This window comes from Streptomyces sp. EDA2-14 (genome assembly GCF_054963755.1).
In genome coordinates, this window is record NZ_JBUEGE010000011.1 from 1 (window position 1) to 113,662 (window position 113,662).

Below are 113,662 nucleotides of genomic sequence, written 5' to 3' on the forward strand. Positions count from 1 at the left end.
TCGGTTAGCCGGCGTTGCGGTCGCGGGGCGCTGCCCCGGACCCCGCGCCTCAATCGCCGGCGGGGCTCTAATGTGCCCTCACCCGGACCACTCCGGTGATGGTGCCCTGGTAGTAGGTGCCGTTGGGGCCGATCGTGCCGGCCATCTGGAGGCTGTCGAAGAGGGAGCCGATGCCGGTCCGCTTGCTGCGGGTCACCTTGCCGGTCGCGGGATCGATCTCGGCGTACCGGTACGGGTCGAGGAGACCGGTGGAGTCGGTGCCGGGGATCACCGGGTCGCGCAGCACCGTCCGCAGCAGGCCGTCGGCGGTGGACAGGCGGGGCACGGCGGCGGAGCGCAGCGTGTTGTCCCAGACCAGGTCGCAGCCGGAGCCGTCGGCGCGTACGTCGACGCGGCTGAGCCCGCCCTTGAACGACGCCGAGGACGGGACGGAGTCACCGGCGTCGGCGGGGACGGCCGGATACGGGTAGCCGTAGGTACTGGCCACGAAGACGCTGCGGCCCGCTCCGATCGGAGAGTTCTCGCTGCCGGCACCGCCTGCGAGCAGAACCGGCACGGAGCAGACGGGCGCGCCGGTCGCGGTGGCGTACACCTGGAGGTCGACGGTGGAGTCGGCGTTGTCGACGACGGTCACGTACTCGGTGCCGGTCTTCGGCCCGAAGAACGTGGGAGTGGAGCCGCTGCCCCAGCTCAACTGGCCCGGCTTGCGGGCCTGCCCGCGGTCGTAGGAGCGGCGCCAGGTGATGTGCGGGGTGCCGTCGGTGTCGGCGTTGAGCAGGTAGGTGGCGTGGGTGGAGGTGACGGCGGTGCCCTGCGGGGCGGTGGAGATGCTGTTGGAGACGCGCTCGCCCGTGGGCAGCGTCAGCGCGCGCACCGTGCCGGTGCGGTCGTCCGCCGTGCCGACGACGCCTGCGCCGGTGGCGAACCAGACCCGGCCCCGCCAGTCCGGGGACAGGCCGGTGACCGCGTCGTCCTCGGGGATCGCGGAGGCCAGCGACAGGCTCTGGTCGATCCTCAGCCGCCACTCGCCGTCGGCGTCGCGGTGGTGTCCGATGCGCAGCAGGGAACGGCTGCCGTCGACGACGGTGAGCCGGTCGCGGTCGTCGATGTACGCGTAGACACCACCGAGCAACGAGCCCTTGGTCAGGGCGAGTTCGGCAAGCGAGTCCCCGGATTCCGGATCGAGCAGATGCACCGTGGGGACCTGTCCGAAGATCGGTGTGCACAGGGCCACCGGATAGCCGTCCGAGCCGATGAGCACCGTCGGGCAGGCCGAGGCCAGCGCGGTGCGTTCGGCGGTGAGGCTGCCCGCGCCGGGTCCGGCCAGTGGGGTCAGGTCGGAGGAACCGGTGTCACCGTGCATGGTGGCGGTGCCGTCAGGGCCCGCGTACGGGTTGTGCGGCGGAGCCGGCAGATACGAGGAGGCGGCGGCCGCGGCGGGCGGCAGACCGAGGGCGGAGGCGGCGAGAAGGGCGGCGGCGAGCGCGACGGAGGCGCCCGCGGTTCTGCGGGAAGGCATGAGGTCTCCAGGGCAGGGAGAGGGAGCGCGCCGGGCACGGGCGGCGGCGCACCGCGCGGAGCGCGGCAGGGAGAAGTCGCAGGAGGCGGATCGGCGCGCGGGACTCAGCGCTGGACGCCGACCGTCAGCTCGGGCGACAACAGGCACCGGCGACGCGCACGAGATCGACGTGGAGACGTCGGGTGAGATCGGGTCGCGGATGCACGAGGCCGATCGAAACAGCCCGCCGGGCCCCGGTCAAGAGCCGTCCCACACACCGGACATGGGACTCCGGGGCTCCCTCGACCGTGGAACCCCGGCGGATCACCCGATGCTCACCCCGTCGCGTCCGCCAAGGCCAGTTCGTGCAGGCGGTCCGGAGGGCCGGGGCGGGCGTAGTACCAGCCCTGGGCCGTGTCGCAGCCGAGGTGCCTGAGCTGTTCGGCCTGGGCGCCGGTCTCGACGCCTTCCACGGTGACCGAGAGGTCGAGGCTGTGGGCCAGTGCGACGATGCCTTCGACGATCTTCAGGTCGACGGGGTCCGCGGGGAACTGCTGCATGCCCCGGGTGAAGGAACGATCCAGCTTCAGGACGTTCACGGGCAGCCGACGCAGGTTCGCCAGGTTCGAGTAACCGGTGCCGAAGTCGTCGAGCGCGATGTCGACGCCCATCTCGGAGAGCCTGCGCAGCGGCTTCAGGAGGTCGTCGTCCGCGCCGATCAGCGCCGACTCGGTGACCTCCAGACACAGCGCGTCCGGTTCGAGCCCGAAGCGCTCCAGGATGTCGACGGTGTCCGCCACGAGGCCAGGGTGGGTCAGCTGCATCGGGGACAGGTTGACGTTGATGCGGAACGGGCCCGCCTCCTCGTACCTGTCCTGCCAGACCCGCGCCTGGCGGACCGACTCCTCGAGGACCCAGCGGCCGAGCGGCACGATCAGCCCGGTGTGTTCGGCGAGCGGGATGAACCGGTCCGGTCCCAGGACACCGTGCTGCGGGTGCAGCCAGCGGACCAGTGCCTCGGCGCCGCGCACACTGCCGTCGCCGAGGTGCACCAGGGGCTGGTACTCGATGAAGAACTCGCCGCGGTCCAGGGCGGCGGGCAGCGCCGTCGTCAGCCCGTGCCGGGTGATGGCGCGGGCGTCGGCCTCCGGGTCGGCCACCTCGTAGCGGTTGCCGCCCGCCGACTTCGCCCGGTACATCGTGATGTCGGCGCTGCGCAGCACCTCGGCGGGGCTGCGCTCGGCGGCCGGGCCCTCGACGATGCCGACCGAACCGCGCACGGTCAGCTCGCGGCCGTCGATGCGGATGGGGGCGGCCAGAGCGTGCATGATGCGTCCGGCCAGCTCGTCGACCTCGGCCTCGGTGTCCATGCCGGTCGTGAGGGCCACGAACTCGTCGCCGCCGAGCCGGGCCACCATCTCGCCGGGGGCGGTGGCGCAGGCCGACAGGCGGTCGGCGACCTCGACGAGGAGCCGGTCGCCCGCCGCGTGGCCGAGGCTGTCGTTGATGGTCTTGAAGCCGTCGAGGTCGAGGTAGCACAGGCCGAAGCGCATGCCCTCGCCCGCGCCGAGCACCTTCTCCAGGCGCTCGAAGAACAGGGTGCGGTTGGGCAGCCCGGTGAGCGCGTCGTGGGTGGCTTCGTAGCGCAGCCGCAGATTCAGCAGGCGGCGCTCGGTGACGTCCTCCATGAGCGCCAGCTGGTACTGGGGCGCGCCGTCGGCGTCGCGCAGCAGCGAGACCGTCAGGTTGGTCCACAGGGCGGTGCCGTCCGGGCGCGAGTACGCCTTCTCCACCCGGTAGTGCTCCCGGTCGCCCTGCACCAGCTCGTTGTACATCCGCCAGATGTGCGGGGAGTCCTCGGGGTGTGTCAGCTGGTGGGCCTTAAGGCTCAGCAGTTGGTGTCTGCTGCCGCCGAACATCCGCACCATCGTGTCGTTGACCTCGAGGATGGTGCCGTCGAGGTCGGCGATGCCGATGCCGATCGCCGCTCCGTGGAACACCGCGCGGAACTTGGCCTCGCTCGCGTGCAGGGCCTCGGCCACGGCGCTGCGGGCGTTGAGCGCGGCGTGCGATATGGCCTCCTGCTCGTCCCGGGTGCGCTCCCGCAGCGCCGCCGCGAAGCCCGCCGCCATCGCGTGCTGGATGCGGGCGCAGCGCGAGCGCAGCTCCTCCGCACGCTGCGCGGTGGGCGCCTCCTCGCCGCAGCGCTCGACGAGATGGCTCTCCACCACGTCGAGGGTGAGGGTGAGTGCCTCGGGGTCGGTGCAGTGCGCGGTGACCAGGGCCGCGCCGACGGCCTGCGCCTCGCCGCCGTCCAGGGTCGGCGCGGCCAGCACGGCCCGCAGCCGGCGCGCGAGCGGCACGAGTTCTTCCTCGAACTCGTGCCGGGTCAGGGAGGTCGCCGTGACCGGGAAAATCGCCCGGCTCCAGATCATGGCGAAGCCGCGCACTCTGTCTTCCGGTCCGCCCGGCACTTCAGTCACGCCTTGCGCCCCACTCCCACATAGCCCGCGAAGGTGTACGGGTCCTCGTCCTCGGGTGCGGTGTCGGGCCGCCACACCGGCATCGCCACGATGCCCGGTTCAACGACCTCGTACCCCTTGAAGAACCGTTTGATCTCATCGCGGTTCCGCATGATCAGCGGATTGCGGACATCGTTTCGGTAGACGTCGACCATGCCGTCCGCCCGCTCCGTCTCTATGGACATGCCCTCATTCGAGGCATGTGTCACGATGAGCAGGCTGCCCGGTGCGAGCGCCTCGCCGAGTTCGGCCACTGCCGCGTACGGGTCCTCGGCCTCTTCGACGAAGTGCAGCACGGCGACGAGGAGCAGTGCCACCGGCCGCTCCAGGTCGAGCAGTTCGGCGACCTCGGGGCTCTCCAGGATCTCCCGCGGCCTGCGCAGGTCCGCCGTGACGACGCCCGTGTGCGGGACGTCGGCGAGGACCGCGCGGCTGTGCGCGACGGCGACGGGGTCATGGTCCACGTACACCACGCTCGCTCCGGGGCAGGCCCGCTGGGCCACCTCGTGCACATTGCCGAACGTCGGGATGCCGGAGCCGATGTCCAGGAACTGTGTGATGCCGAGGTCGGCGGCGTACCGCACGGCCCGGCGCATGAACGCCCGGTTCGCCTGCATGATCTTCGGCAGCCCCGGCAGGAACTCCATGGCCTTGCGGGCGGCCTCCCGGTCGACCTCGAAATTGTGCGAACCGCCCAGGTAAAAGTCGTAGATTCGGGACACACTGGGCACAGAGATGTCGATGCCCTGTGGGGCCCAGGCGGGTCGCTGCATCAATCTCTCCATGGCGTCGCGGTGCCGGTGTTCGAGCCGAGGCTACTGATCCACCGCCAAAGGAGCGAGTCAAAACGGAAATTGACCGTCCGTTCCCGGTCACTGCCTCCGGTACGCGCCAATCGGCAACGATCCGAAACCATCCCGAAACCTTCTCATTCCCTGACGAAAAGAACCGGCCCGCTCCCTCCACACGGCCCGACCTGGCCATGCGGGGAACGGACCGGCAACGAGCCAATTCCGTTGACGACTCTACTGTGAGCGCCTCACCGAACGCACCGGACCCTCCCGGTTGTTACTTGGGGGCGCCTACCGGCTTTCCATCCGGAGCCGCCGCGTACCACGTGCCTCCCACGCCCTGACCGTTCGTGTCACCTGGCTTCTTGTCCCCGGAGAAGGTGTAGACGGGCCAGCAGTTCAGGGTCTGCTGCTTCGTCCCGTCGGGCCTCGTGAAGGTCATGTATCCCTTCAGTGGAATGTTCTGGGTGTCATTCTTCGCAACCGGAGCGAGCGCGGGCCACTTCTCGGCGCAGGCGCCGACACAGTTCGACTTGATGGGCCAGGCGGAATCCTTGAGGAAGCGGTAGACGGTCATGCCGTTCTTGTCGACGACGATCTCACCGAGCTTCGGGTCCTTGCGCGTGGACAGTCCCTTGAGGTCGGCCGGCCTCGTCCCGGCCTCCTGCTCCGCCTTCTTGTTGGCCTTCTTGCCGTCGGGGGCCGCGGCCCACCAAGTGCCGCCCACGCCCTGACCCTTGACGTCGCCCGCCTTCTTGTCCATCGCGTAGCGGTACACGGGCCAGCCGTCGACCGTCAGCTGCTTCGTGCCGTCGGCCGCGGTCACCTCGCCGAGCAGTGACCCGTCGACGCCGGGCGCCGCCTTGGCGCCGCTCGCCGGGACGGCGGGCCAGGCCTTCAGGCACGCCGCGTCGCAGTTCGACTTGGGCGGCTGCGCGGTGTCCTTGTCGAAGCGGTACAGGGTCATCCCGTCGGTGTCGGTGAGCACCTTGCCGAGTTCCTTGCTGTCCCACGAGGCGAGCTGTCCGGCGGACTTGGCCTTCGCCGCGCCCGCGTCCGCGCCGTCCGCCGATCCGTAGCCGCCGGAGGACCCGTAGCCGCCTTCGGCCGGGGCCGCGTTGCCCACGTTCTGACCGGCTGCGCTCTGGTCGCCCTGGTCCTGACCGCACGCCGTCGTCAGCGCCAGCAGGGCCGCAGCTGTCGCTACGAGCGAGGCGCTCCGCCAGGAGGTCTTCATCTCAACTCCCGCACATTGCTTGGGTGTTGTGCGATCCCGGCCGGGCCGCACATGGCCCTAGGTACGGGCGGCGGTGACGGCTGTGTTCAATGCGGGGAAAGATTTCTTGCGGTGCGGCGGGGCGCACGCGGCGGGGGTGGGGGCGCGGGTGCGGTGGCGGGCCCGCGCACGGCCGCAAACCCGAATGCTCCCGCGCCCCACCTTCGGGCCATTCCGTGTTCGCCCCGGCGTGCCGTGGTTCCCCGCTGCCCAGGATCTTGGGCGTGCATCGAACCAAGCGCTCCGGGTCAGCCCTGGTCACCCGCGTCGTCGCGGTGCTCGCCACCGCGTGGCTGTGCGGCGCGCCGAGCGCGGCCGCCGGCGCCGCGCCGCTGACCGTCCCCGCGGACAGCTGCGCGTACGCATCCGTCGACGGCGGCTCGTCGGGCGACGCGGTGGCGGTCTCCGGCAGTGGCGTCGTCTGCCGCGCGGGCCCCACCACTCCCCCGCCGAAGAAGCCCGCGCCCAAGCCCCCGCCGCCGAAGCCTGCGCCACCACCGCCGCCACCGCCGCCGCCCCCGCCGCCCACACCGACACCGACGCCACCCCCGCCTCCGCCTCCGCCGCCGGCCCCCGCACCGCCTCCGAAGCCGAAGCCCGAGCCGACTCCGACGCATACGAAACGCCCGTCGCCCGCTCCGAAGCCGGTGCACTACCCGGCCTACCGCCCCACCGTTCACCGCGCACCGCCGCGCGGCGGCCCGTCCCTGGTCACGCTCACCCTGCTCATCACCGCGCCCGCCGTGCTCGCGGTCGCCGCGCTGCGTCCCCGCTGAACCCTGCGTCCCCACTGAACCCTGCGTCCCCGCTGAACTTGTTGAATTCTTGTGGAGTTGTCGATGTCGGAATGGCTTGTTCTCGCCCTCGCGATCCTCGCGGTCTGCGGTGTCGTCCTCGTCGTCCAAGTGCTGCAGCAGCGCAGGATCGGCGATGACGACGACCCGTCCGAGACCCCCGACGTCATCGAGTACATGACGATGATGATCGGCGTGGTCTACGCGATCGTCCTCGGTCTCGCCATCGCCGGCGTCTGGGAGGGCCGCAGCGCCGCGGAGGACCACGTGCGCAACGAGGCGCAGGCGCTGCACGAGATCCACGAACGCGTCCGGGTCTATCCGGCGGACGTCCGGAACGGTATTCGCGCGGATGTCGACAGGTATGTCAGCCATGTCGTGTCCACCGAGTGGGGCTCGATGCGCTCCAAGGGCGAACTGACCGCCAAGGGGGACGCGCTGCTGAAGAAGGTGCGCGACGACGTCACCGACTACGAACCGAAGAACGACTTCCAGGCCCAGGCCTACCAGCCGCTGCTCGACCAGGTGACGGCAGCCGACGACGCCCGCGGCGGCCGCGCGGACTCGACGAGCGCCACGATGCCGGGCGTCGTCTGGTTCGGTCTGATCGCAGGCGCCCTGGTCACCATCGGCATGATCTTCGCGCTGCAGATCCGCCGCACGAAGCGCGAGCTGGTCCTCGCCGGGCTCTTCTCGTCCCTGATCGCGTTCCTGCTCTTCCTGATCTGGGACCTCGACGCGCCGTACAGCCGGGGCGTGGCGGCCACGGCGGAGCCGTTCCTGATGCTCTTCCCGTCGGTGCACTGACCCTCGCGGCGGGGCGCACGTGTGGCCCACAGGTCCCCTGACCGGCCCACATGTGTGCCCCGTTCGTACGACACGGATCGCGGCCGTACGGGGGTCTCCATAGCGTTTCGGGCATCGAGGGGCCTGTCCCCCACGGCGGAAACGGTCCGCTGCTGCTCCTCGTGGACCCCGGAGGAACCACCATGCACGCGATACGTGCCGCATCCGCCGCCGTGCTCTCGCTCGCCGCCCTCGGCCTCACCGCGCCCTCGGCGCACGCCTCGGACTCGGACTCCTTCCGGCCGGGCATCTCCCCCACCACCATCGCCGCCGGCGGCAAGGTGACCCTCTCGGCCACGGGCTGCGAGGGAGACACCAAGGTGTCGGCCGGGATCTTCGACTCCGTCACGCTCGACCCCGGAGAGGGCTCCCGCACGGTCCCCGTCGACTGGGACGCGAAGCAGGGCGCCGCCTACACGGTGACGTTCACCTGCGACGGCGGGCAGCCCCGCAGGGCCGATCTGACCATCGCGGCCGGCCGCCCCGAGTCCTCCCCCAGCCCCGTCCCGCAGGGCGTGAAGGCCGGCATCGGCGGCAGCGCGGGCGGGTTCGACCTTCAGGAGGTCGCCCTCGGCGGCGCCCTGATCGCGGGCGCGCTCGGCACCGCGTACGTCGTGGCCCGCCGCCGTACCGGCGACAAGAGCGCCTGAACCGCCCCGCTCCCCCATGTCGAACTGGTCCTTCGCGGAAGAGGAACGGCCCGCGCGGCGCGCCCCGTGGGGCGTGCTCGCGCTGGCGCTGCTCACCGGGCTCGCGCTCGTGCGCAGCGGTTCGGGGGAGCTCGACCCGGGACCGCCGCAGCCCGCCGCCGCGGCCGGCTCCGCCGAGCGCCGCGCACCGGAGCCGGCCGCGGCGCGGGGCGTGCGCCCGCTGCCCTTCTCGCCGGCCGAGCGGGTGCGGGTCCCGGCGATCCGGGTCGACGCCCCGGTGACGGCGGTCGGCCTGGACGCGGAGGGCTGGATCGACGCGCCGCCGCCGCGGGAGGCGAACCTGGCGGGCTGGTTCAAGGGCGCGGCGTCCCCCGGCGAGCGCGGCACCGCGGTCGTCGTGGGCCACGTCGACAACGCGCGCGGCCCCGCCGTCTTCTACGGCCTGGGCTCGCTGCACGCGGGGCACCACGTGGAGATCCGCCGCGCGGACGGCAGGACGGCTGTCTTCCGGGTGTACGGGGTCGAGGTGTTCCCCAAGTCGCACTTTCCGGGCCGCAAGGTCTACCGCTCGCACGGCACACCGGAACTGCGGCTCATCACGTGCGGCGGCCGTTTCTCCGAGCGCGACGGCTACGAGGGGAACGTCGTGGCGTTCGCCCGCCTGGTGTCGACGCGCTGACGTCACGCCTCAGAGGTGGTGTCACACACCGTGCGGGCGCGGCACCGTCATCCGGTATCCGGCGTCCAGCAGGCGCGGCAGGTAGGCGCGTACGGCGGTGAGCGTCTGGGAGCGGTCGCCGCCCGCGTCGTGGTTGAGGACGATGACACCGGGGGCGGCGCGCCGCACCACCCGTGAGATCACCGTCGGGGCGCCGGGGTTGTCCCAGTCGAGCGAGTCCACGGTCCAGCCGAGCGGCTCCATGCCCAGTTCGGTGCCCAGTTCGAAGACATGACGGTTCCACGCGCCGTAGGGCGCACGGAACCACGCCGGGGGCTCGCCGACGGTCCGCTCGATCAGTTCGCTGGTGCGACCGATCTCGTCCCTGATCCGCGCGCGGTCCAGCTTCAGCAGCAGCGGGTGCGTCCAGGTGTGGTTGCCGACGACATGTCCTTCGTCGGCCAGCCTGCGCAGCAGGTCGGGGCTCTCGCGCGCCCTGCGCCCGCACACGAGGAACGTGGCGCGCACGTCGTGCTCGCGCAGGATCGAGAGGATCCCCGGGGTGTACGCGGGGTCGGGTCCGTCGTCGAAGGTGAGCGCCATGGCGCGGTCGTCGGGGTCGGTGTCCAGGCGCAGGACGGGCGCCGTGCGCACCTTCGGGGCGGCCGTCCTCGGGCCGGGTCCCGCCATCGGGCGCAGCCGGTACGTGGAGGGCTCGCGCACGGGAGCGGCGGCCCCGCCCGCCGGGGCCGGGGCGGCGGCGCGCCGGTCGGTGCCCGCGCAGCCGGTCGCGGCGGCGAGACCGACCGCGGTGAATCCGCGCAACAAGGCCCGCCGACCCGAGAGGTGCTGATGCTTTGTCATGATTAATGCGTGACACGGCACGCGGGCGGCGCCCGCGGAACCACCGGATGGGACGCCGGAAAGCACCTGATCGGCGGCTTCTCCGTTAACCTCTGCCGCGTGACCGAAGAGCAGCCACATCAGTTCGAACGCGGCACCGACGGACCGAAAGTGATCGTCGTGGGTGTCGACGGCTCCGATTCCTCGTTCCGCGCGGCGGCCTACGCCGGGGGCCTGGCCCGCAGGCAGCGGGCGCTGCTCGCGGTCGTCTACGTACAGCCCGTGATGACGGGCGGGGCGGCGCTCGGGGTGCCGGTCGCCGAGACGACCGACGAGATCGCGGAGGGGCTCATCGCGGAGATCCGGGCCTCGGCGGCGCGGGTCAAGGGGATATACGACGTCCGCTGGGAGTTCCACACGTTCCGCGGCGACCCGTTCAACGGTCTGGTCACGGCCGCCGACGAGTTGAAGGCGGACGCGGTGGTGGTCGGCGCGTCCGAGCAGGCGGGCCACCGCATCGTGGGCTCGGTCGCGGTACGCCTTGTGAAGGCGGGGCGCTGGCCGGTGACGGTCGTCCCATAAAGAATTACGTGGGTGCCTCTACGGCGCTGCTGTCTTCCGAACCCGCTGTCTCGGGGGCATCATGATCGGCCGTCAGCCGTCTTCGCAGCAGCCAAGAGGTGAGGTCCCCATGTCCGTCCCCCCGAAGATCTCGAGAGGGCAGGGCGTTCTGCGCCGCAAGCCCATCGAGCAGATCGACGACACGGAGTCCGGCGGGAAGCTCACCCGCTCGCTCGGCCTGTGGCAGCTCACCGCCATCGGCGTCGGCGGCATCATCGGCGCGGGCATCTTCACCCTCGCCGGCACCGTCGCCAACGGCACGGCGGGGCCCGCGGTCCTCATCTCGTTCCTCATCGCGGGCGTCGCGAGCGCCGCGGCCGCCCTGTCGTACGCGGAGTTCGCCGGGCTCATCCCGAAGGCCGGGTCCGCGTACACGTACGGCTACGCGGTGCTCGGTGAGCTGGTCGGCTGGTTCATCGGCTGGGACCTGCTCCTGGAGTACACGGCGATCGTCGCGGTCGTCGCGATCGGCATCTCCGGCTACTTCAGCTTCCTGCTGGGCGAGATGGGCCTCGACCTGCCGAGCTGGATGCTGGGCGCGCCGGGCACCGGCAGCGGCCACAAGGTCGACCTGTTCGCCGCCGCGCTCTGTCTGCTCATCGCGTGGCTGCTGAACATGGGCATGAAGAACGCGGCCCGCTTCGAGACCTTCGTGGTCGTGCTCAAGGTCCTCGTGGTGCTGCTCGTCATCGGCGTCGGCGTCTTCCACATCAACTCGGACAACTACACGCCGTTCTTCCCGTTCGGCGTCAGCGGCGCGTTCACGGGCGCGGCCACCGTCTTCTTCGCGGTCTTCGGCTATGACGCCATGTCGACGGCGGCCGAGGAGTCGAAGGACGCGCAGCGCCACATGCCGAAGGCGATCATCTACTCGCTCATCATCTCGATGATCCTGTACGTCCTCGCCTGCCTGGTCCTGACCGGCATGCAGAACTACAAGGACATCGACCCGGAGAGCGGGTTCTCCACCGCGTTCAAGTCGGTGGGCCTGAGCGGGCTCGCGGACGTCATCGCGGTGGGCGCGATCATCGGCATCCTCACCGTGATGTTCACGTTCATGCTGGGCGTCACGCGCGTGTGGTTCGCCATGTCGCGCGACGGCCTGCTGCCGAAGTGGTTCGCGAAGACCCACCCGACGCGGCACGTGCCGACCCGTGTGACGTGGATCGTCGGCGTGGCCTCCGCGCTCATCGCCGGGTTCCTGCCGATCGGCGAGGCGGCCGAACTCACCAACATCGGCATCCTGCTGGCGTTCGTCGTGGTCTGTGTCGCGGTGATCGTGCTGCGCTACCGCCAGCCGGAGCTGCCGCGCACCTTCCGCACGCCGGCCATGCCGTTCGTGCCCGCCATCGGTGTCGTCTTCTCGATCTGGCTGATCACGTTCCTGCAGTGGCAGACGTGGGTGCGGTTCGCCGTGTGGTTCCTGATCGGTCTGGTCATCTACTTCGGCTACTCGTACAAGAAGTCCGAATTGGCCCGCACATCCGACTGATTCGGCTCCGGACCGCCGAACTCCGCCCGTCCCGCTCACCGCACCGCTCGTCGAGGGCTTCGCCCCGCCCGCCGCAGAGCCCCGCGCGTCCCCTGGGCGGGCGGGGCGGGCTGCGCTGCCATACGGCCATGACGACGGCGCTCACGACACCCACGACGACGGAGGAGGACCTCGCCCAGGTCCAGCGCGAACACGGCGGTCCGCTGTTCTCGTTCCTGCTGCGCCTGTGCGACGGTGACGCCCAGCGCGCGGAGGACCTGGTCCAGGAGACGTACGTACGGGCCTGGCAGCATCCGGAGGCGCTCGACCCGAAGTACGAGTCGGTGCGGCCCTGGCTGTTCACCGTGGGGCGGCGGCTCGCCATCGACGCCCGCAGGGCGCGCCTCGCGCGGCCCGCCGAAGTGGGCGACGCCGTCCTGGAGAGCGCCCGCGTGTGCGCGGACCACGCGGAGCGCTCCGCGGCGGCGCTCGACGTGCGGGAGGCCGTGGCGACCCTCACCCCCGAGCACCGAGCCGTCCTCCTTGAGGTCTACTTCAACGGCGCCAGTGTGGCGGAAGCCGCACACACTCTCGGCATCCCCACAGGTACCGTTAAGTCCCGCGCTTATTACGCGTTGCGGGCGTTGCGCCGGGTCCTTCCGGGGTACGCGTCCGACCTGCGCTGAAACCGTGCGCCAGGTCAAGCATCGGTAAAGCGCCTTGCTCCGCACGCCCATTCCTCGATTGAGTAATCCGCTGTCCTCCCCGGTGAGTTGGGACGGGTGGTCCGGGGGCCGGCGAAGCGCACGGACCGGAGGAAGGCAGGAAGGCGATGCGGTACGGGAACGGAGAGGGCGCGGGCGGCACGTCCGGCGCCGAAGGCGGACCGGGCGACGGGCTCGTCGTCCCCATGGCATGGCTGTACGCGGAGTACATCGCGGACGAGTTGCTGCGGACCGGCGACCTGATGCCGCCCACGTCCTTCGAGTTCAAGGCGGGGCGTGACGCGCTCGCCCTGACGATCTTCCTGTCCGACGCGGGGGACGAGCTGTCCGGTATCCGCGTCGTGTCCCAGCTGGAGAACTGGCTGTCCCTCACGGCCTACGACCAGCCCTGGCAGTCCTGGGTACGCGACCGCTTCGCGGAGCGCCTCGACCTCGACGCGGCCGCCCGGCGCCCCTCCCCCGACCTGCTGCTCGCCGAGGCGGCCTGGAGATGGCTGGAGGAGACCGAACTCCTCGCCCCCGACCTGGACGCGGTCCCGGTCCCCGACGAGGAGGACGGCCCGCACGTGTGGACACCCGCGTGGCAACTGGGGCTCCCGCTGGGCCACTTGGCGATCTCGCTGTTCTAGTTCCACGTCAGGCCTGATGAAGTAAGACAGGGAACATGACCATGGCAGCCGCGGCCCGCGCCCGGGGCGCCTGCGAGCTGGACACGATCGTCGCCGTGGGCGACCGCCTCCGCACCGTCCTCATGGGCGACCTGCTGCCCGAAAGCTACGTCTGGGCCGACCACCAGCTCGACGCCGAGTAGACCGGGCCCGCCGACCGTCACGGCGTCTACGGCGCGTACACGCCCGCCCGGTACTTGGGGATGCGAATGGTGATCTTCATGCCCGCGCCCTCCGCGGTCTCGATCACCAGTCCGTACGCGTCTCCGAAGACCTGGCGCAGCCGTTCGTCGACGTTCGACAGGCCGATGCCGCGGCCCTGGCCGCCCTCGCCGCGCAGGATCGCCCGGAGTTCGCCGGGGTTCATGCCGACGCCGTCGTCCTCGATGACCACCTCGGCCTCGGCGCCCGCGTCGGTGGCGCCGATGGAGATGCGGCTGCGGGTCACGGCGCCCTCCAGGCCGTGCTTGACCGCGTTCTCCACGAGCGGCTGCAGGCACAGGAACGGCAGCGTGACCGGGAGGACCTCCGGGGCGATCTGCAGGGTGACCGCGAGACGGTCGCCGAAGCGGGCGCGGACCAGCGCCAGGTACTGGTCGATGGAGTGGAGCTCGTCGGCCAGCGTGGTGAAGTCGCCGTGGCGGCGGAACGAGTAGCGGGTGAAGTCCGCGAACTCCAGGAGGAGTTCCCGGGCCCGCTCGGGGTCCGTGCGGACGAACGAGGCGATCGCGGCGAGCGAGTTGAAGATGAAGTGCGGCGAGATCTGCGCGCGCAGCGCCTTGATCTCCGCCTCGATGAGGCGGGTGCGGGAGCGGTCCAGCTCGGCGAGTTCGAGCTGCACCGAGACCCAGCGGGCCACCTCGTCCGTGGCGCGGGCCAGGACGGCGGACTCGCGGGCCGCGTAGGCGACGAGCGCCCCGAGGACCCGGCCGTCCGCGACCACGGGCGCCGCCACCGCCCACCGCAGCGGACAGTCGTCGTCCGGGCAGCCGCAGCCGAACGCGGCGCTGCGGCCCCCGGCGAGCACCGGGGCGACCTGCTCCATCACCTGCGCGGCGTGGGCCTGTTCGGCCGCCCCGTCCCACGCGAGGACCGTGGAGCGGTTGGTGAGCGCGAGGGCGTCGGTGCCGAGCAGGCTGCGCAGGCGGCGGACCGACTTGCGGGCCGTGTCCTCGGTGAGGCCCGCGCGCAGCGCCGGTGCGGCCAGCGAGGCGGTGTGCAGGGTCTCGAACGTCGCGCGCTCCACCGGCGTGCCGACGTCGCTGCGCCCCGCGGGGTGGGCGGTGCGCCGGCCGAGCAGGAACCCGGCGCCGAGCAGCAGGGGGCACAGGGCGATCAGGACCGCGGTGACGGTGCCGCTCATACGGGCCCGCCCTCCGAGTCCCCCGGCTGCGTACGGGACGTCTGAGGGCCCAGCGCCTTCAGGCCCCGGCCGCCCGACCACAGCGCCTCCGGGAGGTGCAGCCGTGTCATCGTCGCCGTCGTGTGCGGCGGGATCGCGTCCCGCGTCGCGAGGGACACCAGGATCATCGCCAGGAAGCCGACCGGCACCGACCACACGGCCGGCCAGGCGAGCAGCGTGTGCAGCCAGCCCGAGGTGACCGGCCCGGCGACCGTCAGCGCCACCGCCACCAGGGCCGAGCCGCCGCCGAGGAAAAGCCCCGCGAGCGCGCCCGGCGGGGTGAGGCCGCGCCACCAGATGCCCAGGATGAGCAGCGGGCAGAACGAGGACGCCGACACCGCGAACGCCATGCCGACCGCGTCCGCGACCGGCACCCCGGCCACCAGCAGCGCCCCGCCGAGCGGCACCGCGATGGCCAGCAGCACGGCGAGCCGGAAGTGCCGTACGCCGCGCGCCTGGAGCACGTCCTGGCTGACGACCCCGGCCACCGCCATCGTCAGCCCCGACGCGGTGGACAGGAACGCGGCGAACGCGCCGCCCGCCACCAACGCCCCCAGCAGGTCGCCCGCCACGCCGTCGAAGACGCGCCCCGGCAGCAGCAGCACGGTGGCGTCGGCGTCCTGGGTGGCGGTGAGTTCGGGCGCGTACAGCCGGCCGAGCCAGCCGTAGACGGGCGGCAGCAGGTAGAAGAGGCCGATCAGGGCGAGGACCACGACCGTGGTGCGGCGGGCGGCGCGGCCGTGCGGGCTGGTGTAGAAGCGGACGACGACGTGCGGCAGGCCCATCGTGCCCAGGAACGTGGCCATGATCAGTCCGTACGTGGCGTACAGCGGATGGTCGGCGCGGCTGGTGGCGAGCGGCTGCCCGGCACCGACCCCGGCGGACGGCGGGTCGAGGACGGCGGAGTCCGGGGGCGGAGCGCCCGTGCCCTGCCAGGTCAGCAGGAGGAAGAAGGCGGGCACGAGGAGAGCCGTCAGCTTGAGCCAGTACTGGAACGCCTGGACGAACGTGATCGAGCGCATGCCGCCCGCCGCCACCGCGAGCACCACGACCGCGGCGACGAGCGTCGCGCCGAACCAGCGGGGCGCCCCCGTCAGGATCTGCAGCGTGAGGCCCGCGCCCTGGAGCTGCGGCAGCAGGTACAGCCAGCCGGCCCCGACCACGAACAGGCTGACCACGCGCCGCACCTGCCGCGATTCGAGCCGCCCCTCGGCGAAGTCGGGCAGCGTGTACGCGCCCGAGCGGCGTAGCGGCGCCGCGACGAAGACCAGCAGGACCAGATAGCCCGCGGTGTATCCGACGGGGTACCAGAGCATGTCGGGGCCGTGGATGAGGAGCAGCCCCGCGATGCCGAGGAAGGAGGCCGCCGACAGGTACTCGCCGCTGATCGCGGCCGCGTTGAGCCGGGGGCCGACCGTGCGGGACGCCACGTAGAAGTCGGACGTCGTGCGGGAGACGCGCAGGCCGAAGCCGCCGATGAGGACGGTGGCGAGGACGACGACGGCCACCGCGGGGATCGCGTACGCCTCGTTCACGGCGCCCCGTGGTCGGTGGGGCGGCCGCGCACGAGGTCGGCGAAGTCGCGTTCGTTGCGCTCGGCGCGGCGCACGTACCACCACGCGATGAGGACGAGGAACGGGTAGCAGCCGAAGCCGAGGACGAGCCACTGGACGGGTGCGTTGCGCAGGGCGCCGAAGAACAGCGGCAGCACCGCGACCGGGACGGCGAGCAGCATGAACGCGGTGATTCCGGCGCGCAGTTGCCCGCGCATGAGGGAGCGGACGTAGGCGGCGCCGAGGGTGGTCTGCTCGTCGATCTCCCACTGCGGACGCAGGCCGGCGGGGCCGGGGACCTGGCGTGGTTCGCCGGTCACGACTTGACGTGGCGGGTGATCGGGCACGGGCGGAGTGTAGGCAGGCGGGGTGACCTGGGGGAAGGGGCGGCCAGCGGCCCGATTCGGATCGCCTTCAGCCTCGATCCGGACGCAGCAGGACCTCGCTGCCCACGGGCGTGAACCCGCAGGCGAGGAAGGCGCGCAGGGACCGTGCGTTTCCGGGGGACACGGCGGCGAAGACCGGGTGGGCCTCCGGAACCAGGGAGAGCGCATCGGCGAGGAGCGATCTGCCGTTCCCCTTGCCGCTGCCCCGGACATCGTGGAGTTCGATGCTCAGCTCGCGCCGCCCGGCCAGGCCGTCGGCCAGGGTGACGAGGCCGCGTTCGTCTCCGTAGACCTTCACGTTCGTCCTCAGTTCCCGGGCATGACGAACGCGCGGGTGCTCATCCGCGTCGGTCAGATCCGCGAGGCGAGGTGGCCCTCCCGTGCCGCGGGCCGTGAGAGTCGCGTCGGTGACGCCGATCCAGCCCGCCGGCCCGGCCAGGTGACGCAGGAAGTCCGGCGCGAGCGACGCTCCGAAGCCGTCCGGTCCTTCGGCGTACACGGCCTGGCCGGTCAGGGCAGTGGCAATGACGGCGTGGCCGGTGAAGGCGACCGAGCACTCGAGTCCCCCTGCCAGCGGCGGCAGCACCGTGACCCGGCCGTCGGCGGGCGGGAAGCAGCCATCGGCGGCGTCCGTGAAGAACGTCAGGAGTGGATGCGATGCGCTCACGAATACCCACCTGTTCTTTGAGGAAGCCAAGAGGGAGCAATGGTCCGAGCCGCTTGATCACGGCCTGCGCATCAGCAGTTCGCGGACTCGGCTTGCGTGTCTGCGGCTCACTGCGATTTCCGCTGTTCCGACCCGGACGGTCATTCCGGCGCCGTCGAGGCGGAGTTCGTCGATGCGGTGGAGGGCCACGAGGTGGCTGCGGTGGACGCGGACGAAGCCGAGTTCCTGCCAGCGTTCCTCCAGGGTGCTGAGCGGTATGCGCACCAGGTGGCTGGCGCCGTCCTCCGTGTGCAGGCGCGCGTAGTCGCCCTGCGCCTCGGCGTGGACGATGTCGGCGACGGCCACGAGGCGGGTGACGCCGCCGAGTTCGACGGGGATGCGGTCGGCGACGGTGGCGGGGGGTGTGCTGGTCGCGGCGCGTTCGGCGACCCGGCGGACGGCCTCGGCGAGGCGCTCGCGGCGCACCGGCTTGAGCACGTAGTCGACGGCCTTGAGGTCGAACGCCTTGACCGCGAAGTCCTCGTGGGCGGTGACGAAGACGACGAGCGGCGGCCGGGCGAAGCCCGCGAGCAGGCGTGCCACGTCGAGGCCGGTGAGGCCAGCCATCTGGATGTCGAGGAACAGCACGTCGATCGCGCCGTCGCCGCCTTCGAGGGCGTGGCCGATGCGGCGCAGCGCCTCGTTGGCGTCGGTGGCGCCTTCGGCGCTGTGCACGCGCGGGTCGGCGCGCAGCAGGTAGAGGAGTTCGGCGAGGGCGGGTTCCTCGTCGTCGACGGCCAGTACGCGCAGCATGCGGCGGAGTGTAATCGCGCGGTCGCTTGAATGAATCAGCCACCTCCTGCGTACCGGTGGGCGACAGACGGAGGAAGGCATGTGGTCCCTGGAACGGCATCGCGACGTCGGCGCCTACTCGCTGGGGGTTCTCGACCCCGCGGAACGCTTCCGCTTCGAGGACCACCTGCCCGAGTGCGCCACGTGCGCGTCCCTGGTCGGTGAACTGGCGCCCACGACGGGCGCGCTGGCGCTGTACGCGCGGGCGACGCCGCCGTGCGTGGAGGTGCTCGCGGGCCAGGACCCGACGTTCCTGTCCCGTGCCGTGGACCGGCTCGGCGCGCTGCACCGCAGGTCGCGGCGGCGGTTGTGGGGAGCGGTCGTCGCGGCGGCGTTCGTGCTCGCGGCGGCGCAGGGCGTCGTGCTGCTGACCGGGGACGGTGCGGGGCGGTCCGGGCACACGGCCACGCTGCGCGGCCACGACGCGAGGACCGGTGTGGCGGCGACGGTGACGGCGGACGACCGGGACTGGGGCACCCAAGTGGGCCTGGACGTGCGGGACCCGGGCGGGCCGCGGGTGTGCGAGCTGGTCGCGGTGGGCCGGGACGGCTCGGAGGAGACGGTGGCGACGTGGACGGTGCGCGGGGACGCCGTGGCGCTGGACGGCGGGGTGGCGGCGCGGACCGCTCAGCTCGCGCGGTTCGAGGTGCGGTCGGTGGGCGGGGGCCCGCTGCTGACGCTTCCCATGCGGTGACCCGAGCGGTGGACCGTGCGGTGAGCCAGGCGGTGAGCCGTGCGGTGAGCCGCTACTTCAGCAGTCGTGACATCCGCCGGTCGGCGAGCGGCTTGCCGCCCGTCTGGCAGGTGGGGCAGTACTGCAGGGCGCTGTCGCTGAAGCTGACCTCGCGGATGGTGTCCCCGCACACCGGGCATGTCTCCCCGGCCCGTCCGTGCACGCGCAGCCCGCTCTTCTTCTCGGCCTTGAGCTTCCCCGCGGCGACCCCACGGGAGCGCTCGACGGCCTCGGTCAGCGTCGTGCGCATCGCCTCGTACAGCGTGTGGACGTCGTCGGCGCCGAGCTTGGACGTGGGTTTGAACGGGGACATCCGGGCGGCGTGCAGGATCTCGTCGCTGTAGGCGTTGCCGATGCCCGCGATGAGCGACTGGTCGCGCAGGGCGCCCTTGATCTGGCGGCGTTCCCCGCTCAGCAGGCGCGCGAAGGCCGCCTCGTCGAAGGTGTCGGCGAGCGGGTCGGGCCCGAGGCGGGCGATGCCGGGCACGGCGCCGGGGTCCTCGGCCACGTACACGGCGAGCTTCTTGGTGGTGCCTGCCTCGGTCAGGTCGAAGCCCTCGCCGGTCTCCAGGGCGACGCGCAGCGCGAGCGGCCCCTTGCCGGGTTTCGGTGGCCCGTCGGGCAGCCGGTCCTTCCACTGGAGCCAGCCCGCCCGCGCGAGGTGGGTGATCAGGTGCGGTCCGCCGTCCGTGGCCACGTCCAGGAACTTGCCGTGCCGGGCGACGGCGGTGACCGTGCGGCCCTCCAGGGCGGTGAGCGGCGGGTCGTACGTCTTCAGGACGCTGACCGCGACCGGCAGGACGCGCACGATGTCGTGTCCCACCAGGTGTTCGGTGAGGAAGTCCTTGAGCGCTTCGACCTCGGGAAGCTCCGGCATGCCCTCCAGCCTCTCACTCGCGCGCGGGCACCACGAATTCGCACCAGACGCACTTGCCCCCGCCGCGCGCCTCCACGCCCCACACGTCCGCGAGCCGGTCGACGAGGAACAGCCCGCGCCCCGAGACGCCGTTCTCGCCCGCCTCGCGGCGGCGCGGCAGGGCGCTGGAGGTGTCCTCCACGTCGACCCTGAGTCTTCGGTCGGCGCCGGTGAGCACGCGCAGGGTGACGACGGCGGGTCCTTCGGTGTGCATGAGCGCGTTGGTGATCATTTCGTCGGCGACGAGTTCGATCTCGTCGGCGCAGTCCTTCGCTCCCCAGGCGCGGACGGCGTGCCGGATCATGTGCCGGGCGGCCGTCAGCGCCTCGGGGTCGCCGGGCGGCACGTGTTCGGTGAGCCGGCCGCCGCTCCGCACGGCGCCCGCGCCGCGGCGGCGCAGGAGCAGCAGCGCCACGTCGTCCTCGGCGTCGCGCTCCTCGCACGAGGCGACGAGCCGGTCCGCGAGCTCGTCGAGGTCGTCGGGTCCTGTGCCGATGAGCGCGGTGAGGGTCTGCAGGCCGTCGTCGAGGTCGGTGCCGGGCTGCTCGACGAGGCCGTCGGTGCACAGCAGCAGGGTCTGTCCGGGGTCGAGCTCGGCGGTGGTCACCGGGTAGGCGAGCCGGCCGAACTCGGCGGACAGGCCGAGCGGAAGACCGCCCTCCACGGGCACCTTGCGGCAGGTCCCGTCGGGCAGGCGCAGCAGCGGGTCGAGGTGCCCGGCGCGGACGAGCTGGACGACGCCGGTCGACAGGTCGGCCTCGGCGTACAGGCAGGTCGCGAAGCGGTTGGTGTCGAGTTCGTGCAGGAAGGTGGAGGCGCGGGCCATGACGGTGGCGGGGGTGTGGCCCTCGGCGGCGTAGGCGCGCAGCACGATGCGCAGCTGGCCCATGACGGCGGCGGCGTGCGTGTCGTGTCCCTGTACGTCGCCGATGACCGCACCGACCCGGCCGCCGGGCAGCGGGATCACGTCGTACCAGTCGCCGCCGATGTCCCGGCCGAGGGACGCGGCGCGGTAGCGGACGGCGAGGTCGGCGCCCGGCACCGCGGGGATGGTGCGCGGCAGCATGGCCTGCTGGAGGCCCTGGGCCAGGTCCTTCTCCTGCTCGTAGAACATGGCGCGCTGGAGGCTCTGGGCGATGCTGCTGCCGAGGGCGATCATGACGTTGCGCTCGGACTCGGTGAAGCCCTGGCGGTCGTGGAAGAGCAGGCCGACGACGCCGATGGGTTTGGCCTGCGCGATGAGCGGCAGGTAGGCGGCCGAGGTGATCTCCATGTGGGCGAGGCGCGGCCACAGCTCGGGGTAGTGGGTGGCGAACTCCTGCGGCGACTCGATGAAGCGGGGCTGGAGGCTGCGCACGGCCTCGCTCATCGGGTACGGGTCGTCGACGCGGGTGGCGTGGATGCCGGGCACGAAGGTGCCCCTGGGGCCCTCGGCGACGAGGTGGATGCGCCCGGCCTTGACGAGGCCCATGACGAAGCTGGTCGCGCCGCGCTGGTCGACGCCGTGCGTGTCGCGCAGTACGTCGATGACGTCCTGGACGGTGCGGGCGTGCGCGAGTGCGGCCGTGGTGTTCTGCACGACGCCTGTGTCGCCACGTCGCAGGGCGCGGCGGGCCTCGCGCTCGGCGTGCACGGTGGCGTCGTTCAGCTCGTCGGTGGCGTCGCGGACGATGCCCACGATGCGGCGCGGGCGGCCGTGCTCGTCGCGGCGGATGTAGCCGCGCGTGTGGGTCCAGCGCATCTCGCCCGTGCGGGTGCGGATGCGGAAGTACGTCCCGTAGGTCTCCTCGCCGCTCTTGAGGGCCCGTGCCACGACGGCGTCGAGCCGCCCGCCCTCGCTGAGCGGCACCCGTTTCGCCAGGGTCTCCGGGTGGTCGTCGTACTCCTCGGGGCGCAGGTCGAAGCACTCGTGGGCCTGAAGGTCCATCGCCATGAGGCCGGTGTCCAGGTCCCAGTCGAAGCTGCCCATGCGCAGGCCGCGCCCGTACGCCTCCAGAAAACCGCGTGGCGCGTCCTCCGGGTCCTCCCCGCTCGGGGCGTTCCCGGGCTCCTCGCCACCCCCGCTACCCGCGCCCATGAGGCCCACGCTAGGCCGAGCCCCCTTCGCCCGCACGTCGTGACCTTGCCGCGAATCGGGGCACACACTGGAGGCATGGACTGGTTCGGCGCCGCTGACTCCTGGCTCGCCCGGCTGATCTTCCAGCGGGGCCTGGCCGCGCTCTATCTCGTCGCGTTCGTGGCGGCGGCGCTGCAGTTCCGGGCGCTGCTCGGGGAGCGCGGGCTGACGCCTGTCCCCCGGTTCGTGGCGCGCGTGCCGTGGAAGGCGGCGCCCTCGCTGTTCCGGCTGCACTACTCGGACCGGTTCTTCGCCGGGTGCGCGTGGGGCGGCGCGGCGGTGGCGGTGGCCCTGCTCGCGGGGGTGGACGGGCTGCTGCCGCTGTGGGCGGCGATGCTGCTGTGGGCGGTGCCGTGGGCGCTGTATCTGTCGATCGTGAACGTCGGCCAGACCTGGTACGGCTTCGGCTGGGAGTCACTGCTCCTGGAGGTCGGCTTCCTGGCGGTGTTTCTCGGGAACGACGAGGTGGCGCCGCCGGTCCTGGTCCTGTTCCTGCTGCGCTGGGTGCTGTTCCGGCTGGAATTCGGGGCGGGGCTGATCAAGATCCGGGGCGACGCGTGCTGGCGGAAGCTGACGTGCCTGGACTTCCATCACGAGACGCAGCCGATGCCGAACCCGCTGAGCTGGTTCTTCCACCATCTGCCGCGCCCGCTGCACCGGGTCGAGGTCGCGGCGAACCACGTCACCCAGTTGGCCGTCCCCTTCCTCCTCTTCACCCCGCAGCCGGTCGCCACGTGGGCGGCGGCGCTGATGATCGTCACCCAGCTGTGGCTGGTGGCCTCGGGGAACTTCGCGTGGCTGAACTGGCTCGCGATCCTCCTCGCCGCCTCCGCCCTGGACCTGTCGTCCCTGCACACGCCACCCTCGCTCCCCGAGGCACCGCTCTGGTACGAGGTGGTGGTCATCGCCCTCACGGCCGCGGTGGCGGCGCTCAGCCACCGGCCGGTCCGCAATCTGCTCTCGCGCCGCCAGTCCATGAACCGCTCCTACGACTCCCTGCACCTGGTGAACACCTACGGCGCGTTCGGCTCGGTCGGGCGGGTCCGGCAGGAGATCGTGCTGGAGGGCACGGCGGACGACGTGCCGCACCCCGATTCGGGCTGGCTGGCGTACGAGTTCAAGGGCAAGCCCGGCGATCCGCACCGCCTGCCGCGGCAGTTCGCCCCCTACCATCTGCGGCTCGACTGGATGATGTGGTTCGCCGCGCTGTCGCCCGCGTACGCCAGGTCGTGGTTCGGGAACCTGGTCGAGCGGCTGCTGGAGGGCGACCGGGACACGCTGCGGCTGCTGCGGCACTCCCCGTTCCCGGCCGACGCGCCGCCCGTGCACATCAGGGCGCACGTGTACCGCTACCGCTTCACGTCGTGGCGGGAGCTGCGGGAGACAGGGGCGTGGTGGGAGCGGACCTACGTGCGGGAGTTCCTGCCGCCGACCCGGCTGAGGTAGACGCGGCGGGCGGTCCCGCCGAAGACCTGCGGATCCGTTCCGCCCGTCAACTCACGCGCACTGTCGACGACTTGTCGATACGTCGCCGCCAGGGTGCACACCGGCCAGTCGGAGCCGAACATCACCCGGTCGGCGCCGAACGCGTCGAGGACGGTGTCCACGTACGGCCGCAGGTCGTCGACGCTCCAGTGCGCCCAGTCGGCCTCCGTGACCAGGCCGGAGAGCTTGCACACCGTGTTCGGGTGCGCGGCGAGCGCGCGCACCCGGCTCCGCCAGGGCTCCAGCTCCCCCGATGCGATCGGCGGCTTCCCCAGATGGTCGAGGACGAAGGTGAGTTCGGGGTGCTCGGCGGCGGCCTTCACGCACGCGGGCAGCTGGTGCGGCAGGACCACGAGGTCGTACACGAGACCGGCGTCCGCGACGGCGGCGAGGCCGCGCCACACGTCCGCCCTGAGCAGCCACTCGGGGTCGGGCTCGCCCTGCACCTGGTGCCGGATGCCCACGAGGTGCCGCCCGCCGGGCAGTTCGCGCAGTCGCTCCAGGGTGTCGCGGACGTCGGGGCGGGTGAGGTCGGTCCAGCCGACGACGCCCGCGACCAGGTCACTGCGCTCGGCGAGGGCCAGGAACTCGGGCGTCTCCTCGGCGACGGTCACCGTCTGCACGAGCACGGTGGCGTCGACGCCCGCCGCGCACAGCTCGGGTGTCAGCTCGTCGAGGGTGAACGTGCGGCGGATCGGCGCGAGTTCGGGTCCTGTGATCCAGTCCTGGTCGCGTACGGAGAGGTCCCAGACGTGGTGGTGCGCGTCGACGATGCCCTCCGTCACGGCAGCTCCCACACGACCGGGAGGCCCGCGTCGGCGCCCTCGGCGGAGTAGTCGTGGACGACGTCGAGGAGTTCGCCCATGCGGGCCTGCCAGGCGATGTTCACGGGGAGCGGGTCGAGCTCGGCGAGCAGCCGGGCGTAGTCCGCGCACTCGATCACGTGGAACAGGTCGGTTCCGCTGCGCCAGATCGTCCACCGCGTCGCGCCCGCCGCGCGGATCGCGGCGACCAGTTCGTCGGGGACCTCGCGGTGGGCGGCCTCGTACTCCTCGACGAGGTCGGCGCGGACCTTGGTGTGCAGGGCGACTCTCACGGGTGCGGCTCCTGTTCTGACGGTACGGGCACGTCGGCCGGGAGGAGGTGCAGCTCGCGGGCCTCCTGCCAGAACCCGGCAGGGACCTCGGCGGCGAACTGCCGCACGGTGTCCGTGACTTCGGTCGCGGATCGGGTGCCGACGAGCACGCTGGTGACGCCGGGATGCCCGAAGGGGAAGGCGAGCGCGGCGGCGCGCAGGGTGGTGCCGTGCCGCTCGGCGAGGTCCTTGAACCGCCGCGCGCGGGCGAGGACCTCGGGCGGGGCGAGGGCGTAGTCGTAGGTGCCGCCCTGTCGGGGGTCGGCGAGCAGTCCTGAGTTGAAGACACCGCCGATGACCACGGACACACCACGCGTGGCCGCCAGGGGCAGCAGTGTCTTCAGGGCCCGCTGGTCGAGCAGGCTGTAGCGGCCCGCGCACAGCACCACGTCCACGTCGGTGTCGCGGACGAACCGGGTCAGCATCGCGGACTGGTTCATGCCCGCGCCGATCGCGCCGACGAGCCCTTCGCCGCGCAGCCGCTCCAGCTCCGGATACGCCTCGCCGAAGGCCTGCTCGGCGTGGTCGTCGGGGTCGTGGAGGTAGGCGACGTCGATGCGGTCGAGCCCGAGCCGGCCGAGGCTCTCCTCGATGGAACGGCGCACTCCTGCGGCGCTGAAGTCCCACACGCGGCGGGTCGTCGCGGGCACGGCGAAGCCGTGGGCAGTGTCGTCACCCCCGCCGTCGTACGGCTCCAGGAGGCGGCCGACCTTGGTGGACAGGGTGTACGAGCCGGTGGGCCGGGTGCGCAGGTATGCGCCGATGCGGCGCTCGGACAGGCCGAGGCCGTAGTGCGGCGCGGTGTCGAAGTAGCGCAGCCCCGCGTCCCAGGCGGTGTCCAGGGCGAGGTGGGCCTCGTCGTCGCGGACGGGTGTGTAGAGGTTGCCGAGGCCCGCGCCGCCGAAGCCGAGCGCGGTGACCCGGACGTCGCCGCGGCCGAGGGTGCGGGTCCGCATGCGGGTCACTGTCCCGCGGGGCGCAGTCGCAGCCCCTGCATGCCGCCGTCGACGGCGAGGGAGGTGCCGGTGGTGGCGGCCGACAGGGGACTCGCCAGATAGGCGATGGCGCCCGCGACCTCGTCGGCGGTGACCAGGCGTCCGGTGGGCTGGCGGGCTTCGAGCGCGGCGCGTTCGGCAGCCGGGTCGTCGGCCCGGTCGAGGAGCCGGCCGACCCAGGGGGTGTCGGCGGTGCCGGGGTTGACGCAGTTGACGCGGATGCCCTCGCGGATGTGGTCGGCGGCCATGGCGAGCGTCAGCGAGTACACGGCCCCCTTGGACGCGGCGTAGAGGGCGCGCTGCGGGATGCCCGCGGTGGCAGCGATGGAGCAGGTGTTGACGACGGAGGCGTGCACCGAGTCCCGCAGCGCGGGGAGGGCGGCCCGTGCCACGCGGACCATGCCGATGACGTTGACGTCGAGAACCCGGTGCCATTCGGCGTCGTCGTTGTCGGCGACGGTGCCCTGGGCGCCGATGCCCGCGTTGTTGACGAGCACGTCGAGGCCGTCGAGGTCGGCGACGGCGGTGGCCACGGCGGCCCGCACGGCCGTGTCGTCGGTGACGTCGGCGGCGTATCCGCGCAGCGGCTTGTCCACGTCGGTGATGTCCCGGTCGAGGACGGCGACGTCGGCGCCGCGGGCGGCGAGGAGTCGCGCGGTGGCGCGGCCGATGCCGGAGGCTCCGCCGGTGACGAGGGCCTTGAGCCCGGCGAAGTCCTGAACGCTGTGCTCGCTGCTGTCACTGCGGTCGCTCATGCGGTGGCTCCGTTCGCGTCGGCGGTCGCCTGCCGCTGCGCGGCGAGGTCCTTCACCCAGAACTCCCCGTCGGGGTAGGTGTATTCGTCGATGGACGCCGACCGGATGGTGGCGGAGAAGCCGGGGGCGGTCGGGGCGGCGTAGTGGCCCTGGCGGACGACGACCGGGTCGACGAAGTGTTCGTGGAGATGGTCGACGTACTCGATGACACGGTCCTCGGTGGTCCCGGTCAGGGCGACGTAGTCGAACATCGACAGGTGCTGGACCAGTTCGCACAGGCCCACGCCGCCCGCGTGCGGGCACACGGGGACGCCGAACTTCGCGGCGAGCAGCAGGATCGCCAGGTTCTCGTTGACGCCACCGACGCGCGCGGCGTCGATCTGCAGGATGTCGATGGCGCCGGCCTGGAGGAGCTGCTTGAAGACGACGCGGTTCTGTACGTGTTCGCCGGTGGCGACCTTCACGGGGGCGACGCCTTCGCGGATCGCGGCGTGGCCGAGGATGTCGTCGGGGCTGGTGGGTTCCTCCACCCAGTAGGGGTCGAACTCGGCCAGGGCGGTGGTCCATTGGATCGCGTCGTCGATGTTCCAGCGCTGGTTGGCGTCGATGGCCATGCGGATGCCCGGGCCGACGACGGCGCGGGCGGTGCGGCAGCGGCGGATGTCGTCGTCGAGGTCGGCGCCGACCTTCAGCTTGATCTGCATGAAGCCGTCGGCGACGGCCTGCCGGGCGAGGCGGGTGAGCTTCTCGTCGCTGTAGCCGAGCCAGCCGGGCGAGGTGGTGTAGCCGGGGTAGCCGCGCTCGACGAGGCGTGCGGTGCGCTCGACCGCGCCCGCCCGGCCCGCCCTGAGCAGTTCCAGTGCCTCCTCGGGGGTGAGGGCGTCCGCGATGTACCGGAAGTCGACCTGTCGGACCAGCCACTCGGGCTCCGCCTCGGCGAGCAGCCGCCACAGGGGTTTCGCCGCGCGCTTCGCGGCGAGGTCCCATGCCGCGTTGACGACGGCGCCGATCGCCATGTGCATCACGCCCTTCTCGGGCCCCAGCCAGCGCAGTTGGCTGTCGCCGATCAGGTCGCGGTTCAGGCTGCCGGGGTCGGCGCACAGCGCGTCGAGCGGGCGGCCGACGACGTGGTGGCTCAGCGCGCGGATCGCGGCGACCTGCACGTCGTTGCCGCGCCCGATGGTGAAGGTGAAGCCGTGCCCCTCGTGCCCGTCGGGGTCGTCGGTGCGCAGCACGACGTAGGCGGCCGAGTAGTCGGGGTCGGGGTTCATGGCGTCGGAGCCGTCCAGTTCCCGCGAGGTCGGGAAGCGGATGTCGTACGTGTCGACGACGGTGACGCGGGGCGAGGTGGAGGACACGGGCTGCCTTTCGGACGGAGGTGCGGGGTCAGTCCTGGGCGCGGCCGGTGGTGACACGGGCGACCATGAGGGCGAGCAGGATGATTCCGCCGTAGATGGCCTGGATCCAGAAGGACGGAACCTGCGCGAGAGTCAGCATGTTCTGTACGACACCGAGCAGCAGTACGCCGGTCAGGGCGCCGAACATGGTGCCCTTGCCGCCGTCGAGGCTGATGCCTCCGATGACCGCGGCGGCGAACACCGTGAAGATCATGTTGTTGCCCTGGTTGGCGCTGATGGCACCCACGTATCCGGTCTGCATGATGCCGCCGACGGAGGCGAGGACGCCCGCCACCACGAAGACACCGAGCATGACGCGCTCGACGCGGATGCCCGCGGCGCGCGCGGCCTCGGCGTTGCCGCCGATCGCGTACAGGGCGCGGCCCACGCGGTGGTACTTGAGGACGAGCCCCGCGACACCGAACGCGATCGCGGCGAACCACACCGACATCGGGATCCGCAGGAACGTGGAGGTGGCGAGCGCGAAGAACGCGTCGGGCATTCCGAACAGCGTCTTGCCCTTGGTCGCCCCGACGAGCAGCCCGCGCAGCACGATCAGCATCGCGAGCGTCACGATGAACGCGTTCAGCTTGAGCTTGACGACGAGCACCCCGTTGAACGCGCCGATGCACGCCCCGGCGACAAGCACCGCCAACAGGGCCACGGCCACCGGGAATTCGGTGCCGAACCCGGACTGGGCGACGGGCAGCACGAGCAGCGCACCGAAGGCGGGCGCGATACCGACGACCGATTCGAGGGACAGGTCGAACTTGCCGCTGATGAGGACGAGTGACTCGGCGAGGACCACCATCGCGAGGGCGGCGGAGGAGCCGAGGATGGAGATGATGTTCTGCTCGGTGAGGAAGGAGTCGTTGAGGACGGCGCCGAGGACGAGGAGCAGCAACAGGGCGGGTACGAGAGCGAGTTCGCGGGCGCGGCGCAGGAGAACGTTCTGGGCCGCTTCAAGCCCCTGCGGCGATTGAGCAGCGGGGTCCGGGGCAGAGCCCCGCGACCGCGGCGGCAGGGAGGCCGAAACCTTACGAGTTGACGTCACTGGAAACCCCCTCGATCGACGCGATCAACGCATGGTCGGCCCACCCCGCCGCATGCTCCGCCACCACCCGCCCGTGGAACAGCACAAGAACCCGGTCGCAGCGCCGCAGGTCGTCGAGCTCGTCCGAGACGACGAGGACCGCCGTGCCGTCGTCGCGTGCGCTGTCGACGCGCCGCAGCAGCGACTCCTTCGACTTCACGTCGACCCCGGCCGTCGGGTTGATCAGTACGAGCAGGCGCGGGTCGGAGGCGAGCGCGCGGGCCATCACCACCTTCTGCGCATTGCCGCCGGACAGGTCGGAGACGGCCTGGTCGGGCCCCTGCGCATGGATGTCGAGCCGCTCGATCAGCTCACCGGCGAACCGCCGGCGGCTGTCCGTGCCGATGAATCCGCGGCGGCCGAGCCGCCCGAGCACCGACAGTGTGGCGTTGTCCCCGATGGACATCCCGGTGACGAGCCCCTGGTCGTGCCGGTCGCGCGGCACACACCCCACCCCTGCGGCGAGCGCCGCGGACACGTCCCCGAAGGGCAGCGCGCGCCCTTCGAGCCGGGCCGTGCCGGTGCTGGGTGTGTGCAGTCCGGCCAGCGACTCCGCCAGCGCGATCTTGCCGCTGCCGCTGGAGCCCGCGAGCCCGACGACCTCGCCGCGCCGCACGGTCAGATCCACGTTCTCGTACGTGTCCGAGCCGAGCCCGGACACCTCCAGGACGACGGGGGCGGCCACGTCGTCCGCCGCCTGCTCGACGACCGCCTCCGCCGCGGCCGCCGCCTGTTCCGCGACCGCCTCCCCCGCCATCGCCTCGACGAGCGCGGGGCGCGGCAGTTCGGCGACCGGGGCGGTGGTGATCCAGCGGGCGTCGCGCAGCACCGTGACCGTCTGACACACCTCGTACACCTCCTGGAGGTGGTGCGAGATGAACAGGAAGGTGACGCCGGAGTCCTGGAGGGCCCGCATGCGGGCGAAGAGGCGCTCGATCTCGCGGTTGTCGAGCTGTGCGGTCGGCTCGTCGAGGACGATGAACCGGGCGCCACCGCTCAACGCCCGTGCGATCTCGACCATTTGGCGGTCCTCGACCTTGAGGTCTGCGGTGCGCGCGCCGGGGTCGACGCGCACGTCCCAGGTGTTGAGCAGCGCCCGGGCCTCGGCGTCGAGCTTCTTCCAGCTGAAGAATCCGCGCCGGGCGTGCGGCTGCCGGTTCAGGAACAGGTTCTCCGCGACGGTCAACTCGGGTATGACCGTGGACTTCTGGTAGACGCAGGCGACCTTGGCGCGCCACGCCTCCCGGTCGCCGAGGGGCGGCGCGGGCTCCCCGTCGAAGGTGAGCGTGCCCGCGTCGGCGGCCTGGAGCCCGGTGAGGACCTGGACGAGGGTGGACTTGCCCGCGCCGTTGCGCCCGACGAGCGCCTGGGACTCCCCCGCGCGTACGGTGAGCCGGCCGTCGGCGAGGGCGACCGTGGGCCCGTAGCGTTTGACGATGCCGCGGGCCTCGACCAAAGGAGCGGTGGGGGTGGTCACTTGACCGTGTTTCCCCACAGCTCGGGGTCGTCGACGTTCTTCTTCGTGACCAGCGGGGCGGGCAGCTGGTCCTCCAGGGTGCCGCTGGGCAGTTTCACGATCTTCGAGCCGTGGTCGGTCGGCCCCGGCTTGAACTTCTTCCCCTGCATCGCCGCCTTGATGTAGTACATGCCGTACTTGGCGTACGTGTCGGCGGGCTGCGAGACCGTGGCGTCGATCTGGCCCTTGTGGATGGCGGCGAATTCCTGCGGGATGCCGTCGTTGGACACGATCGTGATGTGTCCCTCGGACCCCGCCTTCTTCAGCATCCCCTTGGACTTGAGGGTCTGCAGGGTGGGCGCGAGATACACGCCGCCCGCCTGCATGTAGATCCCCTTGATGTCGGGGTTCGCGTTGAGGAGGGTGTCGAGCTTGGAGGCGGCGGTGTCGGACTCCCACTTCGCCGGGATCTCCAGGACCTTGAGCTTCGGATACTTCTCCTTGACGCAGTCCCGGAACGCCTTGGACCGCTCACGCCCGTTCACGGACGCCAGGTCACCCATGATCTGGACGACCTTGCCGGACTTCACGTGGTCGCCGAGGTACGCGCAGGCCTTCTGGCCGTACGCGACGTTGTTGGCGCGGACCACCATGGCGACCTTGCCCTTGTCGGGCGCGACGTCGACGGCGACGACCGGCACTCCCTTGCGCTCGGCCTGATCGAGCCCGGCACCGATGGCGGCGCTGTCGAGCGGCGCCACGACGAGGCCCTTCACGCCCTGGTTCAGCTGGTTGTTGATGTCCGTGATCTGCTGCGAGGGATCGCTGTTGGAGTTGACGGTCTTCAGCGCGTCCACGCCCTCGGACTTCGCCATCTTCGGCACGTAGTCGTTGTACGACTGCCAGAACGGCGAGGTCAGCAGCGGCAGGACGACACCCACCTTGCCCTTGCCGTCGCCGCCTCCGCCGCCACCGGCTCCGGCCGCGGTGTCCTTGGTGCTGCCGCAGGCGACGAGGGCGAGGGCGGCGCAGCCGAGGAGCGCGACGGCGGCGAGCCCCCGCCTCCTGGAACTCCGTGCGCGCACCGCTGTGTTCCCCCTGGTCATTGCCTTCGGGTCCTTCGTGGTGCCAGTCATCGGACTGCTCCTCGGCTCCGGAAGTCATGGGGCGGGACCGGGAGCCGCCCGTCCGGTTCCGGTCCGCGCCGAGATATTTATCAGACCACTTCCGGCGCCCAACACCCTTCGTACCCAAGTTTTCTCGGTATTTACGCCTTCCTGCGCCTCCTGGCATAGCGAAGTGGTCCGACTTCCCCGGTAGTGGTCCGACCACCTGGCTGGCTACACTGCGCGGCATGCAGAAGGCCACCGTCACCCAGCGGGCCATCGAGCAGGTCAAGGCGATGATCGGCGGCGGTGACCTCCAACCGGGCCAGCGGCTGCCCACCGAGCGGGACCTGGCGGCGCAGCTCGGCATCTCGCGCAGCTCCATGCGGGAGGCGATCCGGGCGCTCACGGTGCTCGGCGTCCTGGAAGCCCGGCACGGATCGGGCATCTACGTCACGCAGTTGGAGGCCGGTGACCTCCTGGAGACGTTCGGGGTGGTCGCCGACCTGTCGCGCGGGCCCCGGCTCGTCGAGTTGCTGGAGGTGCGCCGGATCCTGGAGTCGACGGCGACGGCGCTCGCCGCCGCGCGGATCACGCGCACACAACTGGCCGAGGTCGCGGACCACTTGGCGGCGATGGAGGCGACGGACGACCCGGACGAGATCCTCGCGCACGACCTGGAGTTCCACCGGACCATCGCCGCGGCCGCGGGGAACGACACGATGGCCGCGATCCTGGAGGGCCTCTCCTCGCGGACGTTCCGTGCGCGGGTGTGGCGGGGCTACGAACAGGAGGGTGCCTTCGAGCGCACCCGCCGCGAGCACGCTCGCATCCTGCGGGCACTGACCGCGCGTGACCCGGAGGCGGCGCGGGCTGCTGCCGCGGCGCATGTGGGTGAGGTGGAGGAGTGGATGCGGGGGCAGGTGGAGTGACTCTCACGCCCGGCCGGGGTCGCGGTCTCGGGGCTCCACCCCGGCCCCCGTGCCTCAATCTCCCCCAGCTAACGCTGGGAGGTGCCCCCTGCGGGGCTCGAACGATCGGCGGGGCTGGAGCTGGACGCCGACGTCTCCAGGGCCGTGAGCAGTAGCTCCAGCGCCACCTCGAACGAACTCCCCGCCATCAACGGCAAGTGCTCGCGCACGGCGCCGAGTTGTGGATGCGTCTCGGCCGACAGGTTCGCGTACTCACCCGTCCACGCCCGGTCGTCCGCCTCCCTGCGCTCCGCGGGCAGCGCCAGATACGCCGCGTCGAGAGCCGCGTGCCCGAGGACGGTGTCGACGAAGGCGGAGTAGTGCCGCACCGCGTCCTCGTCCCCGAACCCGGCCCGCCTGAGCAGGCCGATGCCCGCGTCGACGGCCCGGAACTCGTGGGCCCGGCGCGTCACCCGGTACGCCGCGAGCGCCGCCACCCTCGGGTGGGCGCGGTAGCCGCGGTGGATACGCAGGCCGAACTCGCGCAGACCGTCGCGCCACGCCATCCGCTCCGGGTGGAAACCGTCCATGGCCTCCCCGATGATCCGGTCGGAGACGGCGAGCAGCAGGTCGTCCGTGCTGTGGAAGTAGCGGTACAGCGCGCTCGGATCGCAGCCGAGGGCCGCGCCGAGACGGCGCACGCTCAGCGCGTCGGGCCCGTGCTGCCCGACCAGGCGCACCGCGCACTCCACGATCACGTCCTCGGACAGCAGCACCCCCGACTTCGTCGGCTTGCGGCGCCGCCGCTCGGCAGGAATCCGCCCCTCCACCACCGCGATCTCCGCTCCCTCGACTACCCGTCCCGCTTATGACAACACCATTGACGCAAGCTGACAAGGCCGATTTGATCGCGGTCGCCGGTCACCCCCGGCACGCCCCGCCCGCACCGCCCCTCGCACGTCTCCCTCTCCCCTGCCTCCCCAGGAGATCGATCATGAGAAGCGAACCACCAGGCCTGCGCCGCTCCCTCGGCGTCGTCGACGGCATCGCCATCGCCGCGTCCAGCACCGCCGCGACCACGAGCATCGGCATCGGGATGGGTTCCCTCGCCGCGACGGTCGGGCTGCACGCGCCGGCGATCCTGCTCGTGGCGTTCGTGCCGATCCTGGGCATCGCGACGGCCTACGCCCGGCTGAACCGCCAAGAGCCGAACATGGGCAACGGCTATGTCTGGGTGGGCCGTTCGCTGGGCCCCTGGCTCGGCTTCCTCACCGGCTGGGTCACCCTCGTCGGCACGCTGGTCTTCATGGCGTACACGAGCGCGGTCACGGGCTCCGTCTTCCTTCAGTTCGCCAACAAGGCGGGCCTGCACTCGCTGTGGGGACTCGGCCTCGACCCGAACTCGACGGCACTCTCCACCGTCGTCGGCCTGCTCGTGCTCACCGCGGTCACCGTCACGGCGGTCACCGGCGTGCGCAAGGCGACCCGCCTCCAGGCGTGGCTGCTCGCCTTCGAGTACGTGGTGCTGCTGGGGTTCTGCGGCTGGTCGCTGGTCACCGGCTCGCACGCCTTCCAGTGGTCGTGGCTCAACCCGTTCGACATCCACGACGGCGCGGCCTTCGCGCAGGGGCTGGTCCTCGCGGTGTTCTTCTACTGGGGCTGGGACGCGGCCTTCACGGTGACCGAGGAGACCAAGGACGTGCGGGACGCGGGACGCGGCGGATTCATCGCCCTGCTCGCGATGCTCGCGCTGTTCCTCTACGGTTCCGTGGCCTTCCAGCGCGAGATGTCGCTGCCCGAGCTGGTCGAGCAGGGTCCGCAGGCCCTCACCTACCTCGGCGCGAAGCTCGCCAGTGAGCCGGTGGCCAGCCTGCCGCTGCTCGCGCTGCTGTTCTCGGCGGTGGCGTCGCTGCAGGCCAGCGTGATCCCGACCGCGCGCGGTCTGCTCGCGATGGGCCGGGACCGGACGATGGGCCGGGTGTGGACGCGGGTCAGCCCCCGCTACGGTTCGCCGGCCGCGGGCACCGTCGTCGTGATGTCGATCGCGGCGGTGGTCGCCCTTCTCGCCCTGGCGATACCGAAGTTGAACGAGATGATCCTCGCGGCGGTGAACTCCATCGGGCTCACCGTGGCCCTCTACTACGGCCTCACGGCCCTCGCCTGCGCCGTCCGCTTCCGCTCGCTGCTGCGGACCGCGCCGCGCGCGTCGGTGCCGGCCGTCCTCGTGCCGGGGCTCAGCGGCCTCGCGCTGCTCGGCATCGGGACGTATCTGGCGTACTCGTACGCGACGATGAGCGACCACTTCGCGCTGTCGCCGGACAACGGCTGGTTCATGCTCGCGGTGCCCGCCGCGATCGTGCTGACCGGTCTGGTGATGGCCGCCGTCGCCAAGTACGGACGCCACTCCCCCTACTTCACGACCGGGCGCGGCACGGACGCCGACGCCGTCGAACTGGCCGGGCCGCAGGCCACCTGAGCGCGCCCCGGCCCCCGTCACACCGTCTACGTACAAGGAGTTGGAACGATGCCCGCACCCGCCGACCTCGTCTTCACCGGCGGCCCCGTCCACACCGGTTCACCCGCCCGGTCCCGCGCCACCACGGTCGCCGTGCGGGGCGAGCGGATCGTCGCCGTCGGCCACGACGAGGTGCGCGAGCTGATCGGGCCGCGCACCGAAGTGGTCGACCTCGCGGGGAAGCTGCTGGTCCCCGGCTTCCAGGACGCGCACGCGCACCCGGTGGGGGCGGGCATGGAGATGGGCCAGTGCGATCTGAGCGGAGGGACGACGCTCGCCGAGTACCGGGAGCGGATCGCCGCGTACGCGAGCGCGCACCCGGACGCCGAGTGGATCACCGGCGGCGGCTGGGCGATGGAGGCCTTCCCCGGCGGCCTGCCGACGGCGGCCGAGCTGGACGCACTGGTGCCGGACCGGCCGGTGTACCTGGTGAACCGGGACCACCACGGCGCCTGGGTCAACTCCCGCGCCCTCCGGGCCGCCGGGCTCGACGCCCGCAGCCCCGACCCGTCCGACGGCCGTATCGAGCGCGACGCGGACGGCGCACCGACGGGCATGCTCCAGGAGGGCGCGGCGAATCTCGTCGGGCGGCTGCTTCCCCCGGTCACCCGTGAAGAGAAGATCGCCGGCCTGCTGCGGGCCCAGGAACACCTGCACTCCCTGGGCGTCACGGCATGGCAGGACGCGATCCTCGGCGAGCACGCCAACCTGACCGACGCCACGGAGGCGTATCTGGCGTGCGCCGACGACGGAACCCTGACCGCGCGTGTCGTGGGCGCGCTGTGGTGGGACCGGGCGCGCGGCACCGAGCAGATCGAGGAACTGCTGGCGCGGCGCGAGGCGGGCACCCGCGGACGCCTGCGCTCGACGACCGTGAAGATCATGCAGGACGGGGTCGCGGAGAACGGCACGGCGGCGCTGCTCGGCCCGTACCTCGACAGCTGCGGCTGCCGTTCGGACAACAGCGGGATCAGTTTCGTGCCGCCCGAGGCGCTGAAGAAATATGTGACCGAATTGGATGCCCACGGATTCCAGGTGCACTTCCACGCACTGGGCGACCGGGCCGTCCGCGAGGCACTCGATGCCGTGGAAGCGGCACGGAGGGCCAATGGCTGGACGGACACGCGCCCGCATCTCGCGCACCTTCAGGTCGTGCACCCCGATGACATCGGCCGGTTCAGGGAGCTGGGCGCGACGGCGAACATGCAGGCGCTGTGGGCGGCGCACGAGCCGCAGATGGACGAGCTGACGATCCCGTTCCTGGGCGCCGAGCGCTCCGCCCGGCAGTACCCGTTCGCGGATCTGCTGCGGTCAGGGGCGACGCTCGCGGCGGGCAGCGACTGGCCGGTGAGCAGCCCGGATCCCTTGCAGGGGATCCATGTCGCGGTGAACCGGGTGCTTGCGGAGGCACCCGCGGGGACGCCGGTGTTCCTGCCGGACCAGCGGATCGGCCTGGGCGACGCGCTCGCGGCGTACACCTCGGGCAGCGCCTACGTGAACCATCTGGATGCCGAGACCGGGGCAATTGCGGCGGGGTTCCTGGCAGATCTCGTCGTACTGGACAGAGACCCGTTCGCCGGACCCGAGACGGACATCGGCGGGACACGGGTCGCGCAAACGTTCGTGGGAGGCCGGCGGGTCTACCGTTCAAGCCCCGCCGGTGATTGAGGCGCGGGGTCCGGGGCAGAGCCCCGCGACCCCGACCACGGCGCGGCGAAACTAATCCACGCTGGGCAGAATGTGCGGCTCCGCCAAATCGTCCTCGTACCCCGCGAGGCGGATCGGCGCCGACCTCGCCCAGACGTCGAGACTGCCGAGCTGCTGCGGCCTGCGGCGGCCGGCCCGCTCGGCTCGATCCTTGGGGCTCTGCTCGCGATTCGTCTTCTCTGGTGTCACCGCGCACTCCTTGTGTGTCGGGTAACCCGCTCCGGCAGGCCGTCCCGGCGTCGCGCGGGGTACGGCGCCCGATCGGGCTTGTGTAGAGGGCCAGTTCGGGCGCGGTGGCGCCGGTGTGTCGCTGGTCGGGTCGGCCGTGGTTCTCGGTCTCTCCCGCGACGGTCACCATGGGTCGAGGTGTCGGACCCACTTGCGGTAACCGTTCGGCTACAGCCTAACCATATGAGCGGGCCCCCGCTCGATGGGGCTGAAATCCCTGGGTCTTTCGGGGGTCGCCTGGCGTTCATTCAGCCACGTCCGCCCCGCCCCGCGCGACAGGTTTTCGCTCGTACGGGGGCACTTCAGGACATCGCGGCGTGTCGCCGTGCGGTACTGAAGTGCCCCGGCGCGTCGCCCGTGACCAGTGGGAAGCACGGGACCGGGCGACGACCGCGGAAGATTGGCGTCAACTGGTTCCCGGACCGGGCTGTTTGCCCTCCACCGACACGCCCCGCGCACGCCCGCGCAGGGCCCGTACGAGGAAGAAGCCGCCCACGAGCGCGACCACCGCGACGAGCACGAGCACGTCCGGCACGCGGTCGCCGATGCCGCGCGCCCACTGCTCGGCGGCGAACGAGTTGTCGACGTCGAGGAGTCCGGGCAGCGCGGTCGTCCCGTCGAAGACGAGGAACAGCGTGCCGAGCGCGAGGAAGAACAGTCCGGACGCGAGGGACGTCGAGTGCGTCTCGAAGCGGCCGATGCGCACCGGACGGCCGCGCAGCCACCGCTTCCCGCCCAGTTCGAACCGCTCCCACAGCAGGGCGAGCAGAAACAGCGGTACGGCCATGCCCAGGGCGTACACCGCGAGCAGCGCCCCGCCGTACACCGGGTGCCCGCCGAGCGCGGCGACCGTGAGGACGCTGCCGAGGATCGGTCCCGCGCAGAACCCGGCGAGTCCGTAGACCGCGCCGAGCGCGTACACCGACACGGCGTTGGTGGGGCGGATGCGGCCGGACAGCTCCGACATGCGGCGCGAGGCGAACCCGCGGCCCGCGATCTGCAGCACGCCCAGCGCGATGATCAGCCAGCCGCCGATCGAGACGAGCAGATCGCGGTTGCCGTAGAAGAAGCGTCCCGCGTACGAGCCCGCGGCGCCGAGCGGCACCAGGGTCGTGGCGAGCCCGAGGTAGAAGACGCCGGTGCGGGCGACGAGCCGGGTCGGGCTGTCGATGGAGTACGCGAAGAACGCGGGCAGCAGCAGGGCGCTGCACGGGCTGAGCAGCGCGAGCAGGCCGCCGAGGAACGCCGCGAAGTAGCCGATGTCGCTCACTTGTCGCCACCGGACTTCTCGGACCCGGCCTTCCCTTCCCCGGACCTGCCGTCGCCGGCCGTCGCGGCCTGCGCCTTGGCGGCCTCGATGGCCTGCTCGAACGCGGCCTCGGGCTGGGCGCCCGCGATGGGTGTGCCGTTGAGGAGGAAGGAGGGCGTCGAGGTGGCGCCGAGCGCGTACGCCTCGTCGCTGTCCTGCTTCACCGCGGCGTGCGCCGCCTTGCCGTCGCGGTCGCTGCGGAACCGGTCGAGGTCCTCGACCCCGGCCTCGCGGCCGAGCGCGTCGAGGCGGTCGGCGCCGAAGCCCTTGTCCTTGACGCCCTCGGCGTAGGCCGCCTTGTGGAACTGCCAGAAGCGGCCCTGCTGACCCGCCGCCCACGCGGCGCGCGCCGCGGACTGCGAGTCGGCGCCGAAGATGGGGAAGTTGCGCCACTCGATGCGCAGCGTGCCGTCGTCGACGTACTTCTTCACCAGGTCGGGTTCGGTGTCGCGGGCGAACTTGCCGCAGTAGCCGCACTTGAAGTCGGCGTACTCGATGAGCACGACGGGCGCGTCGGCGCGGCCCTGCGCGAGCGGGTCCTTGGCGTCGCGCCGGGCGAGCTTCATGAGCCTGTCGGTCAGCTCGGAGTCGGCCTCGGAGGTGTCCGCCCGCTGCTGGTCGGACGCGGCCGCGTCGGTACGGGCCTCGGGCCTGGTCGCCGTGTACGAGACGGTCCCGAGGAGGATCGCGGCCACGGCGACGGCCGCGGCGATCGCGGCCGAGCGGCGCTGCTTGGTACGGGCGGTGGTGGTGGTGTTCTTGGGCATGACGAAGTCGTCCTTGCGTGCGTGGGGAATGCGTGATGACGGGTGCGACGGGGCGTCATCTACACACGCAGGACGGACAGTTCGACCGGGGAGGGCGGGTCGTTGGGCGGCGGCGGGCCGCGACCGGCCGGGGGCGGCGGCACGAGGCCGGTGAGCGGCGTGGTGGCACCGTGCCCGTGCGCGTGGGCGAGCGGGGCGAGGAGTTCGTGGGCGCTCGTGCCGCGCGAGGGCACGCCCTGCCGACTGTCGGGGGCGTGCGGGCCCGCGGGGGCGCAGTCGGGTGTGCCGTCCGGCGACGACAGGTGCTGCACGGACGCGAGGGCCGAGGACGGTGCGGCGGGCGCACCGCCGAAGTCGCCGCACCACGCCACGCCCGCCACGGCGACCAGAAGGGTCACCAGGAGAGCGGGAAGGGCGAGGCGGCGCATGCGGCAATTCTGCACCATGCGGGCGGAGGGTCAGCGTTCACGTCCTGTTGACCGGTGGGTCGGCTCGCCCTCAGTTTGTGCTGGTCTGCTTTCGGACAGGCTGCGGAAGATCTTCGGGAGGAGTCGTCCATGGAACGCGTCGAACTGCGCACCGTCGAGGAGTTGATGGCCTCGTTGCACGCCTGCCGGGGCGCGTGGGACGCCCCGGACCGCAGTGGCGACCCCGTCGATCTGCACGACCACGCGCTGCAGACGGCGGCGCTGCTGCGCCGCTCCCGGCCCAGCGACAAGGAGTTGCAGGTCGCGGGCCTCGTCCACGACCTCGGGCATCTGCTGTGCCCGGGCGACGACGCGGGGCACGCGGACCGGGCGGCGGACGCGGTGCGCGGGCTGCTCGGCGAGCGAGTGGCGCATCTGGTACGGCTGCACGTCCCGGCGAAGCGGTATCTGGCGACGGTGGAGCCGGGGCGCGGCCTGTCCGCGCAGAGCGCGCTGACCCTTGGGGTCCAGGGCGGGCCGATGACGCCGCGGGAGGTGGCGGCGTTCGAGGCCGACCCACTGGCCGACGACGCGGTGACCGTGCGGCAGGCCGACGACGCGGGCAAGGTGGTGGGCCTCGACGCGGGCGTCATGGAGGACTGGCGGCCCGTGCTCGAACTCGTGGCGGACGCCCACGCCTCGTACGTGCGCTAGTCACGCCTCCACAAACGGCCCACGAACCGTGCACGACTGACACATCGTCATTCACCGGGCCCGCGTGAGACCGTACGCGCATGACCTCGCGTCCCACGGATTCCCCGCGTGTGCTCGACGGCAGGGCGGCCGTCGTGACCGGCGCCTCGCGCGGCATCGGCCGGGCGATCGCGGCGGAACTGGCCGACTGCGGGGCCCGGCTGTGCGTGACCGCGCGGGACCCGGACGGGGTGCGGGAGACCGTCGCGGCGCTGCGGGCGCGGGGCGCCGACGTGGTCGGGGTGCCCGGATCCGTGGCCGATCCGGCGCATCTGTGGGAGGTGACGGAGCGGACGACGGCGGAGTTCGGGCGGGTCGACATCGTCGTGAACAACGCGGCGACGAACCAGCCGTACGGGCCGCTCATGGACGCCGACCCGGACACCTGGCGCGCGGCCTTCACCGTCAACGTCGAGGCGCCGCTGCGCCTGGTGCAGTGCGCGTGGCGGGCGTGGATGAGCGAGCACGGCGGCGCCGTCGTCAACGTGTGCACGGAGGGCGCGGCCCATGTGGGCCCGAACGTCGGGGCGTACGGCACCAGCAAGGCGGCGCTGCTGCATCTGACCGCTCAACTGGCGGGTGAGCTGGGCCCGTTGGTACGGGTCAACTCCGTCTCACCCGGCCTCGTCCGCACCGAGATGGCCCGCTTCGTGTGGGAGCGGGCCGAGGAGTCGGTGGCGGCGGGCCTTCCCGCCGGGCGGATCGGGGAGCCGGAGGACGTGGCCCGCGCGGTGCGCTGGCTGGTGTCGGACGAGGCGTCCTGGATCACCGGGGCGGAGCTGCTGGTGGACGGCGGTACGCGGGTGCGCGCCGCCTCGGCGGGCGGCGCGCAGAACGCAATCCACCAGCAGCTGCGTCACCACTTGCCGGGCTCGTAGTCCTTCAGGAAGACGCCGTACACGTCGTCGCCGGCCTCGCCGCGCACGACGGGGTCGTAGACGCGGGCGGCGCCGTCGATCAGGTCGAGCGGGGCGTGGAAGCCCTCCTCGGCGAGGCGCAGCTTGTCGTAGTGCGGGCGCTCGTCGGTGATCCAGCCGGTGTCGACGGAGGTCATGAGGATGCCGTCGGCCTGGAACATCTCCTGGGCGCTGGTGCGCGTCACCATGTTCATCGCGGCCTTGGCGGCGTTGGTGTTGGGGTGGCCCGCGCCCTTGTAGCCGCGGCCGAAGACGCCCTCCATCGCCGAGACGTTCACGACGTACGCGCGTCCGCTGTCCGCCTTCTTCGCGGCGTCGGCCATCGCCGGGCGCAGCGCGCTGATGAGGATGAACGGCGAGGTGTAGTTGCAGAGCTGGGTCTCCAGGAGCTCCACCGGGGAGATCTGGTCGATGGTCTGCACCCACGTGTTGGACTCGACGACGTCCGGCACGAGGCCACCCGCGTCGATGGCGGTCCCGGCCAGGTGCCGCTCGACGCTCGCGTTGCCCGCGACGAGCGCGAGGTCGGCGACCTTCTGGGCGTCCATGCCGCTGGTGCCGAGGGGCAGCGCGGCGATGCCGTCGACGGCGCCCGAGTTGAAGGCGCCGATGACGTGGTGCGGGGGCAGCTCGCCCGCGGGCAGCGGCGCGCTCTCGCCGTCGACGAGGGCGGCGTAGGCGGAGGGCAGCCGGCGCACGGTCTGCGTCGCGTTGTTGATGAGGATGTCGAGCGGGCCCGCGGCGGTGAGCCGCTCGGCCAGCGAGACGGCCTGCGCCGGGTCGCGCAGGTCGATGCCGACGACCTCCAGGCGGTGGATCCAGTCCGCCGAGTCCTCCATCGCCTTGAAGCGGCGGATGGCGTCCTTGGGGAACCGCGTGGTGATGGTGGTGTGCGCGCCGTCGCGCAGCAGCCGCAGCGCGATGTACATGCCGATCTTGGCGCGGCCGCCGGTGAGCAGGGCGCGCTTGCCGGTGAGGTCGGCGCGGGCGTCGCGCTTGGTCCGGTTCAGGCGGGCGCAGTCGGGACAGAGCTGGTGGTAGAAGTAGTCGACTTCCACGTACCGGGTCTTGCAGGTGTAGCAGGAGCGGGGGCGCTGGAGTATGCCCGCGATCCGGCCTTCCTCGGTCTGCGAGGACGGCAGGATGCCCTCGGTCTCGTCGTCGATGCGCTGCGCGGAGCCGGTCGCCGTCGCCTCGGTGACCGCCTTGTCGTGGGCGGTCTTGGCTGCGCGGCGCTCCTGGCGGCGGCGCTGCTTCACGGTCCGGTAGATGCCGGCGGTGGCCCTGCGGACGGTGATCGCGTCGGGGTGGTCGACGTCGATCTCGTCGAGCTCCTCCAGCACGCTCAGGCAGACGGCGAGCCGCTCGGGGTCGATGCCGGGGCCGAGGTCGACGGCCACGGACTCCGCGGTCCCGGCGGTCTCCGTGGCGTCGGCGCCCTCGGTGGCCTGGTTGTCCTCTGTCACGGTCATCGCCGCTGCTGTTCCTCGTGTCGCTCGTGCCGCGAGGAATCAAGGGCCCGCGCGGCGGCCAAAAGGCGGCACCTTACAGGTCAATCGGTTGATCCCGCCAGATCCGGAGGATACTGGCGGGATCGGGGTCGACCAAATGACGGGCGTCACCCGCCGCCCGGCTCCGGCCGGTCCGCCGCGTCCTCCGCCCTGTCCTGCACGAACACGTTCGGCAGCCGGATCGGCCGGACGGCGTCCGGGCGGTCACGGCCGTCCCCCTCTTCGTAGGCGACTGCCCACGGCCCGTTCGGACTCCCCTACTCGCAGGCGACGGTGAGCGCGGCCACCTCGTCCCGTACGGCCTGCGCAAGCACGTCCAGGTCCGGCACGGCGTCCGCGTCGGCGACGATCCCGTAGTGCACCCGTCCCCGGTACGTCGACACCGCCACCGCGAGGGACTGCCCCTGGGCCAGCGGGGCGAGCGGGAAGACCTCGGTGAGCGGGCAGCCGCCGAGCCTCAGGCCGAGGCTGGGCAGCGGCACGCTGGTGACCAGCAGGTCGAACAGGAGGCGGGCGTTCTGCCCGACGAGGCCGCCGCCGAGGCGCAGGCCCAGCGGAGGCACGTGGTCGGCGAGCAGGGCGACGGCGCCCGCGCCGCGCGAGGGCCCGGCGTCCTTGTGCCGGTCCATGGCGGACCGTACGGAGCGCAGCCGCTCCAGGGGGTCGTGCTCGCCGACGGGGAGGCGGACCAGGTAGCCGGAGAGCCGGTTGCCCTGCGGGTGGGCGGTGCGGGGCCTGCGCCGGGAGACCGGGACGAGGGCGCGGGGCTCGACGCCCTCGCTGCCGTCCCCGCGCTCGTCGAGCCAGCGCCGCACGGCTCCGGCGACCACGGCGATCAGCACGTCGTTGACCGTGCCCCCGGCCGTCTTGCGGATGCGGTGCACGTCGTCGAGGTCGAGCACGACTCCGGCGGTGCGCCGGGTGCCGCTGGCCTTCGAGGTGAGCGCGGGCGACGTGCGTACGCCCCAGGTGGCGCGGGCGACGGAGGCGCCGATGGAGACGGCCTGCGTGGCGCTGCCGGTGAGCGCGCGCACGTGCTCCGGATAGCGGCGCGGGTCGAGGTCGCCGAAGGTGATCTCGCGCATGCCGGGGAACGGCAGGCGCAGTCCGCGGCCCGGGGCGGGCGCGTCCTTGGGGATGCGCCGGGCCGGCAGGTCCATGGGGTCCATGACGGCGGCGGCCAGGGTCAGGGCGCGCAGCCCGTCGGCGAGGGCGTGGTGGAACTTGAAGAGGACGGCGAACGACGAGCCGTCCGCCGCGGGCAGCACATGCGCCTCCCACGGCGGCCGCGAGCGGTCGAGCGGGCGTTCCATGAGCGCGCCCGCGACGGCATGGAAGTCCTCCACGGGCCCGGCCATCCACACGTGGTCGAGCGGGTCGAAGTCGGGAGCGGGGACGCGGGCCGCGCCGCCGACCGGGAAGAACACGCCGGCGATGCGCATGCGCAGCCCGGCGACGCCCGCGGCGCGGGTGGCGAGCAGTTCGTAGGCGTGCCGGGCGGCGCCGGGGCCCTCGCCCTCGAAGACGCCCAGGGCTCCCAGGTGCATGGGGTGTTCGGCGGTCTCGATGTTCCAGAAGGCAAGGTCGAGTGGAGCGAGCAGATCCGAACTCAGAGAGGACATGGAAGGCTCTCGCGTCGACAACGGGAGATGGCAGTCAACCCCCAGGAGTCGATTACGGTCAAGTACGATCACGCCACTCTGCGTTAACAACTGATGAAGACCCGCCTCGCTGTGCGAGGCGGGTCTCCTGTGACTCGGGAGGCACCCCAAGCAACGTGTCTTCTACGTCACTTGAGAGCGGGCGGCGCCGCGCCGGCACCGGTCCCCCACGCCGACGGCTCCGCGCCGACCGTGAACGACAGGTCCCGCAGGCCCCGCAGGTCCTTTGTGGTCAGATACGTCTTGTCGTACGCGGCCCCGTCCGTCCGCGCCGACTGGATGTACCGCTCACTGTCCGAGGTGCCGGGCGCCCTGACGGTGAGCGCGCCCTTCGGGTAGTAGCGCCGGTCGAGCTTGACGTCGACCCGTTCGAAGACGGGCGTCGACAGGCTCCAGGTGTCCGTACCGGGCTGCACCGGGAAGATCCCGATCGACGACAGGACGTTCCAGGCGGACATCGTGCCCAGGTCGTCGTTGCCGGTCATGCCGGTCGGGGTGTCGGTGAACAGGGAAAGCGCGGCGTGCACCACGTCGGTGGTCTTCCACGGCTGTCCGGTCGACAGATAGGTGTACGGCGCGATCAGGTCGGGCTCGTTCTGCGGGTTGTACTTGTCCGCGTTGTAGTAGTCGTACGGCCCGTTGACCCACACCTCGCGGGCGGTCTTCGCGGGGTCCTTCACCAGCTCGTCGTAGGCGAAGAACGAGTCGAGCCGCTTGTTCGCCGCCTCCTTTCCGCCGATCAGGCCCACCATGCCGGGCAGGTCCTGCGGCACGAGCCACTGGTACTGCCAGGACGTGCCCTCGTGGAAGCCCTCGCTCTTGGCCGGGTCGGCGGGTCCCGTGAAGGCGCCCGACGCGTCGCGGGCGCGGAAGAATCCGGTCGAGGCGTCGAAGATCTTCCGGTAGTTCTGCGCGCGCTCCGCGTACCGCTTCGCGTCGTCCTTGTGGCCGAGCTCCTTCGCCATCTGCCCCAGCATGGCGTCGGACAGGGCGTACTCCAGGGTGGCCGAGGCCCCGTGGTCGTAGTCGGAGTCGCCGGGCTTCACGTGCTCGCGGCCCTTGATGTACGGCGCGAACCCGTCGGCCAGGTACTCCTTGTTCGCCTCGCGGCCCACGGGGGCGGAGTCGGCCGGCGGCACGCCGTCGGCGTTCTTCTTCAGGGCCCGGTAGGCCTCCTCCTCGTGGCCCTTGAGCAGGTCCTGCTGGTAGGCGTTGGTGAGGAACGGGGTCACCGGGTCGCCGGTCATGATGTTCGTCTCGACCGTGCCGTAGCCCCACTTGGGCAGCCAGCCGCTGTCCTTGTCGATCCGCAGCACCGACAGGGCCATGTCCCGCGACTCGCGTGGGGCGAGCAGCGAGAGCAGCTGCGCCTGGGTTCGGTACGTGTCCCAGAGCGACCAGTTCTGGTAGTAGGTGAAGCCTTCGGCGCGGTGGATCTTCTGGTCCCAGCCGGTGTAACGGCCGTCGACGTCGCTGCCGATGTTCGGCGCGAGGAACGAGCGGTACAGCGAGGAGTAGAAGGTCCGGCGCAGGGTCTCACTTCCGCCCTGGGCCTTCACGTCGTCGAGCCGGTCCTCCCACGCCGCCTGCGCGGCGCCCCGAACGGAATCGAAGGAACGCCCGCCCTCCTTACTGAGGTTGAGCGCGGCGCCGTGCGCGTCGACGTAGGAGATCGCGGTGGTCGCCTCGACGGTGCGGTCCTTGCTGGTGTCGAAGCGCAGATACGCGCCGTTGCGCTCGGCGTCCGCGGCCGAGGACTTGGAGCCCGCGGTGACGGTGTCGCCCTTCCAGGTCCCGGACGAGGTGAACGGCCGGTCGAACCTGGTGATCGTGTAGAGCGTGTACTGCTTGGTGTCCTGGCAGAAGCCGCTGCCCGTGATGGCGGTGCGCACGGTCCGGTTGTCGAGGACCTCGACCTTGGTGCGCACGGTCTTGTGCAGCGACTGGCCCGCGTTGATCAGCACGTTGGCCTTGTCGGTGGCCGGGAACGTGTACTTCTGCACACCGGTCCGCCTGGTGGCGCTCAGCTCGGCGCCGATGCCGGACTTCAGGCCCACCTTGTAGTAGCCGGGCGACGCCTTCTCGTCGTCGTGGCTGAACTCGGCCGCGTACTTCGCGTAGTCCGTGCTGCCGATGTCGCCGACGGTCGGCAGCACCGGAAGGTCGCCGCCGAGACCGCAGCCCACGCCGGACAGATGGACGGTGGAGAACCCGCGGATGTGGTCGTCCGAGTGGTCGTAGCCGGTGTTGTGCCCGGTGTCGGGCGAGAACTGCACCATCCCGAAGGGCACGGCGGCGCCCGGATAGGTGTTGCCCTCGTTCTCCGTACCGATGAACGGGTTGACGAGGTCGGTGAGTCGACCGCTGTCGGCAGCCGCGGAGGCCGCGCCGGCGGGGGCCGCGAGCCCCGCGCCGAGCAGGGCCGCCGCGGCGACGACACCCGCCGCCCGCGATCTGAACCGATGGTGACGTTTGCTCATGATGACGCGCCCTTCCTGGTCAGGAGCAGTTGCCCACGGTGTCCTGCGAGGCGTCGCGGATCAGCGCCTTCTGCGCGTCGGACACCCGCTTGACGTCCGGCTTGACGACCCTGCGGTCGTAGGTGAGCAGACCGTTCAGCTCGCCCTCGACGTCGGAGATCTGCGTGTAGACGGCGCCGTTGCCGCCCTTGCAGGCCAGCTTGTGCACCTCGTCCAGCTTCTTGAGGTAGTCGTCCGTGTACGTCGCCGGGTCCACGTCGACGTAGGACTGCTGGACCGACCAGGCGTGGCCCGGCACCGCGAGGCCGAGGCCGCCGTACTCGCCCGCGACCAGGGCCCGTTCGCCGTCCGGCTGCGGCGGCAGGGCGGGGCTCGGGTAGCCGTGTTCGTCCATGATGTCGCCGGCGCCGCCGTCGCGGCCGAGGTTGAGCCCGGACTGGCCGTTGATCAGCCGGGTCGGGTCCCAGGACTTCGCCTGCTCGGCGATGCGGCCCTCGTCGTACTGGCCCCAGCCCTCGTTGAAGGTGACCCACATGACGACCGACGGGTGGTTGATGTGCTGGTCGATCATCGTCTTCATCTCGCGCTCGTACTCGGCGCGCGCCGCGGTGGAGGGGTTGCGCCCGGCCTCCATGGCGGGCATGTCCTGCCAGACCATCAGGCCCAGCTTGTCGGCCCAGTAGAACCAGCGGTCGGGTTCGACCTTGATGTGCTTGCGGACCGAGTTGAAGCCCATCTTCTTGTGCATCTTCAGGTCGTACGCGAGCGCGTCGTCGCTGGGAGCGGTGTGCAGTCCGTCCGGCCAGAAACCCTGGTCGAGGGTGGCCATCATGAAGACCGGCTTGCCGTTGAGCATGGTGCGCGGGGTGCCGTTCACCTTCTCGACGGAGACCGAGCGCATCCCGAAGTAGCTGCCGACCCGGTCGGCGCCGACACTCACCTTGAGGTCGTACAGGAACGGGTCGTCCGGCGACCACAGATGCGGCTTGGCGATCTTCAGGGTGAGCGGTCCGCCGGAGGTGCCGGTGGCGGTGGCGACCTTCTTGCCGTCCGCGTACGCCGTCGCCGTGACCGGCACGCCGTCACGAACGCCCGTGGCGGAGACGGCCACTTCGCCGGTCTTCACGTTCGGCGTGACCTTCAGGTCGGACGCGTGGTCGGTGGCGACCGGCTCCATCCACACGGTCTGCCAGATGCCGGACGAGGGCGTGTACCAGATGCCGCTGGGGTCGAGGCGCTGCTTGCCCATGGGCGGGTTCTCGGCGTTGTCGGCATCGGTCGGGTCGTAGACGCCGACGATCAGCTCCTGGGTGCGGCCCGGCTTCAGCGCGTCGGTGACGTCGGCGCTGAACTTGTCGTAGCCGCCCTTGTGATCAGCGACCTTCGTGCCGTTGACGTAGACCTCGGACTTCCAGTCCACGGCGCCGAAGTTGAGGCGCAGCCGCTGCTTGTCGCCGACCTTCCAGTCGGCCGGCACGGTGAAGGTGCGGCGGTACCACATGCGGTCCTCGTGCCGCTCGATGCCGGAGAGCTGGGACTCGACCGGGTAGGGCACGAGGATCTTCTCGCCGAGGTCCTTGCCGACCGGCGGCTGCTCGCCCTCCTTGGCTCCGGCGAACTGCCAGCTGCCGTTGAGGTTCTTCCACTTGTCGCGGGTGAGCTGGGGGCGCGGGTACTCGCGGTGGGCGTTGGCCGGGGTTACGTCGTCGCCCCACTTGGTGGTCAGCTCGTGCGTCGAGTGGTTGGGGCCGCTGGACCAGAAGGAGCCGACGGCCGTGCCGTCCGCGCCGGTCAGTCCGCCCTTGCCGTCGTACGTCACGTCGGCCTGGCCGGCCGCGTCGCCGTCCTTGTTGCCGACGACCGGTTCGTCGAGGCCCACGAGCAGCGCGCGCGGGTCGTCGGGGTCGGCCTTCGCCTTGCCCAGCGGCCACTTGGCGCCGCCGATGACGGCCTTCAGGTGGTCGTTGACGTCGCCGGGGACGGTGCCCAGCTTCTGCGCGAAGTCCAGCTTCAGCGTGCGGCCGTCGCCGAGCACGGTGGTGCCGATGGCGCCGTCGTACTTCCAGTCGTCGGGCAGCCGGAAGGCGGAGGACGGGATGGCCTCCTTCTTCTCGCCGGGCTCGGTCCAGCGCAGGTGGAGGTTGGACCCGCCGTAGTGCTCGAAGTACTCGACCTTGATGTCGACCGCCTTGCCCGCGGTCAGGTCGACGGGCTGGGAGTTCTGCTCCTTGTCCCAGTCGTCGACCCAGTGGTCGATGACCAGCTTGTTGTCGACCCAGAGCCGGAAGCCGTTGTCACCGATCATTGACAACGTTGTCGCTCCGGACTTCTCCGGGACCAGCTTTCCGGTCCAGCGCACGCTCGCGTCGTCCGCCTGACCGGTGGCGGAGGACAGCCGGGACTCCAGGCTGTTGAAGTCGATCTGCGGGTCGAACCCGGTGGCCTTCAGCTTGTCGAAGTCGAAGGCTCCGGCGGCGGACTGGGTGTAGTACTCGCCCTTGAGCCCGTGGGCGACGACGGGCTCGTCGTCGTCCGCGGTGGTGGCCGCGCCGGACGGGGCCACCGCGAGGGCGCTGAGGCCCAGGGCCGCGGTGAGGAGCAGGGACAGATGTCTTGCGTGGCGTCTGAGGTTGTTGGTGCGCACGGATCCTCCATTGCCGGGACGCTACGAGGAAGAGTGGCGGCTCGCCGCTCGGGTCTGTGCAACTGCGGTGTATTGCGTTGGACTTCGTTGAACATTGTTGCGAGGACGGGCAGTTGGCATCACAGCATGGGCGGGCCCGTCCGGCAAGAGCGCGGGAGCAAAGTGGGGGGTGTTGCCCGTGGCGGTCGAGGGCCGCGCACACGGGCCGCCCGGCAGCGCGTGAGGCTCACCGGGCCGAGCGCCCGGTGAGCCTCACGCCGATCGTGGAACGAGACGCTCGCCGGCCCTACTGCTGCTGGGCGGCGTCGGCCTGCTGTTGGGCGGCCCTCGCCGCGTCGTCCTGCGCCTGCTGCTGCGCGGCCCGTTCCCTCTCCTCGGCTCGCCTGCGGCGGCGCCGCGCCTCTTCCTCCTCCGCCCTGCGGCGGCGCGCGGCTGCTTCGTCGTGGCTGGATTCGCTCGGCATGGCGGCTCCTTCAGCGGCTGGCCATCCGTGTCAGCATGACCACGACTGTCACGGAGTACCAGAGCGCCTAGCGTGCGAGGGAGGTCGGCTTCGGCGCCGTCGGCGTCTCGCTGTTGCCACGCGCGAGGAGTTGGACGCACACCGCCAGCAGGCAGATCAGGCCGGCGATCGCCCAGATCGTCACGTACGCGGACAGGGCCGGGGTGTTCGTCGCCCCCAGGACGAGCGAGCCGAGGACGACGGAGAACGCCGCGCCGCCCGCGCTGCCGCCGAGCGTCTTGAGGTTGTTGTAGAACGACGTGGCGCTCGCCGTCCGGTCGGCGGGGGTGTTCTCCACGATGACGGTCGGCAGCCCGCCGAGCGCGAGGCCGACGCCGAAGCCCACGAGGGCGTTGGCGACGGTGAACGGGACCAGCCCCGTGTGCAGCGCGATCAGCCCACCGTATCCGCACGTCAGCAGCGTGAACGCGAGCAGGAGGAGGCGGCGGTAGCCGATCCGGCCCGCGAGGTTCGCGCACAGCGACGAGCCGAGGAACGCCATGAGGTGCGGAATGAGCCCGCACAGGCTGATCTGCCAGGCCGCGAGGCCGAATCCGTACCCCGTCTCATTCGGCGCAGTGGCCATGAAGCTGACGGCGACGGTCTGCCCGCCCAGCAGGACGGCGCCGAGCACGAACCCGGAGGCGTAGTACGGAGCGCTCTGCCGGCGCCCGAGGGCGCGCACGTCCACCAGTGCCTCGGGGTTGCGGAGTTGGAGGCGGGCCCACACGTACAGGAGGGCCGCCGCCACCGCGAGGCCGCCCAGCGTGGGCGCCGACGCCCAGCCCCAGGCGGAGCCGCGGGAGACCGTGCCGAGCAGCAGGACCAGGGCTACGGCCAGCAGCGCCGCCCCCGCCCAGTCCATCCGCCCGCTCGCCCGGGTGCGGGACTCGGGGATCGCGGTGAAGGACAGCGCGACGCACGCGACGGCCAGCGCGGCGAGGGTGAACAGGGTGGGGCGCAGCTCGCCGAGGAGCGCGAGCAGCGGCCCGGCCAGCGCGTGGCCGAGGACCGAGCCGAGGGTGAGCGAGCCGACGAGGAGGCCGACCGCCTTGCGCCCGCCCTCGACGCTGAGCCGGTCACGTACGAGGCCGATCTCCAGCGGCAGCAGCGCGGCGAGCGGTCCCATCAGGGCGCGGCCGAGGAGCAGGACGCCGAGGTTGGGCGCGCAGGCCACGAGCACGGTGCCGACGGCGATCGTGGCGAGCGTGATCCGGATCATGCGCCGGTGGCCGAACAGGTCGCCGAGGCGGCCGATGGCCGGGACGCTGACCGCCGCGGCCAGATACTGCACGGAGGTGATCCACTGGGCCTGTCCCGTACCGATGCCCTGCCAGTGCTGAATCTCGGGGACCAGGGGGACGGCGGCGCCCTGGAGGAAGCCGCTGATCAGCTCGAAGGCGACGAGCAGGCCGACCACGGCGCGCACGTTGCCGCCGGCGGGCGGCGCGGTGGGCGCGCTCATGCGGCGGCTCCCCTGGCGAGGCGGCCCTCGGCGAGCGCGGCGAGCAGCGCGGCCTGGCGCGGCAGTACGCGGTCGTCGAAGACGGCGCGCGGCGAGTGGTTCACGGCCGTGCTCGCCGGGTCGGCGCCCTCGGGGGCGGCGCCGACGAGCAGCATCGCGCCGGGCACGCGCTGGAGTACGAAGGCGAAGTCCTCGGAGCCGTTGGCCGGTTTGGGCGACTCGTGGACCTGCTCGGCGCCGAACAGTTCGCGGGCGGTGTCGAGCGCGAAGGCGGTCTCGTCCGGGGTGTTGACGGTGACCGGGTACTGCACGTCGTAGGTCACCTCGGCCTCGACGCCGTGCGCCTCGGCGATGCCGCGCACCAGGCGCGGCAAGCCCTCGATGAGGCGTTCGTGGACGGGTTCGGAGTAGCTGCGCACGGTGGCCTCGAACGTCGCGGTCTCGGGGATGACGTTCTGCTGGGTGCCCGCGTGGAAGGTGCCGACGGTGACGACGGCCGGGTCGAAGATGTCGAAGCGGCGGGTCACCCAGGTCTGGATCGCGGTGACGATCTCGCAGGCCACGGGGATGGGGTCCTTGGCGCCGTGCGGGGTCGAGCCGTGGCCGCCCCGGCCGCGCACGGTGACGCTCAGGACGTCGGAGGCGGAGGTGACGGTACCGGCCCGGCTGGCGACCATGCCGCCGGGCAGCCGGTCGGCGGCGACGTGCAGGGCGTACGCCGCGTCGAGGGGTTTTCCGGCCGCGTCGAGGAGCCCTTCGTCGATCATCACGCGGGCGCCGCCGAAGCCCTCCTCGCCGGGCTGGAACATGAACACGACGTCGCCGTGGAGGTGTTCGCGGCGTTCGGCCAGCAGTCGTGCGGCGCCGACGAGTCCTGCGGTGTGCAGGTCGTGGCCGCAGGCGTGCATCGCGCCGGGGAGTTCGGAGGCGTAGTCGACGCCGCTGTTCTCGGTGATGGGCAGGGCGTCCATGTCGGCGCGCAGCAGGACGGCGCCTCCCGGCTTGCCGCCGCGCAGGACGGCGGTGACCGAGGTGAGACCTTTTCCGGTGGTGATCTCCAGGGGCAGCCCTTCGAGGGCGGCGAGGATCTTCTCCCGGGTGCGTGGCAGGTGGAGGCCGAGTTCGGGTTCGCGGTGCAGGTCCCGGCGCAGCGCCACGAGGTCGGGTCGAAGGTCGTGGGCGCGCTCGGTGTACGACGGTGCGCTGGTGTGCGGCATGCGGGAGGAACCTCCTGATGGGGTGAGCACAGCGGAACGTGCGGTGGCGTCGTGGTGGAGCGCCGCTCAGCCGGGCATCAGCAGCTGCCGGGCGATCCCGTTCTTCTGGATCTCGGACGAGCCGGTGAGTACGCGGAACATGCGCAGCTTCCGGAAGATGGACTCGACCTCGGCGCCGCGCACGAGGCCCGCCTTGCCGTGGATCTGTACGGCCTCGTCGGCGATCCGGAAGGCGTTCTCGGCGACGAACAGCTTGCACATGAAGGCCTCGGTGCGCGGCTCCTCCCCCGCGTCGAGCGCGGCGAGCGCGTCGTACGTCATGCTGCGGGCCGCGTAGTACGAGGTCGCCATGTCGGCGAGCTTGTGCTGGATCGACTGGAGCGCGCCGAGCGGTGCGCCGAAGACCTGCCGGGTGCGGGCGAAGTCGACGGTGAGGGCGAGGGCGCGACGGGCCTGGCCGAGGACGGTCGGGCAGTGCAGCAGCCGGTTGGTGGTGACGCGGCCGAGCCCGATGCGCAGCCCGTCGCCCACCTTGCCGAGCAACTGCTGCGGTTCCACACGGCAGTTGTCGAGGGCGATGTCGCTCTCGATGTGCTCGCCGGACATGGGCGTCTCGCCGGGCAGCACCGTGCAGCCGGGCGCATCGAGGTCGACGAGGAACGCGGAGAACACCGGCTTGGCGTCCTCGGGCGCGCCCGGCTCCGGGGCCATCCGCGCGATGAGCACGGAGAAGTCGGCGAACGGTCCGGCGGAGGAGAACACCTTGTGCCCGGTGATCCGCCAGCCGTCCCCGTCGGGCGTGGCGACGGTCTTCATGGCTCGGACGTCGGATCCGGCGTCGGTCTCGGTGAGCGAGAAGCAGCAGGCGCGCTCGCCGCGGACGACCGGTTCGAGATACGTCGTGAGCTGGTGCCCGGTGGCGTACTGGAGGATGGATCCGGCGCGCAGCGGGCCGCCCATGTCGCCGAGGACGCTGTGCTGGAGGAGCCGGCCGGAGGCGCCCACCTCCTCCTTCAGGGCGGCGAGTTCGGTGTGGGTGAGGTCCTGGCCGCCGTGCTCCTTCGGCAGGTGGATGCCGTAGAAGCCGAGTTCGCGGCTGCGCCGCCAGACGGGTTCGAGCTGCGCGCGGGTGTAGCCGCCCTCCGGGGTGAGGCCCAGTTCCTTTTCATAGTCGGCGAGTTCGCCGCCGAGGTAGTCGCGCAGGCGCTCCACCAGGTCCTGGAGCCGCGGATTGTCGTCGTACGTGGGGGTGAGGGTGAAGGTCATGGCGGTCTCCTGTCAGTGGACGCGGCGCTCGGCGCCGGCCCAGTGGCGCGCGCGGACGGCGCGGCGGTCGATCTTCCCGTTGCGGTTGACGGGCAGCGCGTCCACGAACTCCACGGTCCGCGGCTTCTTCACACGGGCGAGGCGTTCGGCGCAGAAGTCGACGAGTTCGTCCTCGCTGACCTCGGCGCCGGGCCTGCGCACGACGACCGCCTTGACGGCCTCGCCCCACTTCTCGTCGGGGACGCCGACGACGCACGCCTCGGCGAGCGCGGGGTGGGCGTACAGGACGGCCTCGACCTCGCTGCAGTACACGTTGTAGCCACCGGAGATGATCATGTCTTTCTTGCGGTCGACGATGAACAGGTAGCCGTCCTCGCGCAGATAGCCGAGGTCGCCCGTGTGCACCCAGCCGTCCCTGAACGTCTCGGCGGACAGCTCGGGTTCGTGCCAGTACGCGGTGACGCAGTCGGGTCCGCGGGCGACGACCTCGCCGATGCTCCCGGCGGGCAGCGCGGCGCCCGCCTCGTCGATGACCCGGATCTCCGTGTCGAACACGGGCCGGCCGCAGGAGAGCAGCAGGTCGGGGTCGGTGGTGGTGCCGGCGAGGACGTCCTCGCGGGTCAGCACGGTGATGCCGCTGGTCGTCTCGACCTGCCCGTAGCCCTGCATCACGATCGGCCCGAACGCCTCGACGGCCTCGCGCAGCCGCTGGGGCGAGACGGGGGCGCCGCCGACGTGCAGCGAGCGGAGGCTGGTGAGGTCGGCGTCGGCGGTCTTCGGGTGGGCGAGCAGCATCCCGAGCATGGTGGGAACGAGGAACGTCGCGGTGACGCGCTCCGCCTCGACCGTGGCCAGGAACGACCCGGCGTCCCAGCGCGGCAGCACGACGACGGTGGCGCCGGAGGCGAGGAGCGCGAGCAGCGGCATGCCCGGCGCGTGGGTGATGGGTCCTGCGGCGAGATAGCGCTCGGGCTCGGCGGGGCTGCCGTCCGAACTCATCATCCGCTTGCGCATGTTGGCGAGCCGGTTGCCGTGGGTCTGCACGGCGGCCTTGAGCTTTCCGGTGGAGCCGGAGGTGAAGTTGAGGACGGCGGCGTCGTACTGGTCGACCTCGACGGCGACGGCCTCCTCGCTGCCCTCCGCGAGCAAATCGTCGTAGGTGAGCGCCTCTTGGTCGTCGTAGGCGACCAGGAGGCAGTCCGCCGAGGCGCGTTCGAGTGCGGCTCGCGCCGCCTCGGCGCGCTCGGCGTCCACGAACAGGACGCGCACGTCGGCGTCGTCGAGGATGTGCGCGACCTCGTCGACGGAGAGCCGCGGGCTGATCGGGACGCGCACGAGGCCGCTCTTGGACAGGGCCATCTCGGTCTCGACCGCCTGCGCGCAGTTGCCCGCGTACGTCGCGACCGCCTGCCCCGGCGCGAGCCCGCGCCCGATGAGCGCGGCGGCCAGGCGGTTGGTGACCCGCTCGAGATCCCCGTAGGTCAGGCGGCGTTCACCGCAGATCAGGGCTTCGCGCTGCGGCCAGAAGGTGCTGCTTCGAGTGATGTACGTGCCCAGGTTCACGGACTGCTCCCACACGCTCGTCGGCTCAAATCGCCATGGCGACCAGTTGGAGACAGCGTGTCTACAAACCTTCGGGGTGTCAATGATCGGGTGTACGCTTCCGGCACGACCGGGGACGCGAACCGGGGACGCGAGAGGAGCCGGACATGCCGCCGGAAGCGGGCGACCGACGAGTACGCCGCACCCGACGCCTGCTGCGGGACGCACTGGTGTCGCTGTCCCTGGAGCGGGGCTACGCGACGGTGACCGTGGAGGACATCACCGAGCGGGCCGATCTGGGCCGGGCCACGTTCTACAAGCACTACACGGACAAGGACGACCTGCTCGACCGCGTGGTGACCGATCTGCTCGACGAGGTGCAGGAACGGCTGCGCCCGCTCGTCCAGGCATCCGAGGTGGGCTTCACCGGAAAGCCGGCCCTGGAGATCTTCCGGCACGCCGACGAGGAGCGGGACGTCTACCGGATGATCCTGCGCGGCGAGGGCGACGGACGTGCGCTGCGGCAGTTCACGCAGGCGCAGACGGAGGCGACGGCCGGGGTCTTCCGGGCGCGCGCCGAGCACGAGGGGGTCACGCCCCGGATCAGTGTCGACGTCCTGGCGCGCGCCTGGGTCGGCGAGCAACTGGCCGTGCTCGCCTGGTGGCTGGAGGAGGACCCGCGCCCGATGTCACCGGAGGAGGCCACGCGGATGCTGCTCGACCTGTCGCTGCGCGGCCGCTACTGGGCCAACGGCTTCGAGGGCGAACCACCGGTCCCGGATCCCTCGTGAACGCGACCGCCGTGAAACAACACCGGCGCACGCGGCTGTTGCCTAGGACTGCGCGCGGCGTCGCACGAGGACGGCGGCCGGCACAGCGCCCACCGTGCCCAGCGCGGTCCAGAACACGAGCTTGCTCATCGGCCCGTTGACGGTGCGCAGTTCCCCGTCGTCGTGCCGGCAGAACGAATCCGGCGGGAAGTAGCGCGAAACCGGGGTGCCGGCGCCGTGGCAGGGCGAGGTATCCGGGAACAGGAAGGGTTGCGCATGCTGCGAGAGGTGCCAGCCGACGATCACCGTCAGCCACCCGGCCGTCAGGAACAGCGCCAGCAGCCAGGCCGGGATGTGCACACGGCGCCCGAGCAGCCACAGGCCGAGCGACGGCAGGACGAACAGACCGAGCAGCGCGGGCCATATCAGCAGCATGCGCCCAGTACAGCACCGTTCACCGGTACGCCCTGCCCTGCACGTCTCTCAGTGCACCGGCTGCCCCTTGCCGAGCGCGATCACCCCGGCCTTCGACACCGTGTACAGCTCCGCGTCCCGGCCCGGATTGACGCCGATGGTCGCGCCGACCGGGACCTCGACGTTCTTGTCGAGGACGGCGCCGCGCACCACCGCTCCCCTGCCGACCCGGACGTTGTCGTGCAGGACCGAGCCCTGGACGACCGCGCCGTCCTCGACGACGACGCCCGGTGACAGCACGGAGCGGGTGACCTGGCCGCGGATGACACAGCCGGGGCTGACGATGGACTCACTCGCGATGCCGCCCGCGCAGAACTTGGCGGGCGGCAGCTGACCGGGGTGGGTGTAGATCGGCCAGCGCCGGTTGTCGAGATTGAAGACCGGGGTGTCGGAGATGAGGTCCATGTGGGCCTCGTAGTAGGCGTCGAGGGTGCCGACGTCGCGCCAGTAGCCATGGTCGCGGTCCGTCTCCCCCGGCACGTGGTTGCCGTCGAAGTCGTAGAGCTGGGCGACGCCGCGCTCGGTGAGCATCGGGACGATCGAACCACCCATGTCGTGCGCGGAGTTGTCGTCCTCGGCGTCCGTCTGGAGCGCGTCGACGAGAACCTTCGTGGTGAACAGGTAGTTGCCCATCGACGCGAACACCTGGTTCGGGGTGCCGGGCAGCGCCGGCGGGTCGGTGGGCTTCTCCAGGAACGCGTCGATGCGCGTGCCGTCGCGGGCCGGGGTGATGATCCCGAACGAGGACGCCTCCGCGCGCGGCACCCGGATGCCCGCGACCGTGACGCCCGCGCCCGACTCCATGTGCTGGGCGAGCATCTGGCGCGGATCCATCCGGTACACGTGGTCGGCGCCGAACACCGCGATGTAGTCCGGCTGTTCGTCGTGGACGAGGTTGAGGGACTGCAGGATCGCGTCGGCGCTGCCCGAGAACCAGCGCGGGCCGAGCCGCTGCTGGGCCGGGACCGGGGTGACGTAGTTGCCGAGCAGGCTCGACATCCGCCACGTCGTCGTGACGTGCCGGTCCAGCGAGTGCGACTTGTACTGCGTCAGGACGCAGATGCGCAGGATGTCGCCGTTGACGAGGTTCGACAGGACGAAGTCGACCAGGCGGTAGGTGCCGCCGAAGGTCACCGCTGGTTTCGCCCGGTCCGCGGTGAGCGGCATCAGGCGTTTGCCCGCACCGCCCGCCAGTACGATTCCGAGCACCGAAGGTCCGCCGCGCATACCAACCCCCCTGTGATTCAGATACCGCTGAGGATCTCCTCGTACAGGTCGACCGTGCGCCGGGCGATCGCGTCCCAGCCGAATTCGGCCGCCGCCCGCTCCCGGCCCGCCTCTCCCATCGCCCGCGCCGTCCCGGGATCCGCGACGACCCGGTTCACGGCGTCCGCGAGCCCCGCCTCGAAGGCGGCCGGGTCCTGCTCCGCGTACGGGACGAGCAGCCCGGTCTCGCCGTCGGCCACCACCTCCGGGATGCCGCCGACCTTCGAGGCGACCACCGCGGTGCCGCAGGCCATCGCCTCCAGGTTGACGATGCCGAGCGGCTCGTACACGGAGGGGCAGACGAACACCGAGGCGTGGGTGAGCAGTTGGATGACCTCGGTGCGCGGCAGCATGGAAGGGATCCAGCGCACGCCGTCGCGCGACGTCCGCAAGCCCTCGACCAGCTCGCGGAACTCGCGGCCGATCTCCGGGGTGTCGGGCGCGCCCGCGCACAGCACGAGTTGGACGTCCTTGGCCAGCCCCTGTGCCGCGCGCAGCAGATGCGGCACGCCCTTCTGGCGGGTGATGCGGCCGACGAACAGGACGTAGGGGCGCTCGGGGTCGATGTCGTAGCGGCGCAGCACGTCCGTGCCGATGTCGGCGTGGTAGAGCGAGACGTCGATGCCGTTGTGCACGACGCGGACCTTCTTCGGCTCCAGCGCCGGATAGCAGGCGAGGATGTCCTTGCGCATCGCGTGCGACACGGCGATCACGCCGTCCGCCGCCTCGATCGCCGTGCGCTCCGCCCACGCCGACAGCGCGTAGCCGCCGCCCAGCTGCTCCGCCTTCCAGGGGCGCAGCGGCTCCAGCGAGTGCGCGGTCATCACGTGCGGTATCCCCAGGTGAAGTGCCGCGAGATGCCCGGCCAGGTTCGTGTACCAGGTGTGCGAGTGGGCGATCTCGCGGCCTTCCAGGGCCGCCGCGATGGAGAGGTCCACGGAGAGGGTGCGCAGCGCGTCGTTCGCCCCGTCGAGCGCGGGCCAGGCCCGGTGCCGGCGCACGTCGTCGGACGTGCCCTCTCCCCACGTGTGCACAGCGAGGTCCACGAGGGGGCGCAGTTCGCGCGCCAGGAACTCGACGTGCACTCCGGCGCCGCCGTAGACATCCGGCGGATACTCCCTGGTCAGCAGTCCCACACGCACGCGCGGCCCCCGTATTCGTCGGTCGGCGTCACTCGCTCCGGATCGCTGTTCGAAAGCGCACCTCATGGTCACCCATGGACGGCCCGTGCGGAAGGGCGCGAACGGGGCCTGCTGCGCGAGTCTCCCGCGTGTCCCCGGGGCACCCGCCCCGGGGATGAATCAGGATGCGTCCTACTCCAACGGGAGTAGGACGCAATGAGTGCTCAGGTCGGACGACGCCAAGGGGCGGAAAGAGCGATCGTGGAGGTATGAGAAGCGACCGTGCGCCACGCCGCACCTTCAGAGGCGCCACATGAGCGACCTGGTGCTTTCCGTGCTGCTCTCGCTCGTCTCCGCCGTCGCGTACGCGGGCGGGGCCATCGTGCAGGAGCGCGTGGCCGCGACGTCCCCCGCCACGGCGTACGCCCCCTTGCGCAGGCCCGCGTGGTGGGGTGCGGGGTGCCTGAACGGCCTGGGCGCGCTGCTGCACGTCGTGGCGCTCGCCTTCGGCCCGCTCAGCGTCGTGCAGCCGCTGGGCGCCCTGACGATCGTGCTGGCGCTGCCGATGTCGGCGCTCCTGGTGGGGCGCAGGTCCGGGGCGACGGCCTGGCGCGGGGCGATCATGGCGACGGTGGGGCTCGCGGGGCTGCTCGCGCTGACCGGGGCCACCACCGAGCAGTCCCTCGACGGGCCGCAGCGCCTGGTCGTCGGCCTGGTCACGGCGGGCGGCGTGCTGGCCCTGATGTCGTCGGCCCGCGTGGCGCACCGGCACCCCGTGGTGCGCGCGGTGCTGCTCGCGGTGGCGGCCGGCGGCGCGTTCGGCATGGCGTCGGTGTTCACGAAGTCCGTGACCGAGGACTGGACGGGGCAGCCGCTGGAGCAGCTCGCCACGCTGCTCGCCATCGCGGGCCTCGCCCTGACCGGGATGCTGCTGTCGCAGGCCTCCTACCGGGGCGCCGGGCTCGCCGCGCCGCTGGCGACGGCGACCGTCGTGAACCCCGTGGTGGCGGCGACCGTCGGCATCACCATGTTCGGCGAATCGTTCAGGTACGGCACGATCGGCACGGTGCTCGCGCTCGGCTGCAGCGTCGTCGCGGCGGGCGGGCTGATCCTGCTGACGACGGAGCGCATCGGCCGCGGCCGCCGCGTGGGCGCCTCGGTCGTCAGGCAGGCGGTGACGCCCGCGATCGCGCCAGTGGTGCCGGACAGCCCGGCCGGCCTGGACTGCGTGCCGCTGCCGCCGCGCACGCCGGACCCCCGGCAGAAGCCGCCTGCCGGGGGCTGGACCGCGGAGGACGTCAGATCCTGACGCCGCGCGCCCGCAGATACGCCAGCGGGTCCACGTCACTGCCGAAACCGGGCCCGGTCCGCACCTCGAAGTGCAGATGCGGGCCCGTGCTGTTGCCGGTGGAGCCGGAGCGGGCGATGCGCTGCCCCGCCACCACCCGCTGCCCGCTCTTCACGGACAGTGCCGACAGGTGCCCGTACTGGCTGTACTTGCCGTCGGCGTGCCGGAGCACCACTTCGTAGCCGTACGAGCCGCCCCAGCCCGCAGAAACCACCTGACCTGCGGCGACGGCCTTCACGGAGGTCCCCGTCGGCACCGCGAAGTCGACGCCCGTGTGGTACCCCTTCGACCAGGATGAACCGGCGGCGCGGTACGGGGTGCCGAGGGAGGCGGCGACGGGGGCGACGACGTGGTGCGTGGTGGCCTTCGCGGTGCCGGACTTCTTGGTCACCGGCTTCTCGGCGACGGACTTCTTGGTCACGGGCTTCTTGGCGGCGGGCTTCGTGGCCTTCTTCGCGGCCTGCGGCTTGCCGGAAAGGTCGAGGCGCTGCCCGGGCGTGATCAGGTCCGGGTCGGAGCCGATCGTCGCGCGGTTCGCCGCGTACAGCGCGCGCCAGCCGCCCTTCACGGACCGCTCGTCGGCGATCCCGGACAGGGAGTCCCCGCTGACCACCCGGTACATCCGGGCACTTCCCGCCCGCGACTGCGGCGTGGACTGCGGCCGGACGTCGGGCATCGCGGTGGTGACGGTGCGGCTGAGGCCCGCGCGCTGCGAGCACACCGGCCAGGCGCCTGGCCCCTGGCCCTTGAGCACCTTCTCCGCAACGGCGATCTGCTGGTCCCTGGTGGCGAGGTCGGCGCGCGCCGCGAACGCGGTGCCGCCGTACGCGGCCCAGGTGGAGCGGGTGAACTGGAGCCCGCCGAAGAACCCGTTGCCGCTGTTGATGCTCCAGTTCCCGGAGGACTCGCACGCGGCCACCTTGGTCCACGTGTGCGCGTCCGCCGCCTGCGCCGAGCCGGCGCCGATGATCGGGATCGCCATGCCGACGCCGCCCACCGTCACGGTGAGCGACGCCCGGTTGACCCGACTGGGCTGATACCGGCGGTGCCGGCCGCGTAACGCCATGAATGCTCCCTAGGCCAGACGTAGGAGCGGCAAATTAGCCGCTTCCACGCGGACCGACAAGAGTGTCCCGGGCCACCTTGGCGGGATTCAGTCCCTCAAGTGCCCTGGAATCCACCGCAGTTGCGCCGCCTGCTGGAAAGGGCCGCCGCCCTCGTGGTCGTTGAAGGAGTACACCTCGATGGACTTCTCGGCGCCCGCCCAGTGGTTGTACGCGGCGAAGACCGTGGACGGCGGGCAGGTCAGGTCCTCCAGGGCGGCGGAGAACAGGGTCGGCGCCGTGGCGCGCGCCGCGAAGTTCATGCCGTCGAAGTAGGACAGCGTGCGGAAGGCACGCTCGTCCTCGCCGATGTGCGCCTTGAGGTACAGGGCGATCTCGCGGTACGGGTGACGCTCGGTGAGCGTGGCCGCGCGCCGGAAGTCGCACAGGAACGGCACGTCGGGGGCGGCCGCCTTCAGTCCGGGCACGAGGCCCGCCACGGCGATGGTGATGCCGCCGCCCTGGCTGCCGCCGGTCACGGCGACCCGCGAGGCGTCGACGAGCGGGTGCGCGCGGGCCGCTTCGACGGCGCGCACGGCGTCGGTGTAGACGCGGCGGTAGTAGTACTCGTGCGGGTCCTGGATGCCCTTCGTCATGAAGCCCGGCTGGGACGGCGTGGAGCCGACCGGGTCGGGGGTGTCGCCGACGCTGCCGCCGCTGCCCTGTCCGCGGGTGTCCATCACGAAGTGCGCGAACCCGGCCGACGCCCAGCGCAGGTGGGTGTGCGGGAGGCCGCGCCCGCCCCCGTAGCCGATGTACTCCACGACGGCCGGAAGCGGCTCGTGCGTGCCCGCCGGAAGGATCAGCCAGCCCTTCACGGGATGCCCGCCGAAGCCCGCGTACGTAACGTCGAATACGTCCACCGCCGTGTACGGGACGTCGACGCGCTCGAAGCGCGCGTCGAGGTCGTGCTCCGCGGCCTCGGCGAGGGTCTTCTCCCAGAAGGAGTCGAAGTCGTCGGGGGCCGTCAACTCCGGCTGATACGTACGCAACGCGTCGAGCGACAGGTCGAAATGAGGCACGCAAGGCTCCAAATTCGTAGAGAGTCCACGGTGGGTCCAAGGTGGGGGGACAGTTCGTCAACCTAACGCGTAGCCTCCCGAAACTGAACAAGATCTTTCATCTTCCGCAGACAGAAGCGACAGGAGCGACAGGCATGAGCACAACAGCCCAGATCGGCGTCACGGGGCTTGCTGTCATGGGGCGCAATCTCGCCCGGAACTTCGCCCGCAACGGTTACACCGTCGCCCTCCACAACCGCACGGCAGCCCGCACGCACGCGCTGATCGAGGAGTTCGGCGAGGAGGGCATCTTCGTGCCGACCGAGACGGCCGAGGAGTTCGTGGCCGCGCTCGAACGGCCGCGGCGACTGGTGATCATGGTGAAGGCGGGTGACCCCACCGACGCGGTGATCAAGGAGTTCGCGCCACTCATGGAGCCCGGCGACATGATCATCGACGGCGGCAACGCGCACTTCGCGGACACCAGGCGCCGCGAGAAGGAGCTGCGCGAGCAGGGCATCCACTTCGTCGGCACCGGCGTCTCCGGCGGCGAGGAGGGCGCGCTGCACGGGCCGAGCATCATGCCCGGCGGCAGCGTCGAGTCCTACGCCTCGCTCGGCCCGATGCTGGAGAAGATCTCCGCGAAGGCGAAGGACGGCGCGCCCTGCGTGACGCACGTCGGCCCCGACGGGGCGGGCCACTTCGTGAAGATGGTGCACAACGGCATCGAGTACGCCGACATGCAACTCATCGGCGAGGCCTACCAGTTGCTGCGCGATGTGGCCGGGTACTCCCCCGCGCAGATCGCCGACATCTTCCGCAGGTGGAACACCGGCCGCCTCGACTCCTACCTGATCGAGATCACGGCCGAGGTCCTCTCCCACGTGGACGCCGCAACCGGCAAGCCCTTCGTGGACGTCGTCCAGGACCAGGCCGAGCAGAAGGGCACCGGACGCTGGACGGTGCAGATCGCGCTCGACCTGGGCGTTCCGGTGTCCGGCATCGCGGAGGCGGTCTTCGCGCGCTCCCTGTCCGGGCACGCGGATCTGCGCGACGCGTCGCAGGGACTCGCGGGCCCGAAGGCCGTGACGCTCGGCGAGTCGGAGGCCGCCGCCTTCGCCGACAAGGTCGAACAGGCCCTGTACGCCTCGAAGATCGTGTCGTACACCCAGGGCTTCCACGAGATCGCCGCGGGCAGCGAGCAGTACGACTGGAACATCGACTCGGGCGCGGTGGCCCGGATCTGGCGCGGCGGCTGCATCATCCGCGCCGCGTTCCTCGACCGGATCACGGCGGCGTACGAGGCCGAGCCGAACCTCGTCTCCCTGCTTCAGGACAAGAGCTTCGCCGACGAGATCGCCGCGGCGCAGGACGACTGGCGTTCCGTCCTGGTCGCGGCGACCACGCAGGGCGTGCCCACGCCGGGCTTCGCCGCGGCGCTGGCCTACTACGACGCGCTGCGCGCCCAGCGCCTGCCGGCCGCGCTCACGCAGGGCCAGCGGGACTTCTTCGGCGCGCACACGTACCGCAGGGTCGACCGGGACGGCTCGTTCCACACGCTGTGGGGCGGTGACCGCTCCGAGGTCGACGCGTAGCTTCCCCTAAGCGGGTGACGGCTCGGGCTCCGGTGGATGCGGGTCGGGGTCCGGGTCCGGCAGCGGCGGCGTCGGGGACGGCGAGGGCCGTGGCGTGGGCTCGGGCACCGGCGTCGGGAACGGGTCCGGCATCGGGCCGGGGTCCGGCCGGTCGGGCCCCGGCCCGGGTCCGGGCGTCGGGGTCGGCGGGACGGGATCGGGGAACGGTTGGGTCATCGTTGTGCCTCCAGCGGTTCGGAGGGGTCCTCTCCACTGTCTCCCGGCTCGCGTGCCCACGCCCGGCGAGTCCACGCCTACGAACCGTCGCGCGGCCAACGGTCAGTCGGTGCGGCTCAGCCGTACGACGGGGATGTCGCGGCTCGTCTTCTTCTGGTAGTCCGCGTACGGCGGGAACAGCTCCACCAGTGAGTCCCACACCCGCGCCTTCTCCTGCGCCGACAGGGTCTCGGCGCGCGCCGTGAACCGCTCGGTGCCCACGCGGAGCCGGACCTCGGGGTTGGCCTGGAGGTTCAGGTACCACTGCGGGTGCTGGTCCGAGCCGCCGTACGAGGCCACGATCAGCTGGTCGTCGCCGTCCGTGCCGTAGATCAGGACGGTGCGCCGCCACTGGCCGCTCTTGCGCCCTTCGTAGTCGAGGAGCAGGCACGGGGCGCCGTGCATGGTGGTGCCCTCGGTGCCGCCGGACTCCTCGTAGGTACGGGCCTGCTCGGCGACCCAGCCGGTGGGGCTGACGACGACGTCGGTGTCGGTCATGCGCGCTGCCTCCTGTTCGGGACTCCTGCTCGGGATTCCTGTCCGTTGCGGACAACTCCCTTAAACCTAATCACTCTTGACGCCCGCGCATTCCGAGGCGGCGGCGGAGAGTCCGGGGCGCGGGCTGGAGAGCACGGGCAGGGTGGTGCGGGTGCGCTCGGTGGCGTCGGTGAGGGAGGCCTGGGCGAGGACGACGACATCGGCGTCGGTGATCCCGTCGACCGCCTCGGCGACGCGCGCGAGGTATCCGTCCCGGTCCCCGGCGAGGAACAGCTCCCAGGCGCCCTCGACGAACACGGTGCGCACGTCCACCGCGCGTCCGGCCCGCGCTGCCTCCTGCGCGACGAGATCCGCCGTCGGCCCGAGGGTGCTGCGCACCGTGGCGACCACGGCGATCCTTCCCCGAGCTCTCAACTGCGTTCGAGCAGGGGAGACCCCATTCCCCTCGGCGACGGCCCGCGCCGCCATCGGCCGGTCGACGCGCAGCACCGGCACGCCGACGTCCGCGGCGAGCCCCTCCGCGACGGCGCCGAGCGTGGAGCATGTGCACAGCACGGCGTCCGCCCCGTCGCCGACGGCCGCCTCCAGCAGCGTACGAACGTCGTCGGTGACGGCCTCGGGCCCCTCGACGCCGGCCCGCACGAGCAGTTCCTCGCGTACGACGTGGCGCAGTTCCAGGCCCGGGTGGTCGGCGTCGCGCAGGGCGTCGAAGACCGGCACGTGGACGGGCGAGGTGTGCACCAGCGTCAGGTTCATGACCGGAACCCTACGCGCAGTGGATCACCACGTGGACGGGTCGGCCTCCAGCGCTGCCTTGGCGGCGAGCAGCAGGTCGGCGGAGGCCTCGGGCGCCTCTCCGGGATGCCGCTCGGCCCACCGCACGACGAAGGGGCACAGCGGCGCCACGGCCAGCGACTCGCGGGCGGCGACGGCGTACAGCTCGCGGGTGAGCGAGCCCGCGATTCCCTTGCCCTCGTGCTCCGGCTCCACGACGGTGTGCACGGGCACGAGGGCGGGCTGGGGCTCGTCGAGCACGAAGTACTGGATGCGGCCGACGACTTCGCCTCCCGAGCGGGCCTGGAGGAGGCCCTTCTCGCGGTCGTCGCGGATCTCGATCTCGCTCATGGCCTCTCCTGCCTCCTGGGTGATCCGGGGGTTCGGCCCGCGGGTACCGCGTGAGGGCCGAGTGTCACATCACCGCAGGGCACGCGCATCGGCGCCCTAGCTCCGACGGTAACCGACGATGATCACGAGGTCGCCCGTACGCACCTGTCGGCGTGACGCCGGACCTCAGCGCGTGGTGGGGCGCGACAGGTAGCGGCCCCCGGGATCGCCCATGACCTTGCCGTCGCCGAAGACCTGCGTGCCGCGCAGGAACGTGGACTCCACGCGTGCGCCGATCTCCAGTCCCTGCAGCGGCGTGTACTCCTGGGCCGAGAGCGAGTCGCCCGCGTCCACGGTCCACGACGTCGACGGGTCGACGAGCACCACGTCGGCGTCGTACCCCTCCGCGATCTGGCCCTTCGTGGGCAGGCCGAAGCGCTGCGCGGGTGTCCAGGCGGTCAGCTCGGCGACCTTCTGCAGCGGCAGACCGTGGTGGGGCGCCGCGCCTGCGAGGCCCGGCAGGAGGTACTCGGTGCCGCCGAACCCGGACTTGGCCTGGAAGACGTCGCTCTTCGGGTCCCCGAACTTCTTCTCCTCCTTGCAGCACGCGTGGTCGCTGACCACCCAGTCGATGTTGCCCGCCACCAGGTGCTCCCACAGCGCGTCCACGTCCTCCTGCGGACGCAGCGGCGGGTTGACCTTGCCGCCGATGCCGGACGCCGTCTCGATGTTGGCGAGCAGGTGCCCGATCGTCACCTCACGGCGGAAGTTGACCTGCGGGAAGGTCTTCGCCATCAGCATCGCCGCCTCGATCGCCTTGCGGGACGACAGGTGCAGCAGGTTGATGTTCGGCAGTTCGGTCTCGGCCGCGAGGTAGCTCGCGATGGTGACCGCGAGTCCCTCCGAGTGCGGCGGGCGCGAGGCGCTGTAGGCGGCGAGTCCGTCCAGCTCGCCCTCCTCCTCGACCAGCCTGGTGTACGCCGTCATGATCTCGGCCGTCTCGCAGTGCAGGGAGAGCGAGATGGCGTCCGCGAGCTCCGGGTGCGCCTCGCGCGCCGCCTGGACGCCGCGCATCACGAACTCGAAGTGCGCCAGGTCGTAGCGCTCGCCGGGCGGGATCATCAGGAAGTCGTTCTGGTCGGCGGAGCGTCCGTGCAGGCCGTGGCTGCCGTAGAACATGAAGATCTTGAACGAGGTGACACCGAAGCGGGCGATCAGCTCGGGGATCTCCTCGATGTGCGACTTCTCCATCGGCGCGAGGTGGAAGCCGTAGTCGACGTGCGAGCGGCCTTCGGCGGCGTCGAGGACCAGCGGGAAGACGTCGTTGTAGCTGCCGCCGCGGTTCATGTAGTACTGCCCGGTCCGCATGTACGTGAGGGCGGTCGTCACGCCGCCCTGGGCGCACGCCTTGCTCTCGGTGACCGTGTCGTCGGACAGCGGGTTGTAGATGCCCCAGTGCTGGTGCGCGTCGACGACTCCGGGGAACGCGAGCAGCCCCTTGCCGTCGACGACCTCGGCCGCCGCGGGCGCCGGGATGTCCGGGGCGATGCGGTGGAAGACACCGTCCTTGATGCCGATGTCCGTGGTGGGGATGTCCGGGGCGTCGTGCTTCACCAGGCGGACGTTCTTGATGAGCAGGTCCAGTTCGGTCATGGTGTCCGTGCCTCTCTCAGTTCTGGGTGATGCCCGTGGTGCCTGTGGAGTCCGTGGAGTCGGTGTCGGTGTCGGTGTCGGTGTCGGTGGACAGTGTCGTCGCCGCCTGCCAGGCGAGGCCGAGCGCAGGCAGCAGGCCGTTGCCCGCGAGGTAGCCGTCCGCGCCGCGCCCTGAGATGCCGTGCGCCACGCCTCCCGCCGCGAAGAGCCCGCCGATCGGGGCCCCTCGGCCGTCGAGGACGCGCGCCCCGCCGTCGACGACGAGGCCGCCCTGGGTGTGGAACAGGGCGGGGATCACCTCGACGGCCGCGAACGGGCCGCGCAGCGGTGCCTCGAAGAACGTCCGGCCGAACCGGTCGCGCCCGGCCGCCCCGGTGGCGAGGGCGATCTGGTCGGACACCGACTCCTGGAGGGCCTTGGGGTCGCATCCGGTGCGCTCGGCGAGCGCGTCCGTGTCGTCGGCCCACACCAGCGCGCCCGCGTCCACCGTCTGCCGGAAGTCGGAGAACGACAGGCACAGGTCGTGGATGCGGCGGTCCAGGACGATCCAGCCGCGTGCTTCCGGCCGGGCGGCGAGGGCGGCGGCGTACTCGGAGTAGCCGGTGGTCTCGTCGCCGAACCGTTCGCCGGACGCGTCGACCATGATCGCGCCGTGCATGACGGTCGCCCAGCCCACCAGCGTCCGCGAGCGGCGCGCGAGGGCCGCGTGGCCCTGGTAGGCGTCCATGAAGGCGGAGCGTGCGCCGTGCCGCAGGCCGATCGCCAGGCCGTCCCCGGTGGAGAACTGTCCGCCGTGGTAATCGGCCGCCGCGATCTCCGGCATGTGCTGCTCTACGAGACCGCGTTGGGCTCCGTAGCCGTTGGTCGCCAGCAGTACGGCCCGGGTCGCGACGGTCTCCCGGTGGCCGCCCGGGTCCTCGACGACCGCGCCCGTGACGCGGCCCTCGGCGTCCCGTTCGACGTCCACCAGACGCGCCGGGATCAGGAGGTCGATCGCGGGTGAGCGGCGCACCCGCTCGTACAGGTGCCGCAGCAGTGCCGAGCCGTGCCGCCCGTCCACGGTGTGCAGCCGGTCGGCGCTGTGGCCGGGGTAGCTGAAGTCGCGCACCAGCTGGAGCGGCACGTCGGCGCCGTCCGCCAGCCATTCCACCAGCGGCGCACTGATCCTCGCGAGGGCGCCCGCGAGGGCCGGGTCCGCGGTGCCGTGGGTCTTCGCGGTGATGTCGGCGAGGAAGCGCTCCGGGCTGTCCTCGACGCCTTCCGCGCGCTGCCAGCGGGAGCCGGCGCCGGGGATCATCGCGGTGGACATGGAGGTGTTGTTGCCGCGCAGGAACTGCTCGTCGGGGTCCACGACGAGCACGCTGAGGCCGGACTCGGCGGCCTTGAGCGCACCGGCGAGTCCACCGCCCGCGCCCGCCACCACGATGTCGACCGCGCCGTCGTCCGCCTGCCCGCCGCTCATGACCGGGCTCCCGCCGCCAGCAGGCGCAGGGCCAGGGCCGCCGGGTCGACGAGTTCCACCGCGTGCGGGGTGGCGGTGTCGACGGCGGAGCAGCCGTTGATCACGGCCCGCACGCCGCGCGCCGCGAAGCCGTCGAGCGCGCCGCGCACGGCGTCGTTCCACCGCCCGGTGTCGGCGATGGCGTCGACGTCCAGGTCGAGCACCGTCACACCGGCGAACCACGGCCCGTACCCGTACGCCTCGATCCGGTCGGCGAGCTCTTCGCCGATCGCGCGATTACGGGTCACCGCGCCGAACGGCCGTCCGGTCGCGACCAGATGGGCCGCGCACAGCCGCAGCATGCCGACGCCCGGGACGTCGGCGCCGTCCGGTGTCAGGGGGACGGCGGGGTCGAGCACGCAGTCCGGCATCCGGTAGTCGAACCCGTCGTCCGGGGCCGTCGTCAGGGCGGCGGTGACCGAGGCGGTCGAGGCCGTGATGTCGTGCGCGGACGCGAGCTCGGAGGGGGCGTCGGCGCCGATCTCCCGCAGGACGCATTCCACGCCGGGCGGCGAGAGCCGCCGGTAGCGGTCCTGGCGTCGCGCCAGTTCGTCGGCGCCCGTCCGGATCGGGGTGACGGACAGGATCTTCATGCGCTGCCTCCTGGTGCTGCGGCCGGACAGGGCGTCGGTGCGGCGAGGGCCCGCAGCGGCGGTCCCACGTCGTCGGTCGTGAACAGGTCGTCGACGGTGTCCCGCAGGCGGTCCACCGCGGCGGGGTCGCCCAGCAGCCCCGCGAGCATCGATGACAGCGTCCGCGCGGTGAACGGGTGGTGGTCGCTGTCGCCGACGGGATGCGGCGCGTCGAGCCGCACGCGCCGGCCGTCGTGCAGGACCGCCGTCAGCCGGGTGGCGCGCTCGTGCGGCAGCCGGCGGGTCAGCTCCGGGTCCTCGGCGACGGTCACCTTGCGGGCCAGCGCGAAGAGTTCGGGCCGGTCGGCCTCGGTCGCGTCCGCGGTGGCCGGGGCCACCGCGCCGTCGAGGAGCGCCGCGGCGACGGCGTACGGGACGGAGAACATGGCCCCCAGGCCGCTGTCCCACGTGGTGCGGTTCAGGGGTGCGGCCAGGGCGTGCGTGTCCACGTGCAACTCGGCCACCGCCGCTGCGAGTTGGTCCTTCTGCCGCCGCTCGCCGAGGTGTTCGTCCCGCAGCCGCAGGGCCAGGTCGGCTGCCGGGTGCGTGTACGAGCACGAGGCGTGCCGCTTGAAGTAGTTGTGCTGGATCTGCCAGTCGTCGCCGAGCCGGTCGGTGAGTGCTTCGGCGTCGAAGGTGCCGAGCAGGGTGCCGAGCGACAGGGCGGCGGTCCCGGTGTTGCTGACCACGCCCGACGCGGCGAGCCGGGCGGCGGCGAGGCCGGACACGGCCGCGGCGCCCATCCAGGCGTCGCGGACGCGATGGCCGTCGAGCGCGGAGTCGAAGTGTCCGGCGACGGGCAGTCCGGCTGCCGTGTCGATGGCGGCGGCGATCCGTTCCGCGGGCAGGCCGAGCAGGATCGCGCAGCCTGCCGCCGCGCCGGTGACGCCCCAGTTGCCGTGCGGGTGGACGCCCCGGTGCAGGGTGGTGGCACGGCCGTGGCGCGCGGCGACCTCGTAGCCCACGAGCAGGGCCCGCGCGGTCAGTTCGCCCGTACAGCCGAGCGAGGCGGCGAGGGCCAGGATCGCGGGGAAGGCATGCCCGGCCGGGTGGCCCTTGGCGTACTTTCCGCCCTCGTCGAGTTCACTGCACACCAGTGCCGTCGCGTTCAGGTACGCGGCGGTGTCCACCTGCGTCAGGACGTCGGCGCCGAACACGGGCGCGTCTCCCGCGGGCTGCGGCCAGGCGGCGCGAATGCGCCGCTGCCCCTCGGTCCGGGCCCCGGCGAGCGTCACCGCGAAGGTGTCGAGCAGGACGAGGGAGAGCCGCTCGCGCACGTCGTCCGGCACGTCGTTCCAGGACAGCCGGGCGGCCCACCGTGCGAGGTCCTCGGTCCGCTCCCGCGCCTCCGCCTTGGGGTCGCGGGCCACTGCCAGATGTTCTTCGGATGGTCCGGCGGGCACCTGCCCACCTCCTTCCCTAGCGTTCCGTTGAGCGGAACACGTTGGCCATTCGATACTTCCAGCGCCCGCCGAAGAACGTCAATACCTTCCCGGAAGATCGCCGCAGCGTCGGTATTTCCTGGACAGAGCCCCTTGACCACATCCGGAGTCGATGCTTCTCTGTTGTTCCATTGAGCGGTACGGAAAGAGTTCGAACGTTCGGGAGTCCCCGGACAACGACCTCAGGGAACAGGCAAGAATGAGCCCATGACGACCCAACCCGGAACCGAGACCGCAGGCCGAGTCATCGACGTGCTCCTGCTCTTCACCGACGGCCCCGACGACATCGGGGTGTCCTGGATCGCCCGTGAACTCGGCCTGAGCAAGGCGGTCGTGCACCGCATCCTCCAGACCCTGGTCGCCCGCGGCATGGTGGTGCTCGACCCGCAGACCCGGCTGTACCGCCTCGGCCCGACCACAGCGGCCATCGGCGCCCGGGCGCTGCGCGAGTTCGACCTGCGGGCCGTCGCCGCGGAGACCCTGCGGCGGCTGCACGAGCAGACGCGGGAGACGGTGACCCTCACGGCCCTCGTGCCGGGCGGGCGCGCCTACATCGACCAGATCGTCAGCACCCACGAGGTGAAGATGACCGTGGAGCTCGGCCGCAGGTTCCCGCTGCACGCGGGCAGTTCGGGCAAGTGCCTCCTCGCCTTCCTGCCGGAGCAGCGGCGCGAGGAGATCCTCACCGCGGAGCTGGCCGCGCTCACCGACAAGACCATCACCGACGAGGAGGCGCTCCGCACCGAACTGGCCGCGATCCGGGAGCTCGGCTACGCGAGTTCCCAGGGCGAGCGCCAGGCCGACGCCGGCTCGGTCGCCGCGCCCGTCTTCGGCTTCGACGGCGACGTCCGCGGCTCGGTGTCCGTGTGCGGCCCGCGCTCCCGCTTCACCCCACAGTTCGTCCGCGCCTGCGCGCCCGGCGTGGTCGAGGCGGCACGAGACCTCTCCACGCGGCTCGGCTGGAAGTCCGCCGACCCCGACCGGCAGGCGGCCTCCTCCCCCACGTGATGACGGAAGGAAACCCATGACCGACACCGCCCCCGCACATCAGGCGGACAGCACGGCGGCCCTCGACGGCATCAAGGTGCTGGACATCGCCACGCTGTTCGCCGGCCCTCTCGCCGCCACCCTGCTCGGCGACTTCGGCGCCGACGTCGTCAAGATCGAACACCCCAAGGGCGACCCGGTGCGCCACCACGGCGCGAGCAAGGACGGCGTGGGCCTGTGGTGGAAGATGCTGTCGCGCAACAAGAAGGCCATCACCCTCTACCTCGGCAGCCCCGAGGGCCAGGACATCTTCCGCCGCATGGTCGCGGACGCGGACGTCGTCATCGAGAACTTCCGCCCCGGCACACTGGAGCGCTGGGGCCTGGGCTACGAGGCGCTGGCCGAGATCAACCCGCGGCTCGTCCTGGCCCGCGTCACCGGGTTCGGGCAGCACGGCCCGTACTCCAAGCGTCCCGGCTTCGGCACGCTGGCCGAGGCGATGAGCGGTTTCGCCGCCATCACGGGGCAGCCGGACGGGCCGCCGACCCTGCCGCCGTTCGGCCTCGCCGACGGTGTCTCGGCGCTCACCGCCGCGTTCGGCATCATGACCGCGCTGCACGCCAGGGAGCGCACGGGACGCGGCCAGGTGCTCGACCTGGCGATCATCGAGCCGATGGTCACGCTGCTCGGACCGCAGGCCATCACCTACGACCAGCTCGGCGAGCTCCAGCCGCGCACCGGCAACCGGTCGGCGAACAACGCGCCGCGCAACACCTACCGCACCAAGGACGGCTCGTGGGTCGCGGTCTCCACCAGCGCGCAGTCCATCGCGGAGCGGGTGATGCGGCTGGTCGGACGCCCCGAGTTCATCGACGAGCCGTGGTTCGCCTCGGGCGCCGAGCGCGCCCGGCACGCGGACGAGCTGGACGAGGCGGTCGGCTCCTGGATAGCCGACCGCACCCGCGCCGAGGTCACCGCCGCGTTCGAGGAGGCGCAGGCGGCCGTGGCGCCGATCTACGACATGAGCGACATCTTCGAGGACCCGCAGTTCCAGGCCCTGGAGACGATCACCGAGGTGGAGGACGAGGAGCTCGGGACCATCCGCTTCCAGAACGTGCCGTTCCGGCTCGGCGAGACGCCGGGCGCCGTCCGCTGGTCCGGCCGGAGCAAGAGCCGCGACACCGCGGAGGTCCTCGGCGCGTACGGCGTCGGCGCCGACGAGATGGCCGCCCTCGCCGAGCGGGGCATCGTATGACCTCCCCCGCGCACCCCACCGGCGTACGGTCCTGGCTCTACGTCCCCGCGACCCGCCCCGACCTCCTCGACAAGGCGATGCGCGGCGAGGCGGACGCCGTGGTCCTCGACCTGGAGGACGCGGTGCCGCCCGACCGCAAGGACGAGGCACGTGCGGCCGCCCTGAAAGCGCTGGGGCAGACCTGGCCCAAGCCGCTGTGGATCCGCATCAACCAGGTCCGACTCCCCTACGGGCAGGCCGACTTGGCGGCTCTCGCCGGCGCTCCCGTGCAGGGGCTGCGCCTGGCCAAGTGCGAGAGCGCCGAGGAGATCGACACCGTACTGCGGTCCGTGGACGCACCCCTGCACCTGCTGTTCGAGACGGCACTCGGGGTGGAGCGCGCCTTCGAACTGGCCACGGCCGCCCCGCAGGTGGCGCTCCTCTCGCTCGGCGAGGCCGATCTCGGCGCCGACCTGCGGGTGCGCGGGGACGCGGCGCTCGACTGGGCGCGCGCCCGCCTCGTCACCGCGGCACGCGCGGCCGGACTCTCCGGCCCGGTGCAGAGCGTGTGGACCGACGTGACGGACCTCGCCGGACTGGCCGCCAGCGCCGAACGCGCCCTGGACCAGGGCTTCTTCGGCCGGTCCGTCGTCCATCCGAAGCAGATCCCGGTGGTCAACGCGGTCTTCACGCCCCGGCCCGAAGAGGTCGACGAGGCGCGCCGACTGGTCGACTCGCTGCGGCAGGCCCGGGAGACGGGCAGCGCCGCGTGGCTCGACGACCGCGGCCGGCTGATCGACCCCGCGGTCGTGGCCCGCGCCCACTGGGTGCTGGACCGCGCGAGCTGACCGCACGCGCACACCCCTCGACGGCTCCGCCGTCCCTCTTTCCCGCCCCCACTCCCAGGCAAAGCAGGTCATGACCACTTCCCAGGCAACCCAACCGTCCCGGCCCACCGACTCGTCGCAGCCGTCCGGCAACGCCCTGCTCGACGCGCTGCCCGCCGACCCGCACATCGTGGAGCTGGGCCAGCCGCTGTTCACCGGGATGCCGTGCTCGCCCAACCACCCCGGCTTCCGCATGACGCTGGCCCGCCGCCACGGCGACATGGTCCGCCCCGACGGGGGTTCCGCCTCCAACGAGGTGATCGTGACCGGCGGCCATGTCGGCACCCACATCGACGCGTTGTCCCACGTCAGCCACAACGGCAAGCTGCACGGCGGAGTCGACGCCGCAGAGGCGCAGACCGGCGGGGCCTTCTCCCAGCACGGCGCGGAACAGACGCCCGCCATGGTCACCCGCGGTGTCCTCCTCGACGTCGCCGCGGCGCACGGCGTCGACACCCTGCCCGGCGGATACGGCGTCACCGCCGCCGACCTGGAGCGCGCGGCCGAACTCGGCGGCGCCGAGCCCCGGCCCGGCGACGTCGCCGTGGTGCGCACCGGCTGGGCGCGGCACTTCGACGATCCGGCGACGTACCTCGGCAAGGAGTCCGGCGTGCCCGGCATCACCGAGGACGCGGGCGCGTGGCTCGTAGAACGCGGCGTGAAGGCCGTCGGCTGCGACACCACCGCCTGCGAGCAGATCGCGCCGGGCGCGGGGCACAGCGTCCTGCCCGTCCACCGCCTGCTGCTGGTCGAGCACGGCGTCTACATCATGGAGCACCTCGCTCTGGAGGACCTGGCCGCCACCGGCCGGCACGCGTTCCTCTTCGTCGTGGCCCCGCTGCGGATCGTCGGCGGCACCGGCTCGCCCATCCGCCCGATCGCGGTGGTGCACTGATGACCGTCGACACCACGACCACGGCCACCCCGGCCCAGCGGCTGGCGGAGTTCGCCGTCGCGTCGCGGGACGGCGAACTCGACGCCGAACTGCGGGAGAAGGTCACGGGACATCTGCTCGACCTGCTCGGCAACAGCCTCGCCGCGCTGTCCGAGCGGCCCGGCGCCGCGGTGCGGGAACTGGTCGAGGAGTGGGGCGGCGCCCCCGCCGCCACCGTCATCGGCTCCGCGACCCGGCTGCCCGCCCCGTCGGCCGCGCTGGTCAACGGCACGCTCGCGCACAGCCTCGACTTCGACGACACCCATCTGCCGTCCGTGCTGCACCCGTCGGCATCGGTGCTGCCCGCGGCGCTCGCCACCGCGGAGGCGGTCGGGGCCACCGGGGCGCGGCTCCTGGACGCCGCCGCCGTCGGCATCGAGGTCACCTGCCGGCTCGGCATGGCCCAGTACGACGAGAAGCTCGGCAACTCGGTCTTCTTCGACCGCGGGCTGCACGCCACCGCCATCTGCGGCGCGATCGGCTCCGCCGTGACCGCCGCGATGCTGCGCGGCCTGGACGCCGACGGCATCTGCTCGGCGATCGGCATCGCCGCCAGCATGGGTTCCGGCATCATCGAGGCCAACCGCACGGGCGGCACGGTCAAGCGGGTGCACTGCGGCTGGGCCGCGCACGCGGGAGTGGTCGCGGCCGACATGGCACGGCTCGGCCTGACCGGGCCGCCCACCGTCCTCGAAGGGCGCTTCGGCTTCTTCCAGGCGTTCTGCGGCGAGCGTTTCGACGAGGCCACCGTGACGGCGGCGGTCACCGACGGGCTCGGCGAACGCTGGGAGCTGTCCCGGCTGTTCATCAAGCCCTACCCGTGCAACCACTTCACGCACGCCGGGGTGGACGCCGCGATGCGGCTGCGGCGTCGCGGTGTCGACCCGCGGCACATCGCCCGGCTGACACTGGGTGTGCCCGCGCCCGTCCTGCGCACCATCGCGGAGCCCGCGGCGGAGAAGGCACAGCCGCGCTCCGGCTACCACGCGGCGTTCAGCGGCCCGTACACGGTGGCCGCCGGACTGCTCGCCGATCCCGGCGCCCCGGGAAGCGGACTCGGTGTGTTCCACGAGGACTTCACCGACGAGGCGGCGGCGGACCCCGCGCGTCTCGACCTCGCCGCCCGCGTCACCTGCGTCGCGGACGAGGAGTGCACGACCGTCTTCCCGCACCAGTTCCCGGCCGTCCTCACCGCCGAGCTCGACGACGGAACCGCCGTGACCGAGCGGGTCATGGTCAACCGGGGCAGCCCGCAGGACCCGCTCGACGCCCGGGAACTCACCGCGAAGTTCCTCGCCAACGCCCTCGGCGCCGGTGCCGAACCCGCCGTGCGGGCGCTGGCGGACGAGGTGTGGAACATCGCCGCGGCCGCGGACACGGCGGGCCTGACCCGTGCGCTGTCCGCGGTGGCGGCCGGCACATGAGGCAGCACAGACTCCCCTTCACTCCACCGAGGTGAACCCATGAGTTCCTCGCGTACCAACGTGCGGTGGCTGACGCTCGCACTGATCGTCGCCCTCATCGTGATCAACTACATCGACCGGAGCGCCATCAGTTACGCGGTCGAACCGCTGACCGAGGCCTTCGGGATCAGCAAGTCCCAGTACGGGCTGATCAGCAGCGCCTTCTCCATCGGCTACATGGTGTTCGCCTTCATGGCGGGGCCGCTCGTCGACCGCTACGGCGCCCGGCGCATCCTCCTCGTGGGGGTGGCCATCTGGTCGCTGGTCACCGCGGTGACGCCCATCGCCGGGTCCTTCATCGGGCTGTTCGTCACGCGCATCATCCTCGGCGCGGGCGAGGGCCCGGGCTTCCCGGCGGCGAGCCGCACGGTCAGCCGGTGGCTCCCGCAGAAGGAACGCGGGATCGCGCTGGCGATGGTCGGCGGCGTGGCCGTGTCCGGTTCGCTGCTGATCGGCGGACCGCTGGTGTCGCAGCTGATCGCGCTCCTGACCTGGAAGGGCATGTTCTGGGTGCTCGCCGGCGTCGGCGTGCTCTGGTTCGCCATCGCCTACGCGCTGCTCAAGAACACGCCCGAGGAACACAGCGGAGTGTCGGAGGCGGAGCGCGCGCACATCGCGGCGGGTCAGCTCGAAGAGGAGCGGACCTCCACGGTGAAGGTCCGGTGGCGCCCGATCCTGACCAACCGGAACCTGTGGATCATCGCCGTCGGCTACTTCGCGTGGGGCTTCATGTTCTGGGGCTTCATGTACTGGCTGCCCGACTACCTGTCCTCGGAGTTCCAGCTCAGCATCACCGAGGTCGGACTGTTCACCGTGGCGCCCTGGGCGGCGGGCATCGTCGGCGCCCTCATCGGCGGGGTGATCACCGACCGCGTCTTCGCCCGCACCGGCAGCGAGCGCAGCCGCCTCACCATCATGGGGACCGCGCTCCTGCTCTCCGGCGCAGCGCTGATCCCCATCTTCACCGCGCCGTCCCTGACCGTCGCCGTCACCTTCATCTCGATCGGTGTCGGGTTCGGCTTCGTCACCGGCGGCATCTGGTGGGTCGCCGCGATCGACGCGGCGCCCTCCCAGCCGGGCGTCGCGGCCGGTTTCGCCGACGCGGCGTTCGCCCTGTCCGGCATCGTCGCACCGTCCGTGATGGGCTTCATCGTCAGCGTCACGGGCAGCTTCTCCAGCGGCTTCGTGGTGATGACGGTGCTGGCGGTGGTCGGCGCGGGGGCGATGCTGCTGCTGCCGAAGCGGGGTACGGGTCAGCGCCGCCCCATGGACACCCCGGCGGACCTGGTCACCGAGCCACGGTGACGTCCCGCCACGCCTCGAGGAGCCTCAGCATCGCCTCGGTGGCGCTCGCGATGGCGGGAACGGAGCAGGTCTCGTCCGTGACGTGGGCCTGGTCCGGGTCGCCGGGGCCGTAGAGGATCACGGCCGGTGAGTCCAGCTTCTCCGTGAGGACCGAGGCATCGGTGAAGTACGTCGCGTACTGGGGGTCCCGGTCGCTCTCGGCCGGACACAGGGCGGCCGAGAGCGTCTTCACGAGCCCGTCGTGGGGGTCGGTGGCGATGCTCGGCAGGTCGAGGACCGCGTCGATGTCCGTGTCCGGTCCGGCGAGACGGCCTATCTCCGAGACGGCGTCGCGGGAGGTGAAGCCCGGTACCGTCCTGATGTCCAGCATCAACTCGGCCCGGTCGGGGACGAGGTTGGGCTGGACACCGGCGTGGAACGTGCCGACGTTCACCGTGGCCGCGCCGTGCGTCGCGCTGCTCGGCCAGCCCTCGTGGTCGTGGATACGGGTGGCCGCGCCGGCGAGGGCCGCGAGGGCGTTGACGCCGAGTTCGGGCCGTGAGCCGTGGGCGCTGCGGCCGCGGGCCGTGAGGCGGAGCCACAGCGCACCCTTGTGCCCCAGAACGACCTGGTTGCCGGTGGGTTCCGCGACCAGCACGACAGGGCTCGGGGCCAGGTCGTCGAGTTGCGCCGCGCCGTCGCAGCCGGTCTCCTCGCCGAAGGTGAGGACCACTTGCACATTCGCGTCGGCGTGACGGGCAGAGTGCTCGACGGCGGCGGCGAGGATGCAGGCCACACCGGCCTTCATGTCGCTGCTGCCGCGCCCGAGCAGCCGGTCGCCACGGATGTCGCCGCTCAGCGGGTCGAAGGACCATCCCGAGGCGTCGGCCGGGACGGTGTCGAGGTGGCCGGTCAGGGTGAGGGGTGTGCCGGTGCCCGTGCGGGCCACGAGATTGGCCCGCCCCGGCTCCTCCGCCGCCTCCTCGACACGAACCGTGAAGCCGGCCTCGCGCAGGATGGGGGCGAGGAGTTGTGCGGCAGGCATCTCGTTTCCTGCCCGGGTGTCCAGCCTGACGAGCTGCTGGGTGAGGGCCACGGGGTCGAGCACGCGGTTTCTCCTGTCAGGTTCGCGGCGGTACGGCCGATCCTCGGATGACGAGGTGCAGCGGGAGGACCTGCTGCACTCGCTCGCTGTCGGGTTTGTCGATGCGCGCCTGGACGACTTCCAGCGCGGTACGTGCCAGCTCCGCGACGGGCTGCTGCACGGTGGTGAGTTTGGGGCGGAGCCATTCGCCGACGCGGATCCCGTCGCAGCCGACCACGGAGAGGTCCTCTGGGATGCGCAGGCCGTGGAGTTCGGCGCTGGCGAGCATGCCGACCGCGACGATGTCACTGCCGACGAAGACCGCGGTCGGCGCCTCGGCGGCGCGGGCGAGGTAGGGGAAGGTGCTGGCCCCGAAGCGCTCGGTGTACGGGCCGTGCAGGACGAGGTCGTCGCTGACGCTCAGTCCGGCGTGCTCCATGGCGTCGCGGTAGCCCCGGTACCGGTCGCGGCTGGTGGACAGCTCCGGGGGGCCCGCGACGTGGGCGATGTGCCGGTGGCCGAGCTGGGCGAGGTAGGCCGTCGCCTGGTAGGCGCCGCTGTAGTTGTCGACGGAGATGGCGTCGGCCTGGGAGCTGCCCGCGATCTCCTCGTCGAGGACGACCACCGGCAGTCCCGCGTCGATCGCGGCGATCAGCCGGGGGTTGCTGCGGTGGATGCCGACGTAGATCATCCCGTCGATCGCGTCGGACCTGGCCACGAGGTCGCTGACGCTGGCCTCGCGCCGGGCCTGCTGGCCGGTGACGCCGACGACCAGTTCCACGTCACTGGCGGCCGCCCGGTCGGCGATCTCCTCGGCCAGCTCGGCGAAGAACGGGTTGAGCAGGTCGGGGACGACGAGCGCGATCACCGGATTCCGCCGCGGGCCCGGGGCCTCGGACGGGGCAGCGGGCACCTCGTAGTGGAGCTCGCGGACGGCGGTGTCGATCCTGGCGGCCGTCTCGGGGTGCACCTTCAGCTGGCCGCGCAGATAGCGCGACGCCGTGGATACCGACACTTGCGCATGTTGCGCAACACTCGTCAATGTCACCCAGGTTTCCTCTCTGCGCGTCCCGCCAGTCTATCCACATCTCCTTTCCGCCACCCCATTGACTTCACGAAAACCCGTCTTTAGCGTTGCGCAAACACCAGCACAACATTGCGCAAAGCAAGGAGCCCCCATGGCGCGCGTTCTCATCGCCGGCGAGTCCTGGATCAATGCCTCGACCGATTTCAAGGGCTATGACGCCTTCCCCCACGCCCAGTACGAGACGGGCGCGACCGCCCTCGTCGAGGCACTGGAGGCCGAGGGACACACGGTCACCCACCTGCCGTCCCACGCCGTGGCGACCGACTTCCCCGAGACGCTGGAGAAGCTCTCCGCCTACGACGTGGTGATCCTGTCCGACATCGGGGCGAACTCGCTGCTGCTGCCCCCGCAGGTCTTCGCCTTGGGCCGCCCCTTCCCCAACCGCCTCAAGCTCCTTGCCGAGTGGGTCGGCAAGGGCGGCGGACTGGCCATGGCCGGCGGCTATCTCAGCTTCCAGGGCTTCCAGGGCAAGGCCAACTTCCACGGCACAGCCATCGAGGAGGTCCTCCCCGTCGACATCTATCCCTACGACGACCGGGTCGAGTGCCCGGAAGGGGTCAACGGCGAGCTGACCGACACCGACCACGAGGTCACCGCCGGCCTCGACGCCCAGTGGCCGATCCTGCTGGGCTACCAGCGCCTCGTCCCCAAGACCGACGCCACCGTGCTCGCGACCGTCGAATCGCGTCCGCTGCTCGCCGTACGCACCGTCGGCGCCGGACGCACCCTGGCGTTCGCCTCGGACATCTCACCGCACTGGGCCCCGACCGAGTTCCTCGAGTGGAAGGGCTACCGGCGGCTGTTCCACCAGGCCGTGACATGGCTCGCCGGAACCGCGGAGTGAGCCGTGACGCACACCTCACCGATCACGGTCGACGCCCCTCACACACCGGATCTAACGTGCTGTTTCACGGAGCCCTCGGGCCAGGGTGAAGCGGCCGGTCCGGCCCTGCCCGGAACGCTCAGAGAAATGGTGGCTTCACGATGACATCCGTTTCGCCCCCTGACCCGACGCTCGTGCGGACCGGTCCGTCGACAGGCCCCGGCCGCACCGGCCGGAACACCGCCACGGCGCTGCTGGTCGTGGCCACGATCCTGGCCGGCATGCTCAGCCCCCTGCAGTCCACCGTCAACGGCGCCCTCGGCGACACCATCGACGACGGCAACGCCGCGGCGGTCGTCTCGTTCGGCAGCGGCCTACTGCTCATGGCCGTCATCGTGTTCGCCCGGCCCACCACCCGCCGTCAGGCCCTCGGACTTCCCCGGCAGCTGCGCACCGGCAATCTCCCCTGGTGGAACTGTCTGGCGGGCCTGTGCGGCGGCGCCGTCGTCCTCTCCGAAGGTGTCTCGGTCGGCGCGCTCGGCGTCGCCGTCTTCCAGATCGCGCTGGTCTCCGGAATGATCGTCTCCGGAGTGGTCTGCGACCGCGTCGGCGTCACCTCGGAGGTGAAGCAGCCGCTGTCCCCGGCACGACTGCTGGGCGCGGTCCTGGCCATCGCCGCCACGGTCCTGGCGATCCTGCCCTCCTTCCACGTGCCGGGCACGGTCGCCTTCGCCCTCCTGCCGTTCGCCGCGGGCCTGCTCGCGGGCTGGCAGCCCGCAGGCAACTCCGCGGTCGCCCGCGCGACCGGTTCCGTGCTCGTCTCGATCGGGTTCAACTTCCTCGTCGGCTTCACCGTCCTGCTGGTGGGGCTGCTGGCCCGCATGGCCATGGGATCGGTGCACTTCGCCCTGCCGTCGACGTGGTGGATGTACACCGGAGGAGTCCTCGGCCTGCTCTCCATCGCGTTCATGGCGCTGCTCGTCCGCGGCCTCGGCCTGCTGCTCCTCGGGCTGTCCTCCGTGGCGGGCCAGCTCCTCGGGTCGCTCGTCCTCGACACGGTCAACCCGTCCCTCGGTCACACCGTGCACCTGGTGACCGTGATCGGCACCGTGCTGGGCATCGTCGCCGCGGGCATCGCGATGATCCCCTCCCGTACGCAGGAAGCGGCGGACCGGCCATGACACACCAACCGGCGCACGTGCAGACGGTCACCGGCCCCGTCGCCGCAGCGGAGCTCGGGCTCGTCCTGCCGCACGAGCACCTGTTCAACGACCTGTCCGGCGTCCTCGACAAGCCCAGCCGCCCGTTCACCGAGTTTCTGGCCGACCAGCCGGTCACCGCCTCCGCGGCGTCGGCCCTGCGGCACGATCCGTACTGCTGCCTCGACAACCTCGCGGCCAAGCCGATGGCCGAAGTCCTGCGTGAAGTCGCGGCGTTCCGGGCCGTCGGAGGCGGCACCGTCGTCGACGCGACCTCCAGCTCCGCGATCGGCCGGGCTCCCGAGCGGCTCCGCGAGGCTGCCAGGCGCAGCGGTGTCCACGTCGTCATGGGCTGCGGCGCGTACCTCGAGAAGTTCGAGGGCTCCCGCATCACCGCCACGGACGTCGAGGCCCACGCGCGGACCATCGACGACGAACTCACGCACGGCACCGCGGACCATCACATCCGGCCCGGCCTGATCGGGGAGATCGGTGTCTCCCCCGACTTCACCGCCGGGGAGCACCTGTCGGTCCGCGCCGCCGCGCTCGCCCAACTCAACCATCCGCATGTCCCGTTGATGATCCATCTTCCGGGGTGGCTGCGGCGGGGGCACGAAGTCCTCGACCTCGTTCTCGACGAGGTGGGCGTGGCACCGGGGCGGGTCGTCCTGGCTCACATGGATCCGTCCAGCGGTGACACCGCCTACCAGGACTCCCTCGCGGCGCGCGGTGTGTGGCTGGAGTTCGACATGATCGGCATGGACATCACGTTCCCGCACGAAGGTGCCGCCCCGCGGGCGGAGCTCACCGCCGACGCGGTCGCCCGGCTCGCCACCCGTGGCCACGCCGGGCAGCTCCTGCTCAGCCACGACCTGTTCCTCAAGCAGATGTGGACCCAGCACGGCGGCAACGGACTCACGTTCGTGCCCACGGTCTTCGCCGCGATGCTCGCCGAGCGCGGCCTCGACCACGACGTGGTCAGTGGCCTCACGCGGCGAAACCCCGCCCGCATGCTCACCGGGGCGGCCGCGGACGGCGCCTAGCCGCGCCCGGCCGCCCGACTACTCGGCCGGTACCAGGTTCGACGCCGAGGACTTGATCAGGGCGAGGGCCTGGGCCACCACCGGGTGGCGGGCGCCGCCCTTGCGGGTGGCGGCGAGGATGCGGCGGGCCGGGGCGGGTTCGCCGGAGAGGTGGATGCGGGCCACGGGCCACTCGGTGTTGATGCGGGCGAGGCGCGGCACCAGGATCACGCCGAGGCCGTGCGCCACCATCGCCGTACCGGTGTCCCACTCGTCGGACTGGTGGCCCATGTCCGGGGTGAACCCGGCGGCCATGCACGCGGTGACCAGCAGGTCGTGGTACGTCGTGCCCGGTGTGCCCACGATCCACGTCTCGCGGGCCGCGTCCGCGAGCACCACCCGTTCCCGCGCTGCCAGCGGATGGTCGGCCGGGACCACCAGGTCGAGCGGGTCGTCGAGGAGCGGCTGCTGCTCGAACCGCTCGTCGCTCAGCGGTGGCGAGTCGGCCGTCACGACGACGAGCCCGAGGTCGGCCTCCCCCGTCTGCAACAGCTCGAAGCAGCGCGCCGGCTCCGCCTCCACGAGGCGGACCCGGAGCTGCGGGTGCCGCTCCCGCAGGGTGGCAGCGGTCGACGGCAGCAGATGCGTCGCGGCCGTGGAGAAGCCGCAGAGCGTGAACGTGCCGGTCTGCACGTCGGCCATCGCCGCGAGGTCGCTGCGCGCCCGCTCCCACTGCGCCTCGAGTACGGCCGCGTGCCGGAGCAGCGTCCGGGCCGCGGCGGTCAGCTTCACGCCGCGCCCCGCGGGCACCATGAGCGTCACGCCGACCTGCTCGGCCAGCTGCCGCAGCTGGTACGAGACCGTCGACGGCTTGAGCCCCATGGCGTCGGCCGCCGCGGTGACGCCTCCGTGGGCCTCGACCATCTGCAGCACCTTGAGCTTCGGATCGATCATTCGAATATTTTGCAGGGTCGCGTGCAAGATCGCACAATTGTGTCGATCAGTTGCGGGTGGCAGTCTTCCGGGGTGTTGTCCAAGAGTCCTTTCCTGCGCAGGAATCGGGGGATCCCGACCGGAATGCGCGCCTCGTTCGCCGTGGTCACGGCCGTCCGCTTCCTCGCATGGGCCACCGCGGGCCTGTTCCTCGCGGTCGTGCCCGCCGTCCTGGTCATCTCCGGGCAGAGCGGTCCGGCCGTCGTCTGCTGCGTTCCTCTGGCCGTTCTCGTGTGCTCGGTACTCGCGCGCCCGCTCGCCGCGGAGTGCGGCGGCCGCACCGCCCAGTTCGCCGGGCTCATCGCGCTGCTGACGAGCCTCGCCGTGCTGTCGCTGACCGCGGGGACGCCGACCCGGGCGACACTGTGCGCCGCCGTGTCCGCCGGCCTCGGGCACGGACTCGCCCGCGCCGGGGCCGACGCCGCTCACGGCGCACCCCCGTCTTCCGCTGCCTGCCCGGGCCTCGGCCTTCCGGTCCTCGCCACGGCGCTGCTCGCGCCCGCGACCTCGCCCGCGACCGCGACGGCCCTGGTGGCCTCGGTGCTCGCGCTGCTCGTCTTCCCGGCGACCGGCGCCGTCCTGGAGACCGGCCGGACCGTACGGCGCCCGATGCCGACCGTCCACTGGATCGACCTGAACCACCTCTACGAGAATCCCACCCGCAGTACCGCGCAATCTTGAGGAGTAGTACGTGCCAGCCGCGCACAGCGTTTCCGAGCTGCCCGAAACCACGGCGGGCCCGGCCGACGAGCCACTGGTCACCGACCCCAAGGTGACCAGGCGGGCCGTGGGCGCCGCAGCCATCGGAAACATCACCGAGTGGTTCGACTTCGGTGTCTTCGCGAATCTGACGCCGGTCCTCACCGCGGTGTTCTTCACCGGCGCGAGCCAGACCGTCGGCACGATCGGCACCCTCGGCCTGTTCGCGGTCGCCTTCCTGGTGCGCCCGCTCGGCGGCATGTTCTTCGGCCCGCTCGGCGACCGGATCGGCCGCACCAAGGTGCTGTCGATCACGGTCATCATGATGGCCATCGGCACGTTCGTGATCGCGTTCATCCCCGGCTACGAGACGTGGGGCCCCGCCGCCCCGCTGCTGATGCTGCTCGCCCGCCTGGTGCAGGGCTTCTCGACGGGCGGCGAGTACGGCGGCGCGATGACGTTCATCGCCGAGTACGCCCCTGACAAGAAGCGCGGGTTCCTCGGCAGCTGGCTGGAGTTCGGCACGCTCACCGGCTATCTCCTCGGCGGCGTAGCGGGCCTGGTCATCCAGCTGCCGGGCGTCATGTCGCACGAGGCGCTGCTGTCGTGGGGCTGGCGCATCCCGTTCCTGATATCCGGCCCGATCGGCATCATCGGCCTCTACCTCCGGCTCAAGCTGGAGGACACCCCCGCGTTCAAGGCGGCCGTGGCCGAGCAGCAGGGCCGTGAGGGCAATCAGACCCTCAAGGAGATCCGCCGGGTCTTCACCGACCACTGGCGGCCCATGCTGATCTGCATGGGTCTGGTGCTCGTCTTCAACGTCACCAACTACATGCTCACGACGTACATGCTCGAGTACATCGACAAGTTCGCCCCGTCGGTGAGCTCCACCTGGGCGCAGCTCCTGGAGATCGCGGTCCTCGCCGTCGGCATGGTCCTGATCACCTTCGTCGGCCGGCTCTCCGACCGCATCGGGCGCAAGCCGGTGCTGTACTTCGGCTGCGGCATGCTGATCGTCCTCGGTGTGCCCTCCGTGCTGCTGATCCAGCAGAACACCCTGATGTCGGTCTTCTTCGGCCTGGTGCTGATGTCGCTGATGCTGCTCTGCTTCAACAGCACGATTCCGTCCACGCTCCCGGCGCTGTTCCCGACCACGATCCGCTACGGCGGTCTGTCGATCGCGTTCAACCTGTCGGTCTCGCTGTTCGGCGGCACGACCGCGGTCGTCAACGCCCTGCTGGTGGAGGCCACGGGAGACGTCAACGTGCCCGGCTACTATCTGATGGCGGCGGGCGCGATCGGCGCCGTGGCCGCCTACTTCGCGGCGGAGTCCGCTGGCCGTCCGCTGCCGGGTTCGGCGGCCGCCGTGGAGGCCCGCGCCTGACCTTCCGCTCACGTACAGAACCCGGTCACATCTGTTGAATCCTGTGTGACCGGGGTTTTGACGTTGTCCGGATGATGTCGCGACGCTGTCACAGCGGCACAGTTCCGAGCACAACCGTGCCTACGGTGTCGGTGCAACGGACAGCGATCCCCCACAGAAACGGATAGCAGTGACTCGGCACACCACCTCCCGCCGCTGGCTGTTGGGCGCCTCAGGGGCCACCCTTCTCACCGCCGCGTGCTCACCGTCCTCGTCCGACGCCACATCGTCCGGCGCGCAGCGGTCCGGCGCGAAGGCTTCGCCGTCGACCTCGGATGCGGCGTCGGTCGAGGGCAAGGCGGCCGCGGGCCAGGGACCGGGCGGCGCGCCCGACGGCGCGCTCGGCGTGAACTTCAACGAGGACCCCACCGAACTCGACGCGGACCAGCTCACGGCCCTCTCCGCCTCCTGGGTGCGCGGCTTCGTCCCCATGACGCCCGCCGAGCTCGGCGACGACGTCACCCAGCAGCGGGCGATCGCGGCGCTCCTGGAAGCGGGCACGGACGGCCGCCACACGATCCTGTCGCTCAAGTTCCCCTTCCGGGACCTGAAGCAGTCGCTGCCCGAGCCGGGCAGCCCCGAGATGGACGAGCAGTTCAAGCGCGTGGACCGGGTGCTGGCCGCCGTACTCGGCAAGGTCGACATCCTCACCATCGGCAACGAGCCGTTCCTGGAGACCAAGGACGACGAGCGCGACAAGCGGCTGAACGTCTTCTACGAGCACCTGGCCCGGCACGTCATCGACTACCGCACGGCGCACGGCGGATCGAATGCGAGGACGCGCCTGTACATGGGCGCCCTCAACAAGCTCGACGACCCGAAGGGGCGCACGCCCGCGACCGAGCGGTGGATGCGGTTCGTGCACAAGACGCCCGAGCTGGACGGCGTCGACATCCATCCGCATGTCACGTCCGTGGAGGCGGCCGACAAGTACGTCAACTACGTGCTGCCGCACCTGCGCAAGGACCAGACGTTCCTCGTGACGGAGTTCTCGCTCGTGCAGTACTGGAAGCTGCACATGAAGGACACGGTGTCGGCGGAGTTCGCCGAGCGGTACGACGACATCGACCCGGCCTGGAAGGTGTGGCAGGTCGTCCAGGCCGCGATCCAGCACCCGTTCCCGCAGGAGAAATGGGACGCGTTCGTCTCCATGACGCCCTGGCTCGACAGCCGCAGGAAGTGGCTGACCAACCAGATGGGCCGGTTCAGGGACACCGGCAAGCTCGCGGTGGCGACCTACGCCGCCGTGCAGATCAAGTCGATGGCCACGGGCTGGGGCCCCGACAAGGAGCCGTGGATCTTCAACCCGGTGTACGCGAACCGCACCGTCGCCAAGCACGACGACGGCACGACGGGCCGCAACGTCTGGTTCGACCAGTTCAAGGCACTGCAGAAGCAGAGCTGATCCCTACGCCGCCGGGTGACCTGTGCGGCCCCGCCGTCTACACCGATCTCCGTAGGGCCCCGGTCCCCGATCCCGGGGTTTTCCCCGTGGCCCGAGGGCCCGGCCGGGTCCATCGTGGAGACACGAAAGCACACGGGGGCTTTCGACACGGGGGATCCGACGGGGGGCACGGGGGATCCCCACGGGGGATACGGGGGACGGGGGGTGCCCGATACGGGCACCCCCACGGTCGTGCCCGCGCCGGGCACCCGGCCGTACGTCAGGGGTGCGCCGACTCGCTGAGCAGGCGCACGAGTTGGGCCCTGCGGTGCACGCCTTCCAGCTTCCGGTAGACGTTGCCGAGGTGGAACTCGACCGTCTTGACGCTGAGGAAGAGCTGTTCCGCGGCCTCGTGGTTGGTGACACCGCGGCCGACGGCCAGAGCCACGCGGAGTTCCTGCGGGGTGAGGACGTCGAGCGGGGTGGGGCCCGCGTCGACGCGCTCGCCGCCCGCCGCGTGGAGTTCGGCGGCGGCACGGGACGCCCAGTCCGCGGCGCCGAGGCGTTCGAAGGCGGTGAGGGCGCGGTGCAGTCGGCGGCGGGCCTCGCTGCGCCTACCGAGGCGGCGCAGCAGCTCGCCGCACGCGAAGTCGGTGCGGCCCCGCTCGAAGGGGGCGCGGATGTCCGCCAGTTCGGCGAGGGCCCGGTCCATGTGCCGTACGACGTAAGCGGGTTCCAGCATGCCCCGGCAGCGGGCGGCCGCGGCGGCGGTGATGGGGCGCTTTCCGCGTGCCGCCTCGTGTTCCAGGACGCGCAGCACCTCGTACGCCTCGTCGGTGCGGTGCAGATGGACGTAGGCCTCGGCGAGGTCGGCGGCCCAGGAGAGGTAGAGGCCGTCGCCGCGGCCGTTGGCGAGGGAGAAGGCGCGTACCTCTTCCAGGTGCGCGGCGGCTTCCTCGTAGCGGCCGAGGCCCAGTTCGAGGAGGCCGAGCGCGCCGCGCGCGCGTGCGGCGTCCATGGGGAGTTCGGCGTCCGCGGCCAGGGAGCCGCACTGCGCCTCGTGCGTGCGGCAGTCCGCCTCCCGGCCCAGTACGGCCTCGGTGCGGGCCTGGGCCGCCAGGGCGCGGCACACCTCGAGGACCCGCCCGGTGTCCTCGCCGAGGCGGACGGACTCGTCGGCGTGGGCGAGCGAGGCGGTCCACTCGCCGCGCCAGAACTCGACGACGGAGAGCGTGCCGAGGAGGTGGGCGAGGAGGCCGACCGTGCTGGAGGAGCGGGCCGCGTGCACCGCGCGGTCGAGCAGCGCGTGGCCCTCGTCCAACTCCTCGGTGGCCAGGTAGCACAGGCCGCCGACGCCGGAGACCGGGTAGGGGAAGGCGAGGTCGGGTGCGGCCAGCGGCTTCTCCAGGTCGTGCAGCAGGGCCCGGCCGTTCTCCGCGTCGCCGCCGAGGAGTTCGACGAGCGCGTGCAGGAGACGGACCGGCAGTGCCTCCGCGACGTCGCCGAACGCGTCCGCGAGCTGCATCGACTCGGCGGACGTGGCGCGGGCCGCCGTGAGGTCGCCGATGGCGAGTTCGGTGAGCGTGAGGCCGCCGAGCATGACGGCGGCGAGCGCGGGATCGACACGGCGGGCGGCGCCGACGGCGGCGCGCAGCTGCTCACGCGCGCGGGCCGGGCGGCCGCGCTGGATGTCGATGTAGCAGCGCAGTTGGCGCAGATCCAGGCGGGTGCGCTCCTGGGCGGCGTGGTCGAGGGCACGGTCCAGCAGGTCGGCGGCCTCGTCGAGGGAGCCGGCGGCCTGGGCGGCGCGGGCGGCGGCGAGCAGACGCCGGGCCTTGCCCTCGTCGTCGGGGGTGAAGCGGGCCGCGTGGGCGTACAGGCGGGCGGCGAGCGGAAAGGTGAGGCTGGCCGGGCCACCGGCCGCCGCGCGGGCGAGGGCGTCGGCGACCTGTTCGTCCGGGTCCGCGCCCGATTCGGAGAGGTGCCAGGCGTAGCGTTCGAGTGCGGCGGGGGCGCGGGCGCCCTGGAGGGCCCCGGCGACGGTGCGGTGGGCGCGCCAGCGGCGGACGGCGCTCGCGCCGTGGTAGACGCCGGAGCGGACGAGCGGATGCCGGAAGACGTACGCGCCTTCTTCCACGGTCATCAGGCCCGCCCGCTCGGCCGGTTCGAGGTCCGCGTAGGTCAACTTGTGGGCGCGCAGCACGCGTTCGGTCCCGGCGAGCGGGCGCGGGCCGAGGACCGCCAGGAGCAGCATGGCGTCCCGCGTCGGGGCGGGGAGCCGGGTGATGGCGCTGTGGAAGGTGCGGGCGAGGATGTCGCCGATGGGCAGCGGGGCGCCGGTGTCGGGGCGGTGGCCGCCGTGCGCGAGCAGGGCGGGGAGCTCGACGAGGGCGAGGGGGTTGCCGCGGGCCTCGGACAGCAGCCACTGGACGTCGTGCGCGGAGAGCGGTTCGGCGGCCTCCTCGGCGACGAGGGCGCGGGCCGCTGCGGCGTCGAGCCCCCGCAGGCCGAGCGATTCCACGGGCGCCAGGCGGGAGGCGGCCGCATCGGTGTCGCGGGTGGCGAAGAGGGCGACCACACCCTCGCGGCCGAGGCGGCGGGTCGCGAAGGCGAGGGCGTCCAGGGAGTACGGGTCGAGCCACTGCGCGTCGTCGACGACCATGAGGACAGGGCCCGACTCGCTGACCGCACCCAACAGGCTGAGCGTTCCGGCGGCCACCGCGAACCGGTCCTGCGCGACGGCGGGGCCGAGGGCGAGCGCGCCGGTGAGGGCGGCGGCCTGCCGTTCCGGGATCCGGTCCAGGTGGTCGGTGACGGGCCGGAACAGGTCCGCGAGGCCCACGTACGGCAGTTCGGACTCCGCCTCGATGCCGCGGGTGCGCAGCCGGGTGTGGTCGCGGGCGACGGATTCGGCGTAGGCGAGCAGGCTGGTCTTCCCGATGCCCGCCTCGCCGCGGACGACCAGGGCGGCGCTGTGCCCGGTGCGCGCTCCGTCGACGAGATCCGCGAGACGCGCGCATTCCGCGGTACGGCCCACCAGCATGCGGTCAGGGTAATCCCCGGTCACGTGGCGGCGTGAGTGGTCAACTGGCCTTTGCCGCGGCGGTGTTGTCGACCTCACGACACCGCCTGCGGCCGTTCACCCGCACATCACCACTTCCGTACATGTACATGCCACACTCACGCTCGGCCGGTCCGCGACCGAGGGACGGCCGCCGGCCGATCGGCGTGAGGAAGAGGTCAGCATGCGAAGACTGATGGTCCGGATCGTCCTGACGTGCGCACTGGTGGCCGGTGTCGCGGTGGCCCCCGGCAACGCCGCCTCCGCCACGACCGCACCGAAGGTCTGCCGTACTCCGTCGGCCTCGGGCTCCTTCGCCACCGCCACTCCGGCGCAGGAGAATCTCGACGCCGCCCGCGTCGCCGCCGCCGTCACCACGCTGAGCACACGACTGCGCCTGTCCGTGCAGGTCTTCCGCAACAACTGCCTGGTCGCCACGGATCCGGTCGAAGCCGTCGGCGGGGCGGTGCACAACAACCTGTGGAGCGGGACGAAGTCAGTCGTGTCGATGCTCACCGGCATCGCCGTCGGCCAAGGCAAGCTGCGCCTCGACGACCCCATAGACCGGTACCTGCCCACCGGCCCCGGCTGGGGCGACGCCGCGCACCGGGCCATCACCGTACGACAGCTCCTGACGCAGACCAGTGGCCTGCGGCAGTCCATCCTGGCCGAGGCCGCCACCACGGGAACGGATCCGCATCTCGCGCAGGAGGCGCTCGCCCAGCCGTTCGTGCACCGACCGGGAACCACGTTCCAGTACTCCCAGCTCGGCCCCGCCCTGCTGGCCTACGTGGTCCAGCGCGCCGTCGACCAGGACCTCGTGGCCTTCGCGCAGAAGAACCTGTTCGGCCCGATCGGCATCGAGCCCGGCAGCTACTTCTGGCTGCGGGACCGGTCGGGGCTCGCCTACGGCTACGCCCATCTGTTCCTCACTCCCCCGCAACTCGCCCGCCTCGCCCTGCTGATGAGCAACCACGGTCGCTGGAACGGCTCCCGGGTCGTACCGGCCTCGTACGTCGAGGCGGTCGGCCGGCCCACTGCCACGAACGGCTGTTACGGGCTGCTGTTCTGGAGCAACCGCGGGAAACCGTGCACCGGAGCGGACATTCCCGGCGCGCAGACCTTGCAGCGCCGTGCGATCCCCTCGGCACCGCCCGACGCCTACGAGATGAACGGCACCGGCGGCCAACTGGCGATCATGATCCCCAGCCTGGACATGACCGTGGTCACCACCGGCTACTTCGGCAGCATCGCCCTCGACCCGCCCGTGCTGCTCGGATCGGCACCGGACGAAATGCAGTGGACGTTCTTCCGGATGCTGATGGCGGGCGTCGAGGACGCGCACGTCCCCGACCCCGGCCCCTACCCCGGCGACCCGCTCCACCTCGACGTGAACCCCCGGAACTACCTGGATCCCGCCGTGCTGCTCAGCGACACGGTCACCAACCCGCACTGCAACATCGTGTTCTGCGACGGGACCGTGCCCACGAAGGGTCTTGTGCAGAACGTACGGGCCCTTCCCGGGCTGCTGTAGCGGCCGGTCGCCTCACGCGGCCTCCACCACCTCGGCCCCGCCGAACTGGGTCCGGTACAGCTCCGCGTAGCGGCCTTCACGTGCCACCAGCTCCTCGTGCGTGCCGCGTTCCACCACGCGCCCCTCCTCCACCACGAGGATCTGGTCGGCGGAGCGGATGGTGGACAGGCGGTGCGCGATGACGATCGCGGTGCGGCCTTCCAGCGCCTCGGCGAGCGCCTCTTGGACCGCCGCCTCCGACGTGTTGTCCAGGTGGGCCGTGGCCTCGTCGAGGATGACGACGCGCTGGCGCGCGAGGAGCAGCCGGGCGATGGTCATGCGCTGGCGTTCGCCGCCGGAGAGCCGGTAGCCGCGTTCGCCGACGACCGTGTCCAGACCGTCCGGCAGCTCGCGGACGAGCGCGTCGAGGCGGGCGCGCCGCAGGACGTCCCACAGCTCGGTCTCGTCCGCCTCGGGGCGGGCGAGCAGCAGGTTCGCGCGGACGGTGTCGTGGAAGAGGTGGCCGTCCTGCGTGACCATGCCGAGCGTCCCGCGCAGCGAGGCGGCGCTGACCTCGCGGACGTCCAGGCCGCCGATCCGCACGGCCCCGCCGTCGGTGTCGTAGAGCCGCGGCAGCAGCGACGCGATGGTCGACTTTCCGGCGCCGGACGAGCCGACGAGCGCCACCGTCTGGCCCGGTTCGGCCCGGAAGGAGACGCCGTGCAGGACCTCTGCGCCGCCCCGGGTGTCGAGGGACGCGACCTCTTCGAGGGAGGCCAGGGAGACCTTGTCGGCGGACGGGTAGCCGAAGCGGACGTCGTCGAACTCGACGGCGACCGGGCCTTCCGGGACCTCGCGGGCATCGGGCCTGTCCTCGATGAGCGGTTTCAGGTCGAGCACCTCGAAGACCCGCTCGAAGCTGACGAGCGCGCTCATGACCTCGACGCGGGCACCGGCGAGCGAGGTCAGCGGCGCGTACAGGCGGGTGAGGAGCAGCGCCAGGGAGACGACCGCGCCGGCCTCCAGGGTTCCGGAGAGTGCGAAGTAGCCGCCGAGGCCGTACACCAGCGCCAGCGCGAGGGCCGAGACCAGGGTGAGCGCGGTGATGAACGCCGACTGCGCCATGGCCGTGCGGACACCGATGTCGCGCACCCGGCGTGCGCGTTCGGCGAACTCGGCGGACTCGTCGCCGGGTCGCCCGAACAGCTTGATCAGCGTGGCACCGGGCGCGGAGAACCGCTCGGTCATCCGTGTGCCCATGGCCGCGTTGTGCGCGGCGGCCTCCCGCTGGAGGCGGGCCATCCGGGAGCCCATGCGGCGGGCAGGCAGTACGAAGACGGGCAGGAGCAGCAGGGCGAGGAGGGTGATCTGCCAGGACAGGGTGAGCATGACGGCCAGGGTCAGGAGCAGCGTGACGACATTGCTCACGACGCCCGACAGGGTGTTGCTGAAGGCGCGCTGGGCGCCGATCACGTCGTTGTTGAGGCGGCTGACCAGGGCTCCCGTGCGGGTCCTGGTGAAGAACGCGACGGGCATCCGCTGGACGTGGTCGAAGACGGCGGTGCGCAGGTCGAGGATGAGGCCTTCGCCGAGGTTCGCCGAGAGCCAGCGGGCGAGCAGTCCGATGCCCGCCTCGGCGAGCGCGATGGCCGCGATGAGCAGGGCGAGGCGGATGACGTGCCCCTGGTCGTCACCGCCGACGATCGCGTCGACGACCTTCCCGGCGAGCATCGGTGTCGCGACGGCGAGCAGCGCGGTCAGGATGCTCAGGAACACGAACTGGGCGATGCGGCGGCGGTGCGGCCGGGCGAAGGCGGCGATCCTCCTGAGGGTCGTGCGGGCGAAGGGGCGGCCTTTGGGGCCGCCGTCTTGGGCATTCATGACGCTGTGCAGCTGCGTCCAGGCTGTGGTCTCCATGCTCATGCCGAAGACGCTAGGACCTCAACCAATGTTGAGGTCAAGCACATGTCGTACGGCCGAGCGCGCCGACACCCCGGTCGCACCTCTTGACCCTCCAGTAACCGGAACGTAACTTCGCTTCAATTCTTGTGCCCGCCACACAAGTTGCGGGCCCCGTACGATCGGGAAGCGAAGGCATGCCTGAGCTGCACAGACGTACACTGCTGTCCGCGATCGGCGTCACCGCCGCCACCGGCGCCGTCATGACCAGCCAGTCCACTGGTGCGAACGCCGCCGTGAAGAGGCCGCCGCGCCCGTACGAGAGCAAGGTCCGGAGCCTGCTCGCCCGTATGACTCTCGAAGAGAAGCTGGGCCAGCTCCAGCAGCTCCCCTGGTCCTACGACCTCAATCCGGGCTCGGGCACGACGAAGGCCGTCGAGGACGCGGCGCGGGCCGGGCGCGTCGGCTCGGTCTTCAGCATCTTCGGTGCCAGGACCACCAATGAACTGCAGCGCATCGCCGTCGAGGAGTCCCGCCTCGGCATCCCGCTGCTGTTCGGCCTCGACGTCATCCACGGCTTCTGGACCAACTTCCCGATCCCGCTCGCCCAGGCGTCCAGCTTCGACCCGGACGTGGCCCGCTCGGACGCAGAGGTCTCGGCCAAGGAGGCCCGCTCCAACGGCGTGCACTGGACGTTCGCCCCGATGACGGACGTCACGCACGAGCCGCGCTGGGGCCGGATCGCCGAGGGCAACGGCGAGGACCCGTACCTCACCGCGCGGTTCGCCGCCGCCAAGGTGAAGGGCTACCAGGGTTCCGGCTACGGCTCGAAGGACACCGTCGCGGCGTGCGCGAAGCACTTCGTCGCCTACGGGGGTGCGGAGGGCGGCCGTGACTACAACACGGTCGACGTGTCGGAGTCCCGGCTGCGCAATCTGTATCTCCCGCCGTTCAAGGCGGCGTTGGACGCGGGCTGCGCCACGGTGATGGCCTCCTTCAACACCATCAGCGGCGTCCCCGCGCACGGCAATCCGCACACGCTCACCGACATCCTCAAGAAGGAGTGGGGGTTCGACGGACTGGTCGTCAGCGACTACACGGGCGTTCAGGAGATGATCGCGCACGGCTTCGCCGAGGACGGCGCGGACGCGGCCAGGCTCGCCCTGAACTCCGGTGTCGACATGGAGATGACCAGTACCAACCTCCTCACCAACGGCAAGAAGCTGGTGCGCGCAGGGAAGATCGAGGAGCGGCGGATCGACGAGGCGGTGTCGCGCGTCCTCGGCCTCAAGTACGAACTCGGCCTGTTCGACGACCCGTACGTGGAGGAGTCGAAGGCGATCGACGAGCCGACGACGGCCGCCCGCAAGGCGGCGCGCACGGCGGCGGCCCGCTCGATGGTCCTGCTCAAGAACGAGCAGGGTGCGCTCCCCCTGAAGAAGTCGGTCACGTCCCTCGCCGTCGTCGGCCCGTTCGGCGACTCCTCGGATCTGCTGGGCACGTGGGTGGTGCCCGCGTCGGCCGAGAAGTTCCCTTCGGTGAAGGTGCTCGACGCAGTGAAGAAGGCGGCGCCCGGCGCCAAGGTCACGTACGCGCGCGGCGTCGACCCCGAGGGCAAGGACACCGGCGGCATTCCCGCAGCGGTGGCCGCGGCCGAGGCTGCGGACGTCACCGTCGTGGTGGTCGGCGAGCCGCCGTCGATGAGCGGCGAGGCCGCGGCCCGCAGCGACATCTCGCTGCCGGGCGCGCAGGAGAAGCTGATCGCGGCGGTCGCGGAGACCGGAAAGCCGTTCGTGGTGGTCCTGGTGGGCGGCCGGCCGTTCACCGTCGGCGACTGGCTGGACAGCGCGCCCGCCGTCCTGGAGGCCTGGCATCCGGGCATCGAGGCGGGCAGCGCGATCGCCGACGTCCTGTTCGGCGAGGTGAACCCGGGCGGCAAGCTCCCGGTGTCCTTCCCGCGCACGACCGGCCAGATCCCGATCCACTACAACCACGAGTCGACGGGCCGCCCGTACGACAAGGACAACAAGTACACATCGAAGTACCTGGACCTGCCGCCGACGCCGCAGTTCCCCTTCGGGTACGGCCTCAGCTACACGACGTTCGCGTTCTCCGCGCCGAAGCTGAGCCGCTCCGCGATCCCGGCGGCCGCCCTGCGCAAGGGCGACACCTTCGAGGTCTCGGTCGAGGTCCGCAACACCGGCTCCCGCCCCGGCGACGAGGTCGCGCAGCTGTACGTGCGCGATGTGGCGGCCTCGCTCACCCAACCGGTGCGCAGGCTGCGCGGGTTCAAGCGGGTCGCCTTGGACGCGGGTGCGTCGACGACGGTCCGCTTCCGGCTCGGCGCGGAGGACCTCGGCTTCTGGACGAACGATCCCGGTGGCGAATTCCGCGTCGAGGAGGGGTCGTTCGACCTGTATGTGGGGAACAGCTCGACGGCGGATGCGAAGCTGAAGCTCACCGTCAGCTAGCCGTCCGGCCGAAGGGTTCTGTCATGTCGTCCGTCCGCGTGGAACGCGAAGGCCCGGTCACCACCGTCGTCCTGTCCCGCCCCGAGGCCCGCAACGCGGTCGACGGGCCGACGGCGGACGAACTGGCCGACGCGTTCCGCGCGTTCGAGGCCGACGACACGGCGCGGGTCGCCGTGCTGTGGGGCGAGGGCGGCACGTTCTGCGCGGGCGCCGACCTCAAGGCGATCGGCACGGAGCGCGGGAACCGGGTGGAGCGGGGCGGGGACGGTCCGATGGGCCCGACCCGCCTGCGCCTGACGAAGCCGGTGATCGCGGCCGTGGCCGGGCACGCGGTGGCGGGCGGCCTCGAACTCGCCCTCTGGTGCGATCTGCGGGTCGCCGAGGAGGACGCGGTGTTCGGCGTCTTCTGCCGCCGCTGGGGCGTCCCGCTCATCGACGGCGGCACGGTGCGTCTGCCCCGTCTCATCGGCGAGAGCCGCGCGAGCGATCTGATCCTGACCGGCCGTCCGGTCGAGGCGCGGGAGGCGTACGAGATCGGTCTCGCGAACCGTCTCGTGCCGCCCGGCGGTTCCCGCACGGCGGCACAGGAGCTGGCGGCGCGGCTCGCCGGCTTCCCGCAGGACTGCCTGCGCAGCGACCGGGCCTCGCTGCGGGAGCAGCACGGCCGGGACGAGGAGGCGGCGATGGACGCCGAACTCCGCTACGGCACGGGTGTCCTGGGCGGCGCGCTGGAGGGCGCGGGCCGGTTCGCCGCAGGGGCGGGTCGGCACGGATCGTTCGAGGAGCACGGGCCGGAGCGGCACTGAACCGGGGTCGCGCGTGCCTCACCCCAGTTCGAGAGTCGTCACCCCGAAGACCCGCTCCGCGGCGAACGCCCGGACCGGACCGGTGTACATCCTGGCCGTCTCGAACCCCGGCACCAGACCGCGCTCTTCGGCGAGGGCGACGGCCTCCGCGTTCGACGCCGGTACGTCGACGCCTACCGGCCGCCCGGCGGGCGCGAGCGCGTCGAACAGGGCGCGCGCGTCGTCCGGCGTGTCCGCGAACAGCGGCCCGATCCGCGGCATGTCCCGCCCCTCGCGCAGCACGCCGTACCCGGTGATCCGCCCGCCGACGACGCGGGCGCGCACCACGTGCCCCTTCGTGGTCAGCCAGGATTCGAGGAAGCGGGGCCGGTCCGCGGGGTAGCAGGCGCTGTCGTACGCGAGGACGGGCGCGAGGTCGCCCTCGACCGGGACGATGCCCTCGGCGGGCACGGCCGGGCCGCCACCGCTCGCGATCCCGGTGAACCGGACGGTGCGGTGGGCGAGTTCGAAGCCGGACTTGCGGTAGTTGTCCTGCTGGTCGACGACGCCGTCGAGGCCGACGGTGCGCCCCTGCGCGTGCGCGAGGCCCGCGTTCCAGGTGGCGATGCCGTGCCCGAGTCCGCGCAGGTCGGGACGGACGAGGTAGCAGCCCAGGAAGGCATAGTCGGCGCCGTAGTTGACAACGGAGACGGAAGAGACCGGTTCGCCGTCGATCCGGCCGAGGAAGAACCCGTCGGGATCCTGGGCGAAGAAGCTCGTCCCGTCCGCGAGGCCGGGGTTCCAGCCCTCGTCGGCGGCCCAACCGCTGATTACCGGCCAGTCTGCGAGCGTGGCCCGCGAGATGTCGAGGCGTGCGGGACGCTGGGGGACGTCGCTCATGCGCGGTGCTCCTGTCTCGGATTCCACTGGGGCCCGCAATCCTCTCTTATTTCCCATTGCGGCCACATACCTCCTACCCGTACGGCAGGATGCTCGTACACCCGCCCGAACGGCACCGGACGACAAGGGAGTTGCCGCCACCCATGCCCTCAACGCCCGACACTTCCCCCACACCTCCGCGTATCGACACCAGCAGGCCGCACCCGGCGCGGCTGTACGACTGGTACCTCGGCGGCAAGGACAACTACCCGGTGGACGAGGAGCTCGGCCGGCAGATCGTCACGCTGGAGCCGACGGCCAAGTACGCGGCGCGGCACAACCGTTGGTTCATGCACCGGGCGACCCGGATGCTCGCCGCGCGGCGCGGTGTGACGCAGTTCCTGGACATCGGCACCGGCATCCCGACCGAGCCGAACCTGCACCGCATCGCGCAGCGCGCGGTGCCCGGGGCGAGCGTCGTGTACGTCGACAACGACCCGATCGTGCTGCGGCACGCGGAGGCGCTGCTGCGCGGCACGCCGGAGGGGGTCACCCGCTACGTCCAGGCCGACGCGAGGGAACCGGACAGGATCCTGGAACTGGCGCGCGAGATCCTCGACTTCGAGCGCCCGATCGCCGTGTCCCTGATCGCACTCCTGCACTTCATCCCCGACGAGCAGGGCGCGTACGACATCGTGCGCACCTTCGTGGACGCGCTGCCCTCGGACAGCCATCTGGTTCTGTCGCACGTGGCCGCGGACTTCGACCCGTCGCGCACCCAGCAGGCGATCGACATGTACGCGGCCGGCGGGGTCACGCTCGCGCCGCGGACGCACGAGGACATGACGAAGTTCTTCACAGGTACCGGTCTGGAGATTCTGGACCCCGGAGTGGTCTGGCTCCCGGACTGGCACCCGGAGTTGGCCGTCGACGAGGACCGGGACGACTCCCCGGTGCCGATGTACGGGGCGGTGGGCCGCAAGAACTGAAGGAGAACCGAAGTGGTGTGCGGGGTGGGGTGACTTGAGAGGGGCGCGCGTCATCGCCCGGGCAGGAATGACGAAACTCACACATGGCGATACCCACGTGACGGACCGCAGCGAATAGGCGTGCGCATCCCCTACTCTCGTTCACATGTCCACCATCCCAGCACCACGCACCGTCCGCTCCGCCGACGTGGTCAACGACCAGATTCGTGACCTTTGGGCGCGCACGGGTGGGCACCTGAGCTCCGAGGACCGCGCCGAGTACGAGACGCTGGTCACGGAGTGGGCGACCGCGGTCGGAGGCGGAGTCGCGCACCACGCGTGACCCCCTTCACACGGCCGCCCCCGCAGCCCGGATCAGGACTGCGGCCTGGACCCGTGATTCGCCGCGTGCTTGCGGCGCGCCTTCTTCTTTCTACGACGCTTCGAGGACATGGGACCTCCTGGGGAGGAATGGGTCATTTCGCCCATTCACCATTCCACAGGGGGTATGCCGCCGCGAGCGGAGACCCCTAACCGTGCGGAGACCCCTCGCCGTACGGCTGTCAGCCCGTCTGCGGGCCTGTCGTCGACGTCTCCGCCGAGACCGCCGCGTCCTGTGTGGCGGCCCACGTCGCGAGCAGGCGCAGCCCCTCTTCGGAGGGCGAGCCGGGTTCCGCGGTGTAGACGGTGAGGGTGAGGCCCGGTTCGGCGGCCATCTCAAGCCCCTCGTAGGCGAGCGTGACGTCACCGACGGCGTGGTGGCGGAAGCGTTTGGTGCCGGTGCCGTGGTGGCGGACGTTGTGGGCACCCCAGCGGGTGCGGAATGCGTCGCTGCGGGTGGAGAGCTCGCCGACGAGGTCGTGCAGGCCCTTGTCGTGGGGGTTGCGGCCCGCTTCGGTGCGCAGGATCGACACGGCGACGTCGGCGGCCTGCTCCCAGTCCGGGTAGAAGCGCCGTGAGGCGGGGTCGAGGAAGTTGAAGCGGGCCAGGTTGGCCTGGTTGTGGGGCGTGGCGAAGACGTCGTCGTAGAACGCGCGGGCGAGCCGGTTCGTGGCGAGGACGTCCATGCGCCCGTTGCGGACGAAGGCCGGGCCCGCGGTGAAGGCGTCCAGGACCCATTGCAGGCTGCGGTGCGCCTTCCACTGAGGAGTGCGCCGCCGGGGCCGGGTGAGCGCCTCAGAGCCGTCCGCGGCGTGCGCGAGATTCAGCAGGTGGGCGCGTTCCGCCTCGTCGAGCTTCAGGGCGCGGGCGAGGGCCTCCAGGACGGCCGGGGAGGCACCGGCGAGGTTCCCGCGCTCCAACTTGGAGTAGTACTCCACGCTCATGTCTGCCAAGGCGGCGACCTCGCTCCTGCGCAAACCGGGCACCCGGCGTCGGCTGCCGGACGGCAGGCCCACCTGCTCGGGAGTGATCTTGGCTCGCCGCGAGGTCAGGAACTCGCGGACCTCTGCTTGGTTGTCCACGTCTTCGACGGTACGTCCCGCCCGCGGCGGAAGGGATGTACTGGCAATACACCCCTCGACCGTGCCTCGCTCCGCGCGCGAGCAGCGGTTTTCCTGGATGACGCGACGCTCGCCGCCCGGCCGTGTCCCCATCCGGCACGCCTCCCGGCACACCCGGCCCTTTCCCCCGCTCCCCGCTCGCCGCTCCCCGCTCCCCGCTCGCCGCTCCCCGCTCCCCGTTCGCCGATCCCAAGGAGTAGTTCCCGCCATGTCCGCTCCCGCCGCTCGCACGCCGGGCAAGCTGCCCTTCGTCGTGTGGGTGCTCGCCGCCGGCACCTTCCTGATGGGCACGACCGAGTTCGTCGTCGCCGGCATCCTCCCGGACATCGCCCCCGACCTCGGGGTCGGCGTCTCCCACGCAGGCCTACTGATCACCGCCTTCGCCGTCGGCATGATCGTCGGAGGCCCGACCATGGCCCTCGCCACCCTGCGCCTGCCCCAGCGCCTCACCCTCGTCCTCGCTCTGGTGGTCTTCGCCGCAGGGCACGTCGTCGCGGCCCTCACCAGTTCCTTCACCGTCGTCCTTGCGGCGCGCTTCGTGACCGCGCTGGCCACCGGGGCGTTCTGGGCCGTCGGCTTCGTCATCGCCACCACCGCCGCCGGACCCGCGCACGCCACCCGGGCGGTCGGCGTGATGATGGGCGGACTGACCCTGGCCAATGTCGTGGGCGTCCCCGCCGGATCGCTGGCCGGTCACGTCACCGGCTGGCGCGGACTCTTCTGGGCGCTGGCAGTGCTGGCCACCCTGGCAGCCGCCGTCATCGGCCGGTTCGTCCCCCGCACGGAGCGACGTGCGCAGGTCTCCGTACGGGACGAGATCCGGGCGCTGCGCCAGGGCCGGCTGTGGCTGGCTCTGGCCTCGGCCGTACTGATCATGGGCGGTGTTCTCGCCGTCTACACGTACATCGCTCCGCTGCTCACCGACCGTGCGGGCATCCCGGACGGCGCCGTGCCGCTGGTGCTGCTCGCCTTCGGTGCGGGCGCGCTCGGCGGCACCGCGGTCGGCGGCCGGTTCGGAGACCGGCGCCCGATGGCCACGACGATCCCGGCCGCCGCGGCGACCGCGGTCTTCCTGCTCCTGCTGATCCCGCTGTCGACCGCCCCGGCCGCCGCCGTCGCCCTGGTCTTCCTCATGGCGCTGACCGGGTTCACGATCAATCCGGTCGTCACCGCCCTCGCCGTCCGGATCGCGGGCGACGCCCCGACCCTGGCCTCCGCGCTGACCACGTCCGCGTACAACACCGGCATCGCCGCCGGTTCCGCGCTGGCCGGGCAGGCGCTCGCCTCCTCCCTCGGCGTGACGGGACCCGCCGTGGTCGGCGCGGCCTTCGCGGCTCTGACCCTGCTGCCGCTGATCGCCCTGGCCGTCACCACCAGGCGCGACACCACGCGCACGGTGACCTGCGGCGGACCCGACGTGCCCGTCCCGGCGGCGCGGAAGACGGCTGAAGCGACGCCGCCACAGACCTGAACCGGTCCGCCCTCACACTCCCCACCTGGAGCACCGCGAAGGCAGGGCCCGGACAACAGGGGCGACCGGATGACGGCGCGCGCCCTACTCGGAGACCGCCCCCGGCAGCAAGCCGGGGCGCTCGCGCCCGTGCCACGCGAACTTCGCGATGGCCGCCCTCGCGTTCCGCTCCAAGGCCTTGCGGCCTTGCTGACCTCGCGATTCTCCACCTCGCACGTCTTGCGGGTAGGGGGCCGGCCCATGTCCTCCAGGCGGTACTGGTGGATACGGCTGCCCCTCCGGCACTCTCAGCGACCGCTCCGGATGCGTCCCCTGCCGCGCACTCATACCGTTGCAGCAATCCCCCAGCTCAACCACGCAAGGAGCAGTCATGGGCGACAGCAGCGCCATGGACAAGGCCAAGGGCAAAGCCAAGGAGATGACCGGCAAGGTCACCGGCAACGACCGGATGAAGGCCGAAGGACAGGCCGACCAGGCCCGCGGCAAGGCCAAGGAGGGCGTCGAGAACGTCCGCGACAAGGCCGAAGGCGTGCGCGATTCCCTTCGTGACGACGACGACCACTAGCCGGTCTCGTACCGTGCCCTCCCGGTTGCGGGAGGGCACACTCATTCGGCGGCGCACGCCCCCGGCTCGGTTCCTGGGCCGGCGCCGGGAGTGCTCCTGGCGAGTCATGAAGAAGGCTGCCCCGCGCCCCCGGATGGCGGGAAGAGCGGGGTCGTTGACGTTCACGCAGGTTCGTCGGGCGCGTTCCCACCCGGCAGGTCCGGATAGGCAGGGTCCTGGAACGGCTGGGTCGACGGCTGCGGGACGGGCTGGGGCTCGACGAGGGATGGTTACGCTGCCTGGTCGCCGAGGTCTGAGGCCCAAGCTGTGAGTGCCTGGAAGTCCGGGTCGAGCAGGCCAAGGCGCGGGCTGACCCAGTGCAGGAGTGCCGCCCCACCGTGGTGGCGGGTGACGTACTCGCGGTCTCTGTCGGTGAAGTCGTCGTCGATCCAGGCGAAGGGTCTACCTGCTACCCATTCGACGACATGGCTCGTCTTCCAAAAGACACCTGCCGACACCTCCTCGCGCGCGCCGTCGGGCCAGGTGATGGCGGGCAGTTCCGGCAGCCCTAGGGGTGAGCCTATCCATTCGTTGGCTTCGGCCTGCCAGGTGGTGCACCAGACGAGTTCGAAGGGGAGAACCTGGAGCGCGGGGCCGTGTGCTGGGTTGAGCCAGACTCGTAGCGGCTTCTCCCACGGGTCCTGCCAGCCGGTCGGCCGCATGCGATGCGTCTGATACCCCTCTGGGCGCCGGCTCGGCTTCGCCGCATACGGGTTGAGGGGGCCGTCGACGTCTATCAGGAGCAGCGGCTTCACAGGGCCTCTCCCTTCTCTGGCTCAGCCGATGATTCCGGCGGCTGTCGCGGCGCGGATCCAGTCCGGGTACTCGTTCATGAGCTGGTCGTACAGGACGCCGTCCGGGATCAGCTTCGGGTCCTTCCCGGCGGGAAAGAACCCGGCGTTGTCCACGATCCGCTTCTTGGGCACGGCGAGTTCGTCGAGCTTGTGCAGGAACTTGAACTCGTCGTCGCCGTAGCCGATGAACTGCCAGAACAACGGCAGCTTGGCTGCCTTGCACAGGGTCTGTTCGGCGGCGCGGCGGGAGTCGGGTGAGCCGTCGGTCTGGAAGATGACGAACGCGGGAGCCTGAGCCTCGCTGTCGACGTAGTGGTTGATGACGGCGTCCATGGCGGCGGCGTAGTTGGTGGTGCCCATGTGGCCGTAGCTTTCGTGGAGTTCGGCGATCCGTCCTTGATAGTCGTCGAGGCTGATGTCGACGGCTTCGTGAGCGTCGGTGTCGAAGAAGACGGTGGGGACGATGCCGTCGTCGTCGAGGTTGGCGGACAGGGCCAGTGCCTGTTCGGCGAGGTGTTGCATGCTGCCGTCCTTGTAGTAGCGGCGCATGCTCCCGGACCGGTCGAGGACGAGATAGACGGCAGCCTGCTGCCCGGTGAGGCCCTGCTTTTCCAGGGAGACGGCGGCCGTTTTGGTGAGGCTGACGAGACCGGCAGGCACCTTCTCGAAACTGATCATGCGGGCGTGCTCCTTGCGTGGCGGTGGGAGGGTTGACGATCGGGGAGGCCGGTTGGTTGCACTGGCGTTGTACGACCCGCGGTCAGCCCTCGTCGCCGGCTGACGGTGGCTGGTCGAGCACGGCATGACCGCAACCATGCTCCCGAGGCAGGTCACCGACGACCGGTGGATCGCACGCGCCGCCATCACGACAGGGCCCCGGCCGCCATCTTCGGCGTCCGGGGCCCTGTCGTGGGCAGTCAGCTTCAGCCGCTGCGCCTGAAGACGAGCAGTGCACGATGGGTATGCATTCGATCGCGATCGACGTAGGCGCTCATCTTGTCGAGAGTCCAACCGACCTGCTCGGACTCAGCTTGGCTCACTGCGTTCAGAGGTACTCGCGCCGGGAACACGGATGTCGTTGCGGCTCGTGCGGCCCCGACAGCACACTGCTGCCGGCTCTCGGCGAACTGCCGTTGGGCGTGGTTGAACTGGTCGCGCTCAAGGTGGTGTGTCTGGCGGGTGCAGTAGCGCCCGGCTGCGGTGAAGCCGCCTGCGGCGATGGCGACGAGCACGGTGCGGAACCCGCTGACGATGATCCCGGAACTGGAGACCAACTGGCCTTTTTCGTCGCGGAGGTGGTGGCCTTCGATCCACCAGGGTCCCCAGACGAGGATGCCGGTGCATGTCCGCGGAGCGGACGACATCTTGGCAGTGCTTGCGCCGCCGCGCGGACCCTTCGATCACTCTGAGGATCTACGCGCACATGATGCCGGAGGCGGACGGCCGGGGCCGTGCGGCGATGGACCGCTGGTTCGCGACGGATTCCTAGAGAATCTCCCCAGATTCTCCCCGACGCCGGGATGTGCACCTCGCCGCAGGGCTTCGCTGCGCCGGGAAAGGGTGACGCGACGCCAGAAGGCTTCGCGTCACCCCGGAAGGCGCGCCGTCCGGCAGGACCGGAAACAGCAGCTCAGGCTGCCTACTCCGGCGGCGTGGGCGTGTCCTCGCTGCGGTACATGGCCTGGAGGTCCAGTTCGAGCTTGACCGTGGGGCCGACGACCGCGATGCCCTTGGCGAGCATGGTGCGCCAGTTCAGGGTGTAGTCCTCGCGGTGCAGCTCCGCCGTGGCGAGGGCCGCGCAGCGCAGCTCCTCGGCGTAGCCGCCGTTGACGACGCCGAGGTAGCCGGTGTCGAGGTCGACGGTGCGGCTCACGCCGTGCATGGTGAGGGCGCCCTGAACGGTCCACTTCGAGCCGCCGCGGTAGATGAAGCGGTCCGAGCTGAAGTGGACGTAGGGGTAGTTCTCGACGTCGAGGAAGTCGGCCGAGCGCAGGTGGTTGTCGCGGGTGTTGTTGCCCGTGGTGATCGACGAGGCGTCGATACGGACCTCGACCCGCGAGTCCGCCATGTCGGGCGCGATGTGGATGCCGCCCTCGAAGCGCGTGAAGCGGCCGTGCACATGGGCCATGCCGACGTGCTTGGCGATGAAGCGGATCGCGGTGTGCGGCGGGTCGAACAGCCAGGTGCCGGGCTGCGGCAGCTCGGGCGAGCGGCCCACGTGCAACTGGATGCCGGTGAGCGGCAGCGTCTGCCCCGCGGCGACCTCGATCGTCTGCTGGAACGGCTGCAGGCCCTCGGCCGCGATCAGGACGCTGTAGCGGCCGGGCTGCAGGGTGACGAAGACCAGGCCGAAGGGGTCGGTCGCGGCCTTCGCGGAGGCGCGTCCGGAGTCCGAGTGCGTGAAGGTGACGTCGGCGCCCGGCATGGGCTGACCGAACGGGTCGATCACCTCGCAGTGCACACCGCCTGCGCCCTGCGGCATGGAGTGGACGGGTCCGGAACCCCCTGCGGAACCGGCGCGCTTACGGCGGAACAATGCGAGGGGCATAAGGGGGGCCTTTCCTGGACATCTGAACGAGCGTGCACACCTTGCCATGAACCCGGCCTGCCCAAATCGGACGGAGGCCCGTATTCCGGCAAGCGTGAACCCGCCAATTCACAAGACCCACACGTATCCGCCGCCGCCCGCCCCCTCGACGCAACCCGAATCCCCCCTCTCCTCGCATACGTTCACGTGTTCTTCGTAAAGCGTTGACGCGGCGGGAAGCCCTCTGGCAGGGTCGCGGCAACCCGGCGCCACCCGCATGTGGGACCGAAAGAGGCCCCGCCCGACGAAGCACCGATGAAGCACTGATGAAACGCCGATGAAGTCAAGCACCGGCTCCGCCCGCAGGCCCGCGCCGCACGGCCCCGCCCTGCGCCGCTTCGCGGAGACGCACTGGGCCAGGGAGCCGGTGGTCGTCGCCGACGCCCCGCCGCTGGGCCTCACCCCGGCCGACGCCCACGCCCTCCTGCGCTCGGCGGCCGCGCGTCCCTACCCCACGACGCTGCGCCTGTTCACGGCCGACGGTGAGCTCCGGGAGCCGGGGCCGCTGCTTCCGGCCCCGGCCGACCGGGACCTCGCCGGATACGCCGCCCGCCTCGCCCGCGCCCCGGAACTCGACGGCGACGGCTGGCTGCTGACCGCGGCCGACCCGCTCGGCGAGGACTTCGCGGTGTGGTCCCGCGTACGGGACGCGCTGGCCGGACTCTGGCACCACGTCGGGTGGCCCACCGTCCCGGTGACCGCCGAACTGGCCGTCGGCGACCGGCACCACGCCGTCGCCGAGGCGGGCGATCCCGGCGCCGCGTCCCTGACCTGGGTCGTCGACGGCGAACTGACCGTACGCGTGCGCCCCGAGCACACCGGCACCGAGTACGAACTGCGGGCCGGTGCGGGCGATCTGGTGCACTGGCCCGCCGGGAGCCGGCACCTCGACCAGCGCGCCGGACCCTGCACCACGCTTCGGCTGAGCGTGCCCGCCCGGACCGACTCGGCCCTGCCGATGATCGCGGACGCCGTACGCGGCCTGGCCCGAAGACGCGGCTCGTACGCCGACGCCCTCACCGCGCTCCCCCACACGCTGCCCGTGGGGGACGACGGCCGGGTGGCGCCGCCCGGCCACCTCACCGACGTCGCCCGCCTGCTCGCGGACACCCTCTCGGGGCCCGACGTCGAGCGGGCCCTGCTCGCCCGCTGGGCCGGACTCCGCTCCGCCGCGGGCCTGACCCCGGCTCCCGCGCCACGGCCCGCCGTCCCCCTCACACCCCGGCACCGATTACTGCGCGTCGCCGAGATCATCCGCGTGGCCGCCGGTCCGGACGACGCCCTGTGGGCGGCGAACGGGCACGTGTGGCCGGTACGGGACCCCGCCGCCGACCACGTACTCGCCCACCTGCGTTCGGCAGAGCGCGGCAGCACCGTCACCGACCTGGCCCGCTCGTCGGGCCTGCCCGAGCACTCCCCCCGGCTGCACGCGCTGCTGCGCGAGTTGTGCCGGTCGCGTGCCGTCGACGTCACACCGCCGGAGCCGCGTCCGTGACGGCGGACACCGCCGCGCCGATCGACGTCCTCAGCCCCGTCGACCGGTCCGTCGACTGGCAGCGCCTCGCCGCGGACCACTGGGACCGCCGGCCCGCGCTGCTCCGACCGGCGCCCGGCGCGGGCCCCTTCGACCCCCACGAGGCCTTCGAGGGCGCCGTGGCCGCCACCCAGCACACCACCACGGGCGCCGCCGAACGCGTCCATCTGACGGTGGGCCGACGCCGCCTCACCGACCCCGGCGATCTGCTGCCCCGCCCCGAGGACGGCTCGTTCCCCGCCTACGACCGACGCCTCGCACGGCAGGCCGGCGCCGCCCCCTTCTCCCTTGTCGTCCGCGAACTGCACGCGGGCCACCACCCGCTGTGGGCCAGGGAGCGGGCCTTCCTCGCGGCGCTGTGGGAGCACGTCGGGCAGCCCCTGTCGACCGTCGGTACGACGCTGTGCCACGGGACGTCGGCGCCCGCCCGCCCCGCCACGTCGCCCCGTCGGACGGCGGCGCTCGTCCACGTCCTGGACGGCCACCACCGCATCGACCTCACGGGACCGGGCAACCGCCGCTGGACGACCACGGCGCTCCCCGGCGACCTGCTGTACTGGCCCGCCGACCACGAGCCCACCCTGCACACACCCCGCTCCCCCGCCACGACCGTGCACATCTCCATCCCGCGCACCCCTTGGCCCCACTTCACACCACCGTCCACGCACGGCAGTTGGGGCACGGTCGACACCCTCGCCCCGCACACCGAGCACCCCGAGCACCCCGCCGACCTGCCCGGTACGCTCCCCGCACCCCTCGCCGCCGCCCTCGACCACCTGCGCAGGGAGACCCGGCCGGCACCACTGGCCCGCCGTCTCGCCCGCGACCTGCTGCGGCACGCCACCGACGGCGGCCTGCGCCCGGTGCCACCGCCCACCCGCCCCGGCCACTTCACCGACGACGACGCGGTACGCGCCACGGACCGCGTGCTGTGGATGCCGGCCGCCGGACACCGCCTGGTGGCGGCCTGCGGCCACGTCACCCGCACCGGCCTGACGTCCCGCGAACTGAGCGCCCTGATCAGCCGCTTGAACGACGGCTCCCCCTTGCCGATGTCGGAACTGACGCCACCCGCGCGCCGGTTGCTGGCACGGCTGGCGGGGTTCCGCGCGGTGGAGCGGCTGTGACGCCGGTGCTCCGCCGCCGCCTGTCACCCGCTGCCTGCACCCATCGACGCAATTCGCAAGAGTTCTTCGAAATACTCGGGTCCGTGGTCTTCCGTTGTCTGTCGGCGTTATGCAACAGTCCTGCACAACCGGACCGTTGACCCGACGGAGGCACAGGCCATGGCGGCGTACGACCGGGCGCGCGGGCACGATCTCGCGGGCCTTCGCGGACTCAACACCAGCGTGGTGCTGCGGTCGTTGCGCCGGGAGAGCCCGCAGACGGTCACCCGGCTCGCCGCCTCCACCGGCCTGTCCCGGCCCACGGTCGAGGCGCTGACGGAGGAGCTGGCCGGGCGGGGGTGGATCGCGGAGACGACCGCGCCACCGGCCGTTCGTGCGCCGGGGCGGCCCGCGCGCCGCTTCCGGTTCCGGTCCGAGGCCGGGCACGTCGTCGGCGTCGACATCGGCCTGAAGAAGCTGGTGCTGCTGCTGGCCCGCCTCGACGGCGGGATCGTCGCCCGCCACCGCGAGGACTTCCCGGCGGAACTGACCGGCGCGGAGCGCATCGAGCTGCTGCGTACCCGGCTGCGCGCCTTCCTCGCGGACCAGGGGCTCGGGCCGCACGACGTGTGGTCGGTCGGCATCGGCGTGCCGGGCATGGTCGACGACACCGGCCGGATCCGCTCGATGATCGTCCCGGACTGGACCGACCTGGACCTGGCGCGCCGCCTCGCGGACGAACTGCCCTGCCCCGTCCTCGTCGAGAACGACGTGAACCTCGCGACGCTCGCCGAACACTGGCGGGGCGCCGCCGAACTCGCGGACGACGTGGCGTGCGTGCTCGTGGGGCGGCGCATCTCGTGCGGCGTGATGATCGACGGACGTCTGCACCGGGGACGGCGTGGCGGCGCGGGCGAGCTGGGCATCCTGCCGCAGCTCGGCCTGCTGGCGGCCGGGGAGGCGCTCGGCTGGGACGGTGCGCGGCAGCCCGGCGAGTCGGAGACCGACGCGCTCGCACGGGCCGTCCGCGCCGAGGAGCCGGAGGCGCTCACCGTCCTGGACCGCTATCTCGCCGGGGTCGCGCCCGGCATCGCCGCGCTCGTCCTCGCCCTCGACCCCGAACTCCTCGTCCTGTCCGGCGCGTTGGCGCCGGTCGGCGATCCGCTCGGCCCGCTGCTCGCCGCGCACCTCGCGCCCCTGACCCTCCACGTCCCGCGCATCGCGGTCAGCACGCTCGGCCGCGAGGGCGTGGCCCTGGGTGCGGTGCGCCGCGCCCTGGACGACGTGGACAGCCACCTCCTCGACGGCGCGGGGCCCTCGCGCCCGTCGTCCCCCGCCCACTGACACACACCTCTCCGATCCCGCACACCTACCCACCGGAGGCGCGCATGCGCAGGAGAAGCGTTCTCGCCATCGCCCAGAGCGGCACGAAGGGCTGACCCGAGGACCGCAACCGACCGCATCACCGACCGCATCCCCTTCCGCGAAGGAGCTTCATGGCACGCCTCGACGTGGGCCTGATCGGCGCCGGCGGCATCGCCCGCGCCCATCTGCCCGCCTGGACCGCCCTGAGCGCGCGCGTCACGATCCTGTCCACCGACGGCCACGCGGAGAAACTGGCCGCCACGTACGCCGAGTCCGGCGTGACGGCGGTGCGGAGCCTCGCCGAACTCCTCGACCGCTGCACCGTCGTCGACGTGTGCACCCCGACGTACACGCACCACCGGCTCGTCCTCGACGCGATCGCCGCGGGCAGGCACGTGGTGTGCGAGAAGCCGCTCTCGCTCGACGTCGGCGAGGCGCAGGAGATGGCCGACGCGGCGCGGGCGGCGGGCGTGCTGCTGTTCCCCGCGCACGTGGTGCGTTACTTCCCCGCTTACGCGGCGCTCGCCGACGCGGTCGCCGCCGGGCGGGTCGGGGATCCGGCGGTGCTGCGCTTCACGCGCTCCGGCCGCTTCCCGACCTGGGCGCCGTGGTTCTCCGACCCGGCCCTGTCGGGCGGCATCCTGGTCGACCAGATGATCCACGACCTCGACTTCGCGCGGCTGCTCGCCGGCGAGGTCGTGCGGGTGCACGCGCAGGTGCGCGGGAAGCAGGAGGCGGGCGCGGTCGACGGGGACGTGGCGACCGGCACCGCGGTCCTCACCCACGCGTCCGGCGCCGTCAGCCACGTGCTCGGCGTGTGGGGCCTGCCCGACCTGCCGTTCCGTACGACGTTCCGGATCGCGGGCCCTGGCGGAATCCTGGAGCACGACTCCACCGCCCGTCCCGGATTCCGGGTCCTCGCGCAGGGGAAGCGCGCGCTCGGCGAGGGCATTCCCGGCAGCCCGATGACGGAGAGCCCGTACCTGACGGAGCTGCGGGAGTTCGCGGCGGCCGTCCAGGGCGGTCCTACGCCGCGTGTGTCGGCGCACGACGGCGTCGCGGCGGTTCGCATCGCGCAGGCCGCCGCGGAGTCCGCGCGCAGTGGCGCGCCCGTCGAACTCAAGGTGACCGAGGAGGCCGGGCTGTGAGGGGCGCACAGGGTGTGCGGGGCATGAAGGTGGGCGTGCTGTCGTTCGCGCACGTCCACGCGGGCGGGTTCGCGCGGCAGCTCGCCGCGATGGACGGGGTGGAGGTGCTGGCGGCCGATCCCGACACGGATCTCGCGGCGCCGGGCGAGGTCCGCGGCAAGGACTTCGCTGCCCGGATCGGCGTCGACCACGTCGACACGTACGAGGAGTTGTTCGCCTGGCGGCCCGACAAGGTCGTGGTCTGCTCGGAGAACGTGCGGCACCGGCGACTGGTCGAGCTGGCGGCGGCGCACGGCGTCGACGTGCTGTGCGAGAAGCCGCTCGCGACGACGCCCGAGGACGGCGCGGCGATGGTCGAGGCGTGCCGGGCCGCCGGGGTGCGGCTCGCGGTGGCGCACCCGGTGCGGTTCAGTCCGGCCCACCTCGCGGTGCGCGAGGCGGTGCGGGCGGGCACGACGGGCGAGGTGCTCACGGTGGCCGGCGCCAACAACGGCTACATGCCGGGCGCGCGGAGCCGCTGGTTCACCGACCCCGAACTCTCCGGCGGCGGCGCCGTGATGGACCACACGGTGCACGTCGTGGACCTCTTGGACGACCTCTTCGAGGGCTGTCCCGCGCACTCCGTCTACGCGCAGACCAACAATCTGCTGTACGAGGGCCGGGCCGCGGTCGAGACGGCGGGGCTGCTCACCGTGACGTACGCGAACGGGGCCGTCCTCACGCTCGACTGCAGTTGGAGCCAGCCGCAGCACCATCCGGCGTGGGGCGGGCTGTCGATGCAGGTCGTCGGGGAACGGGCTGCCCTGGTGATGGACGCCTTCGACCAGAAGGTGCACGGCTTCAGCGAGACGGCGCGCTCGGCGGTGGAACTCCCGTACGGAGTCGACCTGGACGCGCTGATGCTGCGGTCCTTCCTGTTCGGCGAGGGGCCCGTGGACGTCACCGACGGCGCGGCCGGGCTGCGCGCGGTGCGGATCGTGGCGGCGGCGTACGAGTCGGCCCGTACCGGAAGGGTCGTGCCCGTCGAGTGAGGGGGTGGCACCGGAGTTGGGGACGGGGTGCGAGAGGGTTGTGCAGAATGGGTGAGGCTCCGGCCCACCGCCCCTGTCCCCGACCGAGCAGGTACCACGTGACGAAACATCACATATCCGCCCCCGAAAGCCCGCTGGCAGCATTCGGCCCCCGTGCGGGAGGTGCCCGATGAACCGGGGCATCGAACTCCACGACCTGATCCTCGCCGGTGCCGCCGTGCTCGGCGGACTGCTGGCGGGGCTGCTGCTGCGCACCCTGCTGCGCTGGCTCGGTGTGCGCGCCGGGCAGACGCGGTGGGCCGGGGACGATGTGATCGTGGACGCGCTGCGCACGCTGGTGCCGTGGGCCGCGGTCGCGGCGGGCGCGGCCGTGGCCGCCGAGGTGCTGCCGCTGACGGCGCGCACGGGGCGCAATGTGAACATGGCGCTCACGGCGCTGCTCATCGTCGTGGCGACGACGACCGCGGCGCGGGTGGTGACGGGGCTCGTGCGGACGGTCGCGCAGTCCCGTGCGGCCGTGGCGGGTTCGGCGACCATCTTCGTGAACATCACGCGGGTCGTGGTGCTCGCGATGGGGTTCCTCGTGGTGCTGCAGACGCTCGGGATCTCCATCGCGCCGCTGCTGACCGCCCTCGGTGTGGGTGGTCTTGCCGTGGCGCTCGCGCTCCAGGACACGCTCGCCAACCTGTTCGCGGGCGTGCACATCCTGGCCTCCAAGACCGTGCAGCCCGGCGACTACATCCGGCTGAGCAGCGGTGAGGAGGGCTACGTCGTCGACATCAACTGGCGCAACACGGTGGTGCGGCAGCTCTCCAACAACCTCGTGATCATCCCGAACACACAGCTGTCCGGCACGAACATGACCAACTTCAGCCGCCCGGAGCAGGAGATGACCCTCACCGTGCTCGCCGGGGTCGGCTACGACGTCGACCTGGACGTAGTGGAGCGGGTGACGGTCGAGGTCGTCACCGAGGTCATGAAGGAGGTCGAGGGCGCGGTCCCTGAGCACGAGCCGCTCGTGCGCTTCCACACCTTCGGCGACTCGCGGATCAGCTTCAACGTGATCCTGGGGGTCGGCGAGTTCAGCGACCAGTACCGGATCAAGCACGAGTTCATCAAGCGGCTGCACGCGCGCTTCCGCGTGGAGGGCATCCGCATTCCGTCGCCCGCGCGGACGGTGGCGCTGTCGCCGGGCAGCGCGTCGGTCGTGATCCCGCACCAGCGGGAGGCGCACGGGTCACCGGTGGCGCCGGCTCCCTAGCCTCGTGCCAGGATCTCGCCGACCACGCGGGACGCCGTGCGCACCATGAACGGGTTCGTGTCCCGGTAGTACGCCAGTTCGTGGACCGCGATGGTCAGCGCCCAGCCCCGGCCACGCCCCCACGTCGCGTCGTCGACCCGCACGGCCTCGCGGAAGACCTGCCGCTCCGGGGCGCCGAGCACGTACCAGGCCACGATCAGGTCGACGGCCGGGTCGCCGGTGCCCA

At 71.7% G+C, this 113,662-nt stretch carries 102 protein-coding genes and 1 pseudogene (1 of these 103 cut by a window edge); 44 read left to right on the forward strand and 59 right to left on the reverse strand.

From position 1 onward, the window contains the following. Positions 1-67: 67 nt before the first annotated feature. From ACY34M_RS24535 to ACY34M_RS24555, 5 genes are all read right to left on the reverse strand, one after another. A complete protein-coding gene (locus ACY34M_RS24535; protein ID WP_462720446.1) occupies positions 68-1,519 on the reverse strand; it encodes a hypothetical protein in 1,452 nt (483 codons plus the stop codon). A gap of 124 nt (positions 1,520-1,643) precedes the next feature. Continuing rightward, a complete protein-coding gene (locus ACY34M_RS24540; RefSeq protein ID WP_462720447.1) occupies positions 1,644-1,826 on the reverse strand; it encodes a putative leader peptide in 183 nt (60 codons plus the stop codon). 7 nt (positions 1,827-1,833) lie between these two features. Further along, a complete protein-coding gene (locus ACY34M_RS24545) occupies positions 1,834-3,933 on the reverse strand; it encodes a putative bifunctional diguanylate cyclase/phosphodiesterase (protein WP_462720658.1) in 2,100 nt (699 codons plus the stop codon). Positions 3,934-3,977: 44 nt separating this feature from the next. Further along, a complete protein-coding gene (locus ACY34M_RS24550; protein WP_462720448.1) occupies positions 3,978-4,793 on the reverse strand; it encodes an SAM-dependent methyltransferase in 816 nt (271 codons plus the stop codon). Between the two features lie 295 nt (positions 4,794-5,088). After that, a complete protein-coding gene (locus ACY34M_RS24555; RefSeq protein WP_462720449.1) occupies positions 5,089-6,048 on the reverse strand; it encodes an SCO0930 family lipoprotein in 960 nt (319 codons plus the stop codon). A gap of 263 nt (positions 6,049-6,311) precedes the next feature. On the opposite strand from ACY34M_RS24555, the gene ACY34M_RS24560 reads away from it, so the two are divergent. From ACY34M_RS24560 to ACY34M_RS24575, 4 genes are all read left to right on the forward strand, one after another. Continuing rightward, on the forward strand, positions 6,312-6,863 hold the full coding sequence (locus ACY34M_RS24560) for a hypothetical protein (RefSeq protein ID WP_462720450.1): 552 nt from the start codon (positions 6,312-6,314) through the stop codon (positions 6,861-6,863). Between the two features lie 63 nt (positions 6,864-6,926). After that, on the forward strand, positions 6,927-7,688 hold the full coding sequence (locus ACY34M_RS24565; RefSeq protein WP_462720451.1) for a bestrophin-like domain: 762 nt from the start codon (positions 6,927-6,929) through the stop codon (positions 7,686-7,688). A 182-nt stretch (positions 7,689-7,870) separates the two neighbouring features. Further along, complete coding sequence (locus tag ACY34M_RS24570) at positions 7,871-8,377, forward strand: hypothetical protein (RefSeq protein ID WP_462720452.1); 507 nt, start codon at positions 7,871-7,873, stop codon at positions 8,375-8,377. Positions 8,378-8,393: 16 nt separating this feature from the next. Continuing rightward, positions 8,394-9,056 (forward strand): class F sortase, encoded by a 663-nt coding sequence (locus ACY34M_RS24575; RefSeq protein ID WP_462720453.1) that lies wholly within the window; start codon positions 8,394-8,396, stop codon positions 9,054-9,056. A 21-nt stretch (positions 9,057-9,077) separates the two neighbouring features. On the opposite strand, the gene ACY34M_RS24580 is transcribed toward ACY34M_RS24575, so the two are convergent. Then, entirely contained in the window at positions 9,078-9,899 is an 822-nt protein-coding gene (locus ACY34M_RS24580; protein ID WP_462720454.1) for a polysaccharide deacetylase family protein, read from the reverse strand. Positions 9,900-9,998: 99 nt separating this feature from the next. Between ACY34M_RS24580 and ACY34M_RS24585 the strand changes: the two genes are divergently transcribed. From ACY34M_RS24585 to ACY34M_RS24605, 5 genes and pseudogenes are all read left to right on the forward strand, one after another. Beyond that, the gene (locus ACY34M_RS24585; protein WP_462720455.1) at positions 9,999-10,460 is read left to right on the forward strand and encodes a universal stress protein; all 462 of its coding nucleotides are present in this window, start codon (positions 9,999-10,001) and stop codon (positions 10,458-10,460) included. 109 nt (positions 10,461-10,569) lie between these two features. Then, entirely contained in the window at positions 10,570-11,991 is a 1,422-nt protein-coding gene (locus ACY34M_RS24590; protein ID WP_462720456.1) for an amino acid permease, read from the forward strand. Between the two features lie 128 nt (positions 11,992-12,119). Continuing rightward, positions 12,120-12,656: a sigma-70 family RNA polymerase sigma factor gene (locus tag ACY34M_RS24595; protein WP_462720457.1), complete on the forward strand. Its 537-nt coding sequence runs from the start codon at positions 12,120-12,122 to the stop codon at positions 12,654-12,656. Between the two features lie 146 nt (positions 12,657-12,802). Next, positions 12,803-13,324, forward strand: coding sequence for a hypothetical protein (locus tag ACY34M_RS24600; protein ID WP_462720458.1), 522 nt, complete (start codon positions 12,803-12,805; stop codon positions 13,322-13,324). A 35-nt stretch (positions 13,325-13,359) separates the two neighbouring features. Next, a pseudogene (locus tag ACY34M_RS24605) lies at positions 13,360-13,506 on the forward strand (cytidine deaminase); the annotation flags it as partial. A gap of 26 nt (positions 13,507-13,532) precedes the next feature. Here the strand turns inward: ACY34M_RS24605 and ACY34M_RS24610 are convergent. The 5 genes from ACY34M_RS24610 to ACY34M_RS24630 all read right to left on the reverse strand — a co-directional run bounded on the left by ACY34M_RS24610 (position 13,533) and on the right by ACY34M_RS24630 (position 18,163). Next, positions 13,533-14,726 carry a sensor histidine kinase gene (locus ACY34M_RS24610; protein WP_462720459.1) on the reverse strand — a complete coding sequence of 398 codons (1,194 nt, stop codon included), beginning with the start codon at positions 14,724-14,726 and terminating at the stop codon, positions 13,533-13,535. Continuing rightward, the gene (locus ACY34M_RS24615; protein ID WP_462720460.1) at positions 14,723-16,300 is read right to left on the reverse strand and encodes a sodium/solute symporter; all 1,578 of its coding nucleotides are present in this window, start codon (positions 16,298-16,300) and stop codon (positions 14,723-14,725) included. The genes ACY34M_RS24610 and ACY34M_RS24615 overlap by 4 nt, the downstream gene beginning before the upstream one ends. After that, positions 16,297-16,638: a hypothetical protein gene (locus ACY34M_RS24620; protein ID WP_462720461.1), complete on the reverse strand. Its 342-nt coding sequence runs from the start codon at positions 16,636-16,638 to the stop codon at positions 16,297-16,299. The genes ACY34M_RS24615 and ACY34M_RS24620 overlap by 4 nt, the downstream gene beginning before the upstream one ends. A 94-nt stretch (positions 16,639-16,732) precedes the next feature. Then, on the reverse strand, positions 16,733-17,371 hold the full coding sequence (locus tag ACY34M_RS24625; protein WP_462720462.1) for a GNAT family N-acetyltransferase: 639 nt from the start codon (positions 17,369-17,371) through the stop codon (positions 16,733-16,735). 57 nt (positions 17,372-17,428) lie between these two features. Then, positions 17,429-18,163, reverse strand: coding sequence for a LytR/AlgR family response regulator transcription factor (locus tag ACY34M_RS24630; protein WP_462720463.1), 735 nt, complete (start codon positions 18,161-18,163; stop codon positions 17,429-17,431). 79 nt (positions 18,164-18,242) lie between these two features. Between ACY34M_RS24630 and ACY34M_RS24635 the strand changes: the two genes are divergently transcribed. Continuing rightward, positions 18,243-18,896, forward strand: a complete 654-nt coding sequence (locus ACY34M_RS24635; RefSeq protein WP_462720464.1) for a hypothetical protein — start codon at positions 18,243-18,245, stop codon at positions 18,894-18,896. Positions 18,897-18,948: 52 nt separating this feature from the next. Here the strand turns inward: ACY34M_RS24635 and ACY34M_RS24640 are convergent, their stop codons facing one another. Both ACY34M_RS24640 and ACY34M_RS24645 read right to left on the reverse strand, forming a co-directional pair. Beyond that, on the reverse strand, positions 18,949-19,812 hold the full coding sequence (locus tag ACY34M_RS24640; RefSeq protein ID WP_462720465.1) for an Fpg/Nei family DNA glycosylase: 864 nt from the start codon (positions 19,810-19,812) through the stop codon (positions 18,949-18,951). 13 nt (positions 19,813-19,825) lie between these two features. Then, entirely contained in the window at positions 19,826-21,928 is a 2,103-nt protein-coding gene (locus ACY34M_RS24645; protein WP_462720466.1) for a SpoIIE family protein phosphatase, read from the reverse strand. 75 nt (positions 21,929-22,003) lie between these two features. On the opposite strand from ACY34M_RS24645, the gene ACY34M_RS24650 reads away from it, so the two are divergent. Next, positions 22,004-23,413, forward strand: coding sequence for a lipase maturation factor family protein (locus ACY34M_RS24650; RefSeq protein ID WP_462720467.1), 1,410 nt, complete (start codon positions 22,004-22,006; stop codon positions 23,411-23,413). On the opposite strand, the gene ACY34M_RS24655 is transcribed toward ACY34M_RS24650, so the two are convergent. The 8 genes from ACY34M_RS24655 to ACY34M_RS24690 form a co-directional block, all read right to left on the reverse strand. Next, the gene (locus tag ACY34M_RS24655) at positions 23,374-24,237 is read right to left on the reverse strand and encodes an amidohydrolase family protein (protein WP_462720468.1); all 864 of its coding nucleotides are present in this window, start codon (positions 24,235-24,237) and stop codon (positions 23,374-23,376) included. The genes ACY34M_RS24650 and ACY34M_RS24655 overlap by 40 nt on opposite strands. Continuing rightward, a complete protein-coding gene (locus ACY34M_RS24660; protein ID WP_462720469.1) occupies positions 24,234-24,548 on the reverse strand; it encodes an L-rhamnose mutarotase in 315 nt (104 codons plus the stop codon). The genes ACY34M_RS24655 and ACY34M_RS24660 overlap by 4 nt, the downstream gene beginning before the upstream one ends. Beyond that, positions 24,545-25,543, reverse strand: a complete 999-nt coding sequence (locus tag ACY34M_RS24665) for an aldo/keto reductase (RefSeq protein WP_462720470.1) — start codon at positions 25,541-25,543, stop codon at positions 24,545-24,547. Before ACY34M_RS24665 ends, ACY34M_RS24660 begins: the two co-directional genes overlap by 4 nt. Before the next feature lie 5 nt (positions 25,544-25,548). Further along, positions 25,549-26,337, reverse strand: a complete 789-nt coding sequence (locus tag ACY34M_RS24670) for an SDR family NAD(P)-dependent oxidoreductase (RefSeq protein WP_462720471.1) — start codon at positions 26,335-26,337, stop codon at positions 25,549-25,551. Beyond that, positions 26,334-27,695 (reverse strand): L-fuconate dehydratase, encoded by a 1,362-nt coding sequence (locus tag ACY34M_RS24675; RefSeq protein WP_462720472.1) that lies wholly within the window; start codon positions 27,693-27,695, stop codon positions 26,334-26,336. Before ACY34M_RS24675 ends, ACY34M_RS24670 begins: the two co-directional genes overlap by 4 nt. A 28-nt stretch (positions 27,696-27,723) precedes the next feature. Beyond that, positions 27,724-28,677, reverse strand: a complete 954-nt coding sequence (locus tag ACY34M_RS24680; protein WP_462720659.1) for an ABC transporter permease — start codon at positions 28,675-28,677, stop codon at positions 27,724-27,726. Between the two features lie 94 nt (positions 28,678-28,771). After that, positions 28,772-30,304 (reverse strand): sugar ABC transporter ATP-binding protein, encoded by a 1,533-nt coding sequence (locus ACY34M_RS24685; protein ID WP_462720473.1) that lies wholly within the window; start codon positions 30,302-30,304, stop codon positions 28,772-28,774. Continuing rightward, on the reverse strand, positions 30,301-31,389 hold the full coding sequence (locus ACY34M_RS24690; RefSeq protein ID WP_462720660.1) for a sugar ABC transporter substrate-binding protein: 1,089 nt from the start codon (positions 31,387-31,389) through the stop codon (positions 30,301-30,303). Before ACY34M_RS24690 ends, ACY34M_RS24685 begins: the two co-directional genes overlap by 4 nt. Before the next feature lie 248 nt (positions 31,390-31,637). Here ACY34M_RS24690 and ACY34M_RS24695 point away from each other — a divergent pair, with 248 nt between their 5' ends. After that, a complete protein-coding gene (locus ACY34M_RS24695; RefSeq protein WP_462720474.1) occupies positions 31,638-32,321 on the forward strand; it encodes a FadR/GntR family transcriptional regulator in 684 nt (227 codons plus the stop codon). Positions 32,322-32,389: 68 nt separating this feature from the next. Here the strand turns inward: ACY34M_RS24695 and ACY34M_RS24700 are convergent, their stop codons facing one another. Then, positions 32,390-33,130: a TetR/AcrR family transcriptional regulator gene (locus ACY34M_RS24700; RefSeq protein WP_462720661.1), complete on the reverse strand. Its 741-nt coding sequence runs from the start codon at positions 33,128-33,130 to the stop codon at positions 32,390-32,392. 164 nt (positions 33,131-33,294) lie between these two features. Here ACY34M_RS24700 and ACY34M_RS24705 point away from each other — a divergent pair, with 164 nt between their 5' ends. Together ACY34M_RS24705 and ACY34M_RS24710 are read left to right on the forward strand one after the other, a co-directional pair. Next, a complete protein-coding gene (locus tag ACY34M_RS24705; protein WP_462720475.1) occupies positions 33,295-34,776 on the forward strand; it encodes an APC family permease in 1,482 nt (493 codons plus the stop codon). 48 nt (positions 34,777-34,824) lie between these two features. Then, positions 34,825-36,483, forward strand: coding sequence for an amidohydrolase (locus ACY34M_RS24710; RefSeq protein WP_462720476.1), 1,659 nt, complete (start codon positions 34,825-34,827; stop codon positions 36,481-36,483). A gap of 51 nt (positions 36,484-36,534) precedes the next feature. On the opposite strand, the gene ACY34M_RS24715 is transcribed toward ACY34M_RS24710, so the two are convergent. From ACY34M_RS24715 to ACY34M_RS24730, 4 genes are all read right to left on the reverse strand, one after another. Continuing rightward, on the reverse strand, positions 36,535-36,711 hold the full coding sequence (locus ACY34M_RS24715; protein ID WP_462720477.1) for a hypothetical protein: 177 nt from the start codon (positions 36,709-36,711) through the stop codon (positions 36,535-36,537). Positions 36,712-37,156: 445 nt separating this feature from the next. Continuing rightward, complete coding sequence (locus ACY34M_RS24720) at positions 37,157-38,020, reverse strand: cytochrome c biogenesis CcdA family protein (RefSeq protein ID WP_462720478.1); 864 nt, start codon at positions 38,018-38,020, stop codon at positions 37,157-37,159. Next, a complete protein-coding gene (locus tag ACY34M_RS24725) occupies positions 38,017-38,826 on the reverse strand; it encodes a DsbA family protein (RefSeq protein ID WP_462720479.1) in 810 nt (269 codons plus the stop codon). Before ACY34M_RS24725 ends, ACY34M_RS24720 begins: the two co-directional genes overlap by 4 nt. A 59-nt stretch (positions 38,827-38,885) precedes the next feature. Further along, a complete protein-coding gene (locus ACY34M_RS24730; protein WP_462720480.1) occupies positions 38,886-39,254 on the reverse strand; it encodes a hypothetical protein in 369 nt (122 codons plus the stop codon). 129 nt (positions 39,255-39,383) lie between these two features. Between ACY34M_RS24730 and ACY34M_RS24735 the strand changes: the two genes are divergently transcribed. Beyond that, positions 39,384-39,947 carry an HD domain-containing protein gene (locus ACY34M_RS24735; RefSeq protein ID WP_462720481.1) on the forward strand — a complete coding sequence of 188 codons (564 nt, stop codon included), beginning with the start codon at positions 39,384-39,386 and terminating at the stop codon, positions 39,945-39,947. Positions 39,948-40,027: 80 nt separating this feature from the next. Next, complete coding sequence (locus ACY34M_RS24740) at positions 40,028-40,864, forward strand: SDR family oxidoreductase (RefSeq protein WP_462720482.1); 837 nt, start codon at positions 40,028-40,030, stop codon at positions 40,862-40,864. Here the strand turns inward: ACY34M_RS24740 and ACY34M_RS24745 are convergent. The 9 genes from ACY34M_RS24745 to ACY34M_RS24785 all read right to left on the reverse strand — a co-directional run bounded on the left by ACY34M_RS24745 (position 40,843) and on the right by ACY34M_RS24785 (position 55,212). After that, entirely contained in the window at positions 40,843-42,375 is a 1,533-nt protein-coding gene (locus ACY34M_RS24745) for an SDR family NAD(P)-dependent oxidoreductase (RefSeq protein WP_462720483.1), read from the reverse strand. The genes ACY34M_RS24740 and ACY34M_RS24745 overlap by 22 nt on opposite strands. Positions 42,376-42,671: 296 nt before the next feature. Further along, complete coding sequence (locus ACY34M_RS24750; protein WP_462720662.1) at positions 42,672-44,027, reverse strand: wax ester/triacylglycerol synthase family O-acyltransferase; 1,356 nt, start codon at positions 44,025-44,027, stop codon at positions 42,672-42,674. A gap of 176 nt (positions 44,028-44,203) precedes the next feature. Continuing rightward, positions 44,204-46,555, reverse strand: a complete 2,352-nt coding sequence (locus ACY34M_RS24755; RefSeq protein WP_462720484.1) for a GH92 family glycosyl hydrolase — start codon at positions 46,553-46,555, stop codon at positions 44,204-44,206. A gap of 19 nt (positions 46,556-46,574) precedes the next feature. After that, a complete protein-coding gene (locus tag ACY34M_RS24760; protein WP_462720485.1) occupies positions 46,575-49,199 on the reverse strand; it encodes a PA14 domain-containing protein in 2,625 nt (874 codons plus the stop codon). Between the two features lie 286 nt (positions 49,200-49,485). Further along, entirely contained in the window at positions 49,486-49,662 is a 177-nt protein-coding gene (locus ACY34M_RS24765) for a hypothetical protein (protein ID WP_462720486.1), read from the reverse strand. 67 nt (positions 49,663-49,729) lie between these two features. Continuing rightward, positions 49,730-51,166: an MFS transporter gene (locus ACY34M_RS24770; protein WP_462720487.1), complete on the reverse strand. Its 1,437-nt coding sequence runs from the start codon at positions 51,164-51,166 to the stop codon at positions 49,730-49,732. Beyond that, positions 51,163-52,383, reverse strand: a complete 1,221-nt coding sequence (locus ACY34M_RS24775; protein ID WP_462720488.1) for a M20 metallopeptidase family protein — start codon at positions 52,381-52,383, stop codon at positions 51,163-51,165. Before ACY34M_RS24775 ends, ACY34M_RS24770 begins: the two co-directional genes overlap by 4 nt. Positions 52,384-52,449: 66 nt before the next feature. After that, complete coding sequence (locus ACY34M_RS24780) at positions 52,450-53,649, reverse strand: acyl-CoA dehydrogenase family protein (RefSeq protein WP_462720489.1); 1,200 nt, start codon at positions 53,647-53,649, stop codon at positions 52,450-52,452. A gap of 12 nt (positions 53,650-53,661) precedes the next feature. Beyond that, a complete protein-coding gene (locus ACY34M_RS24785) occupies positions 53,662-55,212 on the reverse strand; it encodes an acyl-CoA synthetase (protein WP_462720490.1) in 1,551 nt (516 codons plus the stop codon). 146 nt (positions 55,213-55,358) lie between these two features. Here ACY34M_RS24785 and ACY34M_RS24790 point away from each other — a divergent pair, with 146 nt between their 5' ends. Continuing rightward, a complete protein-coding gene (locus ACY34M_RS24790; RefSeq protein WP_462720491.1) occupies positions 55,359-55,982 on the forward strand; it encodes a TetR/AcrR family transcriptional regulator in 624 nt (207 codons plus the stop codon). A 42-nt stretch (positions 55,983-56,024) separates the two neighbouring features. On the opposite strand, the gene ACY34M_RS24795 is transcribed toward ACY34M_RS24790, so the two are convergent. Genes ACY34M_RS24795 through glgA form a run of 3 tightly spaced genes read right to left on the reverse strand, consistent with a single transcriptional unit; the run spans position 56,025 to position 58,837 of the window. Then, positions 56,025-56,396, reverse strand: coding sequence for a hypothetical protein (locus ACY34M_RS24795; RefSeq protein ID WP_462720492.1), 372 nt, complete (start codon positions 56,394-56,396; stop codon positions 56,025-56,027). 48 nt (positions 56,397-56,444) lie between these two features. Then, positions 56,445-57,662, reverse strand: a complete 1,218-nt coding sequence (glgC, locus tag ACY34M_RS24800; RefSeq protein WP_462720493.1) for a glucose-1-phosphate adenylyltransferase — start codon at positions 57,660-57,662, stop codon at positions 56,445-56,447. A 17-nt stretch (positions 57,663-57,679) separates the two neighbouring features. Continuing rightward, positions 57,680-58,837, reverse strand: a complete 1,158-nt coding sequence (gene glgA, locus ACY34M_RS24805; RefSeq protein ID WP_462720663.1) for a glycogen synthase — start codon at positions 58,835-58,837, stop codon at positions 57,680-57,682. Between the two features lie 298 nt (positions 58,838-59,135). Here glgA and ACY34M_RS24810 point away from each other — a divergent pair, with 298 nt between their 5' ends. Continuing rightward, positions 59,136-60,131 carry a DMT family transporter gene (locus ACY34M_RS24810; protein ID WP_462720494.1) on the forward strand — a complete coding sequence of 332 codons (996 nt, stop codon included), beginning with the start codon at positions 59,136-59,138 and terminating at the stop codon, positions 60,129-60,131. Here the strand turns inward: ACY34M_RS24810 and ACY34M_RS24815 are convergent. Together ACY34M_RS24815 and ACY34M_RS24820 are read right to left on the reverse strand one after the other, a co-directional pair. Next, positions 60,121-61,236 (reverse strand): transglycosylase family protein, encoded by a 1,116-nt coding sequence (locus ACY34M_RS24815; RefSeq protein ID WP_462720495.1) that lies wholly within the window; start codon positions 61,234-61,236, stop codon positions 60,121-60,123. The two genes, ACY34M_RS24810 and ACY34M_RS24815, sit on opposite strands and share 11 nt — an antisense overlap. Before the next feature lie 87 nt (positions 61,237-61,323). After that, positions 61,324-62,295, reverse strand: a complete 972-nt coding sequence (locus ACY34M_RS24820; RefSeq protein WP_462720496.1) for an acetylxylan esterase — start codon at positions 62,293-62,295, stop codon at positions 61,324-61,326. Positions 62,296-62,429: 134 nt separating this feature from the next. On the opposite strand from ACY34M_RS24820, the gene gndA reads away from it, so the two are divergent. Next, positions 62,430-63,869 (forward strand): NADP-dependent phosphogluconate dehydrogenase, encoded by a 1,440-nt coding sequence (gndA, locus tag ACY34M_RS24825; RefSeq protein WP_462720497.1) that lies wholly within the window; start codon positions 62,430-62,432, stop codon positions 63,867-63,869. 318 nt (positions 63,870-64,187) lie between these two features. Here the strand turns inward: gndA and ACY34M_RS24830 are convergent, their stop codons facing one another. The 7 genes from ACY34M_RS24830 to ACY34M_RS24860 all read right to left on the reverse strand — a co-directional run bounded on the left by ACY34M_RS24830 (position 64,188) and on the right by ACY34M_RS24860 (position 70,915). Further along, on the reverse strand, positions 64,188-64,622 hold the full coding sequence (locus ACY34M_RS24830) for a nitroreductase family deazaflavin-dependent oxidoreductase (RefSeq protein ID WP_462720498.1): 435 nt from the start codon (positions 64,620-64,622) through the stop codon (positions 64,188-64,190). A 66-nt stretch (positions 64,623-64,688) separates the two neighbouring features. Beyond that, positions 64,689-65,378 (reverse strand): aspartate/glutamate racemase family protein, encoded by a 690-nt coding sequence (locus ACY34M_RS24835; protein ID WP_462720499.1) that lies wholly within the window; start codon positions 65,376-65,378, stop codon positions 64,689-64,691. A 24-nt stretch (positions 65,379-65,402) separates the two neighbouring features. After that, complete coding sequence (locus tag ACY34M_RS24840) at positions 65,403-65,747, reverse strand: GNAT family N-acetyltransferase (RefSeq protein ID WP_462720500.1); 345 nt, start codon at positions 65,745-65,747, stop codon at positions 65,403-65,405. A 165-nt stretch (positions 65,748-65,912) separates the two neighbouring features. Then, complete coding sequence (locus tag ACY34M_RS24845) at positions 65,913-67,379, reverse strand: dihydroorotase (RefSeq protein WP_462720501.1); 1,467 nt, start codon at positions 67,377-67,379, stop codon at positions 65,913-65,915. Between the two features lie 16 nt (positions 67,380-67,395). Continuing rightward, positions 67,396-68,841: an FAD-dependent oxidoreductase gene (locus ACY34M_RS24850; protein WP_462720502.1), complete on the reverse strand. Its 1,446-nt coding sequence runs from the start codon at positions 68,839-68,841 to the stop codon at positions 67,396-67,398. Further along, entirely contained in the window at positions 68,838-69,473 is a 636-nt protein-coding gene (locus ACY34M_RS24855; RefSeq protein ID WP_462720503.1) for an aspartate/glutamate racemase family protein, read from the reverse strand. Before ACY34M_RS24855 ends, ACY34M_RS24850 begins: the two co-directional genes overlap by 4 nt. Beyond that, complete coding sequence (locus ACY34M_RS24860) at positions 69,470-70,915, reverse strand: MmgE/PrpD family protein (RefSeq protein ID WP_462720504.1); 1,446 nt, start codon at positions 70,913-70,915, stop codon at positions 69,470-69,472. The genes ACY34M_RS24855 and ACY34M_RS24860 overlap by 4 nt, the downstream gene beginning before the upstream one ends. A 246-nt stretch (positions 70,916-71,161) precedes the next feature. Here ACY34M_RS24860 and ACY34M_RS24865 point away from each other — a divergent pair, with 246 nt between their 5' ends. From ACY34M_RS24865 to ACY34M_RS24890, 6 genes are all read left to right on the forward strand, one after another. Further along, positions 71,162-71,962 (forward strand): IclR family transcriptional regulator, encoded by an 801-nt coding sequence (locus tag ACY34M_RS24865; RefSeq protein WP_462720505.1) that lies wholly within the window; start codon positions 71,162-71,164, stop codon positions 71,960-71,962. 16 nt (positions 71,963-71,978) lie between these two features. Beyond that, complete coding sequence (locus tag ACY34M_RS24870; RefSeq protein ID WP_462720506.1) at positions 71,979-73,196, forward strand: CaiB/BaiF CoA transferase family protein; 1,218 nt, start codon at positions 71,979-71,981, stop codon at positions 73,194-73,196. Further along, on the forward strand, positions 73,193-74,023 hold the full coding sequence (locus ACY34M_RS24875) for an HpcH/HpaI aldolase/citrate lyase family protein (protein ID WP_462720507.1): 831 nt from the start codon (positions 73,193-73,195) through the stop codon (positions 74,021-74,023). Before ACY34M_RS24870 ends, ACY34M_RS24875 begins: the two co-directional genes overlap by 4 nt. 70 nt (positions 74,024-74,093) lie before the next feature. Further along, on the forward strand, positions 74,094-74,957 hold the full coding sequence (locus ACY34M_RS24880; protein WP_462720508.1) for a cyclase family protein: 864 nt from the start codon (positions 74,094-74,096) through the stop codon (positions 74,955-74,957). After that, the gene (locus ACY34M_RS24885; RefSeq protein ID WP_462720509.1) at positions 74,957-76,420 is read left to right on the forward strand and encodes an MmgE/PrpD family protein; all 1,464 of its coding nucleotides are present in this window, start codon (positions 74,957-74,959) and stop codon (positions 76,418-76,420) included. Before ACY34M_RS24880 ends, ACY34M_RS24885 begins: the two co-directional genes overlap by 1 nt. 39 nt (positions 76,421-76,459) lie before the next feature. Next, positions 76,460-77,764, forward strand: a complete 1,305-nt coding sequence (locus ACY34M_RS24890) for an MFS transporter (protein WP_462720510.1) — start codon at positions 76,460-76,462, stop codon at positions 77,762-77,764. Here the strand turns inward: ACY34M_RS24890 and ACY34M_RS24895 are convergent. Further along, positions 77,748-78,851 (reverse strand): M20 family metallopeptidase, encoded by a 1,104-nt coding sequence (locus ACY34M_RS24895; RefSeq protein WP_462720511.1) that lies wholly within the window; start codon positions 78,849-78,851, stop codon positions 77,748-77,750. The two genes, ACY34M_RS24890 and ACY34M_RS24895, sit on opposite strands and share 17 nt — an antisense overlap. Before the next feature lie 13 nt (positions 78,852-78,864). Further along, positions 78,865-79,875 (reverse strand): LacI family DNA-binding transcriptional regulator, encoded by a 1,011-nt coding sequence (locus ACY34M_RS24900; RefSeq protein WP_462720512.1) that lies wholly within the window; start codon positions 79,873-79,875, stop codon positions 78,865-78,867. Between the two features lie 130 nt (positions 79,876-80,005). On the opposite strand from ACY34M_RS24900, the gene ACY34M_RS24905 reads away from it, so the two are divergent. From ACY34M_RS24905 to ACY34M_RS24915, 3 genes are all read left to right on the forward strand, one after another. After that, entirely contained in the window at positions 80,006-80,758 is a 753-nt protein-coding gene (locus ACY34M_RS24905) for a glutamine amidotransferase (RefSeq protein ID WP_462720513.1), read from the forward strand. A gap of 140 nt (positions 80,759-80,898) precedes the next feature. Further along, positions 80,899-81,918, forward strand: a complete 1,020-nt coding sequence (locus ACY34M_RS24910; RefSeq protein ID WP_462720514.1) for a DMT family transporter — start codon at positions 80,899-80,901, stop codon at positions 81,916-81,918. Further along, entirely contained in the window at positions 81,915-82,979 is a 1,065-nt protein-coding gene (locus tag ACY34M_RS24915) for a phosphotriesterase family protein (protein ID WP_462720515.1), read from the forward strand. Before ACY34M_RS24910 ends, ACY34M_RS24915 begins: the two co-directional genes overlap by 4 nt. Before the next feature lie 18 nt (positions 82,980-82,997). Here ACY34M_RS24915 and ACY34M_RS24920 read toward each other — a convergent pair whose 3' ends face one another. After that, complete coding sequence (locus ACY34M_RS24920; protein ID WP_462720516.1) at positions 82,998-83,912, reverse strand: LysR family transcriptional regulator; 915 nt, start codon at positions 83,910-83,912, stop codon at positions 82,998-83,000. Positions 83,913-83,987: 75 nt separating this feature from the next. Between ACY34M_RS24920 and ACY34M_RS24925 the strand changes: the two genes are divergently transcribed. The 3 genes from ACY34M_RS24925 (at position 83,988) to ACY34M_RS24935 (ending at position 87,478) form a co-directional block, all read left to right on the forward strand. Then, a complete protein-coding gene (locus tag ACY34M_RS24925; protein WP_462724124.1) occupies positions 83,988-84,632 on the forward strand; it encodes a hypothetical protein in 645 nt (214 codons plus the stop codon). A gap of 10 nt (positions 84,633-84,642) precedes the next feature. Then, entirely contained in the window at positions 84,643-86,034 is a 1,392-nt protein-coding gene (locus ACY34M_RS24930; protein WP_462720518.1) for an MFS transporter, read from the forward strand. Positions 86,035-86,203: 169 nt separating this feature from the next. Next, positions 86,204-87,478 (forward strand): hypothetical protein, encoded by a 1,275-nt coding sequence (locus tag ACY34M_RS24935; RefSeq protein WP_462720519.1) that lies wholly within the window; start codon positions 86,204-86,206, stop codon positions 87,476-87,478. A gap of 259 nt (positions 87,479-87,737) precedes the next feature. On the opposite strand, the gene ACY34M_RS24940 is transcribed toward ACY34M_RS24935, so the two are convergent. Then, on the reverse strand, positions 87,738-90,500 hold the full coding sequence (locus ACY34M_RS24940) for a helix-turn-helix transcriptional regulator (protein ID WP_462720520.1): 2,763 nt from the start codon (positions 90,498-90,500) through the stop codon (positions 87,738-87,740). 202 nt (positions 90,501-90,702) lie between these two features. Here ACY34M_RS24940 and ACY34M_RS24945 point away from each other — a divergent pair, with 202 nt between their 5' ends. Beyond that, a complete protein-coding gene (locus ACY34M_RS24945) occupies positions 90,703-92,052 on the forward strand; it encodes a serine hydrolase domain-containing protein (RefSeq protein ID WP_462720521.1) in 1,350 nt (449 codons plus the stop codon). Between the two features lie 12 nt (positions 92,053-92,064). On the opposite strand, the gene ACY34M_RS24950 is transcribed toward ACY34M_RS24945, so the two are convergent. After that, entirely contained in the window at positions 92,065-93,954 is a 1,890-nt protein-coding gene (locus ACY34M_RS24950) for an ABC transporter ATP-binding protein (RefSeq protein ID WP_462720522.1), read from the reverse strand. A gap of 173 nt (positions 93,955-94,127) precedes the next feature. Here ACY34M_RS24950 and ACY34M_RS24955 point away from each other — a divergent pair, with 173 nt between their 5' ends. After that, entirely contained in the window at positions 94,128-96,401 is a 2,274-nt protein-coding gene (locus ACY34M_RS24955; protein WP_462720523.1) for a glycoside hydrolase family 3 N-terminal domain-containing protein, read from the forward strand. A gap of 23 nt (positions 96,402-96,424) precedes the next feature. Beyond that, positions 96,425-97,207 (forward strand): crotonase/enoyl-CoA hydratase family protein, encoded by a 783-nt coding sequence (locus ACY34M_RS24960; protein WP_462720524.1) that lies wholly within the window; start codon positions 96,425-96,427, stop codon positions 97,205-97,207. A gap of 18 nt (positions 97,208-97,225) precedes the next feature. Here the strand turns inward: ACY34M_RS24960 and ACY34M_RS24965 are convergent, their stop codons facing one another. Next, complete coding sequence (locus tag ACY34M_RS24965) at positions 97,226-98,086, reverse strand: GNAT family N-acetyltransferase (RefSeq protein ID WP_462720525.1); 861 nt, start codon at positions 98,084-98,086, stop codon at positions 97,226-97,228. A 143-nt stretch (positions 98,087-98,229) separates the two neighbouring features. Here ACY34M_RS24965 and ACY34M_RS24970 point away from each other — a divergent pair, with 143 nt between their 5' ends. Next, positions 98,230-99,054 carry an SAM-dependent methyltransferase gene (locus ACY34M_RS24970; protein ID WP_462720526.1) on the forward strand — a complete coding sequence of 275 codons (825 nt, stop codon included), beginning with the start codon at positions 98,230-98,232 and terminating at the stop codon, positions 99,052-99,054. A 145-nt stretch (positions 99,055-99,199) separates the two neighbouring features. Beyond that, positions 99,200-99,376 (forward strand): hypothetical protein, encoded by a 177-nt coding sequence (locus ACY34M_RS24975; RefSeq protein WP_462720527.1) that lies wholly within the window; start codon positions 99,200-99,202, stop codon positions 99,374-99,376. A gap of 220 nt (positions 99,377-99,596) precedes the next feature. On the opposite strand, the gene ACY34M_RS24980 is transcribed toward ACY34M_RS24975, so the two are convergent. Beyond that, complete coding sequence (locus tag ACY34M_RS24980) at positions 99,597-100,496, reverse strand: helix-turn-helix transcriptional regulator (RefSeq protein WP_462720528.1); 900 nt, start codon at positions 100,494-100,496, stop codon at positions 99,597-99,599. A gap of 247 nt (positions 100,497-100,743) precedes the next feature. On the opposite strand from ACY34M_RS24980, the gene ACY34M_RS24985 reads away from it, so the two are divergent. Both ACY34M_RS24985 and ACY34M_RS24990 read left to right on the forward strand, forming a co-directional pair. Further along, positions 100,744-102,006: an MFS transporter gene (locus ACY34M_RS24985; protein ID WP_462720529.1), complete on the forward strand. Its 1,263-nt coding sequence runs from the start codon at positions 100,744-100,746 to the stop codon at positions 102,004-102,006. Between the two features lie 370 nt (positions 102,007-102,376). Beyond that, entirely contained in the window at positions 102,377-102,571 is a 195-nt protein-coding gene (locus tag ACY34M_RS24990; RefSeq protein WP_462720530.1) for a CsbD family protein, read from the forward strand. 269 nt (positions 102,572-102,840) lie between these two features. Here ACY34M_RS24990 and ACY34M_RS24995 read toward each other — a convergent pair whose 3' ends face one another. The 4 genes from ACY34M_RS24995 to ACY34M_RS25010 form a co-directional block, all read right to left on the reverse strand. Next, entirely contained in the window at positions 102,841-103,365 is a 525-nt protein-coding gene (locus ACY34M_RS24995; RefSeq protein ID WP_462720531.1) for a hypothetical protein, read from the reverse strand. A 21-nt stretch (positions 103,366-103,386) separates the two neighbouring features. After that, positions 103,387-104,082: a VWA domain-containing protein gene (locus tag ACY34M_RS25000; protein WP_462720532.1), complete on the reverse strand. Its 696-nt coding sequence runs from the start codon at positions 104,080-104,082 to the stop codon at positions 103,387-103,389. A gap of 245 nt (positions 104,083-104,327) precedes the next feature. Beyond that, positions 104,328-104,768: a hypothetical protein gene (locus tag ACY34M_RS25005; protein ID WP_462720533.1), complete on the reverse strand. Its 441-nt coding sequence runs from the start codon at positions 104,766-104,768 to the stop codon at positions 104,328-104,330. Positions 104,769-105,043: 275 nt separating this feature from the next. Continuing rightward, a complete protein-coding gene (locus ACY34M_RS25010; protein WP_462720534.1) occupies positions 105,044-105,952 on the reverse strand; it encodes a YceI family protein in 909 nt (302 codons plus the stop codon). Between the two features lie 316 nt (positions 105,953-106,268). On the opposite strand from ACY34M_RS25010, the gene ACY34M_RS25015 reads away from it, so the two are divergent. The 6 genes from ACY34M_RS25015 to ACY34M_RS25040 all read left to right on the forward strand — a co-directional run bounded on the left by ACY34M_RS25015 (position 106,269) and on the right by ACY34M_RS25040 (position 113,436). Beyond that, on the forward strand, positions 106,269-107,486 hold the full coding sequence (locus ACY34M_RS25015; protein WP_462720535.1) for a hypothetical protein: 1,218 nt from the start codon (positions 106,269-106,271) through the stop codon (positions 107,484-107,486). Next, the gene (locus tag ACY34M_RS25020; protein WP_462720536.1) at positions 107,483-108,652 is read left to right on the forward strand and encodes a hypothetical protein; all 1,170 of its coding nucleotides are present in this window, start codon (positions 107,483-107,485) and stop codon (positions 108,650-108,652) included. The genes ACY34M_RS25015 and ACY34M_RS25020 overlap by 4 nt, the downstream gene beginning before the upstream one ends. Before the next feature lie 159 nt (positions 108,653-108,811). Continuing rightward, positions 108,812-109,975 (forward strand): ROK family protein, encoded by a 1,164-nt coding sequence (locus ACY34M_RS25025; RefSeq protein ID WP_462720537.1) that lies wholly within the window; start codon positions 108,812-108,814, stop codon positions 109,973-109,975. A gap of 152 nt (positions 109,976-110,127) precedes the next feature. Continuing rightward, a complete protein-coding gene (locus ACY34M_RS25030; RefSeq protein WP_462720538.1) occupies positions 110,128-111,144 on the forward strand; it encodes a Gfo/Idh/MocA family protein in 1,017 nt (338 codons plus the stop codon). After that, entirely contained in the window at positions 111,141-112,175 is a 1,035-nt protein-coding gene (locus ACY34M_RS25035; protein WP_462720539.1) for a Gfo/Idh/MocA family protein, read from the forward strand. The genes ACY34M_RS25030 and ACY34M_RS25035 overlap by 4 nt, the downstream gene beginning before the upstream one ends. A 169-nt stretch (positions 112,176-112,344) precedes the next feature. After that, a complete protein-coding gene (locus ACY34M_RS25040; RefSeq protein ID WP_462720540.1) occupies positions 112,345-113,436 on the forward strand; it encodes a mechanosensitive ion channel family protein in 1,092 nt (363 codons plus the stop codon). On the opposite strand, the gene ACY34M_RS25045 is transcribed toward ACY34M_RS25040, so the two are convergent. After that, positions 113,433-113,662: the final stretch of an aminoglycoside phosphotransferase family protein gene (locus ACY34M_RS25045; RefSeq protein WP_462720541.1), read on the reverse strand. 655 nt of this gene lie beyond the right edge of the window; the window shows 230 of its 885 coding nt (coding positions 656-885); the start codon falls outside the window, past its right edge; it ends in the stop codon at positions 113,433-113,435. The two genes, ACY34M_RS25040 and ACY34M_RS25045, sit on opposite strands and share 4 nt — an antisense overlap.

Bases quoted from the DNA above. Each gene is read 5' to 3' on its own strand.
- ACY34M_RS24535 (WP_462720446.1), bottom strand. From the start codon at position 1,519: ATGCCTTCCCGCAGAACCGCGGGCGCCTCCGTCGCGCTCGCCGCCGCC.
- ACY34M_RS24545 (WP_462720658.1), bottom strand. From the start codon at position 3,933: ATGATCTGGAGCCGGGCGATTTTCCCGGTCACGGCGACCTCCCTGACC.
- ACY34M_RS24550 (WP_462720448.1), bottom strand. From the start codon at position 4,793: ATGCAGCGACCCGCCTGGGCCCCACAGGGCATCGACATCTCTGTGCCC.
- ACY34M_RS24555 (WP_462720449.1), bottom strand. From the start codon at position 6,048: ATGAAGACCTCCTGGCGGAGCGCCTCGCTCGTAGCGACAGCTGCGGCC.
- ACY34M_RS24565 (WP_462720451.1), top strand. From the start codon at position 6,927: ATGTCGGAATGGCTTGTTCTCGCCCTCGCGATCCTCGCGGTCTGCGGT.
- ACY34M_RS24570 (WP_462720452.1), top strand. From the start codon at position 7,871: ATGCACGCGATACGTGCCGCATCCGCCGCCGTGCTCTCGCTCGCCGCC.
- ACY34M_RS24575 (WP_462720453.1), top strand. From the start codon at position 8,394: ATGTCGAACTGGTCCTTCGCGGAAGAGGAACGGCCCGCGCGGCGCGCC.
- ACY34M_RS24580 (WP_462720454.1), bottom strand. From the start codon at position 9,899: ATGACAAAGCATCAGCACCTCTCGGGTCGGCGGGCCTTGTTGCGCGGA.
- ACY34M_RS24590 (WP_462720456.1), top strand. From the start codon at position 10,570: ATGTCCGTCCCCCCGAAGATCTCGAGAGGGCAGGGCGTTCTGCGCCGC.
- ACY34M_RS24595 (WP_462720457.1), top strand. From the start codon at position 12,120: ATGACGACGGCGCTCACGACACCCACGACGACGGAGGAGGACCTCGCC.
- ACY34M_RS24600 (WP_462720458.1), top strand. From the start codon at position 12,803: ATGCGGTACGGGAACGGAGAGGGCGCGGGCGGCACGTCCGGCGCCGAA.
- ACY34M_RS24610 (WP_462720459.1), bottom strand. From the start codon at position 14,726: ATGAGCGGCACCGTCACCGCGGTCCTGATCGCCCTGTGCCCCCTGCTG.
- ACY34M_RS24630 (WP_462720463.1), bottom strand. From the start codon at position 18,163: ATGCTGCGCGTACTGGCCGTCGACGACGAGGAACCCGCCCTCGCCGAA.
- ACY34M_RS24635 (WP_462720464.1), top strand. From the start codon at position 18,243: ATGTGGTCCCTGGAACGGCATCGCGACGTCGGCGCCTACTCGCTGGGG.
- ACY34M_RS24640 (WP_462720465.1), bottom strand. From the start codon at position 19,812: ATGCCGGAGCTTCCCGAGGTCGAAGCGCTCAAGGACTTCCTCACCGAA.
- ACY34M_RS24645 (WP_462720466.1), bottom strand. From the start codon at position 21,928: ATGGGCGCGGGTAGCGGGGGTGGCGAGGAGCCCGGGAACGCCCCGAGC.
- ACY34M_RS24650 (WP_462720467.1), top strand. From the start codon at position 22,004: ATGGACTGGTTCGGCGCCGCTGACTCCTGGCTCGCCCGGCTGATCTTC.
- ACY34M_RS24665 (WP_462720470.1), bottom strand. From the start codon at position 25,543: ATGCGGACCCGCACCCTCGGCCGCGGCGACGTCCGGGTCACCGCGCTC.
- ACY34M_RS24670 (WP_462720471.1), bottom strand. From the start codon at position 26,337: ATGAGCGACCGCAGTGACAGCAGCGAGCACAGCGTTCAGGACTTCGCC.
- ACY34M_RS24690 (WP_462720660.1), bottom strand. From the start codon at position 31,389: ATGACCAGGGGGAACACAGCGGTGCGCGCACGGAGTTCCAGGAGGCGG.
- ACY34M_RS24695 (WP_462720474.1), top strand. From the start codon at position 31,638: ATGCAGAAGGCCACCGTCACCCAGCGGGCCATCGAGCAGGTCAAGGCG.
- ACY34M_RS24705 (WP_462720475.1), top strand. From the start codon at position 33,295: ATGAGAAGCGAACCACCAGGCCTGCGCCGCTCCCTCGGCGTCGTCGAC.
- ACY34M_RS24710 (WP_462720476.1), top strand. From the start codon at position 34,825: ATGCCCGCACCCGCCGACCTCGTCTTCACCGGCGGCCCCGTCCACACC.
- ACY34M_RS24725 (WP_462720479.1), bottom strand. From the start codon at position 38,826: ATGCCCAAGAACACCACCACCACCGCCCGTACCAAGCAGCGCCGCTCG.
- ACY34M_RS24730 (WP_462720480.1), bottom strand. From the start codon at position 39,254: ATGCGCCGCCTCGCCCTTCCCGCTCTCCTGGTGACCCTTCTGGTCGCC.
- ACY34M_RS24735 (WP_462720481.1), top strand. From the start codon at position 39,384: ATGGAACGCGTCGAACTGCGCACCGTCGAGGAGTTGATGGCCTCGTTG.
- ACY34M_RS24740 (WP_462720482.1), top strand. From the start codon at position 40,028: ATGACCTCGCGTCCCACGGATTCCCCGCGTGTGCTCGACGGCAGGGCG.
- ACY34M_RS24745 (WP_462720483.1), bottom strand. From the start codon at position 42,375: ATGACCGTGACAGAGGACAACCAGGCCACCGAGGGCGCCGACGCCACG.
- ACY34M_RS24755 (WP_462720484.1), bottom strand. From the start codon at position 46,555: ATGAGCAAACGTCACCATCGGTTCAGATCGCGGGCGGCGGGTGTCGTC.
- ACY34M_RS24765 (WP_462720486.1), bottom strand. From the start codon at position 49,662: ATGCCGAGCGAATCCAGCCACGACGAAGCAGCCGCGCGCCGCCGCAGG.
- ACY34M_RS24770 (WP_462720487.1), bottom strand. From the start codon at position 51,166: ATGAGCGCGCCCACCGCGCCGCCCGCCGGCGGCAACGTGCGCGCCGTG.
- ACY34M_RS24775 (WP_462720488.1), bottom strand. From the start codon at position 52,383: ATGCCGCACACCAGCGCACCGTCGTACACCGAGCGCGCCCACGACCTT.
- ACY34M_RS24780 (WP_462720489.1), bottom strand. From the start codon at position 53,649: ATGACCTTCACCCTCACCCCCACGTACGACGACAATCCGCGGCTCCAG.
- ACY34M_RS24790 (WP_462720491.1), top strand. From the start codon at position 55,359: ATGCCGCCGGAAGCGGGCGACCGACGAGTACGCCGCACCCGACGCCTG.
- ACY34M_RS24795 (WP_462720492.1), bottom strand. From the start codon at position 56,396: ATGCTGCTGATATGGCCCGCGCTGCTCGGTCTGTTCGTCCTGCCGTCG.
- glgC (WP_462720493.1), bottom strand. From the start codon at position 57,662: ATGCGCGGCGGACCTTCGGTGCTCGGAATCGTACTGGCGGGCGGTGCG.
- ACY34M_RS24810 (WP_462720494.1), top strand. From the start codon at position 59,136: ATGAGCGACCTGGTGCTTTCCGTGCTGCTCTCGCTCGTCTCCGCCGTC.
- ACY34M_RS24815 (WP_462720495.1), bottom strand. From the start codon at position 61,236: ATGGCGTTACGCGGCCGGCACCGCCGGTATCAGCCCAGTCGGGTCAAC.
- gndA (WP_462720497.1), top strand. From the start codon at position 62,430: ATGAGCACAACAGCCCAGATCGGCGTCACGGGGCTTGCTGTCATGGGG.
- ACY34M_RS24830 (WP_462720498.1), bottom strand. From the start codon at position 64,622: ATGACCGACACCGACGTCGTCGTCAGCCCCACCGGCTGGGTCGCCGAG.
- ACY34M_RS24835 (WP_462720499.1), bottom strand. From the start codon at position 65,378: ATGAACCTGACGCTGGTGCACACCTCGCCCGTCCACGTGCCGGTCTTC.
- ACY34M_RS24840 (WP_462720500.1), bottom strand. From the start codon at position 65,747: ATGAGCGAGATCGAGATCCGCGACGACCGCGAGAAGGGCCTCCTCCAG.
- ACY34M_RS24845 (WP_462720501.1), bottom strand. From the start codon at position 67,379: ATGACCGAACTGGACCTGCTCATCAAGAACGTCCGCCTGGTGAAGCAC.
- ACY34M_RS24850 (WP_462720502.1), bottom strand. From the start codon at position 68,841: ATGAGCGGCGGGCAGGCGGACGACGGCGCGGTCGACATCGTGGTGGCG.
- ACY34M_RS24855 (WP_462720503.1), bottom strand. From the start codon at position 69,473: ATGAAGATCCTGTCCGTCACCCCGATCCGGACGGGCGCCGACGAACTG.
- ACY34M_RS24865 (WP_462720505.1), top strand. From the start codon at position 71,162: ATGACGACCCAACCCGGAACCGAGACCGCAGGCCGAGTCATCGACGTG.
- ACY34M_RS24870 (WP_462720506.1), top strand. From the start codon at position 71,979: ATGACCGACACCGCCCCCGCACATCAGGCGGACAGCACGGCGGCCCTC.
- ACY34M_RS24875 (WP_462720507.1), top strand. From the start codon at position 73,193: ATGACCTCCCCCGCGCACCCCACCGGCGTACGGTCCTGGCTCTACGTC.
- ACY34M_RS24880 (WP_462720508.1), top strand. From the start codon at position 74,094: ATGACCACTTCCCAGGCAACCCAACCGTCCCGGCCCACCGACTCGTCG.
- ACY34M_RS24885 (WP_462720509.1), top strand. From the start codon at position 74,957: ATGACCGTCGACACCACGACCACGGCCACCCCGGCCCAGCGGCTGGCG.
- ACY34M_RS24890 (WP_462720510.1), top strand. From the start codon at position 76,460: ATGAGTTCCTCGCGTACCAACGTGCGGTGGCTGACGCTCGCACTGATC.
- ACY34M_RS24905 (WP_462720513.1), top strand. From the start codon at position 80,006: ATGGCGCGCGTTCTCATCGCCGGCGAGTCCTGGATCAATGCCTCGACC.
- ACY34M_RS24910 (WP_462720514.1), top strand. From the start codon at position 80,899: ATGACATCCGTTTCGCCCCCTGACCCGACGCTCGTGCGGACCGGTCCG.
- ACY34M_RS24915 (WP_462720515.1), top strand. From the start codon at position 81,915: ATGACACACCAACCGGCGCACGTGCAGACGGTCACCGGCCCCGTCGCC.
- ACY34M_RS24920 (WP_462720516.1), bottom strand. From the start codon at position 83,912: ATGATCGATCCGAAGCTCAAGGTGCTGCAGATGGTCGAGGCCCACGGA.
- ACY34M_RS24940 (WP_462720520.1), bottom strand. From the start codon at position 90,500: ATGCTGGTGGGCCGTACCGCGGAATGCGCGCGTCTCGCGGATCTCGTC.
- ACY34M_RS24945 (WP_462720521.1), top strand. From the start codon at position 90,703: ATGCGAAGACTGATGGTCCGGATCGTCCTGACGTGCGCACTGGTGGCC.
- ACY34M_RS24950 (WP_462720522.1), bottom strand. From the start codon at position 93,954: ATGAGCATGGAGACCACAGCCTGGACGCAGCTGCACAGCGTCATGAAT.
- ACY34M_RS24955 (WP_462720523.1), top strand. From the start codon at position 94,128: ATGCCTGAGCTGCACAGACGTACACTGCTGTCCGCGATCGGCGTCACC.
- ACY34M_RS24960 (WP_462720524.1), top strand. From the start codon at position 96,425: ATGTCGTCCGTCCGCGTGGAACGCGAAGGCCCGGTCACCACCGTCGTC.
- ACY34M_RS24965 (WP_462720525.1), bottom strand. From the start codon at position 98,086: ATGAGCGACGTCCCCCAGCGTCCCGCACGCCTCGACATCTCGCGGGCC.
- ACY34M_RS24970 (WP_462720526.1), top strand. From the start codon at position 98,230: ATGCCCTCAACGCCCGACACTTCCCCCACACCTCCGCGTATCGACACC.
- ACY34M_RS24975 (WP_462720527.1), top strand. From the start codon at position 99,200: ATGTCCACCATCCCAGCACCACGCACCGTCCGCTCCGCCGACGTGGTC.
- ACY34M_RS24985 (WP_462720529.1), top strand. From the start codon at position 100,744: ATGTCCGCTCCCGCCGCTCGCACGCCGGGCAAGCTGCCCTTCGTCGTG.
- ACY34M_RS24990 (WP_462720530.1), top strand. From the start codon at position 102,377: ATGGGCGACAGCAGCGCCATGGACAAGGCCAAGGGCAAAGCCAAGGAG.
- ACY34M_RS25000 (WP_462720532.1), bottom strand. From the start codon at position 104,082: ATGATCAGTTTCGAGAAGGTGCCTGCCGGTCTCGTCAGCCTCACCAAA.
- ACY34M_RS25005 (WP_462720533.1), bottom strand. From the start codon at position 104,768: ATGTCGTCCGCTCCGCGGACATGCACCGGCATCCTCGTCTGGGGACCC.
- ACY34M_RS25010 (WP_462720534.1), bottom strand. From the start codon at position 105,952: ATGCCCCTCGCATTGTTCCGCCGTAAGCGCGCCGGTTCCGCAGGGGGT.
- ACY34M_RS25015 (WP_462720535.1), top strand. From the start codon at position 106,269: ATGAAGTCAAGCACCGGCTCCGCCCGCAGGCCCGCGCCGCACGGCCCC.
- ACY34M_RS25025 (WP_462720537.1), top strand. From the start codon at position 108,812: ATGGCGGCGTACGACCGGGCGCGCGGGCACGATCTCGCGGGCCTTCGC.
- ACY34M_RS25030 (WP_462720538.1), top strand. From the start codon at position 110,128: ATGGCACGCCTCGACGTGGGCCTGATCGGCGCCGGCGGCATCGCCCGC.
- ACY34M_RS25040 (WP_462720540.1), top strand. From the start codon at position 112,345: ATGAACCGGGGCATCGAACTCCACGACCTGATCCTCGCCGGTGCCGCC.